The organism is Streptomyces sp. NPDC000075 (assembly GCF_040301925.1).
Classification (GTDB): domain Bacteria; phylum Actinomycetota; class Actinomycetes; order Streptomycetales; family Streptomycetaceae; genus Streptomyces; species Streptomyces polychromogenes.
Map to the genome: position 1 here is coordinate 56993 of NZ_JBEPFL010000004.1, position 108717 is coordinate 165709.

Below are 108717 nucleotides of genomic sequence, written 5' to 3' on the forward strand. Positions count from 1 at the left end.
CAGGAGGCGGCCCTCGTCGACCTCGCCGTCCTGCGGGTGCTGCGGATCCTGCACCAGGTCGGCCCCGACGCCCCCGTCGCCGCCTACCTGGACCACGAGGCCTGGCCCGAGGCGGTCCGGGCCGCGCGCGAGGCGCACGTGAGGATGTCCACCGCCGACGGGGAGGACCCGGACGACCGGCCCGCCTCCGTGGAAGTGCTGAAGATCCTCACGCGCGCGGTGTGAAAGGCTATGCCGTCATGAGCGACCCGCAGCCCGGGGCCCGGCCCCTGCCCCAGTACGTCCTGACCGTGTCCTGCCCCGACAAGCAGGGCATCGTGCACGCCGTGTCGAGTTACCTCTTCATGACCGGCTGCAACATCGTGGACAGCCAGCAGTTCGGAGACCGTGAGACCGGGCTCTTCTTCATGCGGGTGCACTTCGAGGCCGAGCCCGAGGTGACGCTGGACAAGCTCCGCGCCAGCTTCGCGGCCATCGGCGACAGCTTCCGGATGGACTGGCAGATCCACCGCTCGGACGAGCGCATGCGGATCGTGCTGATGGTCTCGAAGTTCGGCCACTGCCTGAACGACCTGCTGTTCCGCGCCAGCATCGGCGCGCTGCCGGTGGAGATCGCGGCGGTGGTCTCGAACCACACCGACTTCGCCGAGCTGGTCGGCTCGTACGACATCCCCTTCGTGCACATCCCGGTGACGAAGGAGACGAAGGCGGAGGCGGAGGCGCGGCTGCTGGAGCTGGTGCGGGCGGAGAACGTCGAGCTCGTCGTGCTGGCCCGCTACATGCAGGTGCTGTCGGACACCCTGTGCAAGGAGCTCAGCGGGCGGATCATCAACATCCACCACTCCTTCCTGCCGAGCTTCAAGGGCGCGAAGCCGTACCACCAGGCGCACGCGCGCGGTGTGAAGCTGATCGGCGCGACCGCGCACTACGTGACGGCCGACCTCGACGAGGGGCCGATCATCGAGCAGGAGGTCGAGCGGGTCGGGCACGAGGTCACGCCGGACCAGCTCGTCGCGATCGGACGGGACGTGGAGTGCCAGGCGCTGGCGCGGGCCGTGAAGTGGCACAGCGAGCACCGGGTGCTGCTGAACGGGACCCGGACGGTCGTCTTCGCGTAGCCCGCCGCGAGGGTGGGCGGGGTCGGGGCTGCCGCTGCGCGGTGCTGTTCCCCGCCCCGCCCTTTCTCCGTTTCCGCCCCAAGCGCCGGCGGGGCTGCACGATTCGCCTCAAACGCCGGCGGGGCTGATCAGGCGTCCGGGTCGACTCCGCAGTAGGCCGCGAAGGCCCTGAGGGTCTGCTCCTCGCCGATGCGGCCGTCGGCGCCGGCCAGGGCCGCCGCCACGTGGGCCGCCAGTTCCGGGGCGGTGCCCAGCACGCGCAGGACGCGGGCCGCCGTCTCCGGCGTCGCGCCCGTGCCGTCCTCGTCCGCCACCGCGACCACCGCCGCCAGGAACGGCCGGGCGATCTCCGCGAACCGTTCCGGGTTGTCCCGCAGCCGCTTCGCCGCCCCGGTCACGAACTCCTCGCGGGACACGCGCTGGTCCCCGTCCACGTCGGCGATCCCGGCCATCCCCTGCCAGAACGCCTCGGCACCGGCGAAGACGGCCTGACCCTTGTCCGAGCGTGCGGTGACACCGAATTCGGCCAGCACGGCCTTCGCCGCCGTACTGAAGTCCTCGCGGTCGATGTAGCCGGAACCGTCCTGGTCGAAGGTGGCGAATCGGGAGGCGATCTTGCGCTCGTACTCTGCGCTGTCCATATTCGGCGTTCCGCCTTCACATGTGCGTCGGGGTAAACCTGCGGTGCAGATCAAGACAGGCAGGAGCGTAAGGCCTCGATGGCCTGCGCGTTAAGCGAAGCGGGCAACGAGGTGGCCGCATCGAACCCGCGCACGGGGAGCGCGGCGGGGCGCGTACGTGTGTGCGGCTATCACGGACGTCCCCGTTCCGGGGGAGTTCCCCCAAAACAGGCGCGCTCCGGCCGGTGCCCACTACATTTGACGGGTCGACACACGGCTGGAGGCACCATGGCGAAGGACGTTCCACCGCGCTGGGACCGCCGCATGCAGCAGCGTCTCGCCCGTGGTGAGGCCGCCGCGCTCGGGGAGCTCTACGACCGTTTCGCCTCACTCGTGCACAGCCTCGCCCACCGGGTGCTCGGGGACGAGAAGGCCGCGGACCGCATCACGCGCGAGGTCTTCGGCTACATCTGGGAGAACCCCGACGCCTACGACCCCAAGCAGGGCTCCATGCGCTCCTGGGTCGCCCGGATCACCCAGGGCCAGGCCGTGGCCCGGCTGCGCCAGGCCGAACTGGGCCGGGGCTCGCGCGAGGAGCTCGAACAGAAGGTGCGCAGCGCCAACGCCGCCGCCCGCGCCGACTACATCGTCACCTCCATGCCCGCACCCCTGCGGGCCGCCCTGGAACTCGCGTACTTCAAGCGCCGCGACTACCGGCAGGCCGCCGCCGACCTGCAGATCAGTGAGGACGAGGCGCGGCGCCGGCTGCGCCTCGGGCTCCAGCTGCTGTCGACCGCCAACGTCCTCCCGAGGGAGGACACCGCCCCGCCCGGATACGGCCCACGCGGATACGGAACCACCCGATGACCGGACCCACCGATGACACCCCCGACGACGCGTACGAGCCCCCGGCGGCCGGATCCGCGCGGATACCGGGTCCCCGGGCGGCCGGTGACGACCTCGAAGCGCCCGCCGTCCTGCCGCCCGCGCCGCCCTCGCACGCGGTACTGAAGTCCCTGCTCGGGGCGTGGGCGCTGGCCGCCTGCTCCGCCGAGGAGACCCAGGCCGTCGAGGACCACCTCACCGAGTGCGCGCCCTGCGCCGAGGAGGCGCTGCGGCTGCGCGACGCGGTCGGGCTGCTGCACCCGGAGGAGAGCCTCGACCTGAAGCCGCTGCTGCGCTCGCGGGTGCTGGAGGACTGCCTGGGCAAGCGCCCGGCGCGCATCCCCGTACCCGTGTGGGCGAACCCGTACGACACCGAGACCGCACGGCTGGACGCCCTGCTGCGGGACTTCGGGGAGTCGGAGTGGGACACCCCGGTGCGGCTCAAATGGTTCGAGGAGGAGCGCCGGCGCAGCCACCACACCACGGTGGCCGGGGTGATCGGCCACCTGCTCACGGTCGACGGGCTCGTCGCCACCGCGCTGGGTCTGGACGACCCCCTCGGACCGCAGGCCCCGCCGGGCGGTCCCACCGGCCGTACCGAGCACTTCTGGAACTCGGCCGGCTCCCCGGCGTCGCGGAAGGTCCGCGAACCCTGGCGGGAGCAGGGGCACACCCTGGTCCGTACGGTCTCCTTCGCGGGCCGGGGCGTGGCCGAACTGGCCGTGGACTACGGGGCCTTCACGCTGCCGCTCGGGGACGCCTTCCTGGAGCGGGCCTTCGAGTGCTGGGTGCACGCCTGGGACATCGCGGAGGCGGTGGACTACCCGTACGAGCCGCCGTCCGGCCCGCACCTGCACCGCATGATCGACCTCGCGGCGCGGCTGCTGCCCGGCGCCCTGGCCGGCCGCCGCCGCTCGGGGCTGGCGGCCCCGGCGCGCGGGCTGGTCGCGGCGGGGGCTCCGGGGCGCACCCTGCACCTGGAGATCGAGGGCGCGGGCGGGGGCGGCTGGGACATCGCCCTGGACTCCCCGGCGGCGAAACCCTCGCGGGACCACACGGTGGCGGAGGTCGCGCTGGACGGCCTGGAGTTCTGCCAGCTGGCGGCCGGGCACATCTCCCCGGAGGAGGCCGCCGTCGGCCAGACCGGCGACCGGGAGGCGATCCGCGACGTCCTCTTCGCGGCGGCCTCGCTGAGCCGGCTGTAGCGCGACGCGCGTACGCGGCTCCGGGGGTCCGGAGCCGCCCACCGGCGCCGGGGATCAGGAGTAGCGCTCGCGCAGGCGGTACTTGAGGACCTTGCGCAGGGCGTCGTTGCGGGGCAGGGCGTCGACCAGTTCCAGCTGTTCGGGCAGCTTGTGCGGGGACAGGCCCTGGGCGCGGAGGTGGGCGGTGATCTGGGGGAGGGTCAGCGGGGCGGCTCCCGGCGGCTGCTCGACCACCGCGCAGACGCGCTCGCCGCGCTCCTCGTCGGGGAGGCCGATGACGGCCACGTCGCCGACGCCGGGGAGCAGGTGGAGCAGGTCCTCGACCTCCTTCGCCGAGATGTTCTCGCCCTTGCGGATGATCACGTCCTTGCTGCGTCCGGTGAGGACGAGGTGGCCGGAGGGGGTCAGGTGTCCGAGGTCGCCGGTGATCAGGTAGCCGTCGGCGTCGAAGACGTCCGGGGCGTCCTTCTGGTTCAGGTAGCCCCGGCAGACCGCCTCGCCGCGCAGCCGCACCTCGCCGTCGGTGCCGGCGGGCAGGGGGGTGCCGTCGGGGGCGGTGATGCGGATGGACATGCCCTCCGGGGGGCGGCCCTCGGTGGTGGCGAGGTTCTCCGGGGTGTCGTCCGGGGAGCCCATGGTGATCATCGGGACCTCGGTCATGCCGTACCCGTGGGTGAGCTGGCAGCCCAGCTCGCGCACCACCGCGTGGTAGATCTCCGGCGGCTTGGGGGCGCCGCCGCCCGCGAGCAGGCGCAGGCTCGGGAGGAGGGGCGTGGCGGGGTCCTTGCGCTGCTCGGTGAGGAACATGGAGTAGAAGGCGGTGGAGCCGCCCGCGATGGTGACCCGGTGGCGGCGGAAGCCGTCCAGTGCGCCGGGCATCGCGAACTTCTCGAAGAGCACCGCCGGGAACCCGTACAGCAGCAGCATCACCGTGTAGTCGGGCCCGGCTATGTGCGCGTACGGGAAGGCCATGGAGCCGACGTCGGACGGGCTCAGGCGCAGGGCGTGGGCCAGGCAGGAGCCGCCCGCGATCAGGGAGCGGTCGGTGTGCAGGACGCCCTTGGGGTCGGAGGTGGTGCCGGAGGTCCAGTAGATCCAGCGGACGGCGGTGCCGTCGGCGGGCGGCGGGGGCAGGACGGCGGGGTCGCCGTCGGGCAGGTCCTCGTACGCCTCGAAGACCCCGCGCGCGCCGAGGCGGGCGGCCATGGCGGTGTGGTCGAAGCCGCGCCAGGTGCCGGGGACGGCGAAGAACTCCGCGCCGGACTCGCGGAGCGCGAAGCCGGCCTCGCGGTCGCGGTAGAAGGGGATGACGGGGGACTGGACGGCGCCGAGGCGGGCGAGGGCGGCTGACAGCAGGACCGTCTCGATGCGGGTCGGGAGCTGCCAGGCGACGACGGTGCCGGGGCGGACGCCCATGCCGTACAGGCCGGCGGCGACGCGTTCGGCGCGGTCGCGCAGGGCGCCGAAGGTGAGGGTGCGGTCGGTGGGCCCCTGCGCTCCGGCGGGCCGTTCGGCGGCCTCGATGAGGACCGGTGCGCCGGGGGTGAGGCCGGCGCGGCGGGCGATCAGTTCCCAGAGGGTGCGGGAGCGGCCGAGTTCCGTGGCGACGGCCTTGGCCGCGTCGTCCGCTGTCGTCATCCCGGACCTCCCCTGGGCGTGCCGGCCCGCAGCCAGCTGACGGTGAGTCAGATCAAGGGCAGAGCGTAGGGCTCCGGCGCTTGTCGGTCCAGGGGTGGCGGGGCTAGCTTGTTTCTGACGATCCATCAGATTGGGGAGCCCGCATGGCACTGGAACTGCCTCGGATCATCAGCGTCGACGACCACGTGATCGAGCCCGCCCACCTCTTCGACGTGTGGCTGCCCGCGAAGTACCGCGACCGCGGACCCAAGCCCCTGACCGCCGGGATCGGCGAGCTGGAGTACACCGGCGGCAAGTACGTGATCTCCATGGACCCCGACGGCCCGCCGACGGACTGGTGGATCTACGAGGACCTCAAGTTCCCGTACAAGCGCAACATCGCCGCCGTCGGCTTCGACCGCGACGACATGACCCTGGAGGGCATCACCCGCGAGGAGATGCGGCGCGGCTGCTGGGACCCCAAGGCCCGGCTCCTCGACATGGACCTCAACCACGTCGAGGCCTCCCTCTGCTTCCCCACCTTCCCCCGCTTCTGCGGCCAGACCTTCGCCGAGGCCCACGACAAGGAGGTCGCCCTCGCCTGCGTGCGCGCCTACAACGACTGGATGGTCGAGGAGTGGTGCGGCGACAGCGGCGGCCGGCTGATCCCGCTGTGCATCATCCCCCTGTGGGACATCGGCCTCGCCGTCGCCGAGATCCGCCGCAACGCCGCCCGCGGGGTGCGCGCCGTGACCTTCTCCGAGATCCCCACCCACCTGGGGCTGCCGTCCATCCACTCCGGCTACTGGGACCCCTTCTTCGCCGTCTGCCAGGAGACCGGCACCGTCGTGAACATGCACATCGGGTCCTCCTCCCAGATGCCCGCCGCCTCCCCCGACGCCCCGCCCGCCGTCCAGGCCTCCCTCAGCTTCAACAACGCCATGGCCTCGATGATGGACTTCCTCTTCAGCGGGGTGCTGGTGAAGTTCCCGGCGCTGAAGCTCGCCTACAGCGAGGGCCAGATGGGCTGGATCCCGTACGCCCTGGAGCGCGCGGACGACGTCTGGCGCGAGCACCGCGCCTGGGGCGGGGTCCGCGGCCTGATCCCCGAGCCGCCGTCCACGTACTACTACCGGCAGATCTACTGCTGCTTCTTCCGCGACAAGCACGGCATCGCCTCGCTGGACGTCGTCGGCCGCGACAACGCCACCTTCGAGACCGACTACCCGCACGTGGACTCGACCTTCCCGCACACCAAGGACGTCGCCCTCGACCACGTGAAGGGCCTGGACGACGAGACCGTCTACAAGCTGATGCGCGGCAACGCCATCCGCATGCTCGGCCTGTCCTTCGACGAGGACCGCTGATGGACCTGGCGTACTCGCAGGAGGAACGGGAGTTCCGGGCCCGGCTGCGCGAGTGGCTCGGCAAGGTGCTGCCCGAGCTGCCGCCCAGGCCCTCGCCCGACGACTGGCCCGGCCGCCGCGCGTACGACCTGGGCTGGCAGCGCCGGCTGTACGACGCCGGGTACGCGGGCCTGCACTGGCCCGTCGACGCCGGCGGGCGCGGGGCCACCCCGACCCAGCACCTGATCTTCCTGGAGGAGACCGAGCGCGCCGGCGCCCCGTACGTCGGCGCGAACTTCGTCGGGCTGCTGCACGCCGGCCCCACCATCGCCGCCGAGGGCACCCCCGCGCAGCGGGCGCGCTGGCTGCCGCCGGTGCTGCGCGGGGAGGAGGTGTGGTGCCAGGGGTTCAGCGAGCCGGGCGCCGGTTCCGACCTGGCGTCGCTGCGGACGAGGGCGGTGCTGGACGGGGACGCGTACGTGGTCACCGGCTCCAAGATCTGGACCTCGCACGCCGAGGTCGCCGACTGGTGCGAACTGCTGGTGCGCACCGACCCGGCCGCGCCCCGGCACAAGGGGATCTCCTGGCTGGCCCTGCCGATGGACGCGCCCGGCGTCACGGTGCGGCCGCTGCGCACCCTCGCCGGTTCGGCCGAGTTCGCGGAGGTGTTCCTCGACGAGGTCCGGGTGCCGGTCGCCAACCGGGTCGGCGCCGAGAACGACGGCTGGCGGGTCACGATGGTGACGCTGTCCTTCGAGCGGGGCACCGCCTTCGTCGGCGAGGTCGTCGCCTGCCGCCGCACGCTGGGCGCGCTGGCGCGGGCGGCGCGGGCGAACGGCCGCTGGGACGACCCGGTGCTGCGGCGCCGGCTGGGCCGGCTGTACGGGGAGTTCGGCGCGCTGTGGCGGCTCACGCAGTGGAACGTCAGCGAGGCCCAGGGCTCGGGCGGGGTCCCCGGCACCGGGGGCAGCGTCTTCAAGCTGGCCTACTCGCACGCGCGCCAGGAGCTGTACGACGCGGCGGCGGAGGTGCTGGGGGCGGACGCCCTGTCCCTGGAGGAGGAGTGGACGCCGGAGCGGCTCTCCTCGCTCTCGTACACGATCGCGGCCGGGACCTCCCAGATCCAGCGGAACATCGTCGCCGAGCGGATCCTCGGCCTGCCGAAGGGGCGGTGAGCGGAGGTGGACTTCCGGCTGACGGAGGACCAGCGGGACCTGCGGGCGGGCATCCGCGACCTGCTCGCGGGCCGGTACGGGCGGGAGGCGCTGCGGGAGTCGGTGTCCGCGGCCGAGGGTACGGCCGGCCGGGGCGGCGCGGCCGCGGGCCCGGGCGGCGGGGTCGTGGACCGGCGGCTGTGGCGGGAGCTGGGTGAGGCGGGGTTCTTCTCGCTGCGGCTCCCGGAGTCCGAGGGCGGGGTGGGGCTGGGCCTGCCGGAGGCGGTGCTGGTCTTCGAGGAGGCCGGGCGGGCGCTGCTGCCGGGGCCGCTGGTGGCGACGCACCTGGCGGCCGGAGTGGTCCCGGGGGCGGCGTCGGGCTCGGCGGTGGTGACGGCCTTCGACCTGGGCGGGCCGCTGGTGGCCCACCTGGGGGAGGCGGACGCGGTGCTCGGGGCGTCCGGGCTGCCCGCCGGTGAGCCGGTGCGCTCGGTGGACCCGCTGACCCCGCTGTGGCGGTGCGCCGGGGAGGTGCCCGCGCCGTCCGGGTTCCGGGAGGCGGGGGCGCTGCTGACGGCGGCGCTCCAGCTGGGCGGCGCGCTGCGGACGGTGGAGCTGGCGGTGCGCTACGCCGGGGAGCGCGAGCAGTTCGGACAGCCGATCGGGGGCTTCCAGGCGGTCAAGCACCTGTGCGCGGACATGCTGGTGCGCGCCGAGGTGGCCCGTACGGCGGTCTACGCGGCGGCGGTGACGGCCGATCCGGCCGAGATCGCCGGGGCGAAGCTCCTCGCGGACGAGGCGGCGGTGCGGGGCGCCCGGGACTGCCTTCAGGTCCACGGCGGCATGGGCTTCACCTGGGAGGCGGACGTGCACCTGCACCTGAAGCGGGCCTGGGTGCGGGCCGAGCAGTGGCGGACGGTGGCGCAGGCGGAGGAACTCCTGGCCACCCGCCTGGCGGAGGAGGCCGGCGCGTTGGCTGACTGACTGTTACGGGAGGGACGACGCGGGACTCATGTCCGATTACGGAGAGTTGATATCGGTTTGTGTCCTTCGCCTGCCCCGATGCGGCCCGGGGGCGGGGGTGCGTCACGATACGCTCCCATGATGCGAGTGGTTGAGCGGCGGGAGCGCCGCACAGTATGCACCACACCTACTCCTTCGCGCTGGAATATGCCCGAAGCGCTTGTTGCGGTGACTGTACGTCAACCATGCTGCTCGGCACGGGGATCACAGTCGGTGATCCCGTCCTGTCGCGAGGCGAAGTGTCCGCCGGTTCGGATGGTGTGAGCGGTGCAGGTGCTTCAGGTACAGCTGGAGGTAGGACCGGACCCCGCCGAGGTCGGCCGGGCGCGGCGCTGGGCGCGGTCCCGGCTGGCGGGGTCGGGCATGGGGGACGACGAGCCGCTCGCGGAGACGCTGATCCTGCTCATCTCCGAGCTGGTCACGAACGCGGTCGTGCACACGGGCTGTCCGGCCGTGCTGCGGATGCTCCTCGGGGGTCCGCGCGTGCGCGTGGAGGTCGCCGACGCGAGCGATCGCGCCCCGGCCCGCCGGCAGGCCGGCGGTGAGGACACGGGCGGGCGCGGGCTGGAGCTGGTGGACGGCCTCGCGGACCGGTGGGGCTGGCAGCGTGAGGGCGCGGGCAAGCGGATCTGGTGCGAGATCGACCGGGCGGTGACACAGGCCCCGCCGGGCCCCTCGGCGGCTCCGAAAAAAGTCGTGCTGAAACGGGAACCGCGCGTGTACCTCTAACGAGGTGTTGACGGTTCGTCACCTGTTGATCACCCTGGTGGTGAGCGATTCGTCGCGAGGGGACGCCAAGGGTCCTGTGCCTTGACGAGTGCGGGTCGTGGGGTGGCGGCTGCCGTGCCGCGCTCGGGGTGCGCACGAACGCACGCCGCCACCCGCAGGTCCGGCGGCCGGCCGAAGGGCTTTCGCCGTCAGGGGGACGGGGCTCCCGCCCGCAGGGAGGCGGTGACGCGGACGGCGGCGCCCCGGGAGTTGAGCCAGTGTTCCAGGGCGGGGCCCGTCAGGGGGGCGGGGGCGCCCCCAGGGGCGGGGATGAGGGTGGCGGGGCCTGTGAGGGTGCCCTTCAGGCCCGTGACCGTCGTGGTGTCGTCCAGGGTGACCCCGAAGGTGTTCTCACCGAGTTCCGCGCCCGTGAGGTCCGCGCCGCGGAGGTCGGTGTCCAGGAGGGTCGCGCCCAGGAGGCGGGTGCCGCGCAGGCTCGCACCGCGGGCGTCGGCCCCGTGGAGGTCCGCGCGGGTGAGGTCGGCGCCGTCCAGGACCGTGCCGCGCAGGACGGCCCCGTCGAGGTCGGCCCGGACGAAGCGGGCGCCGGTGGCGTCGGCGTGCGCGAGCTCGGCGCCCTGGAGGTGGGAGCGGTGGAACTCCGTGCCGGTGAGACGGGCGCCCCTCAGGCCGGTCCCGCAGAAGAGGGAGGAGGAGAAGTCCGCCCCGCTCACGTCGGCGCCGCTCAGGTCGAGGGAGGAGAGGTCGACGCCGCCGGGCTTGCCCTCGGCCCCGTCCTCCACCCACTTCCACAGCCAGTCGGCCGCCTCCGGGTCGGCGGGCAGGAGCACCCGCCAGGGCAGGACGGCCGGCCGGCGGCGCCGGTACCAGGGGGCGGACGCCGGGTCGGCGCCGAGTTCCCCGCCGCCGTCGTCGACGGTGACGGCCCGGAAGCGGGCGTCGAGGGCCTCCAGACGGGGGTCGCCCTCCAGGTCGCGCAGGCCGTCCCGGGCCCTGAGGTCCTCGCGGTACATGTCGGCCCCGTACCAGCGCAGGGGCGGCCACCCCGCCTCCATCCGGCAGACCAGGTCGGCCCACGGCCACAGCCGCGGGCCGGTGTCCCGGGGCGCGAGGGGCAGGGCGCGGACCACCTCCGGCAGGCCGCGCACCGGGACGTGGGGGAGTGCCGCGACGCCGGCCTGTACGGCCGTGACGCGGAGCCCGGGGCGGTCCTCCCCGTCCAGGTCCTCGGTCCGCGCGTACGTCGATCCGCCCGCCGGGGTCAGGACCCGCATGATCCACGGCGGGGTCCCCGCCCCGGTCAGCACCGCCGTGCCCAGCTCCCGGGCCAGCGCCCGCGCGACGGTCTCCTCGGACGGCGGGTCCGGGACGGCGGGGCCGGCGTAGACGTGGAGGGCGCAGGCGATGTCCCCCGGGCCGAACCACTCGTACCCGCACTGGACCGGCGTGTCCCACCGCCAGCCGTCCGGCTCGCCCTCGGGCCCGGTCTCGACGGCCCCCTCGCCGATCGCGAACACCGCGCCGAGGGCCCGGGCGAGGGCCGCCGGCCGGGGGCGGGCGACGGTGAGGAACCCGTAGGCGCGGCCCGCCGTCACGCGATCCCGTACCGGGCGGCGATGCCGTCGAGGAGCAGGGCGAGGCCTTCCTCGAAGCCCTGGTCGTAGTCCTGGAAGAGGTCCGCGCCGGCCGCGGCGGCCAGGGGGTGCCCGGCGAGGCGTTCGGCGCGTTCGGCGACGTCGAAGCCCTCGCGGCGTTCGCCGGGGAGGGGTTCGACGCCCTGCTCCTCGGTGACGAAGCCGAGGGTGAAGAAGTACGCCGTGGTGGTGGCGCGGACGGCCTGCTGGAGGGTGAAGCCGGCCCCGGTGAGGGCGCGGAGGTTCGCCTCCATCTGGACGGCGTGCTCGGTGCCGGTGAAGCGGGAGCCGCTGAAGACCTTGGCGCCGTCGCGGTAGCGCAGCAGGGCGGTGCGCAGGCCGCGGTTGACGGCCAGGAGGCGGTCCTGCCAGGAGAGGCCGGGGGCGAGGGGGGAGTCCGCCGTCATGCGGCGGTACATCTCCGTGGCCATCTCGTCCAGGAGCTCCTGCTTGTTCTTGAAGTGCCAGTAGAGGGCGGGCGCCTGGACGTCCAGCTCCTTGGCGATGGCGCGGAGGCTGAGGCCGTCGAGACCGACCTCGTTGAGCAGGCGCAGGGAGGTGTCGACGGCCTGCGTCTTGTCGAGCTTGGGGGATCTGCGGGTAGCCACGCTTGACAGTTTAACAGCGTTAAGTGCATGGTTCCGGAGTCAGGAACTTAACACCGTTAAGGAGATCGTCATGGGTGTGCACGTGGACGTGCTGGTCGTCGGGGCCGGGGCTGCTGGGCTGACGCTCGGGGCCGACCTCGCCCGCAGGGGCGTACGGGCCCTCGTCGTGGAGCGGTCCGCGGGGCTGTTCCCCGGGTCGCGCGGCAAGGGGATCCAGCCCAGGACGCTGGAGGTCTTCGACGACCTGGGGGTGCTCGACGCGATCCTCGCGGCGGGCGGCCCGTACCCGACGCGGATGCTCTGGCAGGACGGGCGGCGGCTCGGCGAGCAGCGGATGTGGGACGAGGAGGACGTACAGGAGGGCTCGCCGTTCCACGAGCCCTGGATGGTCCCGCAGTGGCGCACCCAGGAGATCCTCTTCGCCCGCCTCACCGAGCTGGGCGGCTCGGTCGCCTTCGGCCGCGAGCTCGTCGGGCTCACGCAGGACGAGGACGGGGTGACGGCCGAGTTCGCCGCCGGGCCGCCCGTACGGGCCCGGTACGCGGTCGCCGCCGACGGCGGCCGGTCCACGGTGCGGCGCCTGCTCGGCATCGGGATGACGGGGGAGACGGTCGACCCGGACCCGGTCCTGGTGGCCGACGTGCGCATCACCGGCCTCGACCGCGACAACTGGCACGTCTTCCCGCCCGCCGAGGGCCAGGGCTTCCTCGCCCTGTGCCCGCTCGCCGGGACCGAGGACTTCCAGGTCGCCGCGCAGATGCCGGAGGGCGGCCCGGCGATCGACCTGTCCCTGGAGGGGCTGCGCGCGGTGATCGCCGCCCGGTCGCACCTGGACCCGGCCGATGTGACGGAGGTCCGCTGGGCCTCGGACTTCCGGCCCCGGGCGGCGATGGCCGACCGGTTCCGGGAAGGGCGCGTCTTCCTCGTCGGGGACGCCGCGCACGTGCACTCGCCGGCGGGCGGGCAGGGGCTGAACACGAGCGTGCAGGACGCCTACAACCTGGGCTGGAAGCTGGCGGCGGTGCTGAGCGGGACGGCGCGGGAGTCGCTGCTCGGCACGTACGAGGAGGAGCGGCTGCCCGTGGCCGCGGACGTGCTCGGCCTCTCGACGCGGATCCACCGGGGCGAGGCCCGCCGCGGCGCGGCCACGCGGCAGCTGGGCCTGGGCTACCGGGGCTCGTCCCTGGCGGTGGAGACGCGTACGGCCCTCCCCGCCGAGTCCCTGCGCGCCGGCGACCGGGCCCCGGACGGGGCGTGGGAGGGCGCCCGGCTCTTCGACGCCTTCCGGGGGCCGCACTGGACCCTGCTGCTGGTGGGCCCGGCGCCCGAGGCGTCCGTACGGGGCGCGCGGACGGTACGGATCCCGTCGTACGGCGCGTACGGGGACGGGGTGTTCCTCGTACGCCCCGACGGGTACGTGGGCTGGGCGGGGGAGACGGCCGAGGGGGCGGAGGAGTACGCGGCCCGGGTGGGGGCCGTGCGGGAGGTTGAGGGCAGGCCCTAGCGGCGCCAGAAGAGGTGGTGGGTCACCCCGCTCGGGCTGGGGACCACGTCCATGTGGAAGCGGTCGAGGAGTTCCTCGGGGGACTTCCACAGGCGGGAGCCCGCGCCGAGGTCCACCGGGGAGACGGCGACGTGGAGGGTGTCGACCAGGTGCGCGTCGAGGAACTCACGGATCGTGGACGGTCCCCCGCCGAGGCGGACGTCCTTGCCGTCGGCCGCCTCGAACGCCCGGGCCAGGACCGTGGCCGGGTCGGCGTCGGTGAAGTGGAAGGTGGTGTCGGAGAGGGTGAACGACGGGCGCAGGTGGTGGGTCATCACGAACACCGGGGTGTGGAACGGGGGCTCGTCGCCCCACCAGCCCTGCCAGTCGTGGTTCTGCCACGGGCCCCGGTGGGGGCTGAACTTGTTGGCGCCCATGATCTCCGCGCCGATGTTGCGGCCCCAGTCGCGGGTGAAGTAGTCGTCCAGGCCGCGGCTGCCGCCCGGCTCGGTGCGGTTGGGCCAGCTCGCCGTGGCGCCGGCCCAGGAGAACAGGACCCCCGGGTCGATCCCGTCGCCGAAGGGGCGTTCCAGGCGCTGGTTCTCGCCGGCGCCGTAGCCGTCCCGGGTGACGTTGATGTTGCAGGCCCGGAGGAGGGGGGCGGGGGTGGGGGTGGGCATGGGGTGCTCCTGTCGTCGTCGGCCGCTGGAGGTGAGACTGCCGGGGAGGGCGGAAGTCATCGGTGCGGGCCGGGGGCGACGCGCGGACATGCCGCCTTCGGCCTAATGGGGGCGGCCGGGCGTACGGGCGGCGCAGGCTGGGCCGGTGCGTGAGCGGTTCTCCGGAGTCTCCCGGCTCTCCCGGCCCTCCCGGCTCGGTGGTGTGGTGCGGGCCGAGTGGCCGGGGGCGGCGCGGATCGTGGTGAGCGTCGCCGTCGCGTGGCAGGCCGCGCTGTGGCTGGGGGCCGACCAGCCGCCGGTCTACGCGGCCGTGGTGCCGCTGGTGGCGCTGCGCGGGGATCCCGGTACGGCGCTGGGCGCGTCGGTGCAGCGGGCGCTCGGGGTGGTGGCCGGGGTGCTCATCGGGATCGGTGTGGTCAACGTGCTGCGGCTGTCGACCCTCGCGCTGGCGCTGGTGGTCGCCCTGGGGCTGGGCGCGGGGATGGTGCTGCGGGCCGGGGGCGGGCTGAACATCCAGGTCGCCGCGTCCTCACTGCTGGTCTTCGCCAACGACTCCCCGGACGCGTACGCGTTCCACCGGGTCTGGGAGACCGTCCTCGGCGGGGTCGTGACCGTCCTGCTGGCGCCGTGGCTGTGGCCGCCCGACCCCCACCGGGTGCTGGCCGTGATCGCCGAGGACTGCCGGCTGCGGGTGTCCCGGGCCCTGAACGGGACGGCGGCGGCGCTGGCGGCCGGGCCCGGAGCCGCCCGGGACAACCTCACGCTGGTGAGGGCCCACGTCGAAGCGGTGCATGCCGACGCCGCCCGGGCCCGCGAGGCCGAGCGGGCCATGCGGTTCAACCCCCTGCGGCGGCGGCACCGGGAGGCGGTGGCCCGGCAGGCCCGCTCCGTCTCCGTCGTGGACGGGGCCGCCCCGCACCTGACCACCCTGGCCCGGGAGGTCGCCGCCTTCGCCGGGCGGGAGGACCTCGCCGACGACGTCCGGCGCGCGGGGGCCCGGCTGCCCGGCCTGGCCTCGCTCACCGCGCGCGCCGTCGAGGACACCCTGGCCGGCACCGACCCCCGGCCCGCCGTCGCCGCAGCCCGCGCGGAACTCGCCGCCTACACCCGCGCCGACTCCCGCCCCCTCGCCGTCGCCCTGCGCCGCCCCTTCCAGCAGGTACTCGAAGACCTGGACCCCGCCCCCGGCCCACCGGGCGATGCCGGACGCGGGTAGGCCCCGGTGGCGCTCAGTGGGCGAAGGGGTCATCGGGATTCATCCTGGTGGTGATGGGCTGGAACGTGCCGTCCTGTTCGTAGAAGAACTGCTGCCCGCCGTTGCCCGAAGCCACCGTGAACTCCTTCTTGTCGTCCCGCCTCACCTCGGTCGTTCCGGAGACGCCGCCGCTCGACCACTCGATCGAGAGCGTGAACCGGTGCACGCCGGCCGAGGTGAAGGCGACGATGACGAAGTTCTCGGTATCGCTCTCCGACACCTGGACGGGGAAGCCGCGCACGCGCATCGTTCCCGCGTCGCTCTGGCCGTCCTTGAACTCGAGAGTGGGTTTCGGTTTGTCGAGGTTGGCCGCGAACCGGCTCATGTTGGCGTCACCGCAGGCGCCGTCGTACCTCAGGCGCAGGCCGGACTTCGGGAGGGGCCGGGTCTCCTGCGGTTCGACCGTGATGTTCTTCACCGTGACGGCGCGTGCGCTCTTTCCCTGCACGTGGAGGTGGATGATCGCGTAGTCGGCGGTGACGGCCTCGTGGGCGCTGCCGAACGCCTCCAGCCGCTTCCAGAACGCCGCTGACTGCTCCGCGGTTGTGACGTCCTTGTTGCGGCCCAGTTCGGCTGCCGCCTCATCCAGCGCGGGCGGCTTCAAGAAGACCATCCCGGCGCCACCGTCGCAGCTGTCCCAGGGGTTCACCTCGTCGACGGTGAACGCCAACGGCGCGGTGTCCGAAGCCTTGGAGTCAGCGGTCGAGGCCGGGCCGACCGCGTTGCCGGCTCCGCACACCGACCCGCCGGAGCACTCGTTCGTGGAACAGCCCGACAGCAGGAGATTGGCGCACAGGGCCAGCGCGGCGACGGTGCTGTGCGGCTTCATCTGCCGGCTTCCCTCGTAGGCATGTTCGAGTTGTCGCCGAAGTTGGTCTGGTTGTCGCGGCCGCACACGGCGTGGTTCCGGCACTCGTTCCTGTCTCCGCCGATCGTGTCCGTGGCCCACAGCGTGGCCAGCGTCCCGGCGATCGCGGCCAGGGTCGCCAGCGCCGCGAGCCAGACACGGCGCCGATCGCCACTGTTCATCGTCATCTCCCACCCCGCATCCCGAAGAGGAGCCCCCATCGTAGGGACGGGGAGGCCGCCCGTTCACCGCATGCCGAAAAGACCAGTGGAACGGGTGACCGGTGGGATCCGCAGGGGCGGGAGGGGTCTCAGAGCACCGCCACCGGGGCCACCGGGGTGCCCGTGCCGCCCACGAAGGGTTCCGGCATGGCCGACAGGAGGAAGGAGTGGCGGCCCGCTTCCGCACAGGCTGTGGACAGGGCTTCGAGGTTCCAGTTCTGGCCCTGGTGCATGCCCATCTCGACCAGGTGCAGCGCGTGCACCGGCAGCCAGAGGTTCTCGATCTCCGGGGGGAAGATCTCGAAGGTGAGGGTGTCGTTCGCGACGGCCGCCACGTCGCGGGCGTGGAACCACTGCGGGGTGCGGACCGACAGGCCGGGGGACGGGAAGCCGTAGCCGTGCTTGTCGCCGGCCAGGTAGACCTGGATCTGGCCGGTGCGGACGAGGACGACGTCCCCCGCGCGGACCGTGACCCCGCCGAACTCCTCCGCCTCCGCCAGGTCCTCCGGGGTGACGGCGTGGCCGCCCGGCAGACGGTCCAGGTTCTTGGCGCGGGCCACGTCGAGGAGGACCCCGCGCGAGACGATCGGGGCGGCCTTGTCGATGCCGCTGAACTGGGCGCGGGTGTGTGCGGTGATCGTGTCTGCCGGGCGGCCGTTGTAGATGCGGCCCGAGTGGGAGACGTGGGTCAGGGCGTCCCAGTGGGTGGCCGCCTGGAGGCCCATCGTCACGGCGTCGTCGCTGCAGGCCACCGTGCCCGGGCCGAAGAGCTCCTGGTTGATCTGGACCATGGTGTGCAGGGGGTTGACCCGGCCCGGGATCATCCCGGCCTGCACCCCGTCCTCCTTGAGCGGGAGCGCCAGGGGGATCCGGCGCCCCGTGCGGACCTCGGCGGCCGCCGCCCGTACGACGTCCTCGGTGATCAGGTTCAGGGTGCCGATCTCGTCGTCGGCGCCCCAGCGTCCCCAGTTGTTGACGCGCTCGGCGATGTCCTGGAACTCGGGGGGCATGGTCATGGACGCCATCCACTCCTTGAACGAACAGGGGCTTGTGGGAAGGGATCTGACTGGTCATAGAATCTAACGGACCGTCAGAAACAGCGGGAAGGGGCCGGACGTGGGGAACTTCTTGGCAGGCAAGGTCATCGCCGTCACCGGTGCGGGCCGGGGCATCGGCCGGGCCGTGGCGCTCGCCGCCGCCGCCGAGGGCGCCAAGGTCGTCGTCAACGACTACGGCGTCGGCATCGAGGGGAACGCACCCACCAGCGAGGTGGCGGAGGAGGTGGCCAAGGAGATCCTCGCCGCCGGGGGCGAGGCCGTCGCCGTCGCCGACGACATCTCCACCATGGCGGGCGGCCAGCGCATCGTGGACACCGCCCTCGCCCGGTACGGGAGCATCGACGGGGTGGTGTGCGTCGCGGGCATCCTGCGCGAGCGGATGCTCTTCAACATGTCCGAGGAGGAGTGGGACCCCGTCGTCGCCACCCACCTGAAGGGCACCTTCACCGTCTTCCGCGCCGCCTCCGCCGTCATGCGGCGCCAGGGCTCGGGCACGCTCATCGGCTTCACCAGCGGCAACCACACGGGCTCCGTCGCCCAGGCCAACTACAGCGCCGCCAAGGGCGGGATCATCTCCCTGGTCCGCAGCGCCGCCCTCGGGCTGAACAAGTACGGGGTCACCGCCAACGCCGTCGCCCCCGTCGCCCGCACCCGGATGTCCGCCAACGTGCCCATGGAGCTCAAGGAGATCGGCGAGCCCGAGGACGTCGCCGCGCTCGTGACGTACCTGCTCAGCGACCGCGCCAGGGCCGAGGGCATCACCGGGCAGGTCTACACGATCGCCGGACCGAAGATCGCCGTCTGGGCCCAGCCCCGCGAACTGCGCGCCGGATACGCCGAAGGGTCCTGGACCCCCGAGAAGATCGCCGACTTCCTCCCCGGCACCGTCGGCACCGACCCGATGCCGATGCTCGCCCAGCTCGAAGCCATGGCCAAGGCGGCCGCCGCCAAGGACCGCCCGAACGCCTGAGGGCCGGGGGAAGGGGGACACCGTGGACTTCAGCTTCGGCCCCGAGGCCGGGGAACTGCGCACCCGCGCCCGCGCCTGGCTCACCGAGCACCTCGTCGGCCCGTACGCGCAGGCCCTCGGCCTCGGCGGGCCCGGCAGCGAGCACGAGGGCGTCGACGCCCGGCGCGCCTGGGAACGGGAACTCGGCCGCGGCGGCTGGATCGGCACCGGCTGGGACGCCCCCGCCGGCGCCTACGGACAGCAGCGGCTCTCCCTCACCGGACAGGTGGTGTGGGCGGAGGAGTACGCGGCGCTGCGCGCCCCCGGCCGCGTCGGGCACATCGGCGAGAACCTCCTCGCCCCCACCCTCCTCGCCTACGGAACCCCGGAACAGCAGGCCCGCTTCCTGCCCGCCATCGCCCGCGGCGAGGAGCTGTGGTGCCAGGGCTACAGCGAACCCGACGCCGGCTCCGACCTCGCCGGACTGCGCACCGCCGCCGTACGGGACCGCGCGGACGGGCGGCTGCGCGTCACCGGCCAGAAGATCTGGACCTCCCTGGCGCGCGAGGCCGACTGGTGCTTCGTCCTGGCCCGCACCGAGCCCGGCTCGCGCCGCCACCACGGCCTGTCCTTCCTCCTCGTGCCGATGGACCAGCCGGGACGCGTGGAGGTCCGGCCGATCCGGCAGATGTCGGGGACGGCGGAGTTCAACGAGGTCTTCTTCGACGGGGCCGTCGCCGAGGAGGTCGTCGGCGGCGAGGGCGACGGCTGGACGGTGGCCATGGGGCTCCTCGCGCTGGAACGCGGGGTCTCCACGCTCGTCCAGCAGATCGGGTTCGCGGCGGAGCTGGAGCGGGTGGTCCGGGCGTACGCGGCTTCGGGCGCGCCCGATCCGGTGCTGCGGGAGCGGCTCGTGCGGCAGTGGGCCGAGCTGCGGACCATGCGGTGGAACGCCCTGCGGACCCTCGGGGCGGCCGGGGATGCCGGGGTGGCCGGGGCGGCCGGTGACGCCGGGGCGCCGAGCGTGGCGAAGCTGCTGTGGGGCGGCTGGCACCGCCGGCTGGGCGAGCTGGCGGTGGCCGTCCGGGGCGCGCGGGCCACCGCCGGGCCGGGGCTCTGGGAGCGCGGGGCCCCGTACGAACGCGGGCTCGACGAGGAGCAGCGCCTGTTCCTGTTCACCCGGGCCGACACGATCTACGGCGGTTCGGACGAGATCCAGCGGAACATCATCGCCGAGCGGGTGCTCGGCCTGCCTAAGGAGCCCAGATGAGGGGCGTCGTGTTCGACGGCAAGCAGGCCCAGGTGGTCGGGGACCTGGAGATACGGGACCCGGGGCCGGGGGAGGTGCTGGTCGCGATCGGCGCGGCCGGGCTGTGCCACAGCGACCTGTCGGTGATCGACGGGACGATCCCCTTCCCGCCGCCGGTGGTCCTCGGCCACGAGGGGGCCGGGGTCGTCGAGGCGGTGGGGGCGGGCGTGACGCACGTGGCTCCGGGTGATCACGTCTCCCTCTCCACCCTCGCCAACTGCGGGGCGTGCGCGGACTGCGACCGGGGCCGGCCGACGATGTGCCGCAAGGCGATCGGGATGCCGGACCGGCCGTTCGCGCGGGGCGGGCAGCCGCTGTTCCAGTTCGCGTCGAACTCGGCGTTCGCGGAACGGACCCTGGTCAAGGCCGTGCAGGCGGTGAAGATCCCCGAGGACATCCCGATGACCTCCGCCGCCCTGATCGGCTGCGGGGTGCTGACGGGGGTGGGGGCCGTGCTGAACCGGGCGAAGGTGGGGCTCGGGGAGACGGTCGTGGTCATCGGGACCGGCGGCATCGGCCTCAACGTCATCCAGGGCGCCCGGATCGCGGGGGCGTCGGCCGTCGTGGCGGTGGACGCCAACCCGGCGAAGGAGGCGGTGGCGCGGAGGTTCGGCGCGACGCACTTCGTGGACGCGTCGGCGACCGGGTCCCTCGCCGGCACCTCGGCGGCGGTGCGGGAGGTCCTGCCGACGGGTGCGGACCACGCCTTCGAGTGCGTGGGCAGCGTGAAGCTGATCCGGCAGGCGGTCGACCTCCTGGACCGGCACGGGCAGGCGGTGCTGCTGGGGGTGCCGGGGTTCACGGAGGAGGCGTCGTTCCTGGTCTCCTCGATGTACCTGGACAAGACGATCATGGGCTGCCGGTACGGCTCCTCCCGCCCCCAGCGCGACATCGCCCTGTACGCGGACCTGTACCGGCGGGGCGAGCTGCTGCTGGACGAGCTGGTGACGGAGGTCTACCCGGTGGAGGACTTCGCGAAGGCGGTGGACGACGCACGGCACGGCCGGGTGGCGCGGGGGGTGCTCACCTTCTGAGGCGGGTCCGGGCATGACGTGACGGCGGCCCGGCGCGCAGGAGCGCGCCGGGCCGCCGGTGTGTCCGGGGCAGGGGGCCGGGGGCCGGGGTCCGGGGTCCGGGGCCTGGGGCCCGGGGTCAGTCGGCCAGGCGGCCGAAGCGGCCCTTGTGGAAGAGGAGGGGGTCGCCCTCGCCCTGCGCGCCCATGGCCTCGACCCGGCCGACGACGATGAGGTGGTCACCGCCGGTGTGGACGGCGTGGATCCGGCAGTCGATCCAGGCCGGGACGTCGTCGAGCTGCGGGGAGCCGGTGGCGGGGGCGGGCCGGTGGGAGACGCCGGCGAACTTGTCGGCGCCGCTGACCGCGAAGGCGCGGCAGAGCTCGCCCTGTGCGGCGCCCAGGATGTTGACGCAGAACACCCCGGCGCGGGCGATGCGCGGCCAGGTGGCCGACGTGCGGGCCACCATGAAGGTGACCAGGGGCGGGTCGAGGGAGAGCGAGGCGAAGGACTGGCAGGCGAAGCCGGCCGGGCCCTCCTCGCCCTCGGCGGGCGGGGCGGTGATGATCGTGACCCCGCTCGCGAAGTTGCCCAGGACGGCGCGGAACTCGGCGGGGCTGACGGGCGCGCGCTCGTCCTCGCCGACGGCGCGCAGGTCGGGCCGCGGAAGGGCGTCGACCTGCGCGGACTCGGGCTCCCGGGCCGAGGAGGTGGGGGAGCCGGCTGACCTGAGGTATCGGACGACGGTGGCCGCCATCCCTGCGTGTCCCATCACCCTTCGATTGAACCTGACGGTTCGTCAGATGAAAAGGGCCGGGGAGCTGCGGGAAGGGGATGACGCCGAACGGGTGAATCAGGGTGGGCATGGCGGCCCGTGCACCCCTCGGCGGGCGGGGGGTGGGCAGGGTGGCGAGCGACTGTGTGGCGCCTACCCGTGGAGGACCTGATGCTCGGCACCGACTTCCGTACCGGCTCGCCCAACTGGCTCGACCTCGGCAGCCCCGACACCGGCGCGGCCGCCGCGTTCTACCGGGCCGTCTTCGGCTGGGAGTTCGTCTCCGCCGGAGCGGAGGCGGGCGGGTACGGGTTCTTCCAGCTGGGCGGCAAGACCGTGGCCGCGCTCGGACCGCTGACGGAGGAGGGCGCGGACCCGGCGTGGACCGTGTACTTCCAGAGCGCGAGCATCCGGCCCACCGCCGACGCCGTGCTGCGCGCGGGCGGGGAAGTGCGGGTGGCGCCGATGGACGTCATGGGGGAGGGCTGGCTCGCCCAGTTCACCGACCCGCAGGGCGCGCGGTTCGCCTGCTGGCAGCCGGGGAAGACGGGCGGACTGGAGGTGGCCTCCGTCGAGAACAGCCTGGTGTGGGTGGAGCTGCACGTACCCGACCCGGAGGCGGCCCTGCGCTTCTACGGCGGGATCTTCGGGTGGCGCTCGGCGGAGATGGAGGCGCCGGGGATGACGTACCGGGTGCTGAGCCTCGCCGAGGGCGACCAGCGGGAAACCTCCTTCGGCGGGGTCGCGCCGCAGGGGGAGGGAGCGGGCGGGGCGTCGGCGATCCTGCCGCGCTGGGTGCCGTACTTCCACGTCGCGGACGCGGACGCGACGGTCGCGGCCGTCGAGGAGGCGGGGGGCGCGGTGCTGATGCCGGCGGCGAACGTGCCGGACGTCGGGCGGATCGCCTGGGCGGCGGACCCGGCGGGCGCGGTGTTCGCGGTGCTGCGGCCGGATCCGCGGATGTAGGTCGGGCGGGACCGCGCCCGCCGGAGGTCAGCGGCCAAGGTACTTCGGGGTGCGGCGTTCCACGAAGCTGGCGACGCCCTCGTTGGCGTCGGCGGTGGTCATGTTGAGTTCCTGGGCGGTGGCCTCGGCGGCGAGTGCCGTCGCGCGGTCGCCGTCCAGGGAGGCGTTCACCAGCTGCTTCGTGAGCGCGAGGGCGCGGGTGGGGCCCTGCGCGAGGCGTTCGGCCCAGTCGCGGGCGGCCGCCTCCAGCTCGTCGGCGGGCACCACCTTGTTGACGAGGCCGAGCCGGGCGGCCTCGCCGGCGGGGACGGCGTCGCCGAAGAACATCAGCTCCTTGGCCTTCTGCGGGCCGAGGAGGCGGGGCAGCAGGTAGGCGCCGGCGCCGTCGGGGACGAGGCCGCGGCGGACGAACACCTCGATGAAGCGGGCCGGTTCGGCGGCGATGACGAGGTCGCAGGCGAGGGCGAGGTGGGCGCCGATGCCGGCGGCGGTGCCGTTGACGGCGGCGATGACGGGCTTCTCGCAGTCGAGGACCGCGGTGATCAGCCGCTGCGCCCCCAGCCGGATCATGCGGGCCACGTCGCCGGCGACGCGGTCGGTGGCGGCGGGCGCGCCGCGGAGGTCGGCTCCGGCGCAGAAGCCCTTGCCGGTGGCGGTGAGGACGACGGCCCGGGTGGCGGGGTCGGCGGAGGCGTCGGCGAGCAGTGCGATGACGCGTTCGCGCTGGTCCCAGGTGAGGGCGTTCATGGCGTCGGGGCGGTTGAGGGTGATCCAGGAGACGCCGTTCTCGAACCGGTGCCGGATCTCGTCCGAGGGGGTTTCGGGGGCCATGGAACTCCGTTCGGGGTGGGTGGGCCGGGCGGGGCGGGGCGCCCCGGACCCCGTTGCGCTCAGACGCCGCGCGGGCCGCATTTCGCGGAGCTCAGTGGCAGACGGCCAGTGCGTCCAGGGCCACCGCCCCCTGCCCGCGTGGCAGCACCATCAGGGGGTTGATGTCCAGCTCCGACAGTTCGTCGCCCAGTTCCAGGGCCATCCGCTGCACCCTCAGCACCACCTCCACCAGCGCGTCCACGTCCGCCGGCGGAGCGCCTCGTACGCCGTCCAGCAGTGCCGCGCCCCGGAGTTCGCGGAGCATCGTGCGGGCCTGGTCCTCCCCGAAGGGGGGTACGCGGACCGCCGCGTCGTGCAGGACCTCCACCAGGACGCCGCCCAGGCCCACGGTGACGGTCGGGCCGAAGAGGGGGTCGCGGGTGACGCCGACGACCATCTCGACGCCGCGTTCGACCATCTGGCAGACCAGGATCCCGTCCAGCGGGACGTTCTCGTAGCGGGCGATGTCCGTCAGCTCGCGGTACGCGTCGCGGATCTGGCTCGCCGAGGTGAGGCCCACCTTGACCAGGCCGAGTTCCGTCTTGTGGGCCAGCTGGGGGCCGGAGGCCTTCATCACCACCGGGTACCCGACCAGCCCCGCCGCCCGGACCGCTGCCGCCGCGCTGGTGACCAGCTGTTCGCGCGGGACACGGATCCCGTAGGCGCGCAGCAGCTGCTTGGCCGCGTGCTCGCTGAGCTGCTGGCCGGGGCGCATCAGGGCCTGGGCCTTGCGGTAGGAGGGGGACGGGGTGCGGGGGGCCTCGTCGAAGGGGGAGCGGTAGGAGGCCGTGAAGCGGTGGTGGCCGAGGTAGGCGCGGACGGCGGTGATGCAGTTGCCGAAGGTGCGGAACGTGGCCACGCGCGAGGACCCCAGCAGGGTGGTGCGGTACGCCTCCTCGGTGCCGACGGGGGAGCCCCAGATGACGCAGACCAGCTTGTCGGTGGCTTCGGCGGCGTCGACCAGGTCCTGGGCGAGCTTGTCGCTCATCGGGGGGAAGGGGCCGGTGATCGGACAGATCAGGACGCCGACGGAGGGGTCCGCGAGGAGGGCGTCGATGATCTTGCGGCCGCGCCAGTCGCCCACCGGGTGGCCGCCGTTGTCGACCGGGTTGGCGACGTTGAGGTAGGGCGGGATCCACTGGTGGAGCTCGGCCTGTTTGGCCTCCGAGAGGGTCGGGAGGGTGAGGCCGGCCTCGGTGGCCAGGTCGGAGAAGTGGGCGCCGGTGCCTCCGGAGATGGAGTAGACGACGACGCCTTCGGCCTGCGGCGGCCTGGCCCGGGCGAGGAGGGCGGCGGTGTCCTGGAGTTCGTCGAGGCCGTCGACGCGGATGACCCCGAACTGGCGCATGGCGGCGTCCACGACGGTGTCGGCGCCGGTCAGCTTCCCGGTGTGGGAGGCGGCCATCCGGGCGCCGGTCTCGGTGCGGCCGACCTTGACGGCGACGACGGGGACCCCGTTGCGGGCGGCCCGGTCGGCGGCGAGGAGGAAGGAGCGGCCGTCCTTGAGGCCCTCGACGTAGCAGGCGATGGCCCCGACCTCGGGCCGCTCGGCGAAGTAGGAGATGAAGTCGGAGGTCTCCAGGTCGGCCTCGTTGCCCGTGGGGGCCCAGTGGGAGAGGCGGATGCCCAGCTCCTGGAGGGTGTAGACGGGCCGTCCCTGGTGGCCTGACTGGGTGATCAGGGCGATGGCCGGGCCGTCGAGGTCCTCCCGGAACCGCTCGAAGGCGTTGAGGTTGGTGTTCGGGCCGAGCAGCCGCAGCCCCGAGCGCTGGACGGCGGCGGTCAGCCGGTCCTGGGCGGCGGCGCCGCTCTCGCCGGTCTCGGCGAAGCCGGAGGCGAAGGCGACCGCGAACTTGACCTTGGTGTCGGCGAGTTCCTCGATGACGGGGAGGGGATCGGCGACGAGGAGGACGGCGAGGTCGACCTGTTCGGGCAGCCCGGCGACGGAGGCGTGGCACGGCAGCCCGAAGACGGAGGTCCGGGTGGGGTGCACGGGGTGGACGCGGGCGCCGACGCGTTCGGCCCAGGCGATCAGCTGCCGGGTGATGCCGGTGTTGGGGCGGCCCTCGGTGTCGGAGGCGCCGATGACGGCCACCGACTCCGGCCGGAAGAACCGGTCCAGGTCGGGTACGTCGGAGTGCAGGGGCCGGCCGCTGACGTCCAGTTCGGCCGTGTCCCCGGCGGCGGGTGCCGTCGTGGAGTGGACGGCGGTCCTGGGGGTCTCCCCGCAGGCCTCGACCCGTGCGCGGAAGTCGGTGGTGAGGGTGCCGTGAGTAGATCCAAGCATCGCTTCGCCCGCCCTGCTCGATGAACCTCTGTGGAGTCGTCGGTAGCTGACGTGCTGTCAGATTACTGAACTGACGCGTCGTCAGGAACAGGGATGCGCAGGAAAGGTGGTGGAGGTGGTGTGCCTGAACGGTGGCAGAGGTGTCCGGGGACCGTCCAGACCGGATCCGGCCGAGACGGCCGGACCGGCCGGGGGTGACTAGCGTGCCAGGGCCCGCGCGATGCGCCGGGCGTCCCGGGACAGTTCGCGCAGCATCCCGCTGAGGGGGTTGGTGTAGCCCTGGAAGTAGAGCCCCGGGGCCTGCGCGGTGGTGCGGGGGCCGTGCGCGAGGGGACGGCCGCGGTCGTCCAGGACGCCCAGGTGGCCCACCAGGGCCTCCAGGCCCCGGCGGTAGCCCGTCGCGGCGATGACCGTGTCCGGGGTGATCTCCGTCCCGTCGGCGAGCAGGACGCGGTCGCCCTCGAAGGAGGCCACGGCGGCCACGGGCTCCACCCGGCCGGTGCGGACCGCGTCGATCAGGCCCACGTCCTGCACCGGGATGGCCCCCTGCCGCACCCTGCTGTACAGGCCGGCCGTGGGCCGCGGGAGCCCGTACGCGGACAGGTCCGGCACCGAGACCTTCGCCACCAGCGCCCCGAGCCGGTCCACGAGCCGCACCGGCAGCCGGCGGACGAGGATCCCCGTGCGCTGCGCCGGCCAGCCCAGCGTCGAGCGGCGCACGATGTGCGGCGCCGTGCGCACCGCGAGCCGCACCCGGGCCGCCCCGCCCTCGACGAGGTCCACGGCTATCTCGGCGCCGGTGTTGCCGACGCCGACGACCAGCACGTCCCGCCCGGCGTACGGCGAGGGCTCGCGGTAGCCGGAGGCGTGCAGCAGCCGCCCGGTGTACGTGTCCGCCCCCGGCCACGACGGCAGGTGCGGGGTGTGGTTGAAGCCGGTGGCCACCACCACCGCCCCGGCCGCCAGCAGCCGGCCGCCCGAGGCGTGCAGGGTCCAGCCCTCCCCGTCGCCGGCGCGCTCGATCCGGGTCACCTCGACGCCGGTGACCAGCTCCAGCTCGTGGTGCTCGGCGTACTTCTCCAGGTAGCGCACCACGTCGGCCCGCGCCACCCAGCGCCCGAAGCGGCGGGGTATCGCCAGGCCCGGCAGGGCCGACAGCCGCCGGGTGGTGTGCAGCCGCAGCCGCTCGTAGTGGGCCCGCCAGGAGGCGGCGACCGAGTCCGACCGCTCCACGACCACCGCGCGCACCCCCCGGGCGCGCAGCGCGGCGGCGACGGCGAGACCGCCGGGGCCCGCGCCGATCACGTACACGGGGCGCGGCTGGGTGCTGGTCAGGTCGGATGCGGGCGCGGGCATGAGGAGTGAGCGTATCGACACACAGGGTTGATGGGTCTCGGACGAGGAGGGAATCGATTGCGGATCGGTCACGGGCGCCGGGGGCGGCGGGCCGGGGCCCGGCGCGGCTCTACGGCAGACACGGTCGAACCCTGACAAAGTGGGGCGTCCGGTACGTGGAGAGGAGCGCGTGATGTGGCAGCCCGACGGGTGGGACGTACGCGTCCGCCTCGGTGTCCTCACCCCCCACGCCGACGTCGGCCCCGAGTCGGAGCTGCGCGCCATGGCCCCCGCCGGGGTCGGCCTGCACTACGCGCGGGTGCCGTTCGGCGGGATGGGGCGCGGCGGCGTGATGGAGGCGACGATCCCGCTGGCCCCCGTAAGGGCCTTCGCCGAGCCCCCGCAGGTGGACGACGCCGCCGCGCTGCTGGCGGCCGCGCCGGTGGCGGCGATCGCGTACGCCTTCACCAGCTCCTCGTACGTGATCGGGGCGCGCGGGGAGGCGTACATGCTGGCCCGGCTGCGCGAGCGGGCCGGCGGCCTGCCGGTGGTCGCCACCTGCGCGGCCGCCGTCGAGGCGCTGCGCGCCCTGGGGGCCGGGCGGATCGCGCTCGTCGACCCGCCGTGGTTCGACGAGACGCTGAACGAGCTGGGCCGGGGCTACTACGAGGAGGCCGGTTTCGAGGTCCCGTACGCGGCCCCCTGCGGGCTGCCCGGCGGGCAGGCGCAGGTCAGCCCGCAGGGGCTGCACGACTGGGTGGCGGGGCGGGTGGGGGACGCGGCGGAGGCGGTCGTGATCGGCGGTAACGGATTCCGCGCGGTCGGGGCGATCGAGGCCCTGGAGGCCACCCTGGGCCGCCCGGTGCTGACCGCGAACCAGGTCCTGCTGTGGTCCGCCCTGCGCGCGGCGGGCGCGGGGACGGACGGGGTCGAGGGGTACGGGCGGCTGTTCACGGAGGCCGTCTGAGGCCTTGCGCGATCGCCGCCGATCCGCTGAACTGACGTACCGTCAGATCGAGTGGAGGGTGGCGGTCCATGCAGACCATCGGGCTCAGCGGGGCCGAATGGCTCGCCGTGCTGCGCGTCGGCCTCGGCCTGTGGTGGCTGGAGAGCTGGCGGCACAAGGACAAGAAGGGCTGGTTCGAACGCGCCACCGGCATCGCCTGGGCCGCCGACGTCGCCGGCAAGCACCGGTGGTCCTTCGTGAAGAGCGGCTTCGCGACGGTCGTCCAGCCGCGGCCGCGGCTGATGGCGTACGTGGTCGTCTACGCGGAACTCGCCCTGGGACTGGGCCTGGTGCTGGGCCTCCTGACCCCGGTGGCGCTCGTGGGCGGGCTGCTGCTGAACCTGCTCTACCTGGTGCTGATGATCCACGACTGGGCCGAGCAGGGGCAGAACGCGATGATGGCGCTCATCTCCGCCGTCGCGTTCTTCGCCATGGCCTGGCAGACCTGGTCCCTCGACGCCGCGATCGGACTCTTCCTGTGAGCGCCGTACGGTACGACCTCCCCGAGGCCGACGACTTCACCCGCCCCTACTGGGACGCCGCCGCGCGCGGACGGCTGCTGCTGCGCCGGTGCGCCGACTGCGGGCGCGCCCACCACTACCCGCGCGAGTTCTGCCCCTCCTGCTGGGCCGGTGAGGACCGGGTGACCTGGGAGGCGGCGAGCGGCCGCGCGACCCTCTACACCTGGTCGGTGATCCACCGCAACGACCTGCCCCCCTTCGGCGAACGGGTCCCGTACACGGCCGCCGTCGTGGACCTGGAGGAAGGCCCCCGGATGATGACCGAGGTCGTCGACTGCCCCGAAGCGGACCTGCGCATCGGGATGCCGCTGCGGGTCACCTTCCGGGAGACCGCCGACGGGGTGTGGATCGCGGTGTTCCGGCCCTGAGGGGGCGGCGGGTGGTGGGGTGGGCGGCGTGGCGGGCGGCGGGTTGGGGGTGGTGGGGGCGGGGCTCCGCGCGGTGCTCGGTGCGGCTCAGGGCCAGAGCAGCTCGCGGGTCCAGCCGTCCCGCCCGTCGCGCCCGTCGCGGCGGTAGCGCAGGCGGACGTGGCGGCGGGCCGCTTCGCCCTGGAAGAACTCCGCCTCCACCGGCTCCAGTACGTACCGGGTCCAGGTCGGCGCCGGGGCGTCCGGCTCCGCGCCCGCCCGCTCCCACGCCGCCGCCGAGGCCGCCGCCAGCTCCTCCCGGGAGCCCAGCACCTCGCTCTGCCGGCCGGTCAGCGCGGCGGCCAGCGCCCCGCGCGAGCGGACCGCCAGGTCCGCCCGGCTCTCCTCCGCTCCGCAGGCCGCGACCGGGCCCCGCACGCGGACCTGCCGGCCCACCGCCGGCCAGTAGAACACCAGCGCCGCCTCCGGCCGGGCCGCCAGCTGGCGGCCCTTGGCGCTGGTGGCGTGCGAGGCGAAGTGCCAGCCCCGCGCGTCCACCTCGTGCAGCATCAGGATCCGCGCGTCGGGCCGGCCCTCGGAGTCCACCGTCGCCAGGCTCATGGTGTGCGGCTCGGTCTGCCCCGCCCGCGCGGCGTGCACGAACCACTCCCGGAACAGCTCCGCCGGCTCGGCGGGCGCGGCCGCCGGATCGAAGGCGGGCAGGACGGTGTCCCAGACGCGCAGGGAGTGCAGGACCTCGTGAAACTCGGATTCGCCGCTCATGCCGCCAGGCTAGGGGGTGTTGCGGGAGCGGGCGTGTTCGCGCGGGGGCACCGGGGCTTGTCATGGGGCTGCCCCTAGGGTTCCGGTCATGGACACGTACAGAGTGGCGGGAGGCGCGCTGACCGTCGCGGCCGGCGCCATCGTGGCGGCCGCCTTCGCCGCCGCCCACTACGACCGGCCCGGGGGCCCGGCCCTCGCGGCCGACCTGTACCACCCCGTACTCCTCGCCGCCCTGGCCGCCCTCGCCCTGACCGGAGCCGCCCTGCTCTCCTCCCGCCGCCCCGGGCTGCGCAAGGGCGCCGCCCTCGGCCTGGCGGGGGCGGCCGTGCTCGGGGTGGCGGCGGTCCCGGCGTACTCGGTGGCGACCGACCCCTTCCCCGACCAGGAGTGGGACGTCCCCGCCCCCGACGGCTCGGGCCGCCGCCTGGTGGTGGAACGGGGCGTGGGGCTGGGTGACCCGGCCTGGAGCGTCCACATCGTCACCGGCACCTTCCCCACGGCACGCCGCTGGCCGGTGGCCACGTACACCCCCGGCCACCCCAGGGGCGTCCTGGGGGCCACATGGCGGGACCCGTCCCACATCCGCCTGATCGACCTCGACCACACCCACCACGACCTGCGCATAGCCCCGAACGGCCGACCGCTGGACGGGCTGGACTGGTAGGGGGGGTTGGGGGAGGGCGGGGTCCCGGCGGGGCGGTCTCAGAGAAGGCTTGGGGGTTTCCCGTCAGTCTCATCGTCCTTCCGCGTCGGGCCGCCCTGTCAAGGGCGCTCCCTTCGGTCGCGTCGCTTCGCGATGGCCTTCGGCCACCCTTGACAGACCGCCCCGCCACGAAAAGCCGAAGACTGCCGGGAACCCCCCAAAGGAACGGGACGGACCGGAGAGGGAGATGCGGCGGGATCAGCGACCCTCCGGGGTCGTCGGGGGCCGGCAGACCACACATCCGGCCCCGTCAACCAGCAAGCCATGCCACCCCACGCACCAGATCGCTACGCGCTTCTCACCGTTTAGCGTCCGGCGGCCGTCTGGGGCCGCTACCTGCACGAACGGCCGATGAGATGGGCATCTGGGGCCGGTGGGCGCGTCAGATCGCTACGCGCTGCCCATATCTCGGCGTCCGGCGGCCGTCTGGGGCTGATACCCGCACCACAGGCTGACCGACCGGGTCGGCCGTCAGCGGATGCCCTCGTCCATCAGGACGTACAGGAGGGGGACGAGGGTGCCGCTGCTGACGATCTCGCGGCGGTCGATCATGCCGCGGACCTCGGCCAGGGGGATCCACTCGATGCGGTCCGACTCGTTCTTCTCCGTCGGCGGGCCCGCGTACACCGCTCCGTCGGCACGGAACAGGTGGTGCTGCGAATCGGTGATCCCGGCGGCCGGCTCCGCGTAGACGAGGGGCTTCATCGGCCCGGCCTGCCACCCGGTCTCCTCCAGCACCTCCCGCGCGGCGGCCGCAGCGGGCGTCTCCCCGTCCTCGACCAGGCCCATCGGCAATTCCCAAGCCCAGGTGTCGGTGATGAACCGGTGCCGCCACATCATCAGCACCTCGCGCCGCTCATTGACCACGGCGGCCACGGCCAGGTTCCGCAGCTTGACCACGTGGTGCTCGAACCGGTTCCCGTCGGGGGTCTCCACATCGGCACACCACAGGTTCACCCAGGGGTTCTCATAGACGACCCGCTCCCCGTGCACCTTCCACCGCATCCCCCACACCCCTCTCGCTCGACCCCTCAGCATCGCAGAGCCGCCGAACGGGGCGTTCTCAGCACATCCGTGACGAGCTCGAATCCGGGGATTCTCCATGCTCCAGGTATACGGTCAGGCCGCCCGCCCGGGCCCGGACGGCGGCGGCGATCCGGCGGGCCAAGCGGGGGATGGTGAGTCCAGGTACGTGCTCGGCCGGGTGGAAGCCGTATCCACGCAGCTCATCCGCTTGCAGCGTGATGCGATCGCGTAGGTCTGCGCTCAGGTGGCCACCGTCGAAGAGGTAGAGGATCTTGTCTCCCTCTCCTGGGGTCGGGGCCCAGTCGACGACGAGGAGACGGCCGATGCCCGGTTGGATGCGCAGCTCCTCGAAGACCTCGCGCACGCAGGCTTGTCGGGGCGATTCGCCCTGCTCGACGTACCCTCCCGGGATGTCCAGGTAGTCCTTGTAGGACGGCTCCACGAGGAGGATTCGATCGGCTTCGTCGAAGAAGAGCGCGCCGGCCGCCATGCGGGGGCGGGCCATCCTCGCTTCGTGCTCGTTCTCGCTCACGGATCGGACTCTAGCCCCCGTCAATGATGCGGAGCCTACGGGCCAGGCCGACCACGGGATGGGCCGGACGGCCTCGGGTGCCGCGCACCCATCCGATGACCAGTTCTCGGCTCAAGTAGTGGTGTCGTACCTGTTCGGGAGCGAGCTGCTCGGCCTCCAGCAGGACGGCCAAGGCCTCGTCGGTTCGGTTCCGGGCGCTCAGTGCACGTGCGACTTCGATGCCATGCCGCGCACGCCGTTCCACCGGCATGCCGCTGGTGTCGATTTGCGGACCGAGATCCGCAGCGATCTGGATGTCGCCGAGCTCTCCTGCCGCAGCCACACGATGTATGGCCACGTTGGTCGGACCGAAGGCCGTCCACATGTGGTTGGCGTCGCCGCCGAGTCGTTGCGCACTCTTATCGGCCTCCTGGAGGAAGGCATGCGCGGTCGCTCGGTCTTCTGCCCTCGCGGCAGCGATGGCCCCGGCGAGAAAGAGCGAGCCGTATACGGAAACGTATTCGCCGCCCGCGTCGTCCAGTCCAGGCCGCATGACGCCTGACGCGTCGTGCACGAGTTGAATCGCCGCTGCGAAGTGCCCTGTGGCAAGGAGGCAGTGGGTAACCGCACGGAAGAGCGAACCCGTTACCGCGCTTCGTCCACTGTGCTGCGCGGCCGCCAGGCCACGGTCAGCGGCGATCCACGCCAGCTCCGCCTCGCCGACCTTGCCCAGCACCATGGCTGCCCCGTGATAGGCCAGGGCGAGCAGCGCATGAGCCTCTTCCCCCTTGCGCCCCGAGTAGGCGCGGGATGCGGCGTGGGCATCGGCGAGGAGGCGTGGGAAACGCCGAGTGGCGAAGCCGTAACGGGACGCCTGGTAGGCGTCGAGGACCTCGGCCACGTCGGTCCGAAGGTCCTGTAGAGCAGGTGGTTCGTCACTCGGCGTATGTCCCAGCAAAGGCGTGAGCTGGGTGTAGTCCATGAGCGCTGCGCGCAACGCGGGGACGGTGCGATGGCCGCTGTCGGCCGACCATTCCATGAGGTTCGGCTCGGCGAGCAGATCCCCCAGGGAGACATCGAGCGCTTCGGCGAGTGAGGTGATCACCGAGAGCCTGTCCAATTCGATCCGGTTGTTCTCCGCCTTGCTCAGCCAGTCCGCGGTACGTCCGACAAGACCGGCCAGGACCTCTTGGGGCATGCCACGGCGGCGGCGGTACCAGGCGACGCGTTCGCCGATGGTCAGGTTCGTTGTCATCCCACGCATGTCCTGAGCATCACCTCACAGCCCGAGCGGACCCCGGAAGGCTTTTCCGGGGTGTCGAGAGGCGCCATGACTACTTTCACAGCAGACCGAGTACCCGGTTGATCCTCCCCCACCGGAGAGATCGGAGTTGTCATGCAGAAATCACCACGGTCGATTGAGGCCGCCCATCCATCGCAGCGGGCATCGTCGAGCGGCATGCTCCGCATCACCCACTCCACAGACGAAGGGCCCTCGTTGAGCATGGCGGTGGTGAGGGACCCCACCCCGGATTTGCTCGACCGGGCGTTGGCCGGCTGGGAGCGCTTCCTCGACTCCTTCGAGGAGCCGCCACATGAGTGAGCAGTACGAGTACGTCCCGCACCGCCTTCTCCGCCGTCGCGTCCGCGACATCGCCTCCGGCGTCGAGGGCGTGCTGATGGCCGTGATCAACGAGAACGTCTCGGACGCAGACGTTTACGAACACTGGATGGAACTGGCGTAGATCCGCAACGCCTCCGGTCGCGAGTTCACCACGGCCGCCGCCAACGTCCAGCCCGCCTATGACCAGCCCCAGACGGCCGGGAGACGCCGGGATCTGGGCAGCGCGTAGCGATCTGACGCGCGCACCGGTCCTGGGTGCCTGCCTGATCGGCATTTGGTGCGGGTAGCGGCCCCAGACGGCCGCCGGACGCCGATACGACAGGAGCGCGTAGCGATCTGGTGCGTGGGGTGGCGCCGATTGACGGTGAGGGGGGCCGGATGCCCGGCGAGGCGACCCCCGGCCTGCCCGGCTGATCCCTGACACGGCCGTATGTCCATCTCCGGTCCGTCCCGTTCCTTTGGGGGTTTCCCGGCAGTCTTCGTTTTTCCGTGGCGGGACGGGCTGTCAAGGGTGGCCGAAGGCCATCGCGAAGCGACGCGACGAAGGAGCGCCCTTGACAGGCCGGCCCGACGCGGAAGGACGATGGGACTGACGGGAAACCCCCAAGCCTTCTCTGAGACCGCCCAGGTCAGACCCCGACAACCTCAGGTCCCGCCCGGCCCGCTCCCGCCCCCTCACCCCCGTCCCAGCAGGACCGTTCCCGAGGAGCAGAACCAGCCTCCCGTGCCCGACGCCAGGGCGACCTCCGGCAGGGTGGCGCCGGCGGTGCCCCGTTTCGTGACCTGGCGGTCCGGGCCCGCCTCGCCGCGGAGTTGGCGGACCGCCTCGACCAGGAGGAACAGGCCGCGCATGCCCGGGTGGCAGGCGGAGAGGCCGCCGCCGTCCGTGTTGACCGGGAGTTCGCCGTCCCGGAGCAGGCGGCCCTTCTCCACGAAGGCGCCGCCTTCACCCTTGGCGCAGAAGCCGAGGTCCTCCAGCGTCACCAGGGTCATGTACGTGAAGGCGTCGTAGATCTCGGCGAGGTCCACGTCCGCCGGTGTGAGGCCGGCGGCGGCGAAGGCCCGGCGGCCCGAGACGGCGGCGGGGGAGACGGTGAAGTCCTCCCACTCGGACATCGTCGTGTGGGAGACGGACGTGCCCGTCCCCAGCACCCACACCGGCGCCTTCGCCGTGTCCGGGACGTAGTCCTCCGCCGCCAGGAGCACCGCGCAGCCGCCGTCCGAGCGGATGCAGCAGTGGAGCTTGGTGAAGGGGTCGGCGATCGGGTCGGACGTGAGCACGTCCTCGACCGTGATCGGGTCGCGGAACATCGCGTCCGGGTTGGCCGCCGCGTTGGCCCGGGCCTGGACGGCGACGGAGGCGAGCTGTTCCAGCGTCGTCCCGTACTCGTGCATGTGCCTGCGCGCGGCCATCGCGTACTTGGCGACCAGCGTGTGTCCGTACGGGACCTCGAACTGGAGCGGTCCCCGGGACCCGAAGGACAGGTTCGAGGTGCGCCGGCGGGCCTTGATGTCGGCGCGGGCCGTCGAGCCGTAGACCAGCAGGACGGCGTTGGCGTGGCCGGCGGCGATGGCGTCGGCGGCGTGGGCGGCCATGACCTCCCACGTGGAGCCGCCGACGGAGGTGGAGTCGACCCAGGTGGGCCGCAGTCCGAGGTACTCGGCCACCTCCACCGGGGCGAGTACGCCGAGGCCGGCCGAGGCGAAGCCGTCGATGACCGAGCGGTCGAGGCCGGAGTCGGCGAGGGCCCGGCGGGCGGCCTGCGCGTGCAGGGCGTACGGGGTCGGTCCGTCGACCCGCCCGCAGTCCGAGAGGGCGACGCCGACCACCGCGACCCGGCGGCGGGGTGTGGGGGGCGAGGAGGGTTCAGACAGGGGTCCAGGCATGGGAGAGACGGTACATCTGACGACCTGTCAGATGTAACCCCGCACCAGCCTCCGAAACCCCGAAACCCCACCCCCCGCACCCTGTGCTTCTCGCTCCCGCCGCCCTAACATGACGCCCCGTCAGATACGGGAGGGAGCCCCGACGATGGATGCCGCCTTCACCGCGGAACAGGACGAGATGCGCCGTACCCTGCGCGAGATCCTGGGCAAACACTGCGGCCCGGACGAGGTCAAGAACGCCGTCCGGACCGACGCCGGACACGACCGCGAGCTGTGGCAGCAGCTCTCCCGGCAGCTCGGACTGCCCGGCATCGCCATCGCCGAGGAGTACGGCGGCGTCGGCTGCGCCCCTTCCGACCTGGCGCTGGCCTGCGAGGAGACCGGGCGCGTGCTGCTGCCCTCCCCGCTGCTGGCCACCGCCGCCCTCGCCGCCCCGCTGGTCGGCGCCCTCGGCACCGCCGCCCAGCGCTCGGCCCTGCTGCCCGCGCTCGCGGCCGGGGAGCTGACCGCCGCGCTCGCCGTCCCCGGCCCCGCCCTGGCCACCGCCCTCGCCCTGACCGGCGACAACACCCCCGGCGACTGGGCCGGCGGGGGCCGCGCGGGCGGAGTGCAGGCGCGCGCCGACGCCGGCGGCTGGCGGCTCTACGGGGAGGTCGCCCAGGTCCTCGACGGGCACGACGCCGGCCTGCTCCTGGTCGCCGCGCACACCGGCGGCTTCGCCCGGGCCCGGACCCTGCTGTTCCTCGTACGCGGGGACGCGCCCGGTCTCGTACGGGCCCGGCAGGCCACCCTCGACGAGACCCGGCCGCAGGGCCGCATCGAACTGCGGGACGTGGAAGCCGAGTTGCTCGGCGAGGACGTCCACGGCGGCGCCGACCCCCTCACCGCCCTGGCCGCGACCGGCCTCCTGGCCGCCACCGTCCTCGCCGCCGAGGCGGTCGGCGCGGCCGGGCAGGCGCTGGCCCGGACCGTGGAGTACGTGGGCCGGCGCGAGCAGTTCGGCCGGCCCGTCGGCTCCTTCCAGGCGGTCAAGCACCGCCTCGCCGACCTCTACGTCCAGGTCCAGGCGGCCCGCTCGGCCGTCTACTACGCCGCCTGGGACCAGGAGCAGGGCGCCCTCGCCCTCGCCCAGGCCCTGGAGGCGCTGCGGGTCACGGCGGGGGAGGCCATCCAGCTGCACGGCGGCATCGGCTTCACCTGGGAGCACGACGCCCACCTCTACTTCAAGCGGGCGGCCGCCGACGAGCTGCTCTTCGGCCCGGTCCACCGGCTCCGCGCACACGCCGCGCACCGGGCCGGCCTCTTCGACGGACCCGCCACGCCCGGACCGCCCACGCCCGCCACGCCCGAACCGTCCGCCACGCACGCACCCGAACCGCCCGCACCCGACCCGTCCGCGACCCTCCGGAAGGCGGCCGTCTGATGGCTCCCGGCACGACGCTCCCCGTCAGGCTCATGCAGAAGGTCTCCTCGACCCTCCTCTTCGCCCGGATCGCCCCGCACTTCATCCCCGCCATGGACAAGGCGGTCCACCGCCTGACCGGCGGGAAGGTGCTGCTCAGTGCCCGGATGCTGCCCGGGGTGATCCTCACCGTCCGGGGGGCGAAGAGCGGTGAGCCGCGCACCACCCCGCTCGCGTGCATGCCGGAGGAGGGAGGCGCGAGCTGGCTGCTGATCGGCTCCAACTTCGGCCGCCCCGGCCACCCGGCCTGGACCGGGAACCTGCTCAAGAACCCGGACGCGGACGTGAACTGGCAGGGGCGGGACATCGCGGTACGGGCCCGCCTGCTGGAGGGGGCCGAACGGGCGGAGGCGTGGCGGGCGGTACTGAGGTTCTGGCCGCCGTACGCGACGTACCAGGCGCGCATCGAGCGCGAGATCAGGCTGTTCCGCCTGGAGCGGCGCTGATCGCGGACGTCACGGGCCCACGGGCCTGCGCGTCGGGCCGGCGGACCCCTGCGAGGGGTCCGCCGTCACCTGGTCGGCTTCTTGCCGGTGACGCCCAGGTGCACGAGCAGTGCCAGGTTCGGCTTGAGTTCCGCCTGCTTGACGCCCCAGGTCTGGAAGCCCTTCTGGTGCGAGGCGACCGCGGCCAGCATCGCCACCAGGGAGCCGGCCATCGCCGCCGGGCTGAGTTCCTTGTCGACCTTGCCCTTGGCCTGGAGCTCCTTCATCGACTCCGTAAGGGAGTTGGTGACGGAGTTCAGGATCTTCATGCGGATCTTGTAGAACCGCTTGTCGCCCTCGGCCGCGCCGAGGTCGACCACGCGCAGGATGGCGTCGTTGCGGCGCCAGAAGTCCAGGAATCCCTCGACGAGTTCTTCGGCGGCCGCCCAGCCGGCCTTGCCGACCCAGTTGCGGCCCTCGACGAGCGCCGTCAACTGAGCGCCCTCCGTGGCCATTTCCTCGGCGATCTCCAGGACGGCACCTTCGACGTCCGGGAAGTACTGGTAGAAGGTGGCGGGGCTGGTACCGGCCTTGCGCGCGACGTCGATCACCTTGACGTCGCGGTACGGCGAGGAGCTGAGCATCTCGCTGAGGCAGTCGAGCAGCTTCTGCCGCGTCGCCTGGCCGCGCCGGCCGGCGACACGCCCGTCGACGGTGCGTACTTGTCCTGTCATGCCGTCAGCTTACCGAGGGGGCTCCGGCGCGCTATTCGGCCGCCTGCAAATGGGGTTACGGGCCCGCCGACCAGCCAGGCGGCGTTCGCGGGGTGCCCTGCGACGGCGGATTTCGGCCGAATTGCGGGGCGGGGACCGGGGCAGGGACCGGGCGGCGGCCGGGGGCAGGGCCTTGTGGGGCGCGCCCCGCCCGCGCCCCGCCCGCGCCCCACCCCACAAGCCCCGTTACTCCCCCGTATCCCCCGAATAGTCTTATCAACAGGGTGTGGACAATATTCCGGGCGGATCATGTCCATCAGGGACGGACCCAGCGGAACCGGAAGGAACCTCCCCATGGTCGCATTCGCGGAAGGCTCCCCCTGCTGGGTCGACGCCTCGCTCCCCGACGTCGAGGCCGGCAAGCGCTTCTACGGTGAGCTCTTCGGGTGGACCTTCAGCGACAGCTCCGGCCAGTACGGCGGCTACACCCAGGCCTACAGCCGCGGCCGCAACGTCGCCGCCCTCGCCCCCAAGCCCGACGGCCGCATGCCCACCGTCTGGGGCGTCTACCTGTACACGTCCGACGCCTACGCCTGCGCCGCCCGTATCCGCGCGGCCGGCGGCCAGATGGTGATGGACCCCCAGCCCGTCGGCCCCTACGGCACCGCCGCCATGGCCGCCGACCCCGGCGGGGCCGTCTTCGGGCTCTGGCAGCCCGGCACCCACCACGGCTTCGAGGCCCAGGGCGAGCCGTACACGTACTGCTGGGCCGAGCTCTACACCCGCGCCCGCGACGCGGTCGACGTGTTCTACGCCACCGTCTTCGGCTACGTCCCCGAGGACCAGGACGACCCCGAGGACCCCGGCGGCTCCGACGGCGCCGAGTACCGCCTGTGGTCCCCGCCCGGCGGCGCGCCGGGCGCCGCCACCGCGATCCTGGGCCGCAGCCTGATCACCGACGCCTTCCCGGAGATCATGCCGGCCCATTTCCTGGCCTATTTCGCCGTCCCCGACTGCGACACGAGCGTGGCCGCGGTGCAGCGGCTGGGCGGCCGCGTCACCGCCGATCCGTTCGACACGCCGTACGGCCGGATCGCCGTCGTCGCCGACAATCAGGGGGCCGTCTTCGCCCTCCTGTCGGAGCCGCGCGGCGCCGGAGACCCGGAGCCGGGGCCGGACCAGGCGCGGGCCTGACAGAATCAGGATTGCGCGACTCCTGGCCACGGGCCCGGAGTCGGACGCCGCACGCGGCGGAACGGGGCGCCGTTCCGCCGGTGGCGCCGCACGGGACGCCGGGCGGCCGTCCGCCGTGCCGGTGCGCGCCGGCGGACGCGCCGTGGAAGAGCGGGCCCGGGCAGAGGGCCCGTACGGGGAGGTGTGGAGGCGAGTGGTGGAGCAGCTGACGCAGCACGACCCGAGACGGATCGGCCCCTTCGAGGTGCTGGGACGGCTCGGCGCCGGCGGCATGGGGCTGGTCTATCTCGCGCGGTCGGCGTCCGGTCGGCGGGTCGCGATCAAGACGGTGCGCACCGAGCTCGCCGAGGACCAGCTGTTCCGCGTGCGGTTCACCCGCGAGGTGGAGGCGGCCCGCGCGGTGTCCGGTTTCTACACCGCGGCCGTGGTCGACGCCGACCCGCGCGCGGCCGTGCCGTGGCTGGCGACCGCGTACGTGCCGGCGCCCTCGCTGGAGGAGATCGTCAACGAGTGCGGGCCGATGCCCGTGCAGGCCGTCCGGTGGCTCGCGGCCGGCATCGCCGAGGCGTTGCAGTCCATCCACGGGGCGGGCCTGGTCCACCGCGACCTGAAGCCGTCGAACGTGCTGGTCGTCGAGGACGGGCCGCGCGTGATCGACTTCGGTATCGCGAGCGGTGTGTCCAACACGCGGCTGACGATGACGAACGTGGCCGTCGGCACCCCCGCCTACATGTCGCCGGAGCAGGCGAAGGACTCCCGCAGCGTCAAGGGCGCCAGCGACGTGTTCTCGCTCGGTTCCACCCTGGTCTTCGCGGCGACCGGGCACCCGCCGTACCACGGGGCGAACCCGGTTGAGACGGTGTTCATGCTGCTGCGGGAGGGCCCCAACCTCGACGGGCTGCCGGACGAGCTGCGGCCGCTGATCGACTCCTGCATGCAGATGGACGCCACCCAGCGCCCGACCCCCGCCGACCTCCAGGCGCAGCTCGCCCCGCACCTCTTCGACGGCGGCGACGACAGCGGGACCGCCTCGGCGTGGCTCCCGGCGCGGGCCGTGGCGATGATCGAGGCCCGGCGCGCGGGCAACCGTACGCCCGTCCCCGGCGTGCCGGCGCCCGGCGGCCCCTCGCAGGCCCCGCAAGGGGGCTCCGCGCCCGCCCGGGGGCACGCGGCCGCCTCCGGGCACGCCGCCTCCGCGCCGCCGGCCTCCGGACCGGCGACGCACCGCCGGCCCGCGCGCGGCACCGCCGACCCGTTCACCGACCCGCGGACCGGGCAGTCCCTGCCGCCGCGCCCGGACCGGCCGCCGATGTCGCCGGTCTCCTCGCTGCCGGGCGCGCCCGTGCGCCTGGGCGGCTCTCCGGTGCCGATCGGGCCCGGCCCGCGTGCGACGGCCTCGGCCCCGGCCGGGCTCGCCGCCCCGGACTCGGCGACGGGCTGGGTACGTCCGCCGGCCGGGACCCCGTCGTCCGCCGCCGGTGTGGCGGCCCCGTCCGTACCGGCGCCCGGGCCGGCGCCGGACAGCGGCCGCTGGCGGCCGTGGCGCTTCCGCATGTCGAACGAGGTGTGGGGCACCCCGACCGTCGCGGGTGACCTGCTGTACGTCACCTCCTTCGAGGTGCACGCCCTGGACGTCGGCAGCGGCCGGCGCCAGTTCAAGACGCGGGACGTCGCCTGGTCCATGGCGGTCGCCGACGGCCGCATCCACGCCTCCGACGGCCCCTCCCTCTTCGCCCTCGACGCCAAGGACGGCTCCGAGCGGTGGCGGCTGAACGCCGACGCCTGGGTGTACGCGCTGCGCGCCGAGCGGGGCACCGTCATCACCGCCACGCGCGGCGGCGGCGTGCAGGGCTGGGAGGCCTCGAACGGGCAGAAGCTGTGGGAGCTGAGCGGCGCCCAGTCCGACTTCGAGACCCCGGAGGCGGCCCCCGTCCTGCACGACGGCACGGTGTACGTCTGGCAGGACGCCCGGCTGCGCGCCCTCGACGCCCGCTCCGGGCTGGAGGCCTGGTCGTACCCGGTCGGGGACGCGGCCTCCTGCGGCAACGTCCCGGTCCGCGTCACCCCGGCCCCCGACGGCAACGTGTACGTGGCCGCCGGCACCCGGGTGCTGTCCGTCGACCGGGCCTCGGGCCGGGTCCGCTGGCACTTCGAGGCCCCGGCCGTCTTCCTGGCCCCGCCCGCGTTCGCGCCGGGTCCGGCCGTCACCGGCGGCGGGGTGTACCTCGCCGACTACCTGGGCACCGTCTACGCCCTGGACGCGGCCACCGGCAAGGACCGCTGGCGCATCGCCACCGAGCCCCGCCCGGCGGCGGACCCGGTGCTGGTGGCGGGCGGCAACGTCCACCTGGGCTCGGGCAGCGCCCTGTACACGCTCGACGCGGTCACCGGTACCCCGAAGTGGCGGTTCGCGGCGGGCGGGGAGATCACCGGCCCGCCGGTGGTCGCGGACGGCCGGGTCCACTTCGGCTCGGCCGACCACTGCCTGTACACCCTGGACGCGGCGGGCGGGCAGCTGCGCTGGAAGCTGGCCACGGGCGGCGAGATCACCGGCGCGCCGGTGGCGGAGGCGGGCGTGGTGTACGCGTGCAGCAAGGACCGCTGCGTGTACGCCCTGGACGCCGCCAAGGGCACGGGCACCCGTACAGGGGGCTGACGGGACGGGGGCCGGGGCGCACGGCGTCCCGGCCCCGCTCGAACACCCCTCGAACATGCCCGGAATGCCCCGTATGGGCGGTGTGTCGGAAGGCTGCGGGGCCCCGCCGGGTCGCCTTCCGCACCGGGAGTGACAGGATGGGACCCATGAGCAACGTCTTCTTCGACATCAACATCAACGGCGCCCCCGCCGGCCGCATCGTCTTCAACCTGTTCGACGATGTCGTCCCGCAGACCGCGCGCAACTTCCGCGAGCTGGCCACGGGCCAGAACGGCTTCGGCTACGCCGGCTCCGGCTTCCACCGCATCATCCCCCAGTTCATGCTCCAGGGTGGTGACTTCACCAACCACAACGGCACCGGCGGCAAGAGCATCTACGGCGAGAAGTTCGCGGACGAGAACTTCGAGCTGAAGCACGACCGCCCGTACCTGCTGTCGATGGCGAACGCCGGCCGCAACACCAACGGCTCGCAGTTCTTCATCACCACCGTCGTCACCCCGTGGCTCGACGGCAAGCACGTCGTCTTCGGCGAGGTCGTCGAGGGCCAGGCGCTGGTCGACCAGATCGAGGCCCTGGGCTCGCAGTCCGGCGCCCCCAAGGGCAAGGTCGAGATCGCGGCCTCCGGCGTCGTCGACGCCGCCTGATCCACGTCCACGGACGCCGGCGGCCCCGCCCCCTTTCCGGGGTGCGGGGCCGCCGCCGTGCGTCCGGGTCCTACGGCCGGTCGCCCGGCCCCCAGGGCTCGGGTTCCGGGGCGGGGCGGGGCAGGGGTTCGAGGTCCACGTCGCGGCCCCTGGGACGCCGCCGTCGCCCGCGCATGACGGCCGCCGCCAGGAGCAGCAGCGCGCCCGCGCCGAAGGCGCTCGCCAGGCCGTCGCCCAGGCCCTGTCCGTCGGCGCCGACCGACAGGCTCCCGGCCGCCTGGCCCTGGCGGACCATCCACAGCACCGCCACGCCCAGCACCACCACGCCCGCCAGCGCCATGAGCAGGCGCGAGCGGCGCAGGACCGCGAGCAGCGTGAGCAGGGCGGCGAAGATCATCGGCGCCAGCAGCGAGCCCAGCAGGGCGGGCGGGTCGGTGGTGACGCCGGAGCCGGAGAACAGTTCCTCGATGCGGTAGTCGCGGCCGGGCCGGCCGTCGTACCAGGCGCGGAAGGGGCTCCAGACGGCGGCGGTCGCTCCGATCAGACCCATGAGCGAGCCGATTGCGTTGCGGATCATGCCCGGCCCTCCGGGGTAGGGGTCATGATCCCGACGCTAGCCCGGGGCCCCCGGGCCCGCACTCCGGCCGTGGCGTCCGGAGGCGGGCGCGGCGGCCGTGGGTCTCAGGAGGTGGTGCGGGCCGCTTCGGCGCGGGCGCGCAGGGCCTCGTTCATCGCGGTGAAGTTGCGGGCCGTGCCCTCCAGCAGCTTGCCGAGGAAGGGGACCAGCAGCCCACGGAAGCGTTCGCCGTGCTCCAGCCGGGTGGTGCGGCCGGGGCCCTCGGAGAGGCGGAAGAAGTGCTCGCCGTCGAAGAGGCCGCGGACGAGGAAGCGCCCCGTCCAGCGGAGCTCGGTCACGGGCGCGTACACCTTGACCGTCGGGTGGAAGGTGGTGGGCTTGCCCGATTCCGCGTACATGGTCAGCCGCAGCCGCTCGCCGGGGGCGAGCTCGCCCCCGGCCTGGCGGATGAAGGGGTTCCAGACGCAGTAGCGGGGCAGGTCGGTCAGGACCTCCCAGACCTCTTCGGGGGTCGCGTCGATGGTGATCTCGGTGGTGATGTTGCGTCGCATGGTGCCGTGTTCCTCTGGTGACGTGGTGCTCACCGAAGGGACGCGGGGGTGTGCGGCTGCCGCCGGGTTCGGTGCAGGGATGCAACCACGGATCGGGCGTCCGGGGGCCGGGGGAGGGGCCGTCTTCGCTGGCGGCGCAGAGAGCGGAGCGGGGCCTTCCGGGTGTGCGGTGGTGAATGCCGACACGTCGGGCGCCGGGGCCGGGGCGGTGCAGGGGGGCGCCTGGTAGCGTGACCGCCGTTTGTCTCAGGGGGAGGGGCTTGGTCCATGCTGGCTGGAGGGGTACGCCGGATCAGATTCGGCGCGGTGCTCGTGGCGGTGGTGCTTTCGCTCACCGGGTTCTCCACGAGCGGCGGGAGCGGCAAGAGCGACGGGGGCGGGGGTGGCTGCTCCAGTTCCAAGAGCAAGTCCAAGACCAAGAAGAAGAGCCGCGGCGACGGCATCCACACCGACGCCGGCCCGGACGCCTCCGCCTCGCCCACCGCGAGCACCGGGCCCGCCACCGCCGTCGTGGTGTCCTGCGTGGACGCCGACGCCGCCCACCCCTCCAGCACGATCGAGGTCACCTCGCGGCTCGACCGCACGGCCGTCTTCTCCGTGACCCTGCGCCGCGAGGGCGTCGGCGGGAGCCTCGTCGAGACGGCCACCGCCCTCGTCACCCTGGAACCGCGCCAGACCCGCAGGCAGGTCGTCCTCCTGCGCGCCGCGGCCCGGGCGGGCGACGTCAAGGACTGCCGGATCGACGAGGTGACCACCGTGGCGGCGACCCCGTCCCCGAGCCCCTCCGTCACGCCCGCGCCCTGATCAGCGCAGCCGGAACCCCGTCCCCGGGCGGCGGGCGGCGAAGAGCTCCGCCTGGCGCTCCGGCGGGAGGTTGCCGAGGGCGATCAGCGAAGGGGCCTGGGCGAGGGCCTGGTGCAGCGCCGCCTGCTTCGCCGACCACAGGGCCCGCACGGTGCCCTGTACGGCCTCCGTCGGGAACGAGGCCAGCGTCCGCGCCGAGCGCAGCGCCGCCGGGAGCAGCTCCCCGGGCTCGGCCAGCTCCGAGACCAGGCCGATCTCGTACGCGCGCCGCGCCGAGAGCCGTTCCGCCGTGCCCATCAGGGACATCCGGGCGACCTCGCCGAAGGGCATCCGCTGGGCCATGTACACGGCCTCGTAGGCGCTGACCATCCCGTACGAGGTGTGCGGGTCGAAGTAGGTGGCGGTGGTGGCCGACACGATGAACTCCGCCTCGCCCAGCAGGTAGAAGGCCCCGCCGCAGGCCATGCCGTTGACGGCGGCCACCACCGGCTTCCACAGGTCGTTGGCCTTGGGGCCGACGGTGACCAGCGGGTCGTCCACCGAGTACGGGGAGACCGGCTGCGGCACCTGCGCGGAGCGGTCGATCCCGGTGCAGAACGCCGCCGTCCCCGCGCCCGTCAGCACCACCGCCCGCACCCCCTCGTCGAAGCGGAACTCCCGCCACAGCGCGGCCAGTTCCGCCGCCGTGCCGAGGTCGATCGCGTTGTGCCGCGACTCCCGGTCCAGGGTGACGACCGCGACCCCGCTCTCCTCGTCCCGCTCCACCCGCGGCGTCACGGCTTCTCCAGGATCCAGCGCGGCACGGCCATCCCGCCCGTCTCGGTGAACACCACCTGCACCCGCGCCCCGATCCGCAGCCGGGACGGGTCCACCGAGTCGAGCGGCGCGTCGGCGGAGCTGACCAGGTTCCCGGCCAGCCGGATGTGCGGGGCGTCCGCGAGCTCCACCAGGATCACGTTGTACGGGGCCTGCGCCGCGTACGCGGGCAGCAGCGGCGGGTGCGGCAGGACGTAGGACCAGATCCGGCCCCGCCCGCTCATCGGGCGCCACTCGGAGTCGAAGGACCCGCAGTGCGGGCAGCAGGGCCGGGGCGGGAAGCGGAGCCTGCCGCAGGAAGCGCAGGCCTGGACGCGGAGCTCGCCGCGGGCGGCGTACTCCCAGAAGGGGGCGCCGTCCTCGTCGGGGACGGGGAGCAGCAGCCGGAGTTCTCCGGCGTCGGGGGCGGTGGTCATCGTGCGACTCCTCGATGCGGGATTCAGGCGCGGAGCAGGATCGCGGACGTGGGGACGCCCTCGCCCGCCGTCACCAGGCAGGTCGCGGCGTCCGGCACCTGGGCGGTGGAGGTGCCGCGCAGTTGCTTGACGCCCTCGTTGATCAGGTTGAAGCCGTGCACGTACGCCTCGCTCAGCCCGCCGCCCCCGGTGTTGATCGGGAGCCGGCCGCCGATCTCCAGCGCCCCGCCCTCGGTGAAGGCGGCGCCCTCGCCGCGCCCGCAGAAGCCGTAGCCCTCCAGGGAGAGCGGGATCAGCGGGGTGAAGGCGTCGTAGATCTGGGCGACGTCCACGTCGGCGGGGCCGAAGTCGGCCTGCTTCCACAGGTGCCGGGCGGCGGTCCAGGCGGGCCCGGACAGCGGGTCGTCGTTCCAGTAGTTGACCATCCCGTGGTGCTGGGCGGGCAGCCCCTGGGCGGCCGAGTGCACGTAGACGGGCTTCTGCCGGCAGTCGCGGGCCCGCTCGGCGGAGACGATCACGCAGGCCAGCGCCCCGTCGGTCTCCAGGCAGTTGTCGAAGAGGCAGAGCGGGTCGCTGATCATGCGGGAGGTCATGTACATCTCGCGGGTCAGCGGCCGCTCGTACATCATCGCGGCCGGGTTCTCGTTGGCCCGGTTGCGGCAGGCCATCGCGACGTTGAAGAGGTGGTCGCGGGTGGCCCCGTACTCGTGCATGTAGCGGCGGGCCAGCATGCCGATCTCGTCGGCGGGCCGCAGCAGCCCGAAGGGGCGGGTCCACTGCCCGGGGGTGGGCAGCTGGACGGCGGTGTTCTTCCAGGGTCTGGGGCCGGAGCCGCGCTTGCGGGAGCGCCAGGCGACGCCGACCGTGGCCTGGCCGGTGGCTATCGCGGCGGCGAGGTGGCCGACGGTGGCGCAGGAGCCGCCGCCGCCGTAGCCGACCTTGGAGAAGAAGGTGACGTCGCCGGCGCCGATGGCCTTGGCGACCTCGACCTCGTCGGTCTCCTCCATGGTGTAGGAGGCGAAGGCGTCGACCTCGCCGGGGGCGATGCCCGCGTCGGCGAGCGCCGCCAGGATCGCCCGGCAGGCCAGTTCCTTCTCCGGGGCGGGTAGCCGCTTGGCGAAGGGGGTCTGGCCGATGCCGACGATTGCCGTAGCGTCCTTGAGCGTTGCCGCCATCGCCACCTCCGGGGTGCGCCGGTACTGCTGACAGCCGCGAAGGCTACAGCTAATCTGACGGATAGTCAGCTACTGGGTTCCAGGGGAGGGGCGGGCGATGGACCGAGGCGGCCACGAGGACCACGGCGACACCGACGCGTACGGGCCCGGCCCGACCGGAACACGCACCGCCGCGCCCGTCCCCGGCGCGGCCGCCCAGCCTGACGGCGCCGGCCCGGCCGCCGCCGCCCCCGCCGGCCCCGGCGATCCGCGTGGGGATCTGCGCTGGGGTACCGTCGGCGCGCTCGTGCGGGACGCCGCTCGCCGCCACGGCCGTCGCGAGGCCGTCGTCGACGGTCGCACCCGTCTCGACTACGCCCAGCTCGGCGCCCGCGTCGAACGGGCCGCCGCCGCCTGCATCGCCGCCGGCGTCGAACCCGGCGACCGGGTCGCCGTCTGGGCCCCCAACACCGTCGACTGGATCGTCTCCGCCCTCGGCGCCGTCACCGCCGGAGCCGTCCTCGTCCCCCTCAACACCCGCTTCAAGGGCGCCGAGGCCGCCTACGTCCTCCGGCGCAGCCGCGCCCGCCTGCTCTTCGTCACCGGCACCTTCCTCGGCACCTCCTACGTGGCCTCCCTGCGCCGCGCCTCCGCCGAGGGCACCGGCGGCGGGCCGCTGCCCGGCCTGCCCCACCTCGAACAGGTCGTCGTCCTCGCCGACGACGCCCCCGCCGACTTCCGCACCTGGAAGGAGTTCCTCGCCGGGGGTGACCGGGTCCCGGCCGCCGCCGTCCGCGCCCGCGCCGACGCGATATCCCCCGACTCCCCCTCGGACATCATCTTCACCTCGGGCACCACCGGCAGCCCCAAGGGCGCCGTCATCACCCACGCCCAGACCCTGCGCTGCTACGCCGTCTGGAGCGAACTCGCCGGACTGCGCGAGGGCGACCGCTACCTCATCGTGAACCCCTTCTTCCACACCTTCGGCTACAAGGCCGGGATCATCGCCTGCCTGATGCGCGGGGCCACGATGGTCCCCCAGCCCGTCTTCAACGTCGACACCGTCCTCGCCAACATCGCCGCCGAGCGCATCTCCGTGCTCCCCGGACCGCCCACCCTCCACCAGTCCCTCCTCGACCACCCCCAGCGCGACCACCACGACCTCTCCGCGCTGCGCCTGGTCGTCACCGGAGCCGCCGTCGTCCCGCTCCAGCTCGTCGAACGGCTCCGCGCCGAACTCCGCATCGCCACCGTCCTCACCGCCTACGGGCTCTCCGAGGCCTCCGGCATCGTCACCATGTGCCGCCGCGGCGACCCCGCCGAGGTCATCGCCGCCACCTCCGGCCGCCCCATCCCCGGTACCGAACTGCGCATCACCGCCCCCGACGGCGCCGCCCGGGACCCCGGCTCCCCCGGCGAGGTCTGGGTCCGCGGCCACCACGTGATGCGCGGCTACTTCGAGGACCCCGAGGGCACCGCCCGCACCCTCACCCCCGACGGCTGGCTGCGCACCGGCGACGTCGGCGTCCTCGACGCGGGCGGGAACCTGCGCATCACCGACCGGATCAAGGACATGTTCATCGTCGGCGGCTTCAACGCCTACCCCGCCGAGATCGAACAGCTCCTCGGCCTGCACCCGGACATCGCCGACGTCGCCGTCGTCGGCATCCCCGACCCCCGGCTCGGCGAGGTCGGCAAGGCGTACGCCGTCCGCCGCCCCGGCTCCACCCTCACCGCCGACGACCTGATCGCCTGGTCCCGCCGCGAGATGGCCAACTACAAGGTCCCGCGCGAGGTGGAGTTCGTCCCCGACCTGCCGCGCAACGCGAGCGGCAAGGTCCTCAAGACGGAACTCCGCGCGCGCCGCTGACCACCGTCACGCGACCGCCCGCAGCCCCGCCGGGGGCCGGGCGGCGCCCGCGTAGGCCAGGTCGGCGCGGGCGGCGCACTCGCGGGCGGTCAGGTCGCGGCCCAGCGGGGCCAGGGCCGCGCAGAACAGGAGCGCGCCGAGCGGGATCAGGTCCAGGCTGACGCCCATCACCGCCGTGCCCGCCAGCACCGCCACCGGACGCCACAGCCCGGTCCGCCGCCGCACGGCCAGCTGCGTCACGATCCACAGCAGGCCGACGTAGAAGAGCATCGGCCCCACCGAGTACACCACCGGCTCCACCCCGGGCCGGCTCTGGATCTCCTCGAACAGCCGGTTCATGCCCGCCCGGTCGGCGGACTGGAAGCCGACGGCCAGGTCGATCGCCGCCTGGGCCACGACCGCCGCCACCCCGGCCAGCCCCAGCCCCGTCGCCACCGCGGCCCCCGCCCGGCCCGCCCGCCCCGCCGGCGCCGTCAGCCGCCGCAGCCCCGCGAACACCGCCCCGAACAGCAGCACCCCGGCGAGCAGGAACAGGTGCCCGGCGGTCCAGGCGAGGCCCGGCCCGTGGCCGGGGTCGGCCAGCCGGATCACCCCGTACGCCAGCATGCACAGCGGCCCCGCGACGAAGGCCCCCCGCGTGAACGCGGTCCGCCGGCGCCCCCACGGCCGCCCCGCACCGGCCGCCGCACGCTCGGCCGTCCGCCCCGAAATCCCGTACTCAGACGCTTCGTTGGTCATGCCCCGATCCTCTCCGCGCCCCCACCCGCAGCGGATCCGGCATCACCCCCACCCCCACCCCTAGGCAACCCCGACGCGCCCCTGACCGGCGGCCGGGGCCCGCCGCGTTAGCCTGCACGGGTGAGCGTGCGTCAAACAGTCGAACGAATGCGGCGGCAGAGCGCGGTACGGGCCGGGACCCGGGCCGGCGCCGCCTTCGCGCTGACCCTCGCCGCGGCCCTCGCCCTGACCTTCGTCCTGCGGCCCGACGCACCCGGCAAGGCCGACGCCGACGGCCCCGCGCCCGCGCACAAACCCGGACTCACCGCGGCCGTCTCCGCCCCCTTCAACGCCTTCACCGAGGGGTACGACTGCTACCGCACCCCCACCCTCACCACCACCAGGGCCGGCACCCTGCTGGCCATCGCCGAGGCCCGCACCTCCGGCTGCGGCGACGTCGGCGACATCGACCTCGTCCTCAAGCGGTCCTCCGACGAGGGCCGCACCTGGGGCCCGATGCAGATCATCCGCGGCGCCGGCGACCCCGGCGCCTACGGCAACCCCGCCCCCGTCGTGGACTCCGCGTCCGGCCGCATCACCCTCCTGCACGCCTACAGCACCTGGACCACCGACGCCGACGGCAACCGCGTCCGCGGCCCCCGCGAACTGCGCCTGGCCCACAGCACCGACGACGGCGCCGGCTGGACCGCCGACCCCGCCCCGCAGCCCCGGCTCAAGGACGCCGACTGGGCCTGGGTCTCCGTCGGCCCCGGCCACGGCGTCCAGCTCACCCCCACCCGCCCCGACCGGCCCGGCCGCCTCGTCGTCAGCTCCGACTACCGCACCGGGTCCGGCACATCGGGCGCCCAGCTCCTCTACAGCGACGACGGCGGCCTCACCTGGCGGCCCGGCGCCCGCTGGGGCGCCCCCGAAGGCACCGCCGCCCCCAGCGAACCGGCCCTCACCCAGCTCCCCGACGGCCGCATCTACGTCAACGCCCGCTCCACCGCCGCCTGCGGCACCCCCGACCACCGGCTCTCCGCGATCATCGACGACGCCGCCGCCCCCGAGGTCCCCGCGCCCGGCTTCGTCCCCGTCGCCGGCCTCCCCGCCCCGCCCGCCTCCGGATCCGTCCTCCAGCTCCCCGGCGGCCCCCTGCTGCTCTCCGCGCCCAGCCGCCCCGGCGCCGAGTCCAACGACCGCTGGACCCTCGCCGTCCGCACCTCCCGCGACGAGGGCCGCACCTGGTCCACGGACGGCGCCGTCGTCCTGCGCGAACGCGCCGGCTACTCCGACATGGCCGCCCTCCCCGGCGGCCGGGTGGGCCTGGTCTACGAGACCGCCAACGGAACCCCCCACGGCTACGTCAAGTTCACCGCCTTCGGCCCCCGCGAACTCCAGGCCGCCGCCGAGGACCTCACCCCCCGCACCACCGCCGACACCACCCCGCACCGCAACGACGCCGTCGTCCACGGCGCACCCCGCCTCGGGAACCGGCCCGGCGGCGGGAAGGCCCTGCGTTTCGACGGCAAGGACGACTTCCTCCGCCTGATCGACTGCCCCGGTGAACTGCGCGTCGGAGAGGAGGACTTCGCCGTCTCCACCTGGGTCAAGTACAAGACCCGGGGCCAGGACCGGGAGAGCGGCGTGCGCCGGCCCCTCGTCTGGGCCTACGGGCAGGGCCCCGCCGCCCGCCAGATCCGTCTGGAGGCCGACCCCGCCACCGGCCGCCTCGAAGCCACCCTCAACTCCGGGACCGGCCCCGTCGCCGTCACCTCCCGCACCCGCACCGACGACGACGCATGGCACCACGTCGTCCTCCAGCGCGACGGCGGACGCCTCGAACTCATCGTCGACGGCGGCCCGCCCGCCACCACCCCGGCCCCCACCGGCCCGTCCGGCGACCTCCGCCCCACCGGCCCCTTCACCATCCACCTCGGCACCCAGCCCGACTACAAGGCCTTCTACGCGGGCGCCCTGGACGACGTACGGATCTACGGCCGCGCCCTGTCCCGCAACGACATCGCCCGCCTCCGCGACGGCCACGACGTCACCGACGAGGAACGCGTCCACCTCCCCTTCGACCGGATCGCCTGATCCACACCGGCCCGGACGGGGCCGTCAGCGGCCCGGACGGGACGGCGGCTTGCGTGCCAGCAGCAGCCGCCAGCGCGGGGTGCCGTCCTCGCGGAGGCCGAAGGGGGTCAGCGGGACCGTCTCCACGGTGAAGCCCGCCGCCTCCAGGTCCGCCCGGACGGGACCGAAGGGGAAGGTGCGGTAGTACATGACGAACGGTGGCCGCCACACCGCGTTGCGGACCCGCATCACCGCGTCGAAGCCGGCCGCCGCCCACCACACGGGGGAACGGGGCGGGACCGGCGCGCTCACCGGGAAGGCGAACACCCCGCCGGGGCGCAGCACGCGGTGGGCGCCGCCGAAGAGGGCGGGCCGCTGGGCCGGGAGGAAGTGGCCGAAGGCGCCGAAGCTGACCGCGAGGTCGTACGTGTTCCGGAGCCGCTCCGGCAGCGCCAGCGCGTCGGCCCGTACGAGGTCCACGCCCTCCGGGTGCGCGCGGGCGGCCTCCGCCAGCATTCCGGCGCTGAGGTCCACCCCGGTGACCCGGTCGCGGCACAGGCGGCGCAGCATGCCGAGGCCGGCGCCGGTGCCGCAGCAGAGGTCCAGGCCGGAGCCGAAGGAGCCCTCCCCCTGGGCGAGGGCCTCCTCGACGGCGTCGAGCATCCGGTCCGGGGTGCGGAAGGGCGTCCCGTCGAATGTGGGCGCGAGCAGGTCGTAGCCCCGCTCGACGGAGGAGAGGGCCTGGACGGCCAGTTCGCGCAGGCTCGGGCCCTGGGAGGTGAACACGGACTCAGCCTAATGACCGGTGCGGCGGAGGGGACCCCTCGACGGACACGCGGACATGCGGACATGCGGACATGCGGACATGCGGCGGCCGCGGTGGTCCCCCTCCGGCCACCGCGGCCGCCGCTCCCCCGTACTTTCCCCCGTACGTTCCCCCGTGCGGGCGTGCCCGGATTCCCCCGAATCCCCCGTGGGCCCGCCCGCCCGTTCCCCCGTACTCCTTCTCCTTGCCGGTGGCGCATCCCCCGTGGTGCGCCCCCGTCTTCCCCCCGTGATTCCCCCGTACGTCCTCGGGCGGTTCCCCCGTACGTCCCCCGTACGACCGCTCAAGGCCCCCCGTACGACCTGCCCTTACGGGCGCGGGCCGGACGCGTGGTTGTCCATCGCCACGATGTCGACGTCCGAGGCGTGGTTGTCGAGCGGCTTGTCACCCGGCTTCGTGCCGGCCGGCGGCTGGGCCGGCAGGCCGTCGTCCAGCGGGTTGACGTCGGCGCCCGAGGCGTGGTTGTCGAGCGGTCTGATGTCGCCGTCGAGCGGCAGGATGTTCTCGTTCGTCGCCATCGACTCTCTCCTGATCATGATGTGGGGCCTGATGGTTGGCGGGCCCGTTCGGCGATTCCCCCGTGGACCGCCGAACGGGTAGTCCCTCCAGCCGGCCCGAGTGCCCCCCGACGCCCCGGGTCGATGCACTCATCCTGCCGCGCGGCGATAAACGAACGATGAACGCGTCCGTCCATCGAGCGGGACTCCAGGTCAGGGGGTTAGGCGGCCAGCTCCGACGCCAGCAGGGCCTGAACTTCGGCCAGTTCCGCCGAGCCCAGTTGCAGGAACACCGCCTCCGCGTCCCGCCAGCACGCCCGTGCCCGGTCCGGCTGGCCGAGCCGCCGCAGCGCCTTGCCGAGGACCGTCAGCACGGTCGCCCGGCGCCACTCCCCGCCGATCCCGCGCAGCGCGATGGCCTGCTCGGCGTGCTTGGCGGCCAGGGTGGGCCGCTGGGCGGCCAGGTGGGCCTCCGCGAGCCGGAAGTGCGTCACGCCCTCCCACAGCGGCTGCCGGTTGTCGTGGAACAGCGACAGGGCCTCGCCGAGCTGGTCCAGCGCCTCCGTCAGCCGCCCGGCCTGGGTGAGGGCGATGCCCAGCGCGTAGCGGCCGTTGGCCAGGCGCAGGGTCAGGCCCATCCGGTCGTATATGGCGATGCCCTGCTGGGCGAGGTCGATGGCGCTGTCCAGCCGGCCCAGGACGACGTGGATCCGGGAGAGGTTGCACAGGGCGCTGGCCTCGCCGATGAAGTTGGCGTCGGCCCGGAAGTTCTCGATGGCCTCCAGCAGGAAGCGTTCGCCGTCCTCGTGCCGCTTCTGGTAGAGGGCGATGATCCCGCGGTCGTTGGGCGCCCAGCAGCTGGGCAGCGGGTCGCCGGCCAGGCGGGCGAGCTCCATGGCCTGGCGGGCCTGCTCGTCGGCCTCGTCGAACCGGCCCACGAAGAGGTGGACCATGGTGAGGGTGGTCCGGGCGCGGCCCTCGGCGCGCGGGTCCCGCGCGGCGCGCGCGGCCTCGCACAGGGTCAGCGCGGCCGACTCGTACTGCTTGGAGTTGGCCCCCGACTCGGAGAGGTCCTTGGCCGCCCACAGCAGGTCCACGGCCCGGCGCAGTGCCCCGGGCCGGCCGGCGGACTGGCGTACGCAGGCCAGCAGCGGGTCGGCCTCGGCGAACAGCCAGTCCAGGGCGGCGCGGGGCTCGGTGAGGACGAGTCCGGGGCGGCGGGTCTCGGAGAGGTGGGCGGGCAGCCGGTCGCCGGGCCGTTCCAGGGCGTACACGCGGGAGGCGGTGGCCAGGTAGAAGTCGAGGAGCCGGTCGAGGGCGGCCTCGCGCCCGCCGGCGGGCTGCTCGTCGCGTTCGGCGCAGGCACGCGCGTAGAGCCGTACGAGGTCGTGGAAGCGGTAGCGGCCGGGGGCGGCGGATTCCAGCAGGGAGCAGTCGACTAAGGCCTCCAGGAGGTCCTCGGTGTCGTGCTCGGGCAGGTCGAGGACGGCGGCCGCGGCGGCCAGGGAGATGTCGGGGCCGTCGGCGAGGCCCAGCAGGCGGAAGGCGCGCTGCTGGGCGGGTTCCAGCTGGCCGTAGCCGAGCTCGAAGGTGGCCTTGACGGCGAGGTCGCCGGACTGGAGCTCGTCGAGGCGGCGGCGTTCGTCGGCGAGTTTGGCGGCGAGGACGGAGACGGTCCAGGTGCGGCGGGCGGCGAGCCGGGACGCGGCGATGCGGATGGCGAGCGGCAGGAACCCGCAGGCGCCGACGACGTCGAGGGCGGCCTGGCGTTCGGCGCCGACGCGTTCGGCGCCGACGATGCGGGTGAACAGTTGCAGGGCCTCCTCGGGGCTCATCACGTCGAGGTCGACGAGATGGGCGCCGGCGAGGCCCGACATCCGGACCCGGCTGGTGACGAGGGCGGCGCAGCCCGCGGTGCCCGGGAGCAGCGGGCGGACCTGGGCGGCGTCGCGGGCGTTGTCGAGGAGGACCAGGACGCGGCGGCCGTCGAGGGTGGAGCGGTAGAGGGCGGCCCGGTCGGCGGGGGAGTCGGGGATGGCGCTGTCGGGGGTGCCGAGGGCCCGCAGGAAGGAGCCGAGGACGGCTTCGGGGAGGACGGGGCGGGGTTCGGTGCCCTGGAGGTCCACGTAGAGCTGGCCGTCGGGGAAGTGCGGGCGGGCGGCGTGCGCGACGTGCACGGCGAGGGTGGTCTTGCCGACGCCGCCGATGCCGGCCAGCGCGGAGACGGCCATGACCTGCCCCTCGGAGCCGGCGAGGATCTCGCCGAGCTCGTCGACGAAGGGGGCCCGCCCGGTGAAGTCGGGGACGGTCGCGGGCAGTTGGGCGGGACGTACGGGCACGGGGGCGGCGGCCGGGGCGGGGTCCTCGGCGCGGGCCAGTTCGGCGTCCGCGTTCAGGATGCGCTGCTGGAGGGCGGAGAGCTCGGGCCGGGGGTCGACGCCGAGTTCGTCGGCGAGGAGCCGGCGGGTGTCGGCGTACACGGCGAGGGCCTCGGCCTGGCGGCCGCTGCGGTAGAGGGCGAGCATCAGCAGCTCGCGGAGCCGTTCGCGCAGCGGGTGGGCGGCGGTGAGGGCGGTGAGCTCGGAGACGGCCTCGGCGTGCTGGCCGACCTCCAGGTCCAGGTCGAGGCGGGTCTCCAGCAGCTGGAAGCGCCATTCGGTGAGGCGGGTGCGTTCGGTCTCGGCGTGCGGGCCGGGGACCCCGGCGAGGGGTTCGCCGTCCCACAGGTCCAGGGCGCGGGCCAGCAGGGTCCGGGCGAGGATGCGGTCCCCGGCGGTGCGGGCCTTGTCGGCGTCGCCGGCGAGGGTGCGGGCGATGCCGAGGTCGAGGGCTTCCTGGTGGCGCAGCCGGATGGCGTAGCCGCCGGCGTCGCTGACGAGGAGTTCCGGGTCGAGGACCTTGCGCAGCCGGGAGGCGTAGGTGCGGATGGTGGCGAGGGCCTGCTGCGGCGGGTCTTCGCCCCAGATGGCGTCGATCAGCTCGGGCGCGGTGGCGGTGCGGCCGTCGCGCAGCAGCAGTGCGGCGAGGAGGGCGCGCTGCTGGGGGCTGCCGGAGGGCAGCGCCTCGCCGCCGCGCCAGGCGCGGACGGGCCCGAGCACGGCGAAGCGGTTGTCCGCGGGGGCGGGTGTGCCGGGTGCCGCGGGCGTGCCGGGACCGTCGGTGTCACTCGGCTGGTGCGGGATGGCCGGTCCGCCGTCCATCTGTCCTCCCCCTGCCCTCTGTCGGTTTCCGTCGGGTCCGTCGGGTCCGTCGCTTCAAGGGCCAGTCTGCCTTGTGTTGCCCGTACCCGTCAGCCCGCGGCGGAGCCATCCGCTCCTGGCCGGAGAACGACTGGCGCCCGAAGAGCTGACGGTTCGTCAGATCGACGCTACCGTAAGAACCATGGAGACCTTCCCGAAGATCATCTCGGTGGACGACCACACGGTGGAGCCCCCTCACGTCTGGCGGGACCGGCTCCCGTCGAGATATCGCGACACCGGACCCCGGATCGTCCGCGCCCCCCTCAAGGAAATGACCTTCCTGGGCGGGAAGTTCGCCCCCGTCATGGGTGCGAAGGGCGACGACGGCCCCATCGGCGACTGGTGGGTCTACGAGGATCTGCACCGGCCGCTCACCCGCCTCGACACCGCCGTCGGATACGACCGTGACGAGATCAGACTGGAAGTCATCACCTACGAGCAGATGCGCCCGGGCTCCTTCTCGGTTCCCGAGCGCCTCGCCGACATGGACGTCAACCACGTCCAGTCCGCCCTCTGCTTCCCCACCTTCCCGCGCTTCTGCGGCCAGACCTTCACCGAGGCCAAGGACCGCGAACTGGGCCTGCTCGGCGTCCGCGCCTACAACGACTGGATGGTGGAGGAGTGGTGCGGGCCCCTCGCGCGGGGCCGCCTCATCCCGCTCACCCTCGTCCCGCTGTGGGACGCCCGGCTGGCCGCCGAGGAGGTCCGCCGCAACGCCGCCCGGGGCGTGCGCGCCGTCGCCTTCTCCGAGATACCCCCGCACCTGGGGCTCCCGTCCATCCACACCGACGCGTGGGACCCCTTCCTCCAGGCCTGCGACGAGACCGGCACGGTCATCGCCATGCACATCGGCTCCTCCTCGCGCATGCCGTCCACCTCCGCCGACGCCCCGCCGGCCGTCGGCTCCACCATCACCTTCGCCAACTGCTGCTTCTCGATGGTCGACTGGCTGATGAGCGGCAAGTTCGAACGCTTCCCCAACCTGCGGATCATGTACGCCGAGGGCCAGATCGGCTGGATCCCCTACATCCTGGAGCGCGCGAACGTGGTCTGGGAGGAGAACCGGGGCTGGGGCGGGGTCGCCGACAAGGTCCACCGCCCGCCGTCCGAGCTCTTCGCCGAGCACGTCTTCGGCTGCTTCTTCGACGACGCCTTCGGCCTGAAGAACCTCGACTCCATCGGCGTCGGCAACGTCCTCTACGAGACGGACTACCCGCACTCGGACTCCACCTGGCCCAAGTCCCGGGAGGTCGGCGAGGCCCAGATGGGCCACCTGGACGCGGACGTGGTCGAGCGCATCGTCCGCGGCAACGCCATCGACCTGCTCGGACTCACCCCCGAGGGGCTCTGGCCGGGGGCCTGAGACGACGGCGGGGGGCCTGAGGCGACGGCAGGGGGCCTGAGGCGACGGCAGGGGGCGGGGCCCCGGCGGCCCCCGCCCCCTGCCGTCCGCGCCGGATCGGACGGCGTCAGACGGCGGCGGACCGGCCGGCCGGGGCCGGCCGCGCCGTCACCACGGGGCGGACGTGGGTCAGCAGCAGCTCCAGGAAGCGGTCCGGGCGGCGCAGCGCCGCGAAGTGGCTCGCGTCCTCGATCAGCGCGAAGGCCTTCACCGGCGCCTCCACCGCGTCGAAGTACGCCTTGGCGCGGGCCGCCGGGGTGATCACGTCCAGGGCACCCTGGAAGACGAAGAACGGCACCTCGAAGCGGGTGCCCTCCGCCCAGTCGTCGAACCCGTGCGTCCCCGCGGTGACCGGCTCCGAGAAGCCCTGCCCCTTGAAGTAGGCGGCGATCCGCCCGAGGGAGTACAGCGGCGACAGCCACATCGAGCCCAGGACCACCTTCTTCACGGTGTCCAGCGTGAGCGGGTCGCTGCCCGCGCACAGCTTGTCGTACGCCGCCCGCTGGGCCGGGGTCCAGCGGCGCCAGTCGGATCCCATCGCCTCCAGCCGCGCCACGTCCTTCCGCTTCCCGGCGGCCCGCAGCCGCTCCAGGGTGGCCTCGTAGGCGGAGGCGTCCCGTCCCGCCTCCAGGACGTTCTGGTCGGTGCCGACGTACGCCGCGAAGAGCTCGGGGTGGCTGCGGGCCAGCCGCAGCCCGGACACCGTCCCGAAGGAGCTCGCCAGCAGCACCACCCGCTCGACGCCGAGACGCTCCCGGACGTGGTGGACGACCTCCAGCGCGTCCGCGTACAGCCGCTCGAAGGACGGCTCGCCGCCCTGGCCGGCGGGCCCGCCGTGGGCGAAGGTCAGCCCGGCCCCGCGCATGTCCCAGCGGACCAGGGTGAAGTGCTCCTCCCAGGCCCGGGTGCGGGCCCCGTACGGGGAGTTCGCCGCGCCCGGGCCGCCGTGCAGCTCCAGCAGGACGGGGTTGGCCCGGTCCTCGCCCCGGACCGAGATCCACTGGTCGGTCCCGCCGATCCGGACGAACCCCTGCTCGTCGATGCCGTCCGGCGTGTCGATGCGCATCAGGCGGGCGTTCGCGGACCGGCGCACGGCGCGGTGGGCGAGGAGGCCGGCGACGGGAGCGGCGAGCGTGGCGGCGGTGGTGGCGGCGATGATCCCGAGCATTACTGTTTCCCCCAGACACTGTTTTCCTGACGAGGAGGAGAGTACGCCAAAGCGGCGCCGTGTAAAGGGGGTTGAGCTGAAAGGTTCCGGCCGCGTGCCCTGGCCGGAAACGCGCCGTCCCAGCGGCGCGCGAGGGCGGGCCTTGCACCCCGGCCCGCCGACGGGGCATGCTTCGCCAGGGCAAAGGCGGGAGGGATCATGGCGGTGGACAAGCGTTCCGTGGTGACGGCGGTGCTGTGCGGGGTCGCGGCGCTGGGAGCGTCGGCGGCGGTCGCCGAGCTGGTGCCGCCCCCCGAGGCAACCGCCCCCGTACACGCCAAATCGGCCGCGCCGGCCGCGTCGCCGAGCGGATCTTCGCGTCCGCAAGCCTCCAAGCCGCAGCTCGGCAAACCCCAGTCGGCCCCCGTCACCCCCAAGCCGGGCGACGCCACCAGCTACACCGGCGCCCTGTTCACCGGCAGCCTGGAGGGCGACCACTTCTGCACCGCGACGGTCGTCCGCAGCCCCGGCAAGAACATGCTCATCACCGCCGGCCACTGCCTCCTGGAGGGTGAGCAGACCCGCGACGGCGGAGCCGTCTTCGCACCCGCGTACGCGAACGGTGTCGCCCCGTACGGGGTCTGGAAGATAGAGCAGGTCTACGAGGACAAGCGCTGGGCCGACGACACGGACGACGACTACGACCTCGCCTTCGCCCGCCTCGCCCCCGACGACAAGGGCCGCAACATCGAGGACCTCACCGGCGGCGCCGTCCTGGACACCAGCGGCCGCGCGGGCGAGCAGGTCACGGTGACGGGCTACCCCGCCGACCGCAAGGTCCCCCGCACCTGCACGGCGGTGGCCGTCCGCACCAGCGAGCGCGAGCAGCGCTTCGACTGCTCCGACTTCCCCGGCGGGACCAGCGGCAGCGCCTGGCTCGGCCGCGACGGGAAGATCATCGGCATCCTCACGGGCGGGGACACGGACGACGTCTCCACCAGCACCGTCCTCGGCGACTACGCCGCCCAGCTGTACGCGAAGGCCACCACCCCCAAGCGCTGACCGCCCCTGCCGGCTGCGGCCCGCGCCCTAGGATGGGGACATGCGTTCGAATCACGGCGAGGTCGTTCCGGAGGAGCGGCCGCCCCTCAGCCCCGCGCTCACCGGTGCCGAGCTGGCGCGCTGGTACTGGACCCTGGCCGAGCTGACCGAACTCGCCCGGCGGCTCGACGTGCCGCGCGGCGGCGGGAAGCCGGCGCTCACCGAGCGGCTGCGGGCCGCGCTCGACGGCGAGCCGCTCCCGGCGGCCCCGGCCCGCAGGCCGGCGACGGGCCGCCAGCTGTCCGCGCCGGTGGACGCCTCGACCGTCATCCCCGAGGGGCAGCGGTGCAGCCAGGTGCTGCGGGAGTTCTTCCGGCGCGAGATCGGTGCGGGGTTCCACTTCGACGGCCACATGCGCGCGTACGTCGCGGAGAACGCGGGCCGCACCCTGGGCGAAGCGGTCGCCCACTGGCACGACACCCGGCAGGCGGCGGCCGAACCCCAGGAGATCGGCGGCCAGTTCGAGTTCAACCGCTTCCTGCGCACCTGGCACGCCGACCACCCGACGGGCACGAGGGACCAGGCCCTGACGGCCTGGCGCACGCACCGTTCGCAGCCGCGCTAGACGGGGCCCCCGGCTTATGTGACGAGGCCGAAGTGGACGGGTCCGGCCTGGGCGCCGGCGAGGAGGTCCGGCAGGCGCGGGGGCCAGAGCGGCTCGCCGAGGGTGGCGAGGCGCTCCGGTGAGACCCACTGCCAGTGGATGCCGGGGGCTTCGAGCACGGGCTCCCGGTGGGGGCCGGCGGTGACGTAGATGTGCTCGTGCTGCCGGACGGGGATGCCCTCGTGGGTGAAGTCGTGCTCCCAGGTGCACAGGAGCCGCTGCGGCTCCAGGTCGGTCCACCCGGTCTCCTCGCGCAGCTCCCGCCGCACGCACTCCTCGGGGGTCTCGCCGGGATCCATGCCGCCGCCCGGGGGCAGCCAGTGGATGCCGACTTCGATGTTGTTCTCCCGGAACAGGAACACCGACCCGCTGGGGGAGAGGACGACGATGCGCGCTGCCTGACGCGGAGTTCTCATCACCGCAGGGTAAGTCGGCGGGGGCCCCGGGCGGGAGGGGTGTGCGTGGCTTCGGGTGGAGGTGGGGCGGTCTGCGCCGGGGCGGGGATCGCGCGCTCCTCTTTCCTCGGAGTCCGGCGTCCCCCCGGGGCTGGTGACGGGCCGAGGGGAGAGTCGGGCCGTGGCGGCGTGTGAGCGGCGCACGGCATGGCGAGGGGGGTTCCGCTTCTTGGCGTCCGGCCGTTGACGTCCGCAGGGAACGACGAGGCGGACGCCGTACGGCAGCGTCAGCCGTCCATGCCGCCGGAGGCTCCTCTTCTGCCGCTCTCCGGCGGCCGCCCCGGGGTGATACCCGCACAGAACAATGCGGCGGCGGGCATATGGAGCCGGCGTGGGCGTCAGATCGCCCCCAGCTTCCGCTTGTCGGCCGTCGGGGCTGGTCGGACGCCGATCTTGGCTGTAGAGTTCATCTCGAGCTCGCGGCCGGGAAACCGGCGGTGGGACTGGCGTTGGTGGTCCAAGGAAAGGCACCCCACTTCCTGTGGGGGGATGCAGGTGCAAGGCCTGCCCAGCGCTCGATCAAGGCCCCGGCCTCCTCACGGAGACCGGGGCCTTTCGCATGCCCCGGAGGCGCGCCCCGCCACCCCGAAGCGGAACTCGACTCGCCGGTAAATGTGATCAGCTGAGGTACCGTCGGGGGGATGAGCAAGCACCGCCGCGCCGGATCCGGCCCCGCCCCCAGCCCCCGCACCACGGAACGTGGTGGCCGGCGGGGGGCTGCCCGGCGGCGGCGGGGGCCGGCGGGCGGGCGGCCCTCCAGGGCGCTGGTGCTGGTCGCCACCGCCGGACTGCTGCTCTTCGCCGCCGGATGGGTGCACGCCCTGTACGAGCCGCCCGGCGCCCCCGCGGCCCCGGCCCGCTCCGACGCCCGTCCCAAGGCCCACGCCGCCGGCCCCGAGCACGCCGCGCGCGGTGGCAGGCGTCCCGACGCCCTCCAGGGGCTCCCGGCGGCGGCCCTCAGCGAGGCCACCCGGGCCCGTATCCCGGCCGAGGCGCGCCAGCTGGTCCTCGTCACCGGCAAGGCGAAGGACTCCTCGGAGTCCACCGCCGCCCTGTACACCCGCCCCGCGCCCGGCGCGGACTGGGTGCGGGCCGCGCAGTGGCCGGCCCGCAACGGCGCCAAGGGGTGGTCCACCGCCCGCGCGTACGGGGACCTGACCTCCCCGGAGGGGGTCTTCTCCCTCAGCGACGCCGGCGGCCTGCTGGCAGCCCCGCCCGGCACGAAGCTCCCGTACGACCGCGACTCCGGCTTCGTCGCCACGGGGCTCGGGGTGAACGGCGAGTCCCTCGCCGGCTCCTTCGACTACGTCGTGGCGATCGACTACAACCGCCGCCGGGGCGTCTCCCCGCTGGACCCGGTCATGCCGGACGGTGAGGGCCGGGGCGGCAACATCTGGCTCCACGTGGACCACGACGGCCCCTCCCAGGGCTGCGTCGGCCTGCCGAAGGCGGCGATGGAGCGGCTCCTGGAGACCCTGGACCCGGCGGCCCACCCCGTCATCGCGATGGGCCCGGCCGGCTTCTGAGTCCGGGCCCCGGCCTCAGGGTCCGAGGTCCAGGACGCGGACCGGTTCCCCGTCCCAGCGCTTCGGTTCCGTGGTGGCGACGATCGCCCCCTCGGGGCGGTCGGCGGTGGGCCGCGCCGCGTACCGGGTGTGGGCGGCGGCCCAGGTCTCCTCGCGGGCGACGGCCAGGGCCGCCGGCAGGTCCAGGTCGAGGATGGTGACGCCGGGCAGGGCGGCGAGGTGCTCCGCGGTGCCGGGCCGGACCCGGTCGGCTTCGACGAGTGCGCAGGCGGGGGCGTACAGGAACCAGCCCACCTCGCCGTGCGCGCGGTGGATGAGGCGGGAGACCAGGACGTTCCCCCGCCCGGCCGCCAGCATCGCGGTCTCGTCCAGCACGATGTGGGTGTCGGTCACCGGCCCCTCGCCTCGGCCAGTCGCCGGTCGAGCTCGCCGTCCAGGCTGAGTTCCTCGGTGGCCGTGGGCGCGTAGCCCGTCCACTCCCGGAGCGCGGTGCGGGCGCGTTCGGCACGTTCGGCCCGCTCGGCCGGAGTGAGCAGGGTTTCGGCGAGGCGGGCCAGGTAGGCGCGCAGGGACAGGCCCTCGGCAGCCGCTATGGCGGCGAGTCTGTCCTTGGCTTCCTCGGGGATGCGGATGTTGGCGTCGGGCATCGCGGGGCTCCTTCCCATGCCTCAAGGGTACGGGTACGTACCCGTACCCGCCACCCCTTCCGCCGGTCCCGCCCTACCCCTTGCCTGACGGACCGTCAGCTACGACGATGGCGCCCGGCGCCGTACGGCGAATCGGCATGCGAAGGCGAGGCGGGGCGGCCATGGCACGTGTGTTTCCGGAGGGCCGGCTGGCGTACGGGATGCAGCTCCCGGTCCAGTCGCAGAGCACCATCTACGCCGAGCCCTGGGAGGCCTCGGCCGGAGCGGCCGACCTCGCCGAGGTGGCGCGGGCCGCCGACCGGGCCGGCTTCGGCTACCTGGCCACCTGCGACCACGTGGCCATCCCGCGCCGGCTCGCCGGCCCCATGGGCACCGTCTGGTACGACCCGGTGGCCACCCTGGCCTTCCTGGCCGGCGTCACCGAGCGGGTGCGGCTGCTGAGCCACGTCGCGATCGTCGGCCTGCGCCACCCGCTGGCCACGGCCAAGCAGTACGCGACCCTCGACCACCTCTCCCGGGGCCGCCTGGTCCTCGGGGTCGGGGCCGGGCACGTGCGGGAGGAGTTCGAGGCGCTCGGGGCCGACTTCGAGGGGCGCGGGCCGGTCCTCGACGAGACCCTGGACGCCCTGCGCGCCGCCCTCGGCCCGGAGGAGTTCCCCGAGTTCGAGGGGGAACGGTTCTCCTTCCGCGACCTCGGCCAGTCGCCCCGCCCCGCCCAGGCGCGGATCCCCGTCTGGGTCGGCGGGTCCTCGCCCGCCGCCGTGCGCCGGGCGGCCGTACGCGGTGACGGCTGGCTCCCGCAGGGCGACCCGCGCGAGCGGATCCCGGCGCAGCTGGCCCGGATCCGCGAGCTGCGGGAGGCGGCCGGGGTGGAGGGGCCCTTCGAGGTCGGGGCGATCACCGAGCCCCTCTACGTCGGCGAACCCGGCTGGGACACCGGCCGGCGCACCCTCACGGGCAAGGCGGAGGCGCTCGCGGAGTCCCTGCGGGAGTACCGGGCGCTGGGCGTGGACCAGATCCAGGTCCGTTTCCGCAGCCGCGACCGCGCCGAACTCGTCGCCCAGATCACCGCCTTCGGGGCCGAGGTGGCCCCGCTGCTCAACGACTAGACCGGAGGAGGTACCCATGGGGAAGCTGGACGGGCGCGTCGTCATCATCACCGGTGCGGCGCGCGGGCAGGGCGAGCAGGAGGCGCGGCTCTTCGCCGCCGAGGGCGCGCGGGTGGTGCTCGGCGACGTGCTCGACGAGCAGGGCGCCGCCGTCGCCAAGGAGATCACCGGGGAGCACGGCGAGGACCGCGCCCGGTACGTCCGGCTGGACGTGGGCCGGGAGGAGGACTGGGCGGCCGCCGTGGCCCTGGCGAAGGAGGCCTTCGGCCGGGTCGACGGGCTGGTCAACAACGCGGGCATCCTGCGTTTCAACGAGCTGACCGCGACCCCGCTGGAGGAGTTCGAGCAGGTGGTGCGGGTCAACCAGGTCGGGGCCTTCCTCGGGATCAAGGCGGTCGCCCCCGAGATCGGGGAGGCGGGCGGCGGGACGATCGTCAACACCTCCTCGTACACGGGCGTGACGGGCATGGCGTACGTGGGCGCGTACGCGGCGACCAAGGCGGCCGTCCTCGGCCTGACGCGGGTGGCGGCGCTGGAGCTGGCCGCGCGGAACATCCGGGTCAACGCGGTGTGCCCGGGCGCGGTGGACACCCCCATGGCCAACCCGGGACTGCTGGACCCGGCCGGGATGACGGAGGAGGCCCGGGAGGCGATGGCGGACCTGTACCGGCGGGTGGTGCCGCTGGGGCGGGTGGGGCGGCCGGAGGAGATAGCGAGGCTGGCGCTGTTCCTGACGTCCGAGGACTCCTCGTACATCACCGGGCAGCCGTTCGTGATCGACGGGGGCTGGACGGCGGGGGTCAGCATCCTGTGACGGACCCGGCGGACCGGGCCGCGACAGATATCTGACGTGTCGTCAGTTAACCGCATCCCCGCTCTTGACGCTCCCACTCCCCGGTGGAACAGTCGGATCCATCAAATCTGACGCAACGTCAGAAACCTAAGGACGGTGAACCCCTTGGAATTCGGGCTCTTCGTGCAGGGATACGTGCCTGAGGCGCGGTCCAAGGTCGACCCCGAGGCGGAGCACAAGGCGCTGCTCGAGGAGACCCAGTACGTCATCCAGGCCGACAAGTCCGGCTTCAAGTACGCCTGGGCCTCCGAGCACCACTTCCTGGAGGAGTACTCCCACCTGTCGGCGAACGAGGTCTTCCTCGGCTACCTCGCCGCCGCCACCGAGCGCATCCACCTCGGCTCGGGCATCTTCAACCCCCTCGCCCCGGTGAACCACCCGGTGAAGGTGGCCGAGAAGGTCACCATGCTCGACCACCTCTCCAAGGGCCGCTTCGAGTTCGGCACCGGGCGCGGCGCCGGCAGCCACGAGATCCTCGGCTTCCTGCCCGGCATCACGGACATGAACCACACCAAGGAGATCTGGGAGGAGACCATCGCGGAATTCCCCAAGATGTTCCTCCAGGAGGAGTACGAGGGGTTCCAGGGCAAGCACTGGTCGCTGCCGCCGCGCAAGATCTTCCCCAAGCCGTACGGCAAGGCCCACCCCGCCATGTGGTACGCCGCGGGCTCCCCCTCCTCGTACGCGATGGCGGCGAAGAAGGGCCTCGGGGTGCTGGGCTTCAGCGTCCAGAAGGTCTCGGACATGGAGTGGGTGCTGGAGCAGTACAAGACGGCCATCCAGGAGGCGAAGGCGGTCGGGGCCTTCGTGAACGACAACGTGATGGTCACCTCGACGGCGATCTGCGCGGAGACGCACGAGAAGGCGGTCGAGATCGCGGTCAACGCGAACATGAACCGCTTCCAGTCGCTGGTCTTCCGCTACCACGACACCTTCCCCCGGCCGGAGGCGATCCCGCAGTGGCCGGAGACGCTGCCGGAGTACAACGCGGAGATCATCGAGCTGCTGATCGCGGAGGAGCTGCTGATCTGCGGTGATCCCGCGGAGGTGCGGGCGCAGTGCGAGCGGTGGGAGCGGGCGGGGGCGGACCAGCTGTCCTTCGGCCTGCCGACCGGTGTCTCGTACGAGGACACGATGACGACGATCAAGCTGATCGGCGAGCACGTGATCCCGCACATCGACACGGACCCGGTCCACCGCACCACCCGCTTCCGCCAGTCCGCGTAGCGCGGGGCCCGGCTGGGGGTGCGGGTGGTGCCGCGGCGCGGGGAGACCGCCCCGCGCAGCGGCGCACCCGCACCCGGCACGCCACCGCACCGCACGCCGCACCCCACGGGAAGGGAACCCCATGCTCGACCACCTCATCCGCGGAGCGACCGTCGTGGACGGCACCGGCGCCCCCGCCCGCGTCGCGGACGTCGGCATACGCGACGGCCGCATCGCCGTCATCGCACCCCCCGGCACGGTCGGCGAGGAGGCCCGTACCAGCGAGGACGCCACCGGGCTCGTCCTCACCCCGGGGTTCATCGACCCCCACACCCACTACGACGCCCAGCTGTTCTGGGACCCGTACGCCACCCCCTCCATGAACCACGGCGTCACCACCGTCGCCGGCGGCAACTGCGGGTTCACCCTGGCGCCCCTCAACCCCGACCGCCCCGAGGACGCCGACTACACCCGCCGCATGATGAGCCGGGTCGAGGGCATGGCCCTCGCCGCGCTGGAAGAGGGCGTCGACTGGTCCTGGTCGACCTTCCGCGAGTACCTCGACGCCCTGGAGGGGCGGATCGCCGTCAACGCCGGGTTCATGGTCGGCCACTGCGCCCTGCGCCGCCACGTGATGGGGGAGGCCGCCACCGGCGACGCCGCCCCCACCCCCGCCCAGCTGGAGCAGATGCTCGCCCTCCTCCACGAGGCCATGGACGCCGGCGCCTGGGGCCTGTCCACCACCCAGTCCTCCACCCACTCCGACGGCGACGGCGCCCCCGTCGCCTCCCGGCACGCGGCGCCCGCCGAGCTGCTCGCGCTCTCCCGCGCCGTCGGCGACCACGAGGGCACCCAGCTCGAAGCGATCGTCGCCGGCTGCCTCGACCAGTTCTCCGACGAGGAGATCGACCTCTTCGTCGAGATGAGCGCCGCCGCGGGCAGGCCGCTGAACTGGAACGTGCTCACCATCGACGCCGCCGTCCCCGAACGGGTCCCGCGCCAGCTGGTGCCCAGCGAGCGTGCCCGTAAGGCGGGCGGCCGGATCGTGGCGCTGACCATGCCGATCCTCACGCCCATGAACATGTCCCTCGGCACGTTCTGCGCGCTCAACCTCATCCCCGGCTGGGGCGAGGTCCTGAACCTCCCCGTCCCCGAGCGGATCGCGAAGCTCCGCGATCCGGACGTACGGGCCGGGATGCTGCGCCGCGCCGACAGCAAGGAGGCCGGGGTCTTCCGGCGCCTCGCCGACTTCGGCCGGTACGTCATCGGTGACACGTACAGCGAGGAGAACGAGGGGCTCAGCGGGCGCGTCGTGAACGACATCGCCGCCGAGCGCGGGCAGGACCCCTTCGAGTGCCTCGTCGAGATCTGTGCCAACGACGGCCTGCGCACCGTCCTGTGGCCGATGCCCACCGACAACGACCCGGCGACCTGGGCCCTGCGCGCCGAGACCTGGCAGCACGAGGACGTCATGCTCGGTGGCTCCGACGCGGGCGCGCACCTGGACCGGATGTGCGGGGCCCCGTACACGACCCGGTTTCTCGGCGACTGCCTGCGCGGCCGCAAGCTGGTGCCGCTGGAGCAGGCGGTGCGGATGCTGACGGACGACCCGGCGCGGCTGTTCGGGCTGCGCGAGCGCGGCCGGATCGCCGAGGGCTGGCACGCGGACCTGGTCCTCTTCGACCCGGAGCGCATCGAGGCCGGCCCGGCCACCCTGGTCCACGACCTGCCGGGGGACAGCCCCCGCCTGGACTCCCGGGCGATCGGGATCGTGTCGGTCCGGGTCAACGGGGTCGAGACCATCCGCCACGACGAGGTGACCGGCGCGATCCCGGGGATCGTGCTCCGTTCGGGCCGGGACACGAGGACGGTGAGCACACGATGAGCGGCGGGCAGCGGCAGGGGCTGTACATCGGCGGGGAGTGGACCGAGCCCGACGGCGGCCACTACGAGGTGGTGAACCCGGCGGACGAGTCCGTGGTGGGCCTGGCCCCCGAGGCCTCGCGGGCGCAGGTCGAGGAGGCGGCCCGGGCGGCCGCCGAGGCCTTCGGCCCGTGGTCCCGTACGCGGCCCGAGGAGCGGGCGGCGATCCTGGACCGGGCCGCGGACGTGATCCAGCGGGAGTTCGAGCCGTGGGCGGAGCTGGCCCGGGCGGAGACGGGCGCCCCGACCGGGATCGCGCGCGGGATGCAGGTCGGGGTGGGGGTCTCGCGGTTCCGGCGGTACGCGAAGGGGGCGCTGGAGCCGGTGGAGCGGGGGCTGCCGCCGCAGGTCACCGAGGCCGGGCCGATGGGGGCGGCGAGCGTGCTGGGGGCGCTGGAGGTGCGCCAGCCGGTCGGGGTGGTCACCTGTATCACCTCGTACAACAACCCGTGGGCGAACCCGGCGGGCAAGGTGGCCCCGGCGCTGGCGATGGGGAACACGGTGGTGGTCAAGCCGGCCCCGCAGGACCCGCTGTCGGTGTTCCGGATGGCCGAGGCGCTGGCGGAGGCCGGGATCCCGCCGGGGGTGGTGAACGTGGTCTCGGGGCAGGCGGTGGAGGTCGGCGAGGCGGCGGTGGACTCCCCGCACGTGGACATGGTGTCCTTCACCGGCTCGACGGGGGTGGGGCAGCGGATCGCGGAGGTCTGCGGGCGGTCCATGAAGCGGCAGCTGATGGAGCTGGGCGGCAAGGGCGCGGCGGTGGTCTTCGGGGACGCCGACCTGGACGCGGCGGTCATGGGCATCGGCACCACCTTCTCCTTCTACAGCGGGCAGATCTGCACGGCCCCGACGCGGGTGATCGTCCACCGGTCGGTGTACGCGGAGCTGGTGGAGAAGCTGACGGGGTACCTGGCGTTCATGAAGCTCGGGGATCCGGCGGTGAAGGGGACGGTGGTCGGCCCGGTGATCTCGGCCGCGCACCGGGACCGGGTGGAGGCGTACGTGGAGCTGGGCCGCAAGGAGGGGGCGCGGATCGCGTACGGCGGGGAGCGGCCGGTGGTGGGGGCGGGGCGAGGTTTCTACGTGGCGCCCACGCTGCTGGTCGACTGTACGAACGACATGCGGGTGGTGCGGGAGGAGATCTTCGGGCCGGTGGTCGTGGTCGTCCCCTTCGACGGGGGCGAGGACGAGGCGGTGGCCCTGGCCAACGACAGCGACTACGGGCTGATCAGCTACGTGTGGTCGGGGGACGCGGCGCGGGCCTTCCGGGTGGCGCGGCGGCTGCGGTCCGGCGGGGTCGGGGTGAACACGATCGGCCGGAACATGGAGGCGCCGTTCGGGGGCTTCAAGCGGTCGGGGGTGGGCCGGGACGTGGGCTCGTACGCGCTGCACGCGTACAGCGAGACGCAGTCGATCGTGTGGGCGGGGTAGGGGCCGGGGCGGCCGGGAAAAAATTGCCTCGGGAAATTTTCCAAACGGACATTCCGGGCGCTGGTGCGATTTCCGCATTCCGGAACCTCATGTCCGACGCCTGCGAATCGGGCGCGGGGGGTGCGAGTCGATCTTGCAATCGGGCGTCGTAAACTGCCCGTGGATTGACATTCCAAGGCGATTCATTGCGCCGACATCTGGAGTTAACCCGTCCGGATGTGGAAATCGCACCCTCTACCGTCCTTTCTCATGACACAGCTGGACGAGCGGCCTCGGGTCGGAGACACGGTGGGCGGCGTCGCCGCGGGCGACGGCGAGGTGCGCGGCAAGGGCCTCGGCAAGGGCTCCGTCGGCCTGATGGGCAGCGCCGTCATCGGCATCTCCACCGTCGCCCCCGTCTACTGCCTGACCTCCACCCTCGGCTCCACCGCCGGGCAGGTCGGCCTCCAGATGCCCGCCGTCTTCCTGGCCGGCTTCCTGCCGATGCTGCTCGTCGCCTTCGCCTACCGCGAGCTCAACAAGGACATGCCGGACTGCGGCACCTCCTTCACCTGGACCGTCAAGGCCTTCGGCCCGCGGATCGGCTGGATGTGCGGCTGGGGCCTGGTGATCGCCACGATCATCGTCCTGTCGAACCTGGCCGGGGTCGCCACGTCCTACTTCTGGCTGCTGGCCGGCGAGATCACGTCCGACCCGGACATCGCCGCCCTCGACCACGACAAGTTCGCCCACATCGCCACCTGTCTGACGCTGATCGCCGTCGCCACCGCCATCAGCTACCGGGGCCTGACCGCGACCAAGGGCGTCCAGTACACCCTCGTCGGCCTCCAGCTGCTCGTCCTCGCGGTCTTCGTGGCCATGGCCTTCCAGAAGGCCTCCGCCGGCGCCTTCGACACCGGCGTGGACTTCTCCTGGCAGTGGATGAACCCCTTCGCGGTCGAGTCCATGGGCGCCTTCACCGCCGGACTCTCGCTCTCGATCTTCATGTACTGGGGCTGGGACACCTGCCTCACCGCGAACGAGGAGACCATCGGCTCCGCCAAGACCCCCGGCCGCGCCTCGCTCATCGCGATGGTCGTCCTCGTCGGCTCCTACCTGGCCACCGGCATCGCCGCCCAGATGGCCGTGGGCTCCGGCGACAAGGGCCTGGGCCTCGGCAACCCGGAGACCTCCGGCAACGTCTTCGCCGCACTGGCCGGCCCGGTCATGGGCCCGGCCCTCGGCATCCTGCTCTTCGTGGCGGTCCTCGCCTCGGCGGCCGCGTCGCTCCAGACCACCTTCATCCCGGTCGCCCGCACGGTCCTCGCCATGTCCACGTACGAGGCCCTGCCCGCCTCCTACGCCAAGGTCCACCCGCGCTTCAAGACCCCGGGCCGCGCCACCGTCACGGCGGGCGTCGCGACCGGCGCGTTCTACACGGTCATGACCCTGGTCAGCGAGAACGTCCTCACCGACACGATCTTCGCGCTCGGCCTGATGATCTGCTTCTACTACTCCCTGACGGCCTTCGCCTGCGCCTGGTACTTCCGCGGCGACCTGCGCCGCTCCGCCCGCGACCTGTTCTTCAAGGGCGTCTTCCCCGTCCTGGGCGGCCTGCTCCTGGCGGCGGTCTTCGTCAAGACGCTGACGGACGCCTGGGACCCCTCCTACGGCTCCGGCTCCACCATCCCGGGCCTGGGCGTCGGCAGCGTCTTCGTCATCGGCGTCGGCCTGCTGGCCCTGGGCGCGGTCATCATGCTCATCACCGAGCGCCGCAGCCCGGCCTTCTTCCGCGGCGAGGTCCTCACGCGGTCGACGCCGTCACTGGTGGTCGAGGACTGACCCGCCGGGGCGGCCGCCCGGTGGGGGACGCCGCCCCGGCCGGGGCGGCCGTCAGCCGAGGACGTACTGCTCGTCCCCGAACTCGGCCACGATCTTCAGCCTGCCGCCGAGCGCCCGGACGTACGCGGCGAGGGTCTCGACCTCGCTGCGTTCCAGCTGGCCGTTCTCGATCCGGGAGACCCGCGCCTGGGTCACCCCCATGGCCTCGGCCACCTGGACCTGCGTCGTGTGCTGACGCTTGCGGACCTCCGCCAGCCGGTGCGCCCGGACCACGGCGATCATCTCCGCCGCGCCGCGGTCGACCTCCTCCCGTTCGGCGGGGGAGAAGCCGAACTCCTCGACGAGGTCGTCCCAGCGGGCGGCCTTCGGGCTGCCTCCGGGCATCGGGTTCTCGCCCTGGCTGTGGTTCATGCGGTGTCCTCCTCCAACTCCGTCAGGTAATCCTCGTACGCCTTCTCGGCCAGGGGAACCGCCGACAGGTACCAGCCGCGCCAGTCGCCGGCCTTGTCGCCCCCGACGAGAAACACCGCGCGCCGCAGCGGGTCGAACACGAACAGCAGCCGCACCTCACTCCCGCCGGTGGACCCGGGACGGAGCTCCTTGAGGTTGGCCAGACGGGAGCCCCTGACGGTGTCCACGAGGGGACGGCCCATCGCCGGGCCTTCTTGTCGCAGTGCGGTGATGGCCTTGCTGATCTGGATGAGCGTCGGCCGATCGTTTTGGCGCAGGGCGTGCAGCCAGGAAAGGGCGGGCTCCACGACGATCACTTCCCAGTTCACGGACCTTCCCTCCGAGTATGCCAAGTGAGGCATATTACGCAAGCGTTATGTCGAAAGCCCTCGTGCGTGGCTGGGGTTCACACCAACGTGGGGGGCGGCGGTGACCCGGGGTGTGGCGGGGTCGTTGGGACGGGCATGACTGCCATCAAGCGCACCCTGTCCGCCCTGGTCCTCACCGGCGGCGCCGCCCTCGCCCTCACCCCCGCCGCCGCGCAGGCCGCCGACGGGCCCACGCTGGAGAGCCAGCCCGTCGTCGAGCGCGTCGTCGACATCGCCGGCCACCCGGGCCAGGCGGTCCAGGACACCAAGACCGCCCTCGCCGTCACCGGCGCGGCCGCGAACAGCGCGACCAAGTCCACCCAGGGCTCCCTCGCGGGCGCCGACACCGCCCTGGACAACGGCCTCCCGCACGCGCCGACGGTGAAGTGACGGCTTCGACGGAATCACCCGTGGGGCTGGCCGGATCGGTCAGCCCCAGGTGCGGGAGCAGAGGACCAGGCGGTAGCCGTCCGGGTCGGCGACCGTGACCCCGTGCTCGTCCCAGTACGGGTTGTTGGACGGGACCCGCTGCCCGCCGTGGGCGGTCAGACGGTCGACGAGGGCCGCGTCGGGGGTCCGCCCGAGGTAGACGACGAACAGGTCGTCGATGGTGGGGGTGGGCTCGACCGGGTTCTCCGGGTCGCGGGTGAGCTCGAAGTGCCACCCCCCGCCCGCCGGGCCGACCATGACGAGGTCGTGCTCCCCGGGGACGTGCCCCGAGGTCCGCCACAGGACGTCGAGCCCGAGCCCGTCGACGTAGAACCGCTCGGCGGCCACGAGGTCGCGGGAGGGCCGGGCGACGCGTATGTGGGTGTGTGCATCGATCATGCCGGGACCCTATGGGGGACCGGCGCGCCCCGGGAGGGGGCGGCGGCCGGTCTGTCAGGTGGCGGCAGGGTTCCGCTTCTTGGCATCCGGGGCTGGTCGGACGCCGATCTTGGCTGTAGAGTTCATCTCGAGCTCGCGGCCGGGAAACCGGCGGTGGGACTGGCGTTGGTGGTCCAAGGAAAGGCACCCCACTTCCTGTGGGGGGATGCAGGTGCAAGGCCTGCCCAGCGCTCGGACAAGGCCCCGGCCTCCTCAGGGAGGCCGGGGCCTTTGCGTTGGCTAGTTCCGCTCCGCCGCGCTGCGTTCCACGCAGAACTCGTTCCCCTCCGGGTCGGCCAGGGTCGCCCAGCCGGTCCCGTCGGGCCTGCGGTGGTCCCCGACGAGCGTGGCGCCGAGGGCGAGGAGGCGTTCCACTTCCTCGTCGCGGGAACGATCCTGCGGCTGGACGTCCAAGTGCACCCGGTTCTTCGCGGACTTGGCGTCCGGCACCTGGATGAAGAGAAGGGTTCCGCCCTCCGAGGTGAGCAGCACCTCGGGATCGCCGGGCTGGTCCTCCTCGGAGATGGTCCCGTTGAGTACCTCGGCCCAGAACAGGCCCAGCGTGTAGGCGTCGTGGCAGTCGAAGGTGATGTGCCGTACGAGAGAGGTCATGGACGCACACTAGCCGTCCTCAGGCCGTCAGGCGTAGCGTTTATCCCTGGTTCATTGCAATGCGCGGAGAGGCTTCGTTGCGTTGAATTTCAGACCGTTGCAACGATTCTAGGTCTTTGAGCTGCGAGGATGATGTTTTTGCGCAACGAACCTGTTGTCAGGTCTTGGAATGCAACGTAGCGTTTCTCATGTCAGAAAGCAGCGGGCCGCAAGGGGCGCGCGAAACCGATGAAGGAGAGCACCATGCAGAAGTTCGCCACGGCCGCCCCGGTCTCCGCCGTCCTCGACATCCCCGCCGGCCGCGTCCAGCTCATCGCGGGAGACCGCGAGGACGCCACCGTCGAGGTCCTGCCCGCGGACCCCTCGAAGAGCCGCGACGTGAAGGCCGCCGAGCTGATCGAGGTCGCGTACGCCGACGGGGTCCTCCGGGTGGTCGCCGCCCCGGCGAAGAACCCGGTCACCGGCAACTCCGGCTTCGTGGACGTGACCGTCCAGCTGCCCGCCGGCTCGCACGTCGAGGCCAAGGTGGCCGCCGCCGAGCTGCGGGGTACGGGCCGGCTGGGTGACGTCGTCGTCGAGGCGGCGCAGGGCCAGGTCACGCTGGACGAGACCGCTTCGGCCCGCGTCTCCGTCCAGTCCGGCGACGTCTCCCTCGGCCGCCTGGCCGGCCCGGCGGAGATCAGCACCCAGAAGGGCGCGATCACCATCGACGAAGCGGCGGGCGGGGCGCTCACCCTGAACACCCAGCACGGTGACATCACCGTCGGCGCCGCGCGCGGCGTCTCCGCCACCCTCAACGCGGGCACCGGCTACGGCCGCATCCACAACGCCCTCCAGAACTCCGAGGGCGCGACCGCCCCGCTGACCATCGACGCGACCACCGGCTACGGCAACATCACCGCCCGCAGCGTCTGAGGCGCCGCCCGGCCGTAAAAGAAGGTGCGGGTGCGCGCGGGCGAGGCCTAGCGTGAAGTGGTGAGCAGCGACTATCCATTCGCCGACGGCTACAACCTCGTCTGGGAACTGACCGGCTTCGGTGACGCGGACGAGGAGATAGTCGAGTCCGCGTCGCTGACCCGGGACCAGTTCCTGAAGATCCGGCACCTGTTCGTGCTGGGGGACGACCCCTGGATGGTGGCGGGCGAGTACCGCGTCGCGCCGAGCATCTGGGCGCACGTCCGCCGCGCGGTGCCGGGTGTCCGGTTCCAGCGCGATGCCGACTACTTCCTCGGCGCCCGTCAGGCCCTGCCTGACGGGCGCTTCTGGCGTCCGGCCCCGGGCGTGGCGGCGCCGGGACCGATCCCGCCGTTCTAGAGGGTGACCCCGCCGAGGAAGGCGGTCCAGGTGGCGGGGGAGACCTTCAGCTCAGGGCCGGCCGTGAGCTTGGAGTCCCGGACGTGGACGGTGTCGGTGCAGGCGGCGACCTCGACGCAGTCGTCGCCCTGGCTGCTGCTGTAGCTGGACTTGTGCCACGGGAGAGCGACTTCGACGCAGTTGTCACCCTGACTGCTGCTGTAGCTGCTCTTGAACCACCGGAGCTGGGAGCTGTTCACAGGGATCCTCGCAATCGCATCAACAGGCCCACGCTGTCCGCAGGATTGAGGGCCTGGATGCGAAGCTTCGCATACTGCTGCTGGAGGTCGCTTACGGCTTTCGGGTCGGAGATGACCTGGCCCGCCTTCTGGCCCTCGCTGTACGCCCACCACTGGTGTTCTGTGGATTCGAGAAGCCTGAAGGGGCCGTCGGTGCCCGCGTGTTCCGGGCTCACCGTGGGCATCAGCTGGAGGTCCACATTGGGCAGCCGGGCGCACGCCAGCAGATGGTCGATCAGCGCGCGCGTGATCTCGGCTCCCCCGGTCTGCCGCTCGACCACCGTCTGTTCGATGATGAAGCTGAACGCGGTGTACGGGGTGCGGGTCAGCACCTTCTGCCGGGCCAGTCGCTGGGTGATCCGGTCTTCCGCCTCCTCCGTCGTGAGCCTGGGAGGCACGTTCTCGATCTGGGCCCGTGCGTAGGCCTCCGTCTGCAACAGTCCCGGAACCGACCTGCACTCGTACGTGTCGAGCGCGATCGCCTCCGCCTCCAGCTCCGCCCACCGCCGGAACCAGGACGCCAGCCCCCGCCGCCGCGTCATCTGCTTCGCCGCGATGTGGAGCACCCCGAAGGCGTCCAGCACCTCTTCCGACTTGTTCACGAACTTCACGGACGGATGCCGGCGGCCCTGCTCCACGGACGCCACGTACTGCACGGAGTAGCCGACCTTCGGGGCGAACTGCTCCTGCGTGAGGTCAACGCGTTTGCGGAACGCCTTCACCGTCTCGCCGAAGTTCTTCAAGTCGGGGTCGGGTTCCACCTGGTCGTCACCGCCGCTGCCCTTGCCAGCCGTCATCACGGTCACCTCCCGACTCATCATGCTCACGGTCGGTGACGGCTCCTGTCCAGAGGGTCGGCTACTACTCTTCATCAGTAGCAGTCGAGGCGCTGGGAACTACCCTGCCCACACGGCACGTTCTCCCCATGACCGCACCATCGCACCCCGCCGCCCCCTTCGTACGCATGTTCACTCAGCGTTTCAGCTGCACCCTCCGGGGCGCCCGCCTGGCCCGGCAGCTGGCGCTGGTGTGCCTCGACGACTGGGGCATCCCCGAAGGCACCCGGCTCTCCGACGACGCCGGGCTCCTCGTCGCCGAGCTGGCCTCCAACGCCGCCACCCACGGCCGGGTCGTCGGGCGGGACTTCGAGCTCCGTATGACCCTGCTGGGCGGTGACCCGCACGCCGCCGGGGTCCTGCGGCTGGAGGTCTCCGACCCCCGGCGGGAGTGCCGGCCCGCGCTCCAGCCGCAGGCCTACCAGGCGGAGTCGGGGTACGGGCTGCGCATCGTGGACGGGCTCGCGGCCGACTGGGGGGTGATGGACCGCGTCATCGGCAAGACCGTCTGGGCCGAGCTGGCCGCCGTCAGGGCCCCGGCACCAGCACGCTGACGGTGTACCCCGTCGGGTGGACCAGACGGCCGCACGCCCTGTCGATCCGGACGTCCTCGGGGCTCACCCCCGACCGTGCCAGGTCCTTCAGGTAGGCCCGCAGTTCGGCCTCGTCCAGCGTCGAGAACCGGCGCTCCCACCGCCCCGACGCCTCCCGCTCGCGCCGGGCGTCGGCCTCCCGGCGCTCCCGCTCCCTGCGCTTGCGCTGGCCCGGCATCCGGTGCTCCCCTCCCGGCCGCCTCCACGGCCGCCCCATGTCCCGGGACTAGCATGCGCGCCGGGCCGTGAACAGGGAAGGCGGTATGGCGGTGACTGGCTTGGCCGGAGGCGGAGTTGAGGAGGAGCGGCGGCACGGGGAGCTCGCCGGGCTGCTCAGGGCCGCCCGCATCGGGTCCGGGGGGCACCGGGCGGCGGTGCGCAGGGTGGCCGAGTGGCTGGGCCGGGCCGTGGGGGGCTCCGCACGCATCGAGACCGGGGTTCGTCCCGGCGGTCCGGACGGGGCGCTCCTGCGGGACGTCGCCGCCGGGAGCCCCCGGTCCGCCGTGGTCGCCGAGCCCGGGCGGCACCTGCGGGTGCTGGCGCTCGGGGCGGAGCGGCCGCATCCGGTGCTCGTCGTCACGCGGCCGGTCCCGTACGACGCGGCGGCCGCCGCCCTCGTCGCCCACGCCGCCACCGTCCTGGAGCTGCTCCTGTCGGCCGGGGAGGCGGACGCGCGGCGGCGCCGGCTGGCCGAGGCGGAGGCGGGGGTGCGGCTGTCCGTGCTCCAGCTGCTCATGGGCGGGGAGGTGGCCCTCGCCCAGCGGACCATGGCCGGCCTGCGGCCCGGGCTGCTGGACGCGGAACGCGCGGTGGTGTGCGTACTGGAGGCCCCGGCGGGCGAGCGGCGGGAGGTGGCGGGGGCCTGCGAGGAGCTGCTGGCCGGGCGGGCGCTGGTCGTGCGGTGTCCCGCGGACGACGGGCACGTCATCGTCGTCGCGCCCGTCGGCGGCGGCGCGGAGGCGGCCCTGCGGGGGTTCGTCGCCGGGCGGGAGGGGGTGTTCCTGGGGGTCGGCGCGCGGCATCCGCTCTCCCGGGTCGCGGAGGGCTACGACGACGCCGTCCGGAGCCTGGCCGCCGCGCGGCTGATGCCCGGGCGGGTGGCCGGGCACGCGGCGCGGATCCGGCCGGCGGACGTGCTGGACGCGGAGGCGGCGGCCGCCTGGGCGGCCGAGTACCTGCGGCCGCTGGAGGCCGTGCCGGCGCAGGACCGGTACCAGCTGACGGCCACCCTGCGGCTCGGGCTGGAGTTCACCGCCGTGAACGCGGCCCGCCTGCTGGGGATCAGCCGCAACACCGTGCGGGCGCGCATGGACCGGGCGGCCGGGCTGCTGGGCGTCGAACCGGGTGACGTACGGGCCCGGGCGGCGCTCGACCTCGCCCTGAGGTTCCAGGACCGGGCGGATCCGGGAGGCGCCGCCCCCGGTCTGCCGGGTCTCCTCGCGGCGGGCCCCGTGCAGGCCTGGGCCCGTGACCTGCTCGCACCGCTGCGCGCCGACGAGCGGGACCTCGGGCGCACCCTGCGGGACTGGGTCGGGGAGAACTGCGCGGTCGAGCCCGCCGCCCGGCGGCGGGGGGTGCACGCGCAGACCGTGCGCGAGCACCTGCGCGCGGCGGAGGGGCTGCTGCGGCGCCGGCTCGTCGCGGGCGGGAGCGGGCTGTACGAGGTGGTGCTCGCGCTCATGGCCGCCGGGGAACCTGACCCGGGCGACAGGGGCGGTGGGGGCGACGGGGGCGGTGGGGCCGGTGAGGGGGATGGGGAACGAGGGGATCCGCCCCAGGGGTGTTCGGGCCGGTCAGGGCCGGGGGACCGTGCACCGGTGAGGGGCTCCTGTCCCGTGACCGTGCATCCGTGAGATGGCGGCCGGTCGAGCGGGGCCCTAGTTTTCCTCTCAGCGGCGCCCCCAGTGAGGCGCCGTCAACGGGGGGATCGGGACCGCTGGTTCCGGTCCGGCACGCGGGAGCGTGTGACGCCGAACCGGGCCCGGAGCCGCTGCTGCGCTCCGAGCCCGGTTCGTCATGCCGTGGGTTACTTCTTCGTCGGCAGGGGCGGCAGCGACGGGAGCTTGCCGGCCTCGCTCTTCTGGAAGGTGTCCTGGCCCGCGCCCTCCCAGGTGACCTTCAGGGTGGTGGCGTCGACCGAGTCCACCTTGCCCTTGGAACGGGTGGCCCCCGGAGGGCACTTCAGGTCGAGCGTGGTGCCCGTGGAGGTGCCCTCGCAGGTCAGGCCGGAGGCGGCCTCGACCACGAGCGCCTTCGTGCCCTTGACCGTGAGCACCACGCTCTTGCCCGGGCTCTGCATCGAGATCCAGCCGCCGTCCAGGGTGCCCGCGCCCGCGGCGCCCGTGCTCGCACCGGCGGTCGGCGCGGCGGGCGGGGCGACGGTCGGGGTCAGGGCGGCCGCCGGGGCCTTGGGCTTCGCGTCCGTCTTCGAGTCGCTGCCGCAGGCGGTCAGCGTCAGGGCGGCGGCCAGGCCGGCGGCGGCGAAGGCGGTGATGCGCAGGGTGCTGTGCACGGGAGGGTCCCCCAGGAAAGCGAGTTGACTGGAACGAACGGTGGAACGGAACGCGCCAACGTACCAGCCGTGCGGGCGGGCCGACGCACCCGAAGACACGCCCCGCCGGGGTGGTGCGGTTCCGGCCACCGTGTCGCGGAGGGGTCTCGATCCGGTCCCGGCGCCGTGACTCAGAGGTACTGGGCGTAGTCGTCCAGGGTGCGCAGGACCTCCTCCTCGCGGGCGGAGGGGAGTTGCAGGACGACCTCCTCGATGCCGAGCTCGGCGTAGTGGGCGAGCTTGCCGGGGCTGGGCTGGACGGCGTACGGGACCACCTGGAGGGCCTTGGGGTCGCGCCCGGCGTCCTCCCAGACCCGGCGCAGCACCGGCAGGCTCTCGGTGAGGCCGCCGCCCCCGATGGGGAGCCAGCCGTCGGCGTGGTCGGCGATGGCGGCGAACAGCTTCGGGCCGGCCGCCCCGCCGATGAGGGTGCGGGGGCCGTGCAGCCGCTGCCCGCCCGGGAGTTCGCGCGGGGCCGTGGCCGGCTTGGGGTAGGCGAGGCTGGCCTGGACGGAGCCGTACGGGCCCTCGTACGCGGTCGGCTTCGGGGACCACAGGGCGCGCATCAGGGCCATGTGCTCGCGGACCCGCTCGCGCCGGGTGGCCCAGTCGACGCCGTGGTCGGCGGCCTCCTCGACGTTCCAGCCGTAGCCGATGCCGAGGGTGAGGCGGCCGCCGCTGAGGTGGTCGAGGGTGGCGGCCTGCTTGGCGAGGCCGATGGGGTCGTGCTGGGCGACGAGGGTGATGCCGGTGCCGAGGTGCAGGCGGCGGGTGACGGCGGCGGCCTGGCCGAGGGCGACGAAGGGGTCGAGGGTGCGGCCGTACTGCTCGGGGAGGTCGCCGCCCATGGGGGCGGCGGTGGTGCGGCTGACGGGGATGTGCGTGTGCTCGGGGAGGTAGAGGCCGGCGAAGCCGCGCTCTTCGAGGGTGTGGGCGAGACGGGTGGGGGAGACGGTGCGGTCGGTGAGGAAGACGGTCGTGGCGATCCGCATGGTGAGCACCTCCGAGTCGTGGGGAGGGTCAAGCTACGGGGTTCCGGGGGCGGTTGGCAGGGGACTGGCCCTGCGGGTAGCGGGTCAGCCACGGTGGGGTGGTGTGGAGGGCGGGCCCCTGGGTCATCTCCAGGGCGAAGTCGTCCGCCAGCTCCAGGACCGTGGGGCGGCCCTCCAGTTCGGCGAGCCAGGCCGCCGGGAGGGCCGTTTCGCCGAGGAGGGCACCGAGCAGGGCCCCGCACAGGGCGCCGGTGGCGGTGGAGTCGCCCCCGTGGTTGACGGCCAGGCGCAGCCCGTGCGGGACATCCTCCGCGACGAGGGCGCAGTAGACGGCGATGGCGAGGACGTCCTCGGCGTCGCGGCCGTCGCCGGGGGAGAGGGCTTCGACGGAGCGGGCGCCGGGCGCGCCCTCGGTGGCGGCGGTGAGGGCCCGCCGCAGGGCGTCGGTGACGGGCTGGTGGCCGGGGCGGGCGGCGAGGAGGGCGAGGGCGCGCCGCACGGCGGTGTCGAGGGTCTCGCCCCGCGTCAGGCCGTGGACGATGACGGCGAGGGCCCCGGCGGACAGGTACGCGGCGGGGTGGCCGTGGCTCTGGGTCGCGCATTCGACGGCGAGCTGGAGGACGAGGGCGCTCTCCCAGCCGACCAGGAGCCCGAACGGGGCCGAGCGCACGGTGGCGGCGGCGTCGCGGGCGGTGGGGTTCCTGGGCTGCTCCGGGGTGCCGCGGGTGTCGTCGGCGAAGCCCGTCAGGCAGGCCCGGCCGGGGTCGCGGCGGGCGTAGAGCCACTCCTCCTGGGCGAGCCAGCCGTTGTCCGCGCGGCGTTCGTCGGGGCCCCAGTCGTGCTGGGTCGCGGCCCAGCGGCGGTAGGCGCGGTGCACGTCGGTCGGGGGGTGCCAGGCGCCGGTGTCCCGGCGCACGTGGGCCCGTATCAGGCCGTCGACGGTGAACAGGGTGAGCTGGGTGGCCGCCGTGACGGTGCCGCGCCGGCCGTGGGCGGGGGCCGGGCCGGTGAGGCCGGCCGGGCCGTGGGCCTCGCGGACGGCCTCCAGGGAGAGGCCGGCGACGGGGGCGCCGAGGGCGTCGCCGATGGCCGAGCCGAGCAGGGCGCCGCGCACCCGGCTGCGGAAGTCCTGCTGTTCGGTACGGCCCCACAGGGCGGTGGTGAGGTTGGTGGCCGGGGCGGCGGAGCCCGTGGCCCCGGCCGCCTCCGCCACCGCCGCCGTCGTGGCCGTACCCGTACTCGCGGACGTACTCGCGGACGTACTCGCGGACGTACTCGTCGTCGTATCCATGCCGTTCCCCCCAGAGTCTGGCGCGCACTGTAGTGGACCGCTTCGGTCGATTTCGGAAGGAGTTCGTCAGGTCGCCCGTAAGTGAGCGGAGAACGGCCGGATTGCGCACGTTTCCAGCCAGGAAAATGATCAGTGGCACGTTTTGCCACTCGCCTTCGCGGCGGCCGGTTCCAGCCATGTCCCGTTCACGTCCGGTTCGCCGGGGGCCCGGAGCCTCGACGGCATGAAGAAGGCTCTCCTCGCCGCGACCGCCGTCGCCTCCGCCCTCACCGCCTCGCTGGTCGTGGCCCCCGCCGCCTCCGCCTCCGGCTGGGAATGGCCCGGCCGCCACCACGACCGCACCTCGATCCCCTTCACCGAGGCCACCGTCACCGCCGCCGCGGACGGTTCGTACGCCCTGAAGTGGAACGCCAAGGGCACCCGGCACGTCGAGATCAAGGCCGACGGCAAGGTCGTCGCCCGGGGCGGCTCCCAGGGTCAGGCCACGGTCAAGGGGCTGCCCGCCGCCGACCGCCAGTGGTTCGACTTCAAGGCCGACCACGGCCAGGGCCTGCGCCTCGCCGACCGCCGGATCACGCTGGAGGGCGCCGTCAACTTCCGCGACGTCGGCGGCTACCGCACCACCACCGGCCAGTGGGTGAAGATGGGCGAGGTCTACCGCTCCGACGCCCTCAACAAGCTCACCGACGCCGACCGGGCCAAGCTCCGGCGGCTGCGCGTGAAGACCGTCTTCGACCTGCGCACCCAGGACGAGCGCACCAAGGACGCCGACCGGGTCCCGGCCGGCGCCCGCTACGTCGTCGCCGACGTCTTCGCCGGCTCCGGCTCCTTCCAGACCCTGCCCAAGTCCCCCGACGAGGCCGTCCAGGCCATGATCGGCGCCGAGCGGAGCATGGTCGGCGGCGAGGGCGGCAGGAAGGCCTACACGCAGGTCCTCGACGGGATCCGCGACGACCGCGCCCACGCCGTCCTCTTCCACTGCACCGCCGGCAAGGACCGCACCGGCTGGGCCGACGCCACGCTGCTGACCGCCCTCGGCGTCCCGCGGGAGACGGTGCTGGCCGACTACCTGGCCAGCAACGACTACCGCAAGGCCGCCAACGAGGCGATCCTCTCCCACCTGCCGGCCCCGCAGGCCGCCGTCTACAAGCCGATGCTCGACGTGCGCCCCGAGTACCTGAACGCGGGCTACGACGAGGTCAGGGCCAGGTACGGCACCTTCGACCGCTACCTCAAGGACGGCCTCGGCATGGACGCCCGCGAGCTGCGCGACCTGAAGCGGGACCTCCTCGTCGGCTGACCCCGCCCCCGGCCGCCCGGCCGCCCGGCCGCTCAGTCCAGGACGGGCAGCAGCTCCGGCAGGTGCCCGTCCGAGGCCCGGGCCGCGTCCTGCCGCTCCTGCGGCACCTCCCCGTACAGGGTCGTCCGGGCCCGCGCGGGACGGCCCGCCGCCTCCGCGACCGCGACCAGGTCCCGTACCGACTTGTACGAGCCGTACGAGGACCCCGCCATCCGGGAGATGGTCTCCTCCATCAGCGTCCCGCCCAGGTCGTTCGCCCCGGACCGGAGCATCTCCGCCGCGCCCTCCGTCCCCAGCTTCACCCAGCTGGTCTGGATGTTGGGGATGTGCGGGTGCAGCAGCAGCCGGGCCATCGCCGTCACCGCACGGTTGTCGCGGACCGTCGGCCCGGGCCGGGCGATGCCCGCCAGGTAGACGGGGGCGTTGGTGTGGATGAAGGGCAGCGTCACGAACTCCGTGAACCCCTCCACCCCGTTGGCCAGGGCGGTCTCCTGGATGCGGGCCAGCGTGCGGAAGTGGCCGAGCCAGTGCCGGGGCTGGTCCACGTGCCCGTACATCATCGTGGACGAGGAGCGGATGCCCAGCGCGTGCGCGGTGGTGATGACCTCGGTCCAGTCCGCCGTCGGCAGCTTGCCCTTGGTGAGCACCCAGCGGACCTCGTCGTCCAGGATCTCCGCCGCCGTGCCCGGGATGGAGTCCAGACCGGCCTCCTTGGCGGCCGTCAGCCAGTCCCGTACGGACATCCCGGTGCGGGTGGCGCCGTTGACGACCTCCATCGGGGAGAAGGCGTGCACGTGCATGCCCGGCACCCGCTCCTTCACCGCCCGCGCGATGTCGAAGTACGCCGTCCCCGGCAGGTCCGGGTGGATGCCGCCCTGCATGCACACCTCGACGGCGCCCACGTCCCAGGCCTGGGCCGCCCGGTCGGCGACCTGCTCCAGGGAGAGGGTGTAGGCGTCGGCGTCGGTGCGGCGCTGCGCGAAGGCGCAGAAACGGCAGCCGGTGTAGCAGACGTTGGTGAAGTTGATGTTCCGCGTGACGATGTAGGTGACGTCCTCGCCCACCACCGACCGGCGCAGGTCGTCCGCGATCCGGCACAGGGCGTCCAGCGCGGGGCCGTCCGCGTGCAGCAGGGCCAGGGCCTGCTCGTCGGTGAGCCGCTCCGGGTCGTCCGCGGCCCGCGCCAGCGCGGCCCGTACGTCGGTGTCGATCCGCTCGGGGACCATGCCGGGCGCGGCGGCCTCGCGCAGGGCCTCCCAGTCGCCGTAGACCTCGTCGAAGTCCTCGCGGCGGTCGCCGGTGCGGCCCTCGGTGTCGATGGCGGTGTGCAGGTCGGTGCGCCCGGTCGCGGCGAAGGCCTCCTCGGGCTCCTGCCAGGGGTGCCCCTCGACGACGGCGTCCGGGCGGGCCAGGCCGGTCTCCGGGTCGGCCAGCGCACGGACGTGCGGCAGCAGCCGGGGGTCCAGCCAGGGCTCGCCCCGGGTCACGAACTCCGGGTAGACGCAGAGCCGTTCGCGCAGCTCGAACCCGGCCGCCGCCGACCGCTCGGCCAGCAGGTCGATCTGGGGCCAGGGGCGCTCGGGGTTGACGTGGTCCGGGGTGAGGGGGGAGACCCCGCCCCAGTCGTCGATGCCGGCGCCGATCAGGCGGGCGTACTCGCCGTCGACCAGGTTGGGCGGGGCCTGGAGGCAGGCCGAGGGGCCCATGATGTGCCGGGCGACGGCGATCGTGGCGACCAGGTCGTCCAGTTCGGCGTCCGGCATCCCGCGCATCGCCGTGTCCGGCTTGGCACGGAAGTTCTGGATGATCAGCTCCTGGATGCCGTGGTAGGCGCGGGAGATCCGGCGCAGCGCGAACAGCGACTCGGCGCGCTCCTCGTACGTCTCGCCGATGCCGATCAGCAGCCCCGAGGTGAAGGGGACCGAGGAGCGGCCCGCGTCCTCCAGCACGCGCAGGCGCACGGCCGGCTCCTTGTCGGGGGAGCCGTGGTGCGGGCCGCCGGGCTCGGACCACAGCCGGGTGGCGGTGGTCTCCAGCATCATCCCCATGGACGGGGCGACCGGCTTGAGCCGCTGGAAGTCCGCCCAGGACATGACGCCCGGGTTGAGGTGGGGCAGCAGCCCGGTCTCCTCCAGGATGCGCACGGAGATGGCGCGGACGTAGGAGATCGTGTCGTCGTAGCCCTCCGCCTCCAGCCACTCGCGGGCCTCCGGCCAGCGGTCCTCGGGCTTGTCGCCGAGGGTGATCAGCGCTTCCTTGCAGCCCAGGGCGGCGCCCCGGCGGGCGATGTCGAGGACCTCGTCCGGGGACATGAACATCCCGTGGCCGGCCCGGCGCAGCTTGCCCGGGACGGTGGCGAAGGTGCAGTAGTGGCACTTGTCGCGGCAGAGGCGGGTGAGGGGGATGAACACGCTCTTCGAGTACGTGATCACGCCCTCACGGCCGGCGGCCGCCAGGCCCGCGTCGCGGACCCGGGCGGCGGAGGCGGCGAGGTCCTCCAGGGCCTCGCCGCGCGCCTGGAGCAGCACGGCCGCCTCGGTCGCGTCGAGCGCGACGCCGTCGCGGGCCCGCCGCAGGGCACGGCGCATCGCGTTGTCGGTCGGAGCGTCACTCGGAGTGGTCATACGGGGAGCATACGATCAGGGGTTCCGGGGCCGGAGGGGGTCATCGCATCAGCTCACCGGCGTTGACCAGCAGGGACTGGCCGGTTATCGCCCGTGCCCGGTCGGAGGCGAGGAAGACGGCGGCGTCCGCGACGTCCCCGTCGGTGGCGAGCTCGGGCAGGGCCATCCGGTCGGTGAGGCGGGCGTGGACCTCGGCCTCGGGGACGTTCTCGGTGTGGGCGGTGAAGGTGACGAAGGCCTGTACCGGCGGGCCCCACATCCAGCCGGGCAGCACGGTGTTGACGCGGATCCGGTGCGGGCCGAGCTCGCGGGCCAGGGAGTACATGGCGGAGGTCAGCGCGCCCTTGGAGGCGGCGTAGGCGGCCTGGCGGACCTCGCTGGGGGCGGCGACGGCGGACTGGGTGCCGATGAGGACGACGGAGCCGCCGCCCCCGCCCTTGAGGGCCGGCAGGCAGGCGCGGGTCATGCGCAGGGTGCCGAGGAGGTTGACGTCGAGGATCTGCTGCCAGGTCCCGAAGTCGGCGTCCTCCAGGCCGCCGAAGTAGGAGTCCCAGGCGGCCACGTGCACGACGGCGTCGATGCCGCCGAAGCGTTCGGCGGCGAGCGCGGCGAGGGCCTCGCACTGCCGCTCGTCGGTGATGTCGGTGGGCAGGTACGCGGTGTGGGTGCCGTCGGGGTCGATCTCGGCGGCGGACTTGGCCAGGTTGGCCTCGGTGCGCGCGCCGAGGACGGCGTTCCCGCCGTCGCGGACCACGGCGGCGGCCACCTGGTGGCCGAGCCCGGCCCCCACGCCGGAGACGACGACGGTCTTCCCTCGCAGCAGCATGGCGCGCTCCCGTGTGACTCGTAAGGTTTCTGACGGGGCGTCAGGCTAGGCGGCCGCGGCCGCGGTGGGAAGGGGCGCGGGGGGAGCGGGCGGGGCCTCTAGCGGCGCCCGGAGGCGTCCAGGTAGATGTTCACGGCGACCCAGGTGAACCAGAGCAGCGGGATGATCGCCACGTAGGCGAGCGGGCGGGCGTGCACCGGCGGGCCCTCCTCCAGCGGCTGCCGGCCGGGCGCGGGGTTGGGGTGCGGGAGCTTGGCGAACTTCATCGCGGCGATCAGGTTCCAGATCAGCGTGAACGGCGTGAAGATCACCAGGGAGAAGGGGCTCCACCAGCCCTGGCACATGGTCTTCGTCGTCATGATCCGCACCAGCGCCCGGCCGCACTGGCGGCAGAAGGGACCGTTGAGGGTGTGGAACCGCATCATGATCAGCACGCCGACGTGGGCGCGGACCGCGAAGTTCGCCGCCTCCGGGGCCCCGCAGTTGCGGCAGCCCGGCGCGGGCGCGTGGGCGTACGGGGGCGCGTAAGCGGGGTCGTACGGCATGGCGCCCGGCCCGCCCTGCGGGGCGGGGAAGCCGGGGGCGGGCTGGGCGTACGGGTTCGGCTGCTGGGCGGCGGTGCCCGCGTACGGGTTCGGCGGGACCGGGGCGCCGGAGTACGGGCTCGGTATGGGCTGCTGCGGCGGCGGGGTGGTCATGGCAGGCCTTCGGGATCGGCGGCGCGGGCTTCGAGAGCGGCGGCCGGCTTCCGGATGTCCACACGGAAGGCGGAGGATTCGCACACCAGTGCTCTCGTCTGGCCTGAAACTACCAGGAGCGGGCGCTACTTCAGGCCAGCCGTCCCCGGGGTGTCACGACGTGTCACGACTTCCGGTTCGCGGCGACCAACTGCCCGAAGGCCTCCGGGGTGATCGTCTCCAGGCCCTTGCCCGTCAGCACGTCCACCTCCTTGCCGTTGACCTCCACCACCGGCGTGCCCTTCTTGCCGCTGCCGTAGAAGGCCTGCGACACCCGGTCCACCCACGGCATGTACGTCAGCTCCTTGACCGCCTTGTCGAAGCCGGGGTTCCGCAGCCCGGGCACCTCGTCCGCGAGGCTCAGCAGGGTGGCCGTGGAGCCGAACTTGTCCTCCGACTCCTTCTGCGGGTGGTTCGCGTAGAGCACCCGGAGGTAGTCCATGAACTTCTCCGGGCTCTCGTTCACCGCCGCGCCCAGCGCGTTCAGCGCGCGCTTGGAACCCTTGCCGCCCAGGGCCCCGTCCAGGAAGGTGGCGAAGTGGTACTCGACCCGGTAGTCCCCGGCGCCCGCCCGCTCCTTGAAGGCCGGCCCGAGGCCCGTCTCCACGCCCGCGCAGAACGGACAGCGCGGATCCAGCCACACCGACACCAGGTCCTTCGCACCCTCCCTGCCGTACGGGACGACCGTCCCGTCCTCGCCGGCGGTGTGCGCGGGCCGGACGAACGGCCTGTCGCCCGCCTCGCTGTCGCCCGGACCCGCCGGCTTCGACGCGTAGACCCCCACCCCGACCGCGATCGCGAGCACGGCGGCCAGTGCCCCGCCGACGAGCAGCCGCCCGCGCCGCCGGGCACCGCGCGCCTGCGCCTCCCGCTGAGCCACGAGCCGTTCACGGGCCTCGCGCCGCTGGTCCTTCTTGCCACCACTCGCCATGAAACCAGCGTAAATTCCAACGAGCCGTGCCAGGGTGGGCCTTTGGTGTGTTTCGGGCAGGGCCGGAAGTCCTCTTCGGGCCGGGACGGAGGGCCGCAGGAGCGGGGCTGGACGTCCTGGGCCACAGACGGGTGAAGCCGAGACGAATGGTGCGTCATATCTCCGGGGGCGACGGCGAGTCGCGTCCGAATACCTGATAGACAGAAGAATCACGGCCCGACCGGCCGTGCACCTGACTTCGCCGGCCGCCTTGGGGGGATCGCCGCACCGTGAAGCCGCTTCACCGTCACGTAGTCAACACCTCGCGCAAGGTGTTGTGCACGGCCGCCCTCGCGGCCAGCCTCACCACCGCCGCCGTCGTGACCAACACCCCGGTCGCCGGCGCGGGCGAGGCCGAACCCACCCCGGACAGTCCCCAGGCCGCCGAGCGCGGTGACGCCCGCCTCGACCTGCCGGGCCAGCTCGCCGACCCCGTCGTCCCGCCCGCCGCGGGCGCGGGCGGCACGGCCACCGAAGGCGCCGCCGGCATCCCCACGACCGCCCTCGACGCCTACAAGCGCGCCGAGACGGCCGTCGCCGCCGCGCTGCCCAAGTGCAAGCTGCCCTGGCAGCTGATCGCGGGCATAGGCCGGATCGAGTCCGTGCACGCCTCCGGCTACGGGCTCAAGGACGACGGCACCACCGAGCGCCCGATCCGCGGCCCCCGCCTCGACGGCAACGGCTTCGCGAAGATCCTCGACACCGACAAGGGCGAGTTCGACGGCGACACCGAGTTCGACCGCGCCTTCGGCCCCCTCCAGTTCATCCCCTCCACCTGGGCCACCTGGAAGGCCGACGGCAACGGGGACGGCAAGCGCGACGCCAACAACATCTACGACGCGGCGCTGGGCGCGGGCCTCTACCTCTGCGCGGGCGGCAAGGACCTGTCGAACCCGGCCGACCTCGACAAGGCGATCCTCAGCTACAACCAGTCGCGCGAGTACGTGAACAGCGTGCTCGGCTACATGCGCCAGTACCAGCAGGACGGCACCGCCGGGATCCCGAACCCGCCCGTCGGCAACTACCCGACGCCGCCCGCGCCGCACGTCCCCACCCCGCCGCACGTCCCGGCCCCGAACCCGCCGGCCTCGAAGCCGGCCCCCAAGCCGGACCCGAAGCCGACCCCGACGCCGTCGAAGCCCACCCCGACGCCGGAGCCGTCCAAGCCGACCCCGGCGCCCGCGACGCTGGCCAAGCTGGAGCGGGTCGGCGACGCGAAGCTGGAGGCCGAGGCGGGCAGCACGTTCGCGGACGGCGCCCGCTTCAAGGCGGTGCTCAGCGACGGCAAGCCGGCGGTGGGCCAGGCCGTGGTCGTCGCGGTGGAGCAGGACACCACCGGCGGCACGGGCTTCGTCTTCGGTGACGAGCCGAGCGTGGTCGTCCGTACCGACGCCCAGGGCATCGCCACGGCCCCGCGCCTGAAGGCGGGCCCGAAGGCCGGCACCTTCACCCTGCGGGCCACGGCCTACGACGCCAAGAGCCAGTTCACCGTGGCCCTGGACGGCAAGGTCACCGAGAAGCCGGCCGAGAAGCCGCTGGCGCTCACCCGTACGGACGGCGCCGGGGCGGTCGAGGTCGCCGCCGGCACCCCGGTCAAGGGCCTGCTGTTCCGGGCCGCCCGCGGCGACGCCCCGCAGGCCGGCGTCCAGGTCACCGCCGAGCTGGTCACGGGCAAGCCCGGGGCCTGGGTCCCGGTGGACCCGAAGACGGCGAAGGGCCCGTTCTTCAAGGGCGCGGCGGAGGGCCAGAAGCTCTTCACCCTGGAGCTGCCCAAGACCGGGGCCGACGGCAAGATCACCCTTCCGGACCTGCTGACCACGGACGCGCCCGCCGGCACGTACCACCTGCGGCTGGCCACGGCCGACGGGGCGGAGCTCGTCCTGGACGTCACGGTCACCGCCCCCAAGGCGGCGCCGAAGGCCTGACCCGGGCCGCCCGCAGGCCCGTACGCACGCACACGACGGCACGGCCGGTCGCCCACCGCGACCGGCCGTGCCGTCGGCGTATGGCGGCAGGGCCGCCGCCTATACGGGGCCGCCGCCTATACGGGGGTGCCCCCGACGGGGGAGAAGCCGACGCCACAGAAGGACGGCAGGTTGGCCGGCGTGTAGGGCACCGACGTGTTGATGACGCAGCTGGTGTGGTGGATGACCCCGTTCCGGGCCAGGAGGTCGATCTTCAGGGCCCGGTTGGGCCCTACGGCGACAGCGGTGTCCACGACACACTTCGGGGCGTGGTCGAGCAGCCCGAGGTTGATCCACACGCCGGGGTTGCGGGTGTCGTTGAGGAAGGCGTGCCCCTGCCGGTCGGTGGCCACGCGGAAGACGATCGTGGGGAGCACGTCGTCCGGCGAGGCCAGGGAGAAGTCCCGCGCCACCGAGCACTTCCGCTCCTCCGCGGCGCCCCCGGCGGCGGCCGCGGACGGGGTCATGAGCGAGCCGAGGAGCACCGCCCCCGACACCGCGGCGATCCCGCGTGCGGTCCAAGCGAGCTTCGTCATCCGATTCCTCCGTGAGTGCGGGCCCGATGTCCGTGGCCGAACATCCCCGGCACCGGTCGGATGTACACACAGTGTGAGGAATCGTCACTCAGGGGGGTCAAAGGGGGATCAAAAGGGCAGGAGCCCCGCCCCCTCCGTTCGCACGGAGGGAGCAGGGCTCCTTGGGTACTGCGTAATCCGACCGCGATCCGGTCGGCCTGGCGACTAGGCCGGGGTAACGTTCTCCGCCTGCGGGCCCTTCGGACCCTGCGTGACGTCGAAGTTCACCTGCTGGTTCTCCTCGAGGGAGCGGAAGCCAGAGGCGTTGATCGCGGAGTAGTGGACGAAGACATCCGGGCCGCCGCCGTCCTGGGCGATGAAGCCGAAGCCCTTTTCAGCGTTGAACCACTTCACGGTTCCGGTAGCCATGAGCCCTCCTATGGGCCAAAGGGTCGCCCTGCTCCAGAACCTGCTAAGAAGTCTGAAAACTACAAAGACCCGCGGGTTACATGCTCCGCAGGCCTCGTACTGCAAGGGAAACCAAACTGCAACTTGCGTCGAGCCTAGCACGCACCCTCGGGCCGAGACCAGAGGGAAAGATCACGTCACCCGGACGTTTGAGACCCGCTCGATCGCTGACGGAGAACCGCCGCTAGTCTCGCGATGTGGACGTCTATCGCAGCCGGCCCAGGGTCGGCCACATCCAGTTCCTGAACTGCATGCCCCTCTACTGGGGTCTCGCGCGCACCGGCACGCTGCTGGACATGGAGCTGACCAAGGACACGCCCGAGAAGCTGAGCGAGCGGCTCATCCAGGGCGACCTGGACATCGCCCCGGTCACCCTCGTGGAGTTCCTCCGCAACGCCGACCAGCTGGTCGCCCTCCAGGACATCGCCGTCGGCTGCGACGGCCCCGTCATGTCCTGCGTGATCGTCTCGCAGGTCCCGCTGGAGCGGCTGGACGGGGCCCGGGTGGCCCTCGGCTCGACCTCCCGGACCTCCGTACGCCTCGCCCAGCTGCTGCTCGCCGAGCAGTACGGGGTCCGGCCCGACTACTACACCTGCCCCCCTGACCTGGGGGTGATGATGCAGGAGGCCGACGCGGCGGTGCTGATCGGCGACGCCGCGCTGCGGGCCTCGCTGCACGACGCGCCCCGGCTGGGGCTGGCCGTCCACGACCTCGGCCAGATGTGGAAGGACTGGACGGGCCTGCCGTTCGTCTTCGCCGTCTGGGCCGCCCGCAAGGACTACCTGGCCCGCGAACCCGAGATCGTCCGGGAGGTCCACGAGGCCTTCCTCTCCTCGCGGGACCTGTCCCTGGAGGAGGTCGTGAAGGTCGCCGAGCAGGCGGCGCGCTGGGAGGCCTTCGACGCCGGGCTGCTCCAGCGCTACTTCACCACCCTCGACTTCCGCTTCGGCCCGGAGCAACTCGCCGGGGTGAGGGAATTCGCTCGCCGCACGGGAGCGGACACGGGCTACGCGACGGATGTGGCCGTGGAGTTGCTGAAGGTCGGCGCCCCGAAACAGTGATCATCAATACCCCTGGGATCTTCCCGAGGATCTTCCCGGGGATCTTCCGCTTCACCGAACGGGAATGTTCCGTTTGCCGGTAATTCGTTCGTCTTTCGCATTTCCGTCGCACGGGTGGGTTCGCGGAAGCGGGAGAAGATCTGCGAACGGAATACGAGCGGGGCGGGGAAGTACATGGCATTCGGCGGGAACAGGGCAGGCGCGGAACCCTTTGAACCGGTCCCCTGGGACGGGATCACCCGGTTCACGGTCGGCCGGGTGCTGCGCGACGCGGTGCGCGCGTCCAAGCGGGGCGCGGGTGCGCACGCCCTGCGCGTCCCGCGCGTGCGCGGCGGCGAGGAGCTCATGGTCCCGGCCCTGTACATCGCGCCGGCCGGCCCCGAGGGCGTGCCCCTGCGGCAGGCGGGCTTCCGGTTGTACGAGGACGAGGCCCGCACCCGGCCGCTGTGCTCGGTCCTCCCGGAGGACCCCGGCGGCGAGCACCACCGGGTGACGGACGCGGCCGGGCGCGAGGCCGGAGCCGTCCACCGCACCCCGGCCGCGCAGCGGCTGGTCCGGCACGGCTGGTGGCTGGAGCAGCCCGGGCACCCGGAGGTGGCCGCCCCGCGCCGCTGGGCCGAGGGGGGACCCGGGCGGATCGTGGAGCGGGGCGTCGGGAAGGTGCTCGGGAGCGTCGTCGACAACATCCTGAGCCTGGGCGCCGAGGACACCGGCGCGGACCCGCTGAAGCCGGTGCTCTGGCGGGCCGGGCAGGAGACCGTGCTGACCTTCCGGCCCTCCCAGGGCCCCCGCTGGTACGAGGTCGCGCCGGACGGCTGGCTGGACAAGCGGCTGGCCTTCGCTCTCGTCGTGCTCAGGGAGAGCGAGGTGTGGGGCGCCGGCCGCCGCTGACGCGCGCTCTTCGCGGTCACGATCCGGCGGACACCCCCTAAGGTGCTGCTGTCCGGGTGACGTGGGTGCCCGGGGACAGGGGGGACGCCATGCAGCCGCTCGAAGCCGGTGAGCCGCGGACGATCGGCGCGTACCGGCTGCTCGGCAGGCTCGGCGCGGGCGGCATGGGACGGGTCTACCTGGGGCGCAGCGCGGGCGGCCGGACCGTCGCCGTGAAGGTCGTACACCCCCACTTCGCGTCCGACACGGAGTTCCGCACCCGCTTCCGCCGCGAGGTGGAGGCCGCGCGGCGGGTGGGCGGGGAGTGGACCGCGCCCGTGCTGGACGCCGACCCGGAGGCGCCCGTGCCGTGGGTGGCGACCGGGTACGTGGCGGGGCCCTCGCTGGACCGGGCGCTCGCCGCGCACGGACCGCTGCCGGAGGCCTCCGTACGGGCCGTCGGCGGGGGGCTGGCCCGGGCCCTGGTGGCGGTGCACGGGCTGGGCCTCGTCCACCGGGACGTGAAGCCGTCGAACGTGATGCTGACCCTCGACGGGCCCCGGCTGATCGACTTCGGCATCGCCCGGGCCACGGACGGCACCGCCTCGCTGACCTCCACCGGGGTGTCCATCGGCTCGCCCGGCTACATGTCGCCGGAGCAGATCCTCGGCAAGGGGGTCACGGGTGCGTCGGACGTGTTCTCGCTCGGCGCGGTCCTGGCGTTCGCGGCGACCGGGCGGCCGCCCTTCAGCGGGGACAACTCCGCGACCCTGCTCTACAAGGTGGTGCACGAGCCGCCGGAGCTGGACGCGGTCCCGGCCGGGGCGCTGCGCGAGCTGATCGCGTCCTGCCTGGCCAAGGCGCCCGCCGAACGTCCGGCGCCCGAGGCCCTGGTGGCGGCGCTGGGCGGTGCCGTGGGCGCCCCGGGATGGCTGCCGGCGCCGCTGGTGGAGGAGGCGAGCCGGGCGGCCGTGGCACTGCTGGACCTGGACGCCGACGCCGACGCCTCCGGGGGCGGGGGCGGAGCGGTGGGCGCGGCTTTCCCCGGGGCGGGCGCGGGTTCCGGGTTCGGGGCCGGGTTCGGCCCGGGGACGGTGTCCGCGTCCGGGCCGGTGCCGTTCACCGAGGGGTCCCAGGGGGGTCCCGTCGGGGTCGGCTTCGGGACGCCGGACCCCTCGTACGGGACCCCGCCCGGGTACGCCGGGAGCGCCGGGCCCTACGGGTCGGGCGGGCCGGGCACGGGCGGCTCGGGCGGCTCGGGCGGCGGGGTGTACGGGGCGCCCACCGAGACGGCCGGGCGCGCCGCGGTACCGCCGCCGCGCAGCGCGCCGGCGGACGGGGCGCGCGGGGTCACCCTCAGCGCGGCCGGCCGCCGCTTCAGCTGCACCCTGGTGCTCGGCGCGGCCGCCGCCCTGGCGGCCCTGTCGGGCGGGCTGTACGGGATGGGGCTGCTGCCCGGCCAGGGGGACACCCGGGACGCGGCGGTGAGCAGGCCCCCGACCGCCTCGACCCCGGAGCCCGCCGGCTCCGCCCCCTCGTCCTCCGGCTCCTCCGCCTCCTCCGCGCCGAAGGGGACCCGTGACGAGGTGCCCGAGCAGTTCATCGGCACCTGGAAGGGCAGCGTCACCACCAGCATCAAGGCCACCACCGAGTTCGAGATCACCATCAAGGCCGGCAAGATCGGCCAGGTCGTGGCCCGGGACAAGTCCGTCCTGCCCGTCCTCGGCACCGACTGCAGCGGCGACTGGAGGCTCTCCTCCGCCACCGACGGCTCCCTGGTCCTGGACAGCTCGGTCGGCTCGAACCCGGCCCCGGGCATCTGCTCCGGCGGCTCCGCCGACGAGCGCTTCACCCTCAACCCCGGCGGCACGCTCCACTACCGTTCGGGCGACCGGGGGGCCGGCAACCCCGAGGGCGACCTCGTCCGCAGCCCCTGACCGGGCCCCCGCCCCCTGGCGGAGCCGGTCAAGGGCCCTGGCGTAGGCTGGATCGGTCCGGACCCTTGACACACCGCCGAAAGGTGACCCACCGGTGACCGACCTGGCCGCACTCCAGTCCGTCCTCGACCGCGCCGCCGAGGGGGGCCGGATCACCAAGGAAGAGGCCCTCGACCTCTACCGGCACGCCCCGCTGCACGCCCTCGGCCAGGCCGCCGACGCGGTGCGCCGCCGCCGCTACGCGGGTACCGAGCACATCGCGACGTACATCATCGAGCGCAACATCAACTACACGAACGTGTGCGTCACGGCCTGCAAGTTCTGCGCCTTCTACGCGGCCCCCAAGGACACGAAGAAGGGCTGGACCCGCGGCCTCGACGACATCCTGCGCCGCTGTGCGGAGACCGTCGAGCTCGGCGGCACGCAGATCATGTTCCAGGGCGGGCACCACCCGGACTACGGCGTGGAGTACTACGAGGAGCACTTCTCCGCCATCAAGAAGGCCTTCCCGCAGCTGGTCATCCACTCCCTCGGCGCGTCCGAGGTCGACCACATGGCCCGTATCTCGGGGGTCTCGGCGGAGGAGGCCATCCGGCGGATCCACGCGGCCGGCCTCGACTCCTTCGCGGGCGCCGGCGCCGAACTGCTCCCGGAGCGGCCGCGCAAGGCGATCGCCCCGCTGAAGGAGTCCGGCGAGCGCTGGCTGGAGATCATGGAGATCGCCCACAAGCTGGGCGTGGAGTCCACCTCCACCATGTTGATGGGCACCGGCGAGACCAACGCCGAGCGCATCGAGCACATCGCGATGATCCGTGACACGCAGGACCGCACCGGCGGCTTCCGCGCGTTCATCCCGTACACGTACCAGCCCGAGAACAACCACCTCAAGGGCCGGACCCAGGCGACGGTCTTCGAGTACCTGCGCATGATCGCGATCGCGCGGCTCTTCCTCGACAACGTCGCGCACATCCAGGGCTCCTGGCTGACCGTCGGCAAGGAGGCGGGCCAGCTCGCCCTGCACTACGGCGCCGACGACCTCGGTTCGATCATGCTGGAGGAGAACGTCGTCTCCTCCGCCGGTGCCAAGCACCGCTCGAACCGCCAGGAGATCATCGACCTGATCCGCAAGGCGGGCCGCGTCCCGGCGCAGCGCGCGACCACGTACGAGCACCTCGTCGTGCACGAGGACCCGGCGAACGACCCCGTCGACGACCGCGTCGTCTCGCACATCTCCTCGACCGCCATCGAGGGGGGCACCGCGCACCCCGAGCTGAAGCTCATCTCCGCGAACTGACGCGGACCGACCGCCGATGCTGACGCTGCACACCGCCGAGCTGCTCGTCGCCGGGCCGGACGCCGCACCCCTGGAGGCCGGCGCCGTCCTGGTGGAGGGCGACCGGATCGTCCGCACGGGCCCGTACGAGGACCTCGCCGCGGCCGCGCCGCACGCCCGCGTGCGGCGCTGGCCCGGGGTGCTCACCCCGGGGCTGCTGGCGCGCGGGGCGGACGTGCTGCTGGAGGGGACGTACTACCCCGACGACCCGTACGAGGTCACCGAGCTCGGCGCCGACCCGATCACCGGCGCCGAGGCCCTCGAAGCCCTGAAGCTGACCGAGTCCCGCCGGGGCAACAGCGCCCGGCGCGGCACGCAGAAGCTGCTGGCGCGCGGGGTGGTCGCGGTCGCCGGGCGGTTCACCGTCCCGGCGGTGCGCACGGCGGTGGTCCGCTCGGGCCTGGCCGTCGTCCCGCCCGCCCCCTACGAGGGCGCGCCGGCGCTGGACCCGCTCACGGGCCGGGGGAGCGCCGGGGAGGCCTTCCACGGGGTGCTGGAGGCGGGCGGCGCGGCCCGGTTCGCGGTGTTCGCGGTGGCGGACGAGGCCGAACTCCTGGAGCGCGGGGCGACCACCTGCGTGGCGACGGTCATCGGCGGCCGGCTGCTGCACCGGCGGCGCTGACCGCTCGGGCCCGTCCCGCTACGGCACCGGAGGGCCAGCCAGGTAGGTCCCGCCGGCGGTGTGCGGCCAGGCGTTCGACGTGCACCCCTGGAGCCCCTTGATCTGCTGCATCATCGCCGGGGCGGGGGCGCCCGGCCGGGGGCAGGTCTCGTGGCCGCGGCCCAGTTCGTGGCCCACCTCGTGGTTGATGATCAGTGCCCGGTACTCCTCGGCCGTGCCCCGGAACTTCGGCGATCCCTCCTGCCAGCGCTTCAGGTTCACCACGATGGTGTGGTGGGCCTGGCAGTTGGTCTCCCCGACGAGCTCGGGGGTCACCACGTCGCAGAGCCGGTCGGTGGTCGAGGGCGTGGCGATCTTCACGGTGAAGTCCACCGGTTCGCCGCGGCCGGCCAGCCGGAAGCCGTACGAGGGGTCGCGTATCCACCCGCGACGGTCCCCGAGTATCTCCTCGATGTTCCGGGCGGCGGAGTCCGGGTCGACGCCGCTGGCGTTCTCCGTCTCCACCCGCCAGCGCAGCGGACGCCCCTGGCCCTGGACCCGGCCGGCGGTGGAGGAGGCGGTGAACGCGCCCGGCGCCGCGGTCGGGCTCGGGCTCGGGCTCGCGGGCGGGGTCGGGCTCGGAGCCGGTGACGCGTGCTCGGCCGGGGCCGCCACCCGTCCGGCCGCCGGTGACGGGCCGCCCCCGGCGGCGGTGGCGGCGCCCCGCTCCAGCCCGAGCCAATAGGCGGCGACGGAGAGCGCGGCTAACGCCGTCGCGCCCAGGACCATGCGGCGCAGTCGTCTGCGCCGTTCGGCCCGTCGTGCCTTGACTGATCGGCGTGTCGCCATTTTCGGTGGTCCCTTTGTTCGGATTTCCCGCTCAGTCTGCCCGTTTCCGGTCCTGATCTGCCGGAATTTCCCTCGGTGCGTGTCAGGTCGGGCCGGGGCGGCCGGCCCGGTGGCGGCCTGAGAGGATGACGGGGTACGACCTGTCCGCCGCAGACACACCGAGCACCGAGGGGCCACCGCCAGTGACAAGGGCTTCCCTGGACAAGCAGCCGCATGAAGTCGCCTCCATGTTCGACGGCGTCGCGGAGAAGTACGACCTCACCAACGACGTGCTCTCCCTCGGGCAGGCGCGCCTGTGGCGCAAGGAGGCCGCCAAGGCGGTCGCCGCCCGCCCCGGCCAGAAGGTGCTCGACCTGGCCGCCGGCACCGCGACCTCGTCCCTCCCGTACGCCGCGACCGGCGCGTACGTCGTCCCCTGCGACTTCTCCCTCGGCATGCTGCGCGAGGGCAAGAAGCGCAACCCGTGGCTGCCGCTGACGGCCGGCGACGCGACCCGGCTGCCCTTCCGGGACGACGTCTTCGACACCGTGACGATCTCCTTCGGGCTGCGCAACGTCCAGGACACGGAAGGGGCGCTGCGCGAGCTGTACCGGGTGACCAAGCCCGGCGGGCAGGTCGTCATCAGCGAGTTCTCGCAGCCGACCTGGGCGCCGTTCCGCACCGTCTACACCGAGTACCTGATGCGCGCCCTGCCGCCGGTGGCCCGCGCCGTGTCCTCGAACCCCGACGCGTACGTGTACCTCGCCGAGTCCATCCGCGCCTGGCCGGACCAGCCGGCGCTGGCCGAGCTGCTCCAGAAGGCCGGCTGGGGCAAGGTCGCCTGGCGCAACCTCAGCGGCGGCATCGTGGCCCTGCACCGCGGCGTCAAGGCCCAGTAGCGTCCGTTGGCACACGTGGCACCGATGGACTACCAGCACCTCCTCGAACAGATCGCGGCGGACGTCGCCCCGCTGATCGGCAGCGGCACCCCCGCCGAGTACATCCCGGCGCTGGCGGGGGTCGACCCCCGCCGGTTCGGGATGGCGATCGCCGACCTCGACGGCAACGTCTTCGGCACCGGGGACTGGCGGGTCCCCTTCTCCACCCAGTCGATCACCAAGGTCTTCGCACTGGCCCTCGCCCTCGCGGAGGGCGGGGACACCCTGTGGGAGCGGGTGGGGCGGGAGCCGTCCGGCAACCCGTTCAACTCCCTGGTGCAGCTGGAGTACGAGAACGGCATCCCGCGGAATCCTTTCATCAACGCGGGCGCGCTCGTCGTCACCGACCGGCTCCAGACCCTGACGGGTGACGCGAGCAGCGAACTCCTGGACTTCCTGCGGCAGGAGAGCGGCAACCCGGACATCGGCTTCGACGCGGAGGTGGCCGCGTCCGAGCAGGAACACGGCGACCGGAACGCGGCCGTGGCGCACTTCATGGCCTCGTACGGCAACATCGACAACCCCGTGCCGATGCTGCTGGACCACTACTTCTGGCAGTGCTCGATCGAGATGAGCTGTGCGGACCTGGCCCTGGCCGGACGCTTCCTGGCCCGGCACGGGCTGCGGGCGGACGGCTCGCGGCTGCTGACGCGCAGCGAGGCGAAGCAGATCAACGCGGTGATGATGACCTGCGGGACGTACGACGCGGCGGGGGAGTTCGCCTACCGGGTGGGGCTGCCGGGCAAGAGCGGGGTCGGCGGGGGCATCATCGCGGTGGTCCCGGGCCGCTGCACCCTCGCGGTGTGGAGCCCGGGCCTGGACGCCCAGGGCAACTCCGTCGCCGGCGCCGCCGCGCTGGACCGCTTCACGACACGGACGGGCCTGAGCGTGTTCTGACCCGAGGGGGCCGGTGGGTGAGTTCCCCGCCCCGCCCTTCCTCCGTTCCCAGGGGCTCCGCCCCTGACCCCGTTGCGCTCAAACGCCGCGCGGGCTGGAATTTCGCTGCGCGAAATCCAGCCCCGCCGGCGATTGAGGCGCGGGGTCTGGGGCGGAGCCCCAGGAAACGGTGAAAGGGCGGGGCGGGGAGACGGCTCCGCGCAGCGGCCACCCGCCCCGGCGGGCCCGCTCTCAGCTGAGCGTCAGCTCGTACAGGCGGGTCCGCCGCCCGCCCGGGGCGGCGAATTCCTCACCCGGCGTCATGCCGAGCCGCTCCGCCACCGCCGTCGACCGGACGTTGCGGACGTCGATCACCGCACACACCCCCTCCACCCCCAGCCCCCGCAGCCGCTCCACCGTCGCCAGCGCGGCGGCGTACGCGTAGCCCTTCCCCCACGCGGCGCGCCCCAGCCGCCACCCGATCTCGATCCGCCCCACCGGCCCCCACGCCATCTTCGCCGGCCACGGCTGGGCCCCGGTGAAGCCGATGACCTCGCCCTCCCCGTCCAGCAGCGTCCACAGGCAGTGCCCCAGCCGGGCGTCGTGCATCCGCTGCCGGGCCGTGAACTCCTCGTACGCCGACAGCTCCGCGGGCCCGCCGAGGAACTCCATCACGTCCGTGTCGTCGAAGAGGCGGTGCCAGGCGTGCGCGTCCTCGTCGGTCGGCACGCGGAGCTGGATCGCCGGCAGCGGTGGCCGGGTCGTCGGCGAGGTCGTCATCGGGGCAGCCCTTCGGATCGCGATCTCTCTCGCTGCATAGACTGCGTCATGTCCTGTGCCGTTGGGCACCCCTTATCGAGCCTTCGGGAGACCCCGCAGTGACCGAGCCCACCGTGCCCCTCTCCGAACACTCCGCGGACGTGATCGTCGTCGGGGCCGGGCCCGCCGGCTCGACGACCGCCTACTACCTGGCCAAGGCCGGACTCGACGTCCTGCTCTTGGAGAAGACGGCGTTCCCACGCGAGAAGGTCTGCGGTGACGGTCTGACCCCGCGCGCCACCAAGCAGCTGGTGGCGATGGGCATCGACATCTCCGAAGAGGCCGGCTGGCTGCGCAACAAGGGCCTGCGCATCATCGGCGGCGGGCAGCGGCTCCAGCTGGACTGGCCGGAACTCGCGTCGTTCCCCGACTACGGACTCGTCCGCAAGCGCGACGACTTCGACGAGACCCTGGCCCGCCAGGCGCAGAAGGCCGGTGCCCGCCTGTACGAGCGCTGCAACGTCGGCGAGCCGGTCCGCGACCCGCGCACCGGCCACATCACCGGCGTGCAGGCGAAGCTCGGCGAGGACAAGACCCCGGTCACCTTCCACGCCCCGCTCGTCGTGGCGGCCGACGGCAACTCCTCGCGCCTGTCCCTCGCCATGGGCCTGCACCGGCGCGAGGACCGCCCGATGGGCGTGGCGGTGCGGACGTACTTCACCTCGCCCCGGCACGACGACGACTACCTGGAGTCCTGGCTGGAGCTGTGGGACCGGCGCGGACCGCAGGACCGGCTGCTGCCCGGCTACGGCTGGATCTTCGGCATGGGCGACGGCACGTCCAACGTCGGCCTCGGCATCCTCAACTCCTCCTCCGCCTTCAAGGAGCTGGACTGGCGCGAGGTCCTGAAGGCCTGGTGCGCGTCCATGCCGGAGGACTGGGGCTACACCCCCGAGAACATGACGCAGCCGATCCGCGGCGCGGCCCTGCCGATGGCGTTCAACAGGCAGCCGCACTACACGAAGGGCCTGCTGCTGGTCGGTGACGCGGGCGGGCTCGTCAACCCGTTCAACGGCGAGGGCATCGCCTACGCGATGGAGTCCGGCCAGATCGCGGCGGACGTCATCGTCCAGGCCCACGCCCGTGCCACCCCGGCCCAGCGGGAACTGGCGCTGCACAACTACCCGAAGGTGCTCAAGGAGACCTACGGCGGCTACTACTCGCTCGGCCGCGCCTTCGTGAAGCTGATCGGCAACCCGAAGGTCATGAAGATCGCCACGCAGCGCGGCCTGACGCACCCGGTGCTGATGCGCTTCACGCTCAAGATGCTGGCGAACCTGACGGACCCGGCGGGCGGCGACGCGATGGACCGCATCATCAACGGCCTCTCGAAGGTGGCCCCCCGCGCTTGATCGGTCAAGGCCGGGCCGCTCGTTGGGTAGTCGAGCGGCCCGGCTCGTGGCGGTCGACCGTCAAAGGTTGACGATCTTCACCTTCGGTGAACCGGGAAGCTCCTCGGCAGCCTTGCACAATGCCGGGATATGAGACTTGTCGGAGGTGACGAGCAGCACCGGGGGTGTGCAGAGCGCGGCCGTGGCCACCACGAGTGCGTCCACGAGGCATTCGTGTCCGTCAAGGCCCGAGGCGTCCAGCAGCTTCGCTGCGGCGTCCGTCACCGCGTCGTTGACCGGTTTCACGTCGAACCGGGAAAGCAGGAACTGGAGTCGCTTGGCGGCCTCCCCGGTTCGGCGCACCTCCAAGGGCGTCAGTGCGGACAGCGCCACGCGTCGGCCGCTCTGCTGGGCGACCTCGATGCGTGCACGCATCCCCTCGTCGCCGTCGACGTGCAGCGAAAGCCCCTGGGCGTCCAGGACGAGCGTGCCCTCGGTCTTTGCCTTGATCTTGAGGCGCTTGCTTACCACTCCTGCTCCGCCTGCCGCCGCGCTTCGGCGGAGACGGGGCCGAACGCCTTGCGGTCGGCGGTTACGACCTCGCGGAGCTTCTGCGCGGCGAGCCATTCCTCCAGGGCCTCGGCCACAACGGAGGAGAACCCGCTCTTGCCGGCGCGTTCCTCGACTTCCTTGATCAATGACTGGGCGAGCGACACGGATCTCTTGCCGGCCCGCTCGACGGCCTGGGGTGCCACGTGCCTGCTCATGCCTAAAACGTAACACCGCCGGTAGGAATTTTCTCGCCCGATGGCTGGCTCGGGGTAACCAAGGTGGCCCCGAAGGCCTGAGCCGGTCCCGACGCCCCTGAGACGCCTCCTGAGCCGCCCCCGGTCCCCGGTGGGCGGCTCAGCCGTCCGCGGGCTCCCGCGCGCCCTCCGGGGCGCCGTGGACGGTGCGGACGCAGCGGGTCAGCAGGCCCAGGCCCGCGATCAGGAGGGCGCCCGAGACGGTCCAGCCGAGGCCCAGGACCAGCGGGGTGCCCGGCTTCTGCCAGGGGCGGGCGGTCGTCAACAGCCATCCGCCGACCGCGAGCAGGCCCAGGCCGAGCGCGGCGGGGAGCGCGGTGTCGTCGTCGCCGTGTTCCTCGTACGAGGTTCCGCTCATGGGATCACCACCTCAAGGAATCGCTGCGGGCGCACGGGTACGCGCCTATCTTCGCAGGGCGGCGGCGCGTTCCGCACGGGCCGTCCGCCGGGCGGGATTCCGGGCATGCCGAAGGTCCGGCACTCCGCCCCTGGGAGGGGGAGTACCGGACCTCGCGGAACCGGGTGCGTCAGAGGACGCGGACGGCGCCCGTCGGCATGTCGTAGCTCAGCGGGCGCTCGACGATGCCCGTGCTGGGGTTTTGCGCGCCGACGAACTTGCCGCCGCCGACGTAGATGGCGACGTGGTAGGCGCTGCCCTTGGGGCCCCAGTACAGGATGTCGCCCGGCTGGAGGTTGCTCAGGGAGACCGAGGTGCCGGCCAGGGACTGGTCCTGGGAGGTGCGGTCCAGGGAGATGCCGGCCTGGCGGTAGGCGGCCTGGACGAGACCTGAACAGTCGTACGCGGAGGGGCCGGTGGCGCCCATCACGTACGCCTTGCCGACCTGGGCGTAGGCGAAGTTGATGATGGCGGCGGCGGAGCCGGTGGCGGAGGAGCGGCCGCTGCTGGAGCCGCCCTTGACGGTGGCACCGCTGCCGTCGTCGGAGGCGGAGGCGTTGGTCAGCGAGGCGCGGCCGGAGCTGCGGCCCGCGCGCTCGGCCTCGGCCTTGCGGTCGGCCTCCTGCTTCGCCTTCTGCTCGGCGACCTTCTGGGCGTCTTCCTTCGCCTGCTTCGCCTCGGCGGCGGCACCCGTACGGGCGCTCTCCTCCTGGGCGTTCAGCTCGCCGGTGACGGCGGCCTCGACGGCGGCGACGCGGGTGTTCTCGGCGGCCGTGTTGACCGCGTTGGAGACCTCGGTGCCGAGGTCCAGGCTGAGGACCGGCATCTCCAGCGTCGTCTCGGCCACGGGCTCGGTAGACGGGGACGCGCTCGCGGTGCCGGCCATGGCCAGGGTGCTGAGGACGCCACCGGCGACTCCGGCGCGGACCGCGAGCTTCGAGGCGCTGCGGCGGGGCTTCCGGTGGCTGGGTATGTGAGCGGTGTGGGACATGGGAATACCGCTATCAGGGGTGCAGGGTCACCTTCAAGAAACGTGGTGTGCGCCACAGTTGCGAGGGAAGTCGCGCAACCGGGCGCGCCGCGCCCCTTATTGACGCCGTAACGGACGTATCGGACACCCCTTCACAAGGCTGTGATCATGGGCTTTCAGCAATAAGTCCGAATTGATCCACCGCCTACCATCCCCCCGCACAGATGGCCAAGCCTCCTTTTTGCGGGTCATGATCAGTGTGTCGCAGGTCACAGTTACCTGACGCCGTGAGGCCGCCGTGAGGTGGCTGTGGCCGGTCCGTGATCCGACCGTGAACTCACCGTGCGGTTCGTGAACGGATGCACATCCCTCCGTCGCGGAGCGTGCCGTCCACTTCCGTACCGACGGACCCCCCGGGCGGGGGAGACGGATTCCTTTATCACCCGGGCCGCCCCGTCGCCAATTTGCCTGTAGCGCCCACTGTTTGATAGTGCAAGCCCGCCTTCACCTGCGATGACGAGGCCGGATGTCACCTTTGGTGATCATGTGGATGCCTTGCGTACGAAGATCACCACTCAACGGCCTTCATGATCGTTCGTCAGGTGGTGGAGATCACAAACTCGGTGTTGTTACCCGTGTCGCAGATCACAGACCGGCAGGCATAAGATGCGCACCAGTCTGGCTTGTGAACTGCCTCACATGCGACCAACGGTCAAGGACGACTGGAAGGAGCGAGGAGCGTGAATGCCTACGCACCCATCCTCGTGCTCGGCGCCATCGGCGCAGGGTTTGCGATCTTCTCCGTGGTCATGGCCACGCTGATCGGCCCAAAACGGTACAACCGGGCGAAGCTTGAAGCGTACGAGTGCGGCATCGAGCCCACCCCGATGCCCGCGGGCGGCGGTCGCTTCCCCATCAAGTACTACCTCACGGCGATGCTCTTCATCGTCTTCGACATCGAGATCGTCTTCCTCTACCCCTGGGCCGTCACCTTCGACTCCCTGGGGATCTTCGGGCTCGTCGAGATGCTGCTCTTCGTGCTCACCGTCTTCGTCGCCTACGCATACGTCTGGCGCCGCGGCGGCCTGGAATGGGACTGAGGGGCTGAATTTTCCATGGGACTGGAAGAGAAGCTGCCGAGCGGCTTCCTGCTGACCACCGTCGAACAGGCCGCGGGCTGGGTGCGCAAGGCATCCGTCTTCCCGGCCACCTTCGGCCTCGCCTGCTGCGCCATCGAGATGATGACCACCGGCGCCGGCCGCTACGACCTCGCCCGCTTCGGCATGGAGGTCTTCCGCGGCTCCCCGCGCCAGGCCGACCTGATGATCGTCGCCGGCCGGGTCAGCCAGAAGATGGCGCCGGTGCTGCGGCAGGTGTACGACCAGATGCCCGCCCCCAAGTGGGTCATCTCCATGGGCGTCTGCGCCTCCTCGGGCGGCATGTTCAACAACTACGCGATCGTCCAGGGCGTCGACCACATCGTCCCGGTGGACATCTACCTCCCCGGCTGCCCGCCCCGTCCCGAGATGCTCATGGACGCGATCCTCAAGCTCCACCAGAAGATCCAGGGCTCCAAGCTCGGCGTGAACCGGGAAGAGGCGGCGCGCGAGGCGGAGGAGGCGGCCCTCAAGGCCCTCCCCACCATCGAGATGAAGGGGCTCCTGCGGTGAGCGACGAACCCGCCGTGGAGAACGGCAACGGCAACCACGTCCCCGCCCCCCGGGCGGCCGCCGCCGGACCCGAGGTGATCGGCGTCCGCAAGGGCATGTTCGGCGCCAGGAACGGCGGCGACACCAGCGGCTACGGCGGCCTGGTCCGCACCGTGGCCCTGCCCGGCGCGAGCTCCCGCCCCTACGGTTCCTACTTCGACGAGGTCGCCGACGAGCTCGAAGGCGCCCTGGAGGAACAGGACCTGCTCCCGGAGAACGCGATCGAGAAGGTCGTCGTCGACCGCGGCGAGATGACCCTCCACATCGCCCGCGAACACCTCCTGCGGGTGGCCTCCACCCTGCGCGACGACCCGGCGCTGCGCTTCGAGCTGTGCACCGGGGTCTCGGGGGTGCACTTCCCCGACGACAAGGGCCGCGAGCTGCACGCCGTCTACCACCTGCGCTCCCTCACCCACGGCCGGATCATCCGGCTGGAGGTGTCGGTGCCCGACGGCGACCCGCACCTGCCGTCGCTCGTCACCGTCTACCCGACGAACGACTGGCACGAGCGCGAGGCCTACGACTTCTTCGGCCTGGTCTTCGACGGCCACCCGGCGCTCACGCGGATCATGATGCCGGACGACTGGCAGGGCTTCCCGCAGCGCAAGGACTACCCGCTCGGCGGCATCCCCATCGAGTACAAGGGCGCCCAGATCCCGGCTCCCGACCAGCGGAGGTCGTACAGCTGATGTCGAACACCCCCAACACCGCTGACCACGCGTCCTCCCGCGAGACCACCGAAGGCACCGTCTACACCGTCACCGGCGGCGACTGGGACGAGATCGTCCAGTCGGCGGCCAAGGCGGACGACGAGCGCATCGTCGTCAACATGGGACCGCAGCACCCCTCCACCCACGGAGTGCTGCGCCTGATCCTGGAGATCGACGGCGAGACGGTCACCGAGGCCCGCTGCGGCATCGGCTACCTGCACACCGGCATCGAGAAGAACCTCGAATTCCGCAACTGGACGCAGGGCACCACCTTCGTCACGCGCATGGACTACCTCACGCCGTTCTTCAACGAGACGGCCTACTGCCTCGGCGTCGAGAAGCTCCTCGGCATCACCGACCAGATCCCGGACCGGGCCACCGTCATCCGCGTCCTGCTGATGGAGCTCAACCGGCTCTCCTCCCACCTGGTGTGCATCGCCACCGGCGGCATGGAACTCGGCGCGACCACGATCATGATCTACGGCTTCCGGGACCGCGAGCTGATCCTCGACGTCTTCGAGCTGATCACCGGCCTGCGCATGAACCACGCCTTCGTCCGCCCCGGCGGCCTCGCCCAGGACCTGCCCCCCGGCGCGGTCGACCAGCTGCGCGAGTTCGTCAAGACGATGAAGAAGAACCTGCCGGAGTACGACAAGCTCGCCACCGGCAACCCCATCTTCAAGGCCCGCATGCAGGACGTCGGCTACCTCGACCTCGCCGGCTGCATGGCCCTCGGCGCCACCGGCCCGATCCTGCGCTCCGCCGGCCTGCCGCACGACCTGCGCAAGACCGACCCGTACTGCGGCTACGACACCTACGAGTTCGACGTCCCCACCACGGAGAGCTGCGACTCCTACGGGCGGTTCCTGATCCGCCTGGAGGAGATGCGCCAGTCGCTGCGGATCGTCGAGCAGTGCCTGGACCGGCTGGAGCCGGGCCCGGTCATGGTCGCCGACAAGAAGATCGCCTGGCCGGCGCAGCTCGCCCTGGGCCCCGACGGCCTCGGCAACTCGCTCGACCACATCAAGAACATCATGGGCACCTCCATGGAGGCCCTCATCCACCACTTCAAGCTGGTGACCGAGGGCTTCAGGGTCCCCGCCGGGCAGGCGTACGCGGCCGTCGAGTCCCCCAAGGGCGAACTCGGCGTGCACGTGGTCTCCGACGGCGGCACCCGCCCCTACCGGGTCCACTTCCGCGACCCGTCCTTCACCAACCTCCAGGCCATGGCGGCGATGTGCGAAGGCGGCCAGGTCGCCGACGTCATCGTCGCCGTCGCCTCCATCGACCCCGTGATGGGAGGCGTCGACCGATGACGGCCGATGCAGTGAATACGGGCGTCAGCCTCGGGATGCCGCAGCTCCCCGCCCCCGACTTCCCCGCCGAGGTGCGCGCCCGGCTGGAAGCGGACGCACAGGAGGTCATCGCCCGCTACCCCGACAGCCGCTCCGCGCTGCTGCCGCTGCTGCACCTGACGCAGTCCGAGGAGGGCTACGTCTCGCGCACCGGCATCCGCTTCTGCGCCGAGGTCCTCGGCCTGACCACAGCCGAGGTCACCGCCGTCGCCACCTTCTACACGATGTACCGGCGCAAGCCCTCCGGCGACTACCAGGTGGGCGTCTGTACCAACACCCTGTGCGCGGTGATGGGCGGCGACGCCATCTTCGACGAGCTCAAGGAGCACCTCGGGGTCGGCAACAACGAGACCACCCCCGACGGCAAGGTGACGCTGGAGCACATCGAGTGCAACGCGGCCTGCGACTACGCCCCCGTGGTGATGGTCAACTGGGAGTTCTTCGACAACCAGACCCCCGAGTCCGCCAAGGCCCTCGTCGACGACCTGCGCGCCGGCCGCCCGGTCGAGCCGACCCGGGGCGCGCCGCTGTGCACGTACAAGGACACCGCCCGGATCCTGGCGGGCTTCCCCGACGAGCGCGAGGGAGCCGTCGCGGCGAGCGGCGGGGCGGGCCCCGCCTCCCTGACCGGCCTGCGCATCGCCCGCGGCGAATCCCCGCACGCCCCGGTCGTCCGCCCGCGCGCCGAGACCGGTACCGAGGGAGGGGAGTGATGTCCGTGTCGACCGAGATCGAGAAGAACGGCACGAGCCCGGAGAAGCTGCTCGCACCCGTGCTGTCGGCGTTCTGGGACGAGCCCGAGTCCTGGACGCTGGAGACCTACCGGCGCCACGAGGGCTACGAGGGCCTGCGCAAGGCCCTCGCGATGACCCCCGACGAGGTGATCGCCTACGTCAAGGACTCCGGACTGCGCGGACGCGGCGGCGCGGGCTTCCCCACCGGGATGAAGTGGCAGTTCATCCCGCAGGGCGACGGCAAGCCGCACTACCTCGTCGTGAACGCCGACGAGTCGGAGCCGGGAACCTGCAAGGACATCCCCCTCCTCTTCGCCAACCCGCACTCCCTCGTCGAGGGAATGATCATCGCCTGCTACGCGATCCGCTCGGAGCACGCCTTCATCTACCTGCGCGGTGAGACCGTCCCCGTGCTGCGGCGGCTGCACGAGGCCGTGCGCGAGGCGTACGCGGCCGGATACCTCGGCAAGGACATCGACGGCAGCGGGCGCAACCTCGACATCACCGTGCACGCGGGCGCGGGCGCGTACATCTGCGGCGAGGAGACGGCACTGCTCGACTCCCTCGAAGGCCGGCGCGGCCAGCCCCGGCTGCGTCCCCCCTTCCCCGCCGTCGAGGGCCTCTACGCC

The 108717-nt window shown here is 73.2% G+C and carries 110 protein-coding genes and 1 pseudogene (2 of these 111 only partly in view); 58 read left to right on the top strand and 53 right to left on the bottom strand.

Going from position 1 to position 108717, the window contains the following annotated elements; all coding sequences use genetic code 11:
* Both ABT403_RS06180 and purU read left to right on the top strand, forming a co-directional pair.
* Positions 1-225, top strand: the 3' portion of a protein-coding gene (locus tag ABT403_RS06180; protein ID WP_344165760.1) for an SCO4402 family protein. The gene continues 222 nt to the left of window position 1, outside the view; the window shows 225 of its 447 coding nt (coding positions 223-447); its start codon lies off the left edge, out of view; the stop codon is at positions 223-225.
* 14 nt (positions 226-239) lie between these two features.
* Positions 240-1118, top strand: a complete 879-nt coding sequence (gene purU / locus ABT403_RS06185) for a formyltetrahydrofolate deformylase (protein ID WP_344162949.1) — start codon at positions 240-242, stop codon at positions 1116-1118.
* A 128-nt stretch (positions 1119-1246) separates the two neighbouring features.
* Here the strand turns inward: purU and ABT403_RS06190 are convergent, their stop codons facing one another.
* A complete protein-coding gene (locus tag ABT403_RS06190) occupies positions 1247-1759 on the bottom strand; it encodes an EF-hand domain-containing protein (RefSeq protein WP_344162952.1) in 513 nt (170 codons plus the stop codon).
* Between the two features lie 267 nt (positions 1760-2026).
* On the opposite strand from ABT403_RS06190, the gene ABT403_RS06195 reads away from it, so the two are divergent.
* Positions 2027-2605, top strand: a complete 579-nt coding sequence (locus ABT403_RS06195; protein WP_042816979.1) for a sigma-70 family RNA polymerase sigma factor — start codon at positions 2027-2029, stop codon at positions 2603-2605.
* Positions 2602-3828: a zf-HC2 domain-containing protein gene (locus tag ABT403_RS06200; protein WP_344162956.1), complete on the top strand. Its 1227-nt coding sequence runs from the start codon at positions 2602-2604 to the stop codon at positions 3826-3828. Before ABT403_RS06195 ends, ABT403_RS06200 begins: the two co-directional genes overlap by 4 nt.
* Positions 3829-3882: 54 nt before the next feature.
* Here the strand turns inward: ABT403_RS06200 and ABT403_RS06205 are convergent, their stop codons facing one another.
* On the bottom strand, positions 3883-5466 hold the full coding sequence (locus tag ABT403_RS06205; protein ID WP_344162959.1) for an AMP-binding protein: 1584 nt from the start codon (positions 5464-5466) through the stop codon (positions 3883-3885).
* A 143-nt stretch (positions 5467-5609) separates the two neighbouring features.
* On the opposite strand from ABT403_RS06205, the gene ABT403_RS06210 reads away from it, so the two are divergent.
* The 4 genes from ABT403_RS06210 (at position 5610) to ABT403_RS06225 (ending at position 9697) form a co-directional block, all read left to right on the top strand.
* Positions 5610-6812: an amidohydrolase family protein gene (locus tag ABT403_RS06210; RefSeq protein WP_344162962.1), complete on the top strand. Its 1203-nt coding sequence runs from the start codon at positions 5610-5612 to the stop codon at positions 6810-6812.
* On the top strand, positions 6812-7966 hold the full coding sequence (locus tag ABT403_RS06215) for an acyl-CoA dehydrogenase family protein (protein WP_344162965.1): 1155 nt from the start codon (positions 6812-6814) through the stop codon (positions 7964-7966). Before ABT403_RS06210 ends, ABT403_RS06215 begins: the two co-directional genes overlap by 1 nt.
* A 6-nt stretch (positions 7967-7972) precedes the next feature.
* Complete coding sequence (locus ABT403_RS06220) at positions 7973-8929, top strand: acyl-CoA dehydrogenase family protein (RefSeq protein ID WP_344162968.1); 957 nt, start codon at positions 7973-7975, stop codon at positions 8927-8929.
* A 306-nt stretch (positions 8930-9235) separates the two neighbouring features.
* On the top strand, positions 9236-9697 hold the full coding sequence (locus tag ABT403_RS06225) for an ATP-binding protein (protein ID WP_344162971.1): 462 nt from the start codon (positions 9236-9238) through the stop codon (positions 9695-9697).
* A 188-nt stretch (positions 9698-9885) separates the two neighbouring features.
* On the opposite strand, the gene ABT403_RS06230 is transcribed toward ABT403_RS06225, so the two are convergent.
* Positions 9886-11292: a pentapeptide repeat-containing protein gene (locus tag ABT403_RS06230; protein WP_344162974.1), complete on the bottom strand. Its 1407-nt coding sequence runs from the start codon at positions 11290-11292 to the stop codon at positions 9886-9888.
* Positions 11289-11939 (bottom strand): TetR/AcrR family transcriptional regulator C-terminal domain-containing protein, encoded by a 651-nt coding sequence (locus ABT403_RS06235; protein ID WP_344162977.1) that lies wholly within the window; start codon positions 11937-11939, stop codon positions 11289-11291. Before ABT403_RS06235 ends, ABT403_RS06230 begins: the two co-directional genes overlap by 4 nt.
* Before the next feature lie 70 nt (positions 11940-12009).
* Here ABT403_RS06235 and ABT403_RS06240 point away from each other — a divergent pair, with 70 nt between their 5' ends.
* The gene (locus tag ABT403_RS06240) at positions 12010-13443 is read left to right on the top strand and encodes an FAD-dependent oxidoreductase (RefSeq protein ID WP_344162980.1); all 1434 of its coding nucleotides are present in this window, start codon (positions 12010-12012) and stop codon (positions 13441-13443) included.
* On the opposite strand, the gene ABT403_RS06245 is transcribed toward ABT403_RS06240, so the two are convergent.
* The gene (locus ABT403_RS06245; protein ID WP_344162983.1) at positions 13440-14102 is read right to left on the bottom strand and encodes a dihydrofolate reductase family protein; all 663 of its coding nucleotides are present in this window, start codon (positions 14100-14102) and stop codon (positions 13440-13442) included. The two genes, ABT403_RS06240 and ABT403_RS06245, sit on opposite strands and share 4 nt — an antisense overlap.
* Positions 14103-14247: 145 nt before the next feature.
* Here ABT403_RS06245 and ABT403_RS06250 point away from each other — a divergent pair, with 145 nt between their 5' ends.
* On the top strand, positions 14248-15318 hold the full coding sequence (locus tag ABT403_RS06250; RefSeq protein ID WP_344162986.1) for an FUSC family protein: 1071 nt from the start codon (positions 14248-14250) through the stop codon (positions 15316-15318).
* Between the two features lie 13 nt (positions 15319-15331).
* Here ABT403_RS06250 and ABT403_RS06255 read toward each other — a convergent pair whose 3' ends face one another.
* The 3 genes from ABT403_RS06255 to ABT403_RS06265 all read right to left on the bottom strand — a co-directional run bounded on the left by ABT403_RS06255 (position 15332) and on the right by ABT403_RS06265 (position 17441).
* A complete protein-coding gene (locus ABT403_RS06255; protein WP_344162989.1) occupies positions 15332-16186 on the bottom strand; it encodes a hypothetical protein in 855 nt (284 codons plus the stop codon).
* A complete protein-coding gene (locus ABT403_RS06260) occupies positions 16183-16386 on the bottom strand; it encodes a hypothetical protein (RefSeq protein WP_344162991.1) in 204 nt (67 codons plus the stop codon). Before ABT403_RS06260 ends, ABT403_RS06255 begins: the two co-directional genes overlap by 4 nt.
* A 128-nt stretch (positions 16387-16514) precedes the next feature.
* Complete coding sequence (locus ABT403_RS06265; protein ID WP_344162994.1) at positions 16515-17441, bottom strand: cyclase family protein; 927 nt, start codon at positions 17439-17441, stop codon at positions 16515-16517.
* A gap of 100 nt (positions 17442-17541) precedes the next feature.
* Here ABT403_RS06265 and ABT403_RS06270 point away from each other — a divergent pair, with 100 nt between their 5' ends.
* Genes ABT403_RS06270 through ABT403_RS06280 form a run of 3 tightly spaced genes read left to right on the top strand, consistent with a single transcriptional unit; the run spans position 17542 to position 20775 of the window.
* A complete protein-coding gene (locus ABT403_RS06270; RefSeq protein ID WP_344162997.1) occupies positions 17542-18453 on the top strand; it encodes an SDR family oxidoreductase in 912 nt (303 codons plus the stop codon).
* A 22-nt stretch (positions 18454-18475) separates the two neighbouring features.
* Positions 18476-19702: an acyl-CoA dehydrogenase family protein gene (locus ABT403_RS06275; protein WP_344163000.1), complete on the top strand. Its 1227-nt coding sequence runs from the start codon at positions 18476-18478 to the stop codon at positions 19700-19702.
* Complete coding sequence (locus tag ABT403_RS06280) at positions 19699-20775, top strand: Zn-dependent alcohol dehydrogenase (protein ID WP_344163003.1); 1077 nt, start codon at positions 19699-19701, stop codon at positions 20773-20775. Before ABT403_RS06275 ends, ABT403_RS06280 begins: the two co-directional genes overlap by 4 nt.
* Positions 20776-20893: 118 nt before the next feature.
* On the opposite strand, the gene ABT403_RS06285 is transcribed toward ABT403_RS06280, so the two are convergent.
* Positions 20894-21511, bottom strand: coding sequence for a flavin reductase family protein (locus tag ABT403_RS06285; RefSeq protein ID WP_344165763.1), 618 nt, complete (start codon positions 21509-21511; stop codon positions 20894-20896).
* A 189-nt stretch (positions 21512-21700) separates the two neighbouring features.
* On the opposite strand from ABT403_RS06285, the gene ABT403_RS06290 reads away from it, so the two are divergent.
* Entirely contained in the window at positions 21701-22495 is a 795-nt protein-coding gene (locus tag ABT403_RS06290; RefSeq protein WP_344163006.1) for a VOC family protein, read from the top strand.
* Positions 22496-22522: 27 nt separating this feature from the next.
* On the opposite strand, the gene ABT403_RS06295 is transcribed toward ABT403_RS06290, so the two are convergent.
* From ABT403_RS06295 to ABT403_RS06305, 3 genes are all read right to left on the bottom strand, one after another.
* Entirely contained in the window at positions 22523-23326 is an 804-nt protein-coding gene (locus ABT403_RS06295) for an enoyl-CoA hydratase/isomerase family protein (RefSeq protein ID WP_344163009.1), read from the bottom strand.
* A 91-nt stretch (positions 23327-23417) separates the two neighbouring features.
* Positions 23418-25652, bottom strand: a complete 2235-nt coding sequence (locus ABT403_RS06300; protein ID WP_344163012.1) for an acetate--CoA ligase family protein — start codon at positions 25650-25652, stop codon at positions 23418-23420.
* 198 nt (positions 25653-25850) lie between these two features.
* Positions 25851-27008: a flavin-containing monooxygenase gene (locus tag ABT403_RS06305; protein WP_344163015.1), complete on the bottom strand. Its 1158-nt coding sequence runs from the start codon at positions 27006-27008 to the stop codon at positions 25851-25853.
* Positions 27009-27180: 172 nt separating this feature from the next.
* On the opposite strand from ABT403_RS06305, the gene ABT403_RS06310 reads away from it, so the two are divergent.
* The 3 genes from ABT403_RS06310 to ABT403_RS06320 all read left to right on the top strand — a co-directional run bounded on the left by ABT403_RS06310 (position 27181) and on the right by ABT403_RS06320 (position 28882).
* Entirely contained in the window at positions 27181-27954 is a 774-nt protein-coding gene (locus tag ABT403_RS06310) for a maleate cis-trans isomerase family protein (protein ID WP_344163018.1), read from the top strand.
* Positions 27955-28022: 68 nt separating this feature from the next.
* Entirely contained in the window at positions 28023-28475 is a 453-nt protein-coding gene (locus ABT403_RS06315) for a DoxX family protein (protein WP_344163021.1), read from the top strand.
* Complete coding sequence (locus ABT403_RS06320) at positions 28472-28882, top strand: Zn-ribbon domain-containing OB-fold protein (RefSeq protein WP_344163024.1); 411 nt, start codon at positions 28472-28474, stop codon at positions 28880-28882. Before ABT403_RS06315 ends, ABT403_RS06320 begins: the two co-directional genes overlap by 4 nt.
* Positions 28883-28969: 87 nt before the next feature.
* Here ABT403_RS06320 and ABT403_RS06325 read toward each other — a convergent pair whose 3' ends face one another.
* Positions 28970-29644 (bottom strand): pyridoxine/pyridoxamine 5'-phosphate oxidase, encoded by a 675-nt coding sequence (locus tag ABT403_RS06325; protein WP_344163027.1) that lies wholly within the window; start codon positions 29642-29644, stop codon positions 28970-28972.
* 88 nt (positions 29645-29732) lie between these two features.
* On the opposite strand from ABT403_RS06325, the gene ABT403_RS06330 reads away from it, so the two are divergent.
* Complete coding sequence (locus ABT403_RS06330) at positions 29733-30308, top strand: hypothetical protein (protein ID WP_344163030.1); 576 nt, start codon at positions 29733-29735, stop codon at positions 30306-30308.
* A gap of 510 nt (positions 30309-30818) precedes the next feature.
* Here ABT403_RS06330 and ABT403_RS06335 read toward each other — a convergent pair.
* From ABT403_RS06335 to ABT403_RS06345, 3 genes are read right to left on the bottom strand one after another with little or no spacing between them, the layout of a single operon-like run.
* Positions 30819-31352 carry an NUDIX hydrolase gene (locus ABT403_RS06335; RefSeq protein ID WP_344163034.1) on the bottom strand — a complete coding sequence of 178 codons (534 nt, stop codon included), beginning with the start codon at positions 31350-31352 and terminating at the stop codon, positions 30819-30821.
* Positions 31353-31410: 58 nt separating this feature from the next.
* Positions 31411-31905, bottom strand: coding sequence for an NUDIX domain-containing protein (locus ABT403_RS06340; RefSeq protein WP_344163037.1), 495 nt, complete (start codon positions 31903-31905; stop codon positions 31411-31413).
* A 10-nt stretch (positions 31906-31915) separates the two neighbouring features.
* Complete coding sequence (locus ABT403_RS06345) at positions 31916-33139, bottom strand: helix-turn-helix domain-containing protein (RefSeq protein ID WP_344163040.1); 1224 nt, start codon at positions 33137-33139, stop codon at positions 31916-31918.
* A 340-nt stretch (positions 33140-33479) separates the two neighbouring features.
* Here ABT403_RS06345 and ABT403_RS06350 point away from each other — a divergent pair.
* Positions 33480-33737 (top strand): annotated as a pseudogene (locus ABT403_RS06350) (hypothetical protein).
* 446 nt (positions 33738-34183) lie between these two features.
* Here ABT403_RS06350 and ABT403_RS06355 read toward each other — a convergent pair.
* A complete protein-coding gene (locus ABT403_RS06355) occupies positions 34184-35395 on the bottom strand; it encodes a thiolase C-terminal domain-containing protein (RefSeq protein WP_344163043.1) in 1212 nt (403 codons plus the stop codon).
* 145 nt (positions 35396-35540) lie between these two features.
* Between ABT403_RS06355 and ABT403_RS06360 the strand changes: the two genes are divergently transcribed.
* Together ABT403_RS06360 and ABT403_RS06365 are read left to right on the top strand one after the other, a co-directional pair.
* Positions 35541-36818 carry an acyl-CoA dehydrogenase family protein gene (locus ABT403_RS06360; RefSeq protein ID WP_344163046.1) on the top strand — a complete coding sequence of 426 codons (1278 nt, stop codon included), beginning with the start codon at positions 35541-35543 and terminating at the stop codon, positions 36816-36818.
* Complete coding sequence (locus ABT403_RS06365) at positions 36818-37303, top strand: nitroreductase family deazaflavin-dependent oxidoreductase (protein WP_344163049.1); 486 nt, start codon at positions 36818-36820, stop codon at positions 37301-37303. The genes ABT403_RS06360 and ABT403_RS06365 overlap by 1 nt, the downstream gene beginning before the upstream one ends.
* Before the next feature lie 65 nt (positions 37304-37368).
* On the opposite strand, the gene ABT403_RS06370 is transcribed toward ABT403_RS06365, so the two are convergent.
* Positions 37369-38016, bottom strand: coding sequence for a TetR family transcriptional regulator (locus ABT403_RS06370; RefSeq protein ID WP_344163052.1), 648 nt, complete (start codon positions 38014-38016; stop codon positions 37369-37371).
* A 333-nt stretch (positions 38017-38349) separates the two neighbouring features.
* Between ABT403_RS06370 and ABT403_RS06375 the strand changes: the two genes are divergently transcribed.
* From ABT403_RS06375 to ABT403_RS06385, 3 genes are all read left to right on the top strand, one after another.
* Positions 38350-39189, top strand: coding sequence for a VOC family protein (locus ABT403_RS06375; RefSeq protein WP_344163055.1), 840 nt, complete (start codon positions 38350-38352; stop codon positions 39187-39189).
* A gap of 193 nt (positions 39190-39382) precedes the next feature.
* A complete protein-coding gene (afsK, locus tag ABT403_RS06380) occupies positions 39383-41845 on the top strand; it encodes a protein serine/threonine kinase AfsK (RefSeq protein ID WP_344163058.1) in 2463 nt (820 codons plus the stop codon).
* Between the two features lie 146 nt (positions 41846-41991).
* On the top strand, positions 41992-42489 hold the full coding sequence (locus tag ABT403_RS06385; RefSeq protein WP_344163060.1) for a peptidylprolyl isomerase: 498 nt from the start codon (positions 41992-41994) through the stop codon (positions 42487-42489).
* 70 nt (positions 42490-42559) lie between these two features.
* Here ABT403_RS06385 and ABT403_RS06390 read toward each other — a convergent pair whose 3' ends face one another.
* Together ABT403_RS06390 and ABT403_RS06395 are read right to left on the bottom strand one after the other, a co-directional pair.
* Positions 42560-43066, bottom strand: a complete 507-nt coding sequence (locus ABT403_RS06390) for a hypothetical protein (RefSeq protein WP_344163063.1) — start codon at positions 43064-43066, stop codon at positions 42560-42562.
* A 104-nt stretch (positions 43067-43170) separates the two neighbouring features.
* On the bottom strand, positions 43171-43617 hold the full coding sequence (locus ABT403_RS06395; protein WP_344163066.1) for an SRPBCC family protein: 447 nt from the start codon (positions 43615-43617) through the stop codon (positions 43171-43173).
* A 267-nt stretch (positions 43618-43884) separates the two neighbouring features.
* Here ABT403_RS06395 and ABT403_RS06400 point away from each other — a divergent pair, with 267 nt between their 5' ends.
* Positions 43885-44421: a hypothetical protein gene (locus ABT403_RS06400; protein WP_344163069.1), complete on the top strand. Its 537-nt coding sequence runs from the start codon at positions 43885-43887 to the stop codon at positions 44419-44421.
* Here the strand turns inward: ABT403_RS06400 and ABT403_RS06405 are convergent, their stop codons facing one another.
* The 3 genes from ABT403_RS06405 to ABT403_RS06415 are packed head-to-tail and all read right to left on the bottom strand — an operon-like array spanning position 44422 to position 46828.
* Positions 44422-45198, bottom strand: coding sequence for an enoyl-CoA hydratase/isomerase family protein (locus tag ABT403_RS06405; RefSeq protein ID WP_344163072.1), 777 nt, complete (start codon positions 45196-45198; stop codon positions 44422-44424). It lies immediately after the preceding gene.
* Complete coding sequence (locus ABT403_RS06410; protein WP_344163075.1) at positions 45195-45653, bottom strand: Zn-ribbon domain-containing OB-fold protein; 459 nt, start codon at positions 45651-45653, stop codon at positions 45195-45197. Before ABT403_RS06410 ends, ABT403_RS06405 begins: the two co-directional genes overlap by 4 nt.
* Before the next feature lie 23 nt (positions 45654-45676).
* Positions 45677-46828: a lipid-transfer protein gene (locus ABT403_RS06415; protein ID WP_344163078.1), complete on the bottom strand. Its 1152-nt coding sequence runs from the start codon at positions 46826-46828 to the stop codon at positions 45677-45679.
* A gap of 97 nt (positions 46829-46925) precedes the next feature.
* Between ABT403_RS06415 and ABT403_RS06420 the strand changes: the two genes are divergently transcribed.
* On the top strand, positions 46926-48677 hold the full coding sequence (locus tag ABT403_RS06420) for a FadD3 family acyl-CoA ligase (RefSeq protein WP_344163081.1): 1752 nt from the start codon (positions 46926-46928) through the stop codon (positions 48675-48677).
* Between the two features lie 6 nt (positions 48678-48683).
* On the opposite strand, the gene ABT403_RS06425 is transcribed toward ABT403_RS06420, so the two are convergent.
* On the bottom strand, positions 48684-49415 hold the full coding sequence (locus ABT403_RS06425) for a hypothetical protein (protein WP_344163084.1): 732 nt from the start codon (positions 49413-49415) through the stop codon (positions 48684-48686).
* A gap of 147 nt (positions 49416-49562) precedes the next feature.
* On the opposite strand from ABT403_RS06425, the gene ABT403_RS06430 reads away from it, so the two are divergent.
* Positions 49563-51491 carry a LamG-like jellyroll fold domain-containing protein gene (locus tag ABT403_RS06430; RefSeq protein ID WP_344163087.1) on the top strand — a complete coding sequence of 643 codons (1929 nt, stop codon included), beginning with the start codon at positions 49563-49565 and terminating at the stop codon, positions 51489-51491.
* Between the two features lie 24 nt (positions 51492-51515).
* Here ABT403_RS06430 and ABT403_RS06435 read toward each other — a convergent pair whose 3' ends face one another.
* From ABT403_RS06435 to afsR, 3 genes are all read right to left on the bottom strand, one after another.
* The gene (locus ABT403_RS06435; RefSeq protein WP_344163090.1) at positions 51516-52256 is read right to left on the bottom strand and encodes a class I SAM-dependent DNA methyltransferase; all 741 of its coding nucleotides are present in this window, start codon (positions 52254-52256) and stop codon (positions 51516-51518) included.
* Positions 52257-52604: 348 nt separating this feature from the next.
* The gene (locus tag ABT403_RS06440; RefSeq protein ID WP_344163093.1) at positions 52605-52814 is read right to left on the bottom strand and encodes a hypothetical protein; all 210 of its coding nucleotides are present in this window, start codon (positions 52812-52814) and stop codon (positions 52605-52607) included.
* A gap of 200 nt (positions 52815-53014) precedes the next feature.
* Positions 53015-55993 (bottom strand): SARP-family global regulator AfsR, encoded by a 2979-nt coding sequence (afsR, locus tag ABT403_RS06445; RefSeq protein ID WP_344163096.1) that lies wholly within the window; start codon positions 55991-55993, stop codon positions 53015-53017.
* 181 nt (positions 55994-56174) lie between these two features.
* On the opposite strand from afsR, the gene ABT403_RS06450 reads away from it, so the two are divergent.
* The gene (locus ABT403_RS06450; protein ID WP_344163099.1) at positions 56175-57395 is read left to right on the top strand and encodes an amidohydrolase family protein; all 1221 of its coding nucleotides are present in this window, start codon (positions 56175-56177) and stop codon (positions 57393-57395) included.
* Between the two features lie 106 nt (positions 57396-57501).
* Here the strand turns inward: ABT403_RS06450 and ABT403_RS06455 are convergent, their stop codons facing one another.
* Complete coding sequence (locus tag ABT403_RS06455; protein WP_344163102.1) at positions 57502-58602, bottom strand: alpha/beta fold hydrolase; 1101 nt, start codon at positions 58600-58602, stop codon at positions 57502-57504.
* Between the two features lie 204 nt (positions 58603-58806).
* On the opposite strand from ABT403_RS06455, the gene ABT403_RS06460 reads away from it, so the two are divergent.
* Both ABT403_RS06460 and ABT403_RS06465 read left to right on the top strand, forming a co-directional pair.
* Positions 58807-59643 (top strand): trypsin-like serine peptidase, encoded by an 837-nt coding sequence (locus tag ABT403_RS06460; RefSeq protein WP_425580236.1) that lies wholly within the window; start codon positions 58807-58809, stop codon positions 59641-59643.
* A gap of 40 nt (positions 59644-59683) precedes the next feature.
* Positions 59684-60247 carry a DUF6434 domain-containing protein gene (locus tag ABT403_RS06465; RefSeq protein WP_344163108.1) on the top strand — a complete coding sequence of 188 codons (564 nt, stop codon included), beginning with the start codon at positions 59684-59686 and terminating at the stop codon, positions 60245-60247.
* A gap of 14 nt (positions 60248-60261) precedes the next feature.
* On the opposite strand, the gene ABT403_RS06470 is transcribed toward ABT403_RS06465, so the two are convergent.
* Entirely contained in the window at positions 60262-60702 is a 441-nt protein-coding gene (locus ABT403_RS06470) for an NUDIX hydrolase (protein WP_344163111.1), read from the bottom strand.
* Positions 60703-61382: 680 nt separating this feature from the next.
* Here ABT403_RS06470 and ABT403_RS06475 point away from each other — a divergent pair.
* Positions 61383-62267 carry a hypothetical protein gene (locus ABT403_RS06475; RefSeq protein ID WP_344163114.1) on the top strand — a complete coding sequence of 295 codons (885 nt, stop codon included), beginning with the start codon at positions 61383-61385 and terminating at the stop codon, positions 62265-62267.
* A 15-nt stretch (positions 62268-62282) separates the two neighbouring features.
* Here the strand turns inward: ABT403_RS06475 and ABT403_RS06480 are convergent, their stop codons facing one another.
* Both ABT403_RS06480 and ABT403_RS06485 read right to left on the bottom strand, forming a co-directional pair.
* A complete protein-coding gene (locus ABT403_RS06480; RefSeq protein ID WP_425580268.1) occupies positions 62283-62624 on the bottom strand; it encodes a PIN domain-containing protein in 342 nt (113 codons plus the stop codon).
* 32 nt (positions 62625-62656) lie between these two features.
* Positions 62657-62914 (bottom strand): hypothetical protein, encoded by a 258-nt coding sequence (locus tag ABT403_RS06485; protein ID WP_344165766.1) that lies wholly within the window; start codon positions 62912-62914, stop codon positions 62657-62659.
* A gap of 161 nt (positions 62915-63075) precedes the next feature.
* On the opposite strand from ABT403_RS06485, the gene ABT403_RS06490 reads away from it, so the two are divergent.
* From ABT403_RS06490 to ABT403_RS06515, 6 genes are all read left to right on the top strand, one after another.
* Positions 63076-64023, top strand: a complete 948-nt coding sequence (locus tag ABT403_RS06490; protein ID WP_344163121.1) for a TIGR03619 family F420-dependent LLM class oxidoreductase — start codon at positions 63076-63078, stop codon at positions 64021-64023.
* A gap of 16 nt (positions 64024-64039) precedes the next feature.
* Positions 64040-64837, top strand: a complete 798-nt coding sequence (locus ABT403_RS06495) for an SDR family NAD(P)-dependent oxidoreductase (protein ID WP_344163124.1) — start codon at positions 64040-64042, stop codon at positions 64835-64837.
* 144 nt (positions 64838-64981) lie between these two features.
* Complete coding sequence (locus ABT403_RS06500; RefSeq protein WP_344165769.1) at positions 64982-66103, top strand: LLM class flavin-dependent oxidoreductase; 1122 nt, start codon at positions 64982-64984, stop codon at positions 66101-66103.
* Between the two features lie 121 nt (positions 66104-66224).
* Positions 66225-67967: an N-acyl-D-amino-acid deacylase family protein gene (locus tag ABT403_RS06505; RefSeq protein ID WP_344163127.1), complete on the top strand. Its 1743-nt coding sequence runs from the start codon at positions 66225-66227 to the stop codon at positions 67965-67967.
* A complete protein-coding gene (locus tag ABT403_RS06510) occupies positions 67964-69436 on the top strand; it encodes an aldehyde dehydrogenase family protein (RefSeq protein WP_344163130.1) in 1473 nt (490 codons plus the stop codon). The genes ABT403_RS06505 and ABT403_RS06510 overlap by 4 nt, the downstream gene beginning before the upstream one ends.
* 249 nt (positions 69437-69685) lie before the next feature.
* Complete coding sequence (locus ABT403_RS06515; RefSeq protein WP_344163133.1) at positions 69686-71257, top strand: APC family permease; 1572 nt, start codon at positions 69686-69688, stop codon at positions 71255-71257.
* Positions 71258-71308: 51 nt separating this feature from the next.
* Here the strand turns inward: ABT403_RS06515 and ABT403_RS06520 are convergent, their stop codons facing one another.
* Together ABT403_RS06520 and ABT403_RS06525 are read right to left on the bottom strand one after the other, a co-directional pair.
* Positions 71309-71668: a helix-turn-helix domain-containing protein gene (locus tag ABT403_RS06520; RefSeq protein ID WP_344163136.1), complete on the bottom strand. Its 360-nt coding sequence runs from the start codon at positions 71666-71668 to the stop codon at positions 71309-71311.
* Positions 71665-72036, bottom strand: a complete 372-nt coding sequence (locus tag ABT403_RS06525) for a type II toxin-antitoxin system RelE/ParE family toxin (protein ID WP_344163139.1) — start codon at positions 72034-72036, stop codon at positions 71665-71667. The genes ABT403_RS06520 and ABT403_RS06525 overlap by 4 nt, the downstream gene beginning before the upstream one ends.
* Before the next feature lie 135 nt (positions 72037-72171).
* Between ABT403_RS06525 and ABT403_RS06530 the strand changes: the two genes are divergently transcribed.
* Complete coding sequence (locus ABT403_RS06530; protein WP_344163142.1) at positions 72172-72465, top strand: hypothetical protein; 294 nt, start codon at positions 72172-72174, stop codon at positions 72463-72465.
* Between the two features lie 39 nt (positions 72466-72504).
* On the opposite strand, the gene ABT403_RS06535 is transcribed toward ABT403_RS06530, so the two are convergent.
* On the bottom strand, positions 72505-72903 hold the full coding sequence (locus ABT403_RS06535; protein ID WP_344163145.1) for a VOC family protein: 399 nt from the start codon (positions 72901-72903) through the stop codon (positions 72505-72507).
* Positions 72904-73182: 279 nt separating this feature from the next.
* The gene (locus ABT403_RS06540) at positions 73183-73554 is read right to left on the bottom strand and encodes a VOC family protein (protein WP_344163148.1); all 372 of its coding nucleotides are present in this window, start codon (positions 73552-73554) and stop codon (positions 73183-73185) included.
* A gap of 243 nt (positions 73555-73797) precedes the next feature.
* On the opposite strand from ABT403_RS06540, the gene ABT403_RS06545 reads away from it, so the two are divergent.
* Entirely contained in the window at positions 73798-74469 is a 672-nt protein-coding gene (locus ABT403_RS06545; RefSeq protein ID WP_344163151.1) for a DUF4097 family beta strand repeat-containing protein, read from the top strand.
* Positions 74470-74529: 60 nt separating this feature from the next.
* Positions 74530-74868: a hypothetical protein gene (locus tag ABT403_RS06550; RefSeq protein ID WP_344163154.1), complete on the top strand. Its 339-nt coding sequence runs from the start codon at positions 74530-74532 to the stop codon at positions 74866-74868.
* Here the strand turns inward: ABT403_RS06550 and ABT403_RS06555 are convergent.
* A complete protein-coding gene (locus ABT403_RS06555) occupies positions 74865-75107 on the bottom strand; it encodes a DUF397 domain-containing protein (protein WP_344163157.1) in 243 nt (80 codons plus the stop codon). The two genes, ABT403_RS06550 and ABT403_RS06555, sit on opposite strands and share 4 nt — an antisense overlap.
* A complete protein-coding gene (locus tag ABT403_RS06560; protein WP_344163160.1) occupies positions 75104-75943 on the bottom strand; it encodes a helix-turn-helix domain-containing protein in 840 nt (279 codons plus the stop codon). The genes ABT403_RS06555 and ABT403_RS06560 overlap by 4 nt, the downstream gene beginning before the upstream one ends.
* 128 nt (positions 75944-76071) lie before the next feature.
* Here ABT403_RS06560 and ABT403_RS06565 point away from each other — a divergent pair, with 128 nt between their 5' ends.
* The gene (locus tag ABT403_RS06565) at positions 76072-76536 is read left to right on the top strand and encodes an ATP-binding protein (protein WP_344163163.1); all 465 of its coding nucleotides are present in this window, start codon (positions 76072-76074) and stop codon (positions 76534-76536) included.
* On the opposite strand, the gene ABT403_RS06570 is transcribed toward ABT403_RS06565, so the two are convergent.
* Positions 76511-76753: a hypothetical protein gene (locus ABT403_RS06570; protein WP_344163166.1), complete on the bottom strand. Its 243-nt coding sequence runs from the start codon at positions 76751-76753 to the stop codon at positions 76511-76513. The genes ABT403_RS06565 and ABT403_RS06570 overlap by 26 nt on opposite strands.
* An 85-nt stretch (positions 76754-76838) precedes the next feature.
* Between ABT403_RS06570 and ABT403_RS06575 the strand changes: the two genes are divergently transcribed.
* Positions 76839-78428 (top strand): helix-turn-helix domain-containing protein, encoded by a 1590-nt coding sequence (locus ABT403_RS06575; RefSeq protein ID WP_344163169.1) that lies wholly within the window; start codon positions 76839-76841, stop codon positions 78426-78428.
* Positions 78429-78601: 173 nt separating this feature from the next.
* Here the strand turns inward: ABT403_RS06575 and ABT403_RS06580 are convergent, their stop codons facing one another.
* The 3 genes from ABT403_RS06580 to ABT403_RS06590 form a co-directional block, all read right to left on the bottom strand.
* Positions 78602-79087 carry a hypothetical protein gene (locus ABT403_RS06580; protein ID WP_344163172.1) on the bottom strand — a complete coding sequence of 162 codons (486 nt, stop codon included), beginning with the start codon at positions 79085-79087 and terminating at the stop codon, positions 78602-78604.
* A 170-nt stretch (positions 79088-79257) separates the two neighbouring features.
* Positions 79258-80118 carry a TIGR03619 family F420-dependent LLM class oxidoreductase gene (locus ABT403_RS06585; RefSeq protein WP_344163175.1) on the bottom strand — a complete coding sequence of 287 codons (861 nt, stop codon included), beginning with the start codon at positions 80116-80118 and terminating at the stop codon, positions 79258-79260.
* Between the two features lie 28 nt (positions 80119-80146).
* Complete coding sequence (locus tag ABT403_RS06590) at positions 80147-81409, bottom strand: ADP-ribosylglycohydrolase family protein (RefSeq protein WP_344163178.1); 1263 nt, start codon at positions 81407-81409, stop codon at positions 80147-80149.
* A 223-nt stretch (positions 81410-81632) separates the two neighbouring features.
* Here ABT403_RS06590 and ABT403_RS06595 point away from each other — a divergent pair, with 223 nt between their 5' ends.
* Positions 81633-82709, top strand: a complete 1077-nt coding sequence (locus ABT403_RS06595; protein WP_344163181.1) for a tyrosine-protein phosphatase — start codon at positions 81633-81635, stop codon at positions 82707-82709.
* A 32-nt stretch (positions 82710-82741) separates the two neighbouring features.
* Here the strand turns inward: ABT403_RS06595 and ABT403_RS06600 are convergent, their stop codons facing one another.
* The 4 genes from ABT403_RS06600 to ABT403_RS06615 form a co-directional block, all read right to left on the bottom strand.
* A complete protein-coding gene (locus ABT403_RS06600) occupies positions 82742-85333 on the bottom strand; it encodes a bifunctional FO biosynthesis protein CofGH (protein ID WP_344163184.1) in 2592 nt (863 codons plus the stop codon).
* A gap of 40 nt (positions 85334-85373) precedes the next feature.
* Entirely contained in the window at positions 85374-86159 is a 786-nt protein-coding gene (locus ABT403_RS06605) for an SDR family oxidoreductase (RefSeq protein ID WP_344163187.1), read from the bottom strand.
* A 98-nt stretch (positions 86160-86257) separates the two neighbouring features.
* Complete coding sequence (locus ABT403_RS06610) at positions 86258-86857, bottom strand: hypothetical protein (protein WP_344163190.1); 600 nt, start codon at positions 86855-86857, stop codon at positions 86258-86260.
* Between the two features lie 163 nt (positions 86858-87020).
* A complete protein-coding gene (locus tag ABT403_RS06615) occupies positions 87021-87827 on the bottom strand; it encodes a DsbA family protein (protein ID WP_344163193.1) in 807 nt (268 codons plus the stop codon).
* A 269-nt stretch (positions 87828-88096) separates the two neighbouring features.
* On the opposite strand from ABT403_RS06615, the gene ABT403_RS06620 reads away from it, so the two are divergent.
* Positions 88097-89791, top strand: coding sequence for a lytic transglycosylase domain-containing protein (locus ABT403_RS06620; RefSeq protein WP_344163196.1), 1695 nt, complete (start codon positions 88097-88099; stop codon positions 89789-89791).
* A 116-nt stretch (positions 89792-89907) separates the two neighbouring features.
* Here ABT403_RS06620 and ABT403_RS06625 read toward each other — a convergent pair whose 3' ends face one another.
* Both ABT403_RS06625 and ABT403_RS06630 read right to left on the bottom strand, forming a co-directional pair.
* Positions 89908-90366, bottom strand: coding sequence for a hypothetical protein (locus ABT403_RS06625; protein WP_344163199.1), 459 nt, complete (start codon positions 90364-90366; stop codon positions 89908-89910).
* A 204-nt stretch (positions 90367-90570) separates the two neighbouring features.
* Positions 90571-90774, bottom strand: coding sequence for a cold-shock protein (locus ABT403_RS06630; RefSeq protein ID WP_007265804.1), 204 nt, complete (start codon positions 90772-90774; stop codon positions 90571-90573).
* Between the two features lie 236 nt (positions 90775-91010).
* Here ABT403_RS06630 and ABT403_RS06635 point away from each other — a divergent pair, with 236 nt between their 5' ends.
* The 5 genes from ABT403_RS06635 to ABT403_RS06655 all read left to right on the top strand — a co-directional run bounded on the left by ABT403_RS06635 (position 91011) and on the right by ABT403_RS06655 (position 96636).
* Positions 91011-91874 carry a menaquinone biosynthetic enzyme MqnA/MqnD family protein gene (locus ABT403_RS06635; RefSeq protein WP_425580237.1) on the top strand — a complete coding sequence of 288 codons (864 nt, stop codon included), beginning with the start codon at positions 91011-91013 and terminating at the stop codon, positions 91872-91874.
* A 174-nt stretch (positions 91875-92048) separates the two neighbouring features.
* Positions 92049-92765, top strand: coding sequence for a hypothetical protein (locus ABT403_RS06640; RefSeq protein WP_344163215.1), 717 nt, complete (start codon positions 92049-92051; stop codon positions 92763-92765).
* An 89-nt stretch (positions 92766-92854) separates the two neighbouring features.
* Positions 92855-94681, top strand: coding sequence for a serine/threonine-protein kinase (locus tag ABT403_RS06645; RefSeq protein WP_344163218.1), 1827 nt, complete (start codon positions 92855-92857; stop codon positions 94679-94681).
* Between the two features lie 94 nt (positions 94682-94775).
* Positions 94776-95975: a cyclic dehypoxanthinyl futalosine synthase gene (mqnC, locus tag ABT403_RS06650; RefSeq protein WP_344163221.1), complete on the top strand. Its 1200-nt coding sequence runs from the start codon at positions 94776-94778 to the stop codon at positions 95973-95975.
* A 16-nt stretch (positions 95976-95991) separates the two neighbouring features.
* A complete protein-coding gene (locus ABT403_RS06655) occupies positions 95992-96636 on the top strand; it encodes an imidazolonepropionase-like domain-containing protein (protein ID WP_344163224.1) in 645 nt (214 codons plus the stop codon).
* A gap of 18 nt (positions 96637-96654) precedes the next feature.
* Here ABT403_RS06655 and ABT403_RS06660 read toward each other — a convergent pair whose 3' ends face one another.
* The gene (locus ABT403_RS06660; protein ID WP_344163227.1) at positions 96655-97464 is read right to left on the bottom strand and encodes a DUF3152 domain-containing protein; all 810 of its coding nucleotides are present in this window, start codon (positions 97462-97464) and stop codon (positions 96655-96657) included.
* Positions 97465-97646: 182 nt separating this feature from the next.
* Between ABT403_RS06660 and ABT403_RS06665 the strand changes: the two genes are divergently transcribed.
* Both ABT403_RS06665 and ABT403_RS06670 read left to right on the top strand, forming a co-directional pair.
* Positions 97647-98342 carry a demethylmenaquinone methyltransferase gene (locus ABT403_RS06665; protein ID WP_344163230.1) on the top strand — a complete coding sequence of 232 codons (696 nt, stop codon included), beginning with the start codon at positions 97647-97649 and terminating at the stop codon, positions 98340-98342.
* 24 nt (positions 98343-98366) lie between these two features.
* Positions 98367-99278 (top strand): glutaminase, encoded by a 912-nt coding sequence (locus tag ABT403_RS06670; protein WP_344163233.1) that lies wholly within the window; start codon positions 98367-98369, stop codon positions 99276-99278.
* A gap of 231 nt (positions 99279-99509) precedes the next feature.
* Here the strand turns inward: ABT403_RS06670 and ABT403_RS06675 are convergent, their stop codons facing one another.
* The gene (locus tag ABT403_RS06675; protein WP_344163236.1) at positions 99510-100037 is read right to left on the bottom strand and encodes a GNAT family N-acetyltransferase; all 528 of its coding nucleotides are present in this window, start codon (positions 100035-100037) and stop codon (positions 99510-99512) included.
* A 98-nt stretch (positions 100038-100135) separates the two neighbouring features.
* Between ABT403_RS06675 and ABT403_RS06680 the strand changes: the two genes are divergently transcribed.
* Positions 100136-101428: a geranylgeranyl reductase family protein gene (locus ABT403_RS06680; protein WP_344163239.1), complete on the top strand. Its 1293-nt coding sequence runs from the start codon at positions 100136-100138 to the stop codon at positions 101426-101428.
* Between the two features lie 60 nt (positions 101429-101488).
* Here the strand turns inward: ABT403_RS06680 and ABT403_RS06685 are convergent, their stop codons facing one another.
* From ABT403_RS06685 to ABT403_RS06700, 4 genes are all read right to left on the bottom strand, one after another.
* Positions 101489-101938 carry a PIN domain-containing protein gene (locus ABT403_RS06685; protein ID WP_344163242.1) on the bottom strand — a complete coding sequence of 150 codons (450 nt, stop codon included), beginning with the start codon at positions 101936-101938 and terminating at the stop codon, positions 101489-101491.
* Positions 101932-102174, bottom strand: a complete 243-nt coding sequence (locus tag ABT403_RS06690) for a hypothetical protein (RefSeq protein WP_344163245.1) — start codon at positions 102172-102174, stop codon at positions 101932-101934. Before ABT403_RS06690 ends, ABT403_RS06685 begins: the two co-directional genes overlap by 7 nt.
* A 139-nt stretch (positions 102175-102313) precedes the next feature.
* Complete coding sequence (locus ABT403_RS06695) at positions 102314-102571, bottom strand: hypothetical protein (protein WP_344163248.1); 258 nt, start codon at positions 102569-102571, stop codon at positions 102314-102316.
* Between the two features lie 169 nt (positions 102572-102740).
* Entirely contained in the window at positions 102741-103601 is an 861-nt protein-coding gene (locus tag ABT403_RS06700) for a C40 family peptidase (protein ID WP_344163251.1), read from the bottom strand.
* Positions 103602-104320: 719 nt separating this feature from the next.
* On the opposite strand from ABT403_RS06700, the gene ABT403_RS06705 reads away from it, so the two are divergent.
* The 6 genes in view from ABT403_RS06705 to nuoF are tightly spaced (at most 15 nt apart) and all read left to right on the top strand, a layout consistent with a single transcriptional unit that may run on beyond the window.
* Positions 104321-104680 carry an NADH-quinone oxidoreductase subunit A gene (locus ABT403_RS06705; protein ID WP_045946775.1) on the top strand — a complete coding sequence of 120 codons (360 nt, stop codon included), beginning with the start codon at positions 104321-104323 and terminating at the stop codon, positions 104678-104680.
* A gap of 15 nt (positions 104681-104695) precedes the next feature.
* Positions 104696-105250 (top strand): NuoB/complex I 20 kDa subunit family protein, encoded by a 555-nt coding sequence (locus ABT403_RS06710; protein WP_045946776.1) that lies wholly within the window; start codon positions 104696-104698, stop codon positions 105248-105250.
* A 14-nt stretch (positions 105251-105264) separates the two neighbouring features.
* Positions 105265-105978: an NADH-quinone oxidoreductase subunit C gene (locus tag ABT403_RS06715; RefSeq protein ID WP_425580269.1), complete on the top strand. Its 714-nt coding sequence runs from the start codon at positions 105265-105267 to the stop codon at positions 105976-105978.
* Entirely contained in the window at positions 105978-107315 is a 1338-nt protein-coding gene (locus tag ABT403_RS06720) for an NADH-quinone oxidoreductase subunit D (protein WP_344163261.1), read from the top strand. The genes ABT403_RS06715 and ABT403_RS06720 overlap by 1 nt, the downstream gene beginning before the upstream one ends.
* A complete protein-coding gene (gene nuoE, locus ABT403_RS06725) occupies positions 107312-108067 on the top strand; it encodes an NADH-quinone oxidoreductase subunit NuoE (protein WP_344163264.1) in 756 nt (251 codons plus the stop codon). The genes ABT403_RS06720 and nuoE overlap by 4 nt, the downstream gene beginning before the upstream one ends.
* Positions 108067-108717 carry the 5' end (the start) of an NADH-quinone oxidoreductase subunit NuoF gene (nuoF, locus tag ABT403_RS06730; protein ID WP_344163267.1) on the top strand. The gene runs 714 nt beyond the window's last position, so only the first 651 of its 1365 coding nucleotides appear in the window; it begins with the start codon at positions 108067-108069; its stop codon lies beyond the right edge, outside the window. The genes nuoE and nuoF overlap by 1 nt, the downstream gene beginning before the upstream one ends.

Coding starts and splice junctions, on each gene's coding strand:
- purU (WP_344162949.1), top strand. CDS start 240: ATGAGCGACCCGCAGCCCGGGGCCCGGCCCCTGCCCCAGTACGTCCTG.
- ABT403_RS06190 (WP_344162952.1), bottom strand. CDS start 1,759: ATGGACAGCGCAGAGTACGAGCGCAAGATCGCCTCCCGATTCGCCACC.
- ABT403_RS06195 (WP_042816979.1), top strand. CDS start 2,027: ATGGCGAAGGACGTTCCACCGCGCTGGGACCGCCGCATGCAGCAGCGT.
- ABT403_RS06200 (WP_344162956.1), top strand. CDS start 2,602: ATGACCGGACCCACCGATGACACCCCCGACGACGCGTACGAGCCCCCG.
- ABT403_RS06205 (WP_344162959.1), bottom strand. CDS start 5,466: ATGACGACAGCGGACGACGCGGCCAAGGCCGTCGCCACGGAACTCGGC.
- ABT403_RS06210 (WP_344162962.1), top strand. CDS start 5,610: ATGGCACTGGAACTGCCTCGGATCATCAGCGTCGACGACCACGTGATC.
- ABT403_RS06215 (WP_344162965.1), top strand. CDS start 6,812: ATGGACCTGGCGTACTCGCAGGAGGAACGGGAGTTCCGGGCCCGGCTG.
- ABT403_RS06240 (WP_344162980.1), top strand. CDS start 12,010: ATGGGTGTGCACGTGGACGTGCTGGTCGTCGGGGCCGGGGCTGCTGGG.
- ABT403_RS06245 (WP_344162983.1), bottom strand. CDS start 14,102: ATGCCCACCCCCACCCCCGCCCCCCTCCTCCGGGCCTGCAACATCAAC.
- ABT403_RS06255 (WP_344162989.1), bottom strand. CDS start 16,186: ATGAAGCCGCACAGCACCGTCGCCGCGCTGGCCCTGTGCGCCAATCTC.
- ABT403_RS06260 (WP_344162991.1), bottom strand. CDS start 16,386: ATGAACAGTGGCGATCGGCGCCGTGTCTGGCTCGCGGCGCTGGCGACC.
- ABT403_RS06265 (WP_344162994.1), bottom strand. CDS start 17,441: ATGACCATGCCCCCCGAGTTCCAGGACATCGCCGAGCGCGTCAACAAC.
- ABT403_RS06280 (WP_344163003.1), top strand. CDS start 19,699: ATGAGGGGCGTCGTGTTCGACGGCAAGCAGGCCCAGGTGGTCGGGGAC.
- ABT403_RS06285 (WP_344165763.1), bottom strand. CDS start 21,511: ATGGCGGCCACCGTCGTCCGATACCTCAGGTCAGCCGGCTCCCCCACC.
- ABT403_RS06290 (WP_344163006.1), top strand. CDS start 21,701: ATGCTCGGCACCGACTTCCGTACCGGCTCGCCCAACTGGCTCGACCTC.
- ABT403_RS06295 (WP_344163009.1), bottom strand. CDS start 23,326: ATGGCCCCCGAAACCCCCTCGGACGAGATCCGGCACCGGTTCGAGAAC.
- ABT403_RS06300 (WP_344163012.1), bottom strand. CDS start 25,652: ATGCTTGGATCTACTCACGGCACCCTCACCACCGACTTCCGCGCACGG.
- ABT403_RS06305 (WP_344163015.1), bottom strand. CDS start 27,008: ATGCCCGCGCCCGCATCCGACCTGACCAGCACCCAGCCGCGCCCCGTG.
- ABT403_RS06310 (WP_344163018.1), top strand. CDS start 27,181: ATGTGGCAGCCCGACGGGTGGGACGTACGCGTCCGCCTCGGTGTCCTC.
- ABT403_RS06315 (WP_344163021.1), top strand. CDS start 28,023: ATGCAGACCATCGGGCTCAGCGGGGCCGAATGGCTCGCCGTGCTGCGC.
- ABT403_RS06325 (WP_344163027.1), bottom strand. CDS start 29,644: ATGAGCGGCGAATCCGAGTTTCACGAGGTCCTGCACTCCCTGCGCGTC.
- ABT403_RS06330 (WP_344163030.1), top strand. CDS start 29,733: ATGGACACGTACAGAGTGGCGGGAGGCGCGCTGACCGTCGCGGCCGGC.
- ABT403_RS06335 (WP_344163034.1), bottom strand. CDS start 31,352: ATGCGGTGGAAGGTGCACGGGGAGCGGGTCGTCTATGAGAACCCCTGG.
- ABT403_RS06345 (WP_344163040.1), bottom strand. CDS start 33,139: ATGACAACGAACCTGACCATCGGCGAACGCGTCGCCTGGTACCGCCGC.
- ABT403_RS06355 (WP_344163043.1), bottom strand. CDS start 35,395: ATGCCTGGACCCCTGTCTGAACCCTCCTCGCCCCCCACACCCCGCCGC.
- ABT403_RS06360 (WP_344163046.1), top strand. CDS start 35,541: ATGGATGCCGCCTTCACCGCGGAACAGGACGAGATGCGCCGTACCCTG.
- ABT403_RS06365 (WP_344163049.1), top strand. CDS start 36,818: ATGGCTCCCGGCACGACGCTCCCCGTCAGGCTCATGCAGAAGGTCTCC.
- ABT403_RS06370 (WP_344163052.1), bottom strand. CDS start 38,016: ATGACAGGACAAGTACGCACCGTCGACGGGCGTGTCGCCGGCCGGCGC.
- ABT403_RS06375 (WP_344163055.1), top strand. CDS start 38,350: ATGGTCGCATTCGCGGAAGGCTCCCCCTGCTGGGTCGACGCCTCGCTC.
- ABT403_RS06385 (WP_344163060.1), top strand. CDS start 41,992: ATGAGCAACGTCTTCTTCGACATCAACATCAACGGCGCCCCCGCCGGC.
- ABT403_RS06390 (WP_344163063.1), bottom strand. CDS start 43,066: ATGATCCGCAACGCAATCGGCTCGCTCATGGGTCTGATCGGAGCGACC.
- ABT403_RS06395 (WP_344163066.1), bottom strand. CDS start 43,617: ATGCGACGCAACATCACCACCGAGATCACCATCGACGCGACCCCCGAA.
- ABT403_RS06400 (WP_344163069.1), top strand. CDS start 43,885: ATGCTGGCTGGAGGGGTACGCCGGATCAGATTCGGCGCGGTGCTCGTG.
- ABT403_RS06410 (WP_344163075.1), bottom strand. CDS start 45,653: ATGACCACCGCCCCCGACGCCGGAGAACTCCGGCTGCTGCTCCCCGTC.
- ABT403_RS06415 (WP_344163078.1), bottom strand. CDS start 46,828: ATGGCGGCAACGCTCAAGGACGCTACGGCAATCGTCGGCATCGGCCAG.
- ABT403_RS06420 (WP_344163081.1), top strand. CDS start 46,926: ATGGACCGAGGCGGCCACGAGGACCACGGCGACACCGACGCGTACGGG.
- ABT403_RS06425 (WP_344163084.1), bottom strand. CDS start 49,415: ATGACCAACGAAGCGTCTGAGTACGGGATTTCGGGGCGGACGGCCGAG.
- ABT403_RS06430 (WP_344163087.1), top strand. CDS start 49,563: ATGCGGCGGCAGAGCGCGGTACGGGCCGGGACCCGGGCCGGCGCCGCC.
- ABT403_RS06440 (WP_344163093.1), bottom strand. CDS start 52,814: ATGGCGACGAACGAGAACATCCTGCCGCTCGACGGCGACATCAGACCG.
- afsR (WP_344163096.1), bottom strand. CDS start 55,993: ATGGACGGCGGACCGGCCATCCCGCACCAGCCGAGTGACACCGACGGT.
- ABT403_RS06450 (WP_344163099.1), top strand. CDS start 56,175: ATGGAGACCTTCCCGAAGATCATCTCGGTGGACGACCACACGGTGGAG.
- ABT403_RS06455 (WP_344163102.1), bottom strand. CDS start 58,602: ATGCTCGGGATCATCGCCGCCACCACCGCCGCCACGCTCGCCGCTCCC.
- ABT403_RS06465 (WP_344163108.1), top strand. CDS start 59,684: ATGCGTTCGAATCACGGCGAGGTCGTTCCGGAGGAGCGGCCGCCCCTC.
- ABT403_RS06470 (WP_344163111.1), bottom strand. CDS start 60,702: ATGAGAACTCCGCGTCAGGCAGCGCGCATCGTCGTCCTCTCCCCCAGC.
- ABT403_RS06475 (WP_344163114.1), top strand. CDS start 61,383: ATGAGCAAGCACCGCCGCGCCGGATCCGGCCCCGCCCCCAGCCCCCGC.
- ABT403_RS06480 (WP_425580268.1), bottom strand. CDS start 62,624: ATGCTGGCGGCCGGGCGGGGGAACGTCCTGGTCTCCCGCCTCATCCAC.
- ABT403_RS06485 (WP_344165766.1), bottom strand. CDS start 62,914: ATGCCCGACGCCAACATCCGCATCCCCGAGGAAGCCAAGGACAGACTC.
- ABT403_RS06490 (WP_344163121.1), top strand. CDS start 63,076: ATGGCACGTGTGTTTCCGGAGGGCCGGCTGGCGTACGGGATGCAGCTC.
- ABT403_RS06495 (WP_344163124.1), top strand. CDS start 64,040: ATGGGGAAGCTGGACGGGCGCGTCGTCATCATCACCGGTGCGGCGCGC.
- ABT403_RS06505 (WP_344163127.1), top strand. CDS start 66,225: ATGCTCGACCACCTCATCCGCGGAGCGACCGTCGTGGACGGCACCGGC.
- ABT403_RS06510 (WP_344163130.1), top strand. CDS start 67,964: ATGAGCGGCGGGCAGCGGCAGGGGCTGTACATCGGCGGGGAGTGGACC.
- ABT403_RS06515 (WP_344163133.1), top strand. CDS start 69,686: ATGACACAGCTGGACGAGCGGCCTCGGGTCGGAGACACGGTGGGCGGC.
- ABT403_RS06520 (WP_344163136.1), bottom strand. CDS start 71,668: ATGAACCACAGCCAGGGCGAGAACCCGATGCCCGGAGGCAGCCCGAAG.
- ABT403_RS06530 (WP_344163142.1), top strand. CDS start 72,172: ATGACTGCCATCAAGCGCACCCTGTCCGCCCTGGTCCTCACCGGCGGC.
- ABT403_RS06535 (WP_344163145.1), bottom strand. CDS start 72,903: ATGATCGATGCACACACCCACATACGCGTCGCCCGGCCCTCCCGCGAC.
- ABT403_RS06540 (WP_344163148.1), bottom strand. CDS start 73,554: ATGACCTCTCTCGTACGGCACATCACCTTCGACTGCCACGACGCCTAC.
- ABT403_RS06545 (WP_344163151.1), top strand. CDS start 73,798: ATGCAGAAGTTCGCCACGGCCGCCCCGGTCTCCGCCGTCCTCGACATC.
- ABT403_RS06560 (WP_344163160.1), bottom strand. CDS start 75,943: ATGACGGCTGGCAAGGGCAGCGGCGGTGACGACCAGGTGGAACCCGAC.
- ABT403_RS06565 (WP_344163163.1), top strand. CDS start 76,072: ATGACCGCACCATCGCACCCCGCCGCCCCCTTCGTACGCATGTTCACT.
- ABT403_RS06570 (WP_344163166.1), bottom strand. CDS start 76,753: ATGCCGGGCCAGCGCAAGCGCAGGGAGCGGGAGCGCCGGGAGGCCGAC.
- ABT403_RS06575 (WP_344163169.1), top strand. CDS start 76,839: ATGGCGGTGACTGGCTTGGCCGGAGGCGGAGTTGAGGAGGAGCGGCGG.
- ABT403_RS06585 (WP_344163175.1), bottom strand. CDS start 80,118: ATGCGGATCGCCACGACCGTCTTCCTCACCGACCGCACCGTCTCCCCC.
- ABT403_RS06590 (WP_344163178.1), bottom strand. CDS start 81,409: ATGGATACGACGACGAGTACGTCCGCGAGTACGTCCGCGAGTACGTCC.
- ABT403_RS06595 (WP_344163181.1), top strand. CDS start 81,633: ATGAAGAAGGCTCTCCTCGCCGCGACCGCCGTCGCCTCCGCCCTCACC.
- ABT403_RS06600 (WP_344163184.1), bottom strand. CDS start 85,333: ATGACCACTCCGAGTGACGCTCCGACCGACAACGCGATGCGCCGTGCC.
- ABT403_RS06605 (WP_344163187.1), bottom strand. CDS start 86,159: ATGCTGCTGCGAGGGAAGACCGTCGTCGTCTCCGGCGTGGGGGCCGGG.
- ABT403_RS06610 (WP_344163190.1), bottom strand. CDS start 86,857: ATGACCACCCCGCCGCCGCAGCAGCCCATACCGAGCCCGTACTCCGGC.
- ABT403_RS06615 (WP_344163193.1), bottom strand. CDS start 87,827: ATGGCGAGTGGTGGCAAGAAGGACCAGCGGCGCGAGGCCCGTGAACGG.
- ABT403_RS06625 (WP_344163199.1), bottom strand. CDS start 90,366: ATGACGAAGCTCGCTTGGACCGCACGCGGGATCGCCGCGGTGTCGGGG.
- ABT403_RS06630 (WP_007265804.1), bottom strand. CDS start 90,774: ATGGCTACCGGAACCGTGAAGTGGTTCAACGCTGAAAAGGGCTTCGGC.
- ABT403_RS06640 (WP_344163215.1), top strand. CDS start 92,049: ATGGCATTCGGCGGGAACAGGGCAGGCGCGGAACCCTTTGAACCGGTC.
- ABT403_RS06645 (WP_344163218.1), top strand. CDS start 92,855: ATGCAGCCGCTCGAAGCCGGTGAGCCGCGGACGATCGGCGCGTACCGG.
- ABT403_RS06655 (WP_344163224.1), top strand. CDS start 95,992: ATGCTGACGCTGCACACCGCCGAGCTGCTCGTCGCCGGGCCGGACGCC.
- ABT403_RS06660 (WP_344163227.1), bottom strand. CDS start 97,464: ATGGCGACACGCCGATCAGTCAAGGCACGACGGGCCGAACGGCGCAGA.
- ABT403_RS06670 (WP_344163233.1), top strand. CDS start 98,367: ATGGACTACCAGCACCTCCTCGAACAGATCGCGGCGGACGTCGCCCCG.
- ABT403_RS06675 (WP_344163236.1), bottom strand. CDS start 100,037: ATGACGACCTCGCCGACGACCCGGCCACCGCTGCCGGCGATCCAGCTC.
- ABT403_RS06690 (WP_344163245.1), bottom strand. CDS start 102,174: ATGAGCAGGCACGTGGCACCCCAGGCCGTCGAGCGGGCCGGCAAGAGA.
- ABT403_RS06695 (WP_344163248.1), bottom strand. CDS start 102,571: ATGAGCGGAACCTCGTACGAGGAACACGGCGACGACGACACCGCGCTC.
- ABT403_RS06700 (WP_344163251.1), bottom strand. CDS start 103,601: ATGTCCCACACCGCTCACATACCCAGCCACCGGAAGCCCCGCCGCAGC.
- ABT403_RS06710 (WP_045946776.1), top strand. CDS start 104,696: ATGGGACTGGAAGAGAAGCTGCCGAGCGGCTTCCTGCTGACCACCGTC.
- ABT403_RS06720 (WP_344163261.1), top strand. CDS start 105,978: ATGTCGAACACCCCCAACACCGCTGACCACGCGTCCTCCCGCGAGACC.
- nuoE (WP_344163264.1), top strand. CDS start 107,312: ATGACGGCCGATGCAGTGAATACGGGCGTCAGCCTCGGGATGCCGCAG.